Source organism: Isoptericola sp. S6320L, from assembly GCF_023015685.1.
GTDB lineage: Bacteria > Actinomycetota > Actinomycetes > Actinomycetales > Cellulomonadaceae > Isoptericola > Isoptericola halotolerans_A.
The window spans coordinates 55,359-167,749 of sequence record NZ_JALKAT010000001.1; the positions used below are offsets into that span (position 1 = coordinate 55,359).

The following is a 112,391-nucleotide window of genomic DNA, read 5'->3' on the forward strand; positions in this document are numbered from 1 at the left end:
GTCACCGACGCCTGCTTCGCCGTCGGGTTCTCCTCGCTCGGGACGTTCAGCACCCGGTTCACCGAGCTGGTGGGCATGCCGCCCAGCGAGTACCGCCGTCGCGCCCGGGACGCCGACGAGCTGCCGTCGTGCGTGACGAAGCAGGTCGCCAGACCGATCAGGAATCGAGAAGCGCCGGGGGTACGGGCACACCTAGCGTGAGGGGCATGGACATCACCATTCACACCACGTTCCTCCCGCACACCGACCCGGACGCCTCCCTGGCGTTCTACCGCGACCTGCTCGGCTTCGAGCTCCAGGGCGACGTCGGCCAGGGCGCCATGCGCTGGCTCACCCTCGTCTCCCCGGCGCAGCCCGACGTCCGCCTCGTCCTCACGCCGCCCGCCGCCGACCCCGGCGTCACCGAGGACGAGCGCCGCACCATCGCCGAGCTCATGGCCAAGGGCGCCTACCAGTCCATCATCCTGGCCACCCGCGACCTCGACGGCACCTTCGAGCGCCTCGCGGCCGCCGACGCCGAGGTCGCGTCCGAACCGGCCGAGCAGCCGTGGGGAGTGCGCGACTGCGCCTTCCGCGACCCCGCCGGCAACATGGTCCGCATCGACGAGGTGAAGTGACGTGGCCACCGCCACGACCACCACGAGACGCCCCGGGAGGTTCTCCCGCTGGCTCCAGCACACCGCCAACGCGCGCACCGTCGACAAGATCCGCACCCACGGCGGCACCCGGATGGGCATGGAGCTCCTCGTGCTGCACACCGTCGGGCGGCGCAGCGGCTCGCGACGGCAGAACCCGCTGGCGTACGTCGACGACGGCACCGGCGGCTGGGTCGTCGTCGCCTCCGGAGGGGGTGAGCGCCACCCGGACTGGTACGAGAACCTGCTGGCGCACCCCGAGGCGGCCGCCGTCGAGGTGCACGGGAGCGAACCGACCGGCATCACGCCGCACGTGCTCGCCGGCGCAGAGCGTGACGCCGCCTGGGCGCGGCTGACGCAGGCCGTCCGCAGCCTGGCCAGGTACCAGACCAAGACCTCGCGCACCTACCCGGTGGTGCGGCTCGCCCGCCGCTAGCCTGAGCACGCCGCAGGGCGCCGTCGCCGGCGCACCACGCCCCACGAAGGAGACCCCCAGCATGGCTCCCAGCACCCCCGAGCAGGTCCCCGCCCACCCGGCCGACGCCCACGACGTCATCCGGGTCCAGGGCGCTCGCGAGAACAACCTGCGCGGCATCGACGTCGACCTGCCCAAACGGCGTCTGACCGTGTTCACGGGGGTGTCGGGATCCGGCAAGAGCTCCCTGGTGTTCGCCACCATCGCCGCCGAGTCGCGCCGGCTCATCGACGAGACCTACTCCACGTTCGTGCAGGGCTTCATGCCGTCCCTGCCCCGGCCGGACGTCGACCTCCTCGAGGGGATCACCACCGCCATCCTCGTCGACCAGGAGCGCATGGGCGCCAACGTGCGCTCGACCGTCGGGACGGTGACCGACGCCAACGCCATGCTGCGCAACCTGTTCAGCCGGGTGGGCGAGCCGTACGTCGGCCCGCCCACCGCGTTCTCCTTCAACATCCCCACGTCCAGGGCGAGCGGGGTCTTCGCCACCGACAAGGCCGACGGCAAGACCGAGAAGAAGGTGGTGCGCGACCAGGTCTACCTCGGCGGGATGTGCCCCGAGTGCGAGGGGCGGGGGACCGTCTCCGACCTCGACCTGTCCGTGATCCTCGACGAGTCGCGGTCCTTGCGCGACGGGGCCATCCTCGTGCCCGGCTACAAGGCCGACGGCTGGATGGTCAAGGGCTTCTCGGAGTCCGGGTTCGTCGACGGTGACAAGCCGGTGCGCGACTACACCGAGGCCGAGCGCCACGACCTGCTGTACCGCGAGAAGGGCAAGGTCAAGGCTCTGGGCATGAACATGACCTATCAAGGCCTGATCCCCAAGCTGCGCGAGTCGTTGTTCTCCAAGGACCCGGAGTCGCTGCAGCCTCACCTGCGGCGGTTCGTCGAGCGGGCGGCCGTGTTCGGTCCGTGCCCGGCGTGCGAGGGCACCCGGCTCAACGCCTCGGCACGATCGGCCAAGGTCGAGGGCCGCACCATCGCCGAGGTGTGCGCGATGCAGATCACCGACGCCGCGCAGTGGGTGCGCAGCATCGGCGACCCCGGCGTCGCCCCCCTGGTCCGCAGCCTGCTGCACCTGTTCGACGCGTTCGTCGAGATCGGCCTCGGCTACCTCTCGCTGGACCGGCCCGCCGGGACGCTGTCCGGGGGAGAGGCGCAGCGCACCAAGATGATCCGCCACCTCGGCTCCGCCCTGACCGACGTCACGTACGTCTTCGACGAGCCGACCATCGGGCTGCACCCGCACGACATCGCACGCATGAACAACCTGCTGGTCGACCTGCGCGACAAGGGCAACACCGTGCTCGTGGTCGAGCACAAGCCCGAGGCCATCGCCGTCGCCGACCACGTCGTCGACCTCGGACCGAGGGCGGGGACCGATGGCGGGACGATCTGCTTCGAGGGCACCGTCGAGGGGCTGCGGACCAGCGACACCCTCACCGGCCGGCACCTCGACTACCGCGTCAGCGTCAAGGACACCGTCCGCGAGCCCGACGGCGCGCTCGAGATCCGCGGGGCGTCGCAGAACAACCTGCGCGGCGTGGACGTCGACGTACCCACCGGCGTCCTCACCGTCGTGACCGGTGTCGCCGGATCCGGCAAGAGCTCGCTGATCCACGGCAACCTCGCCGACCGGGACGGCGTCGTCGTCGTCGACCAGGGCGCCATCAAGGGGTCCCGGCGCTCGAACCCGGCCACCTACACCGGCCTGCTGGAGCCCGTCCGCAAGGCCTTCGCCAAGGCCAACGGCGTCAAGCCCGCCCTGTTCAGCGCGAACTCCGAGGGCGCCTGCCCCACCTGCAAGGGCAACGGGCGCATCTACACCGAGCTCGGCTTCATGGAGACCGTCGAGAGCCCCTGCGAGGACTGCGGCGGCAAGCGGTTCATGGCCGAGGTGCTCGAGTACACCCTCGGCGGCAAGAACATCGCCGAGGTGCTCGACCTGTCCGTGGCGCAGGCGCACGACTTCTTCGCGGCCGGTGAGGCCAGGATCCCCGCCGTGGCGACGACGCTCGCCCACCTGCAGGACGTGGGCCTCGGCTACATCCACCTGGGGCAGCCGTTGAACACGCTGTCGGGCGGCGAGCGTCAACGCCTCAAGCTCGCCATGCGCATGGGGGAGCGCGGCGGGGTGTACATCCTCGACGAACCCACCACCGGTCTGCACCTGGCCGACGTCGAGAACCTCCTGCGGCTGCTCGACCGGCTCGTGGAGTCCGGCAAGTCGGTGATCGTCATCGAGCACCACCAGGCGGTCATGGCGCACGCCGACCGGATCATCGACATCGGGCCCGGCGCGGGGCACGACGGCGGCACGGTCGTCTTCGAGGGCACGCCCGCCGAGCTCGTGGCGGACCGGTCCACGCTGACGGGGGAGCACCTGGCCCGGTACGTCGGCGCCTGAGCGCCCTGCTCGCGCACGAGGGGGTGCGCAGGGGCAGGGACAGCGCACCTTGACAGGCAAGTCGGCACTTGCCTATCGTCGGGGCATGGCCGACGATCTCTTCAAGGCGCTGGCCGACCCGACCCGCCGCACGATCCTCGACGAGCTCGCCGAGAGATCAGGGCAGACGCTGTTCGAGATCTGCGGACGGCTCGCCGTGAAGCATCGGCTCACGATCTCGCGGCAGGCCGTCTCGCAGCACCTCGCGGTGCTCGAGGCCGCCGGGCTCGTCAGGAGCCGACGGGAGGGCCGCTACAAGTTCCACGACCTGGACACCGCGCCGCTGCGGCACATCGCTGCGCGGTGGCCTCTTCCCGACGAACCGGAGACCACCCCATGAAGATCCAGCTGACCAGCGTGTTCGTCGACGACCAGGCCACGGCGCACGCCTTCTACACCGACATCCTCGGCTTCCGGACCAAGCACGACGTCCCGCTGGGGGAGAGCGACCGGTGGCTGACCGTCGTGGCGCCCGACGACCCTGACGGCACCGAGCTGCTCCTGGAGCCCGCCGGACACCCGGCGGTCGCGCCCTACCGCGAGGCTCTCGTCGCGGACGGCATCCCGCTGGCCCAGTTCGCCGTCGACGACGTGCGCGCGGAGTGCGAGCGGCTGCGGGGCCTGGGCGTGCGGTTCACCCAGGAGCCGCTGACGATGGGACCGGTCACCACGGCCGTCTTCGACGACACCTGCGGCAACCTGGTCCAGATCGCCGGCCCGGCCTAGGGATCCGGCGAACGGACCAGCCGGTCAGAAGCTCTGCCGGGCGACGACGGCACGCTGGTGGCGCCGACGCAGGACGCGTGCGGTCGTGATCAGGGCGAGGCCGGCGACGAGCAGCGTCCAGGCCGCGACGACGTGGAAGGCGGCGGCGACACCGGTGGCGGCGAGGACGGGCGCGGTCTGGGCAACGGTGGAGTGGTACATGGCGAGCTCCTTCTGGGGGTTGTCTTCTTCGGTGTCCGGGCGCGGTCTACCGCGCCCGGTGGTCCTGCGGGCAGAAAAGACGGGGGAGTGGCGCCGCTCAGGCGACGGCGGTGACGTGGTTCCAGGTGGTCTGGCGGCGGCCGAGGAACAGCGCCGCGGCGTGGACGAACGCCCGCTGCAGCGCGAGGTCGTAGACGAGCTCGGGCAGCACGAGCGCCGCGAGGAGCCGTGCCCGGCGCCCGGCGCTCCAGACGGTCACCAGTCGCTCGACGGCGAACACCAGGCCGACGCCCGCCCAGAGCGGGGACAGCACGAAGGTTCCCGTGACGACCGTGACGACGGTGAGCAGGAGGAACGCCGTCATCATCAGCGTGCCGACGACGAGCATGACCTGCTGGCCGATGTAGCGGGCGGTCGTCCGGGTCACACCGTAGGCGGCCAGGTTGTCGAGCATGCCCTTGTACCAACGCACGCGCTGGCGGTGCAGGTCGCCGGCGGTCGGCATGAGCTCGGTGGTGCAGCTCATGGTGACGGGGGAGCGCAGCTCGTGGCCGAGGGTCCGCAGCGCGAGCGTCAGCTCCGAGTCCTCGGTGATCGCGTCGCGGTCGTACACGTCGCCGCGCCGGCCCGGCAGCGTGGTGCCGCGCGCGGCCGCGACCTCGTCGAGCGCGCTGCGGCGCACCAGCGCCGCGGTCCCGGTCAGCACCGCGGTACGGCCCGTAACGTCGACCTGGACGCCGTAGCGCGTGTACTCGTTGGCCTGGCAGCGCTGCAGGTAGCCGACCGGCGGGCGTCCGCGGAACACGCCGCCGACGGCGGCCACCCGCGGCTCCGCGGCGAGGACGGCGAGGCCCTCCTCGATGAACGTGGGCGCGATGGTCGTGTCGGCGTCGAGCACCATGACGACGTCCTCGCCGACCGTGCTGATCGCCTGGTTGAGCGCGCCGGCCTTGCGGGCGGTGTTGGCCACCGACTCCATGACCTCGGCGCCCGCCGCCCGCGCCACGGCGACGGTGGCGTCCGTGCTGTTGTCGGAGACGACGAGCACGCGGTCGGGCCGGCGGGTCTGGAGCCGCAGCGAGGCGATCGTGTCCGGCAGCGCGTCCTGCTCGTCGTGGGCGGGGATGATCACGACGACGCGCGGGCCGGTCTCGCCGACGGCGTGGTCCGGCTGAGCGAGGTGGCGCTGCGGGCGGTTCGACGAGGTGTTCACCGTGGGCTCCGAGGTCGACGTTGTGCGGTCGATACGAAGCCTCGGCGAGCGATCTCAGGCTGCCGTCGGGAAGTGCGCAGGTCAGCGCGTGTTCTCGCGCTGGATCGTCGCGGCTCGCTCAGTTGCTCAAGGCGCCGACGGCGTCGACGCCGGGGGACCTCAAGATGCGATCAGGGCGGCGTCGACCGACGTGCGGCTCGGGTGGCCCGTCAGCGCCCGACCGCCGCTCGGCGTTTCGGCTCTGACTGGATGAGGTGCGAGCTCGTGAGGTGCGAGCTCGCTGGCAGGCGACACCTCGCGAAGCCTGCCAGGCGGTGGGCGACGCCAACGCGGGGGCGAGCCGTTCTGGTGGTGCTCGGGACCTGTGGATGTCGGCAGAGGCCGCCGCGTCGGAGGTTCAGTGGACCGCCGATAATGCACATTATGTCATTTTGGGTGGAAGAAGCGGCCGACAGCGGCCGCCGGTCGCTCCCCCCGCAGCGTGTCAGTGCGTCGTCAGCTTCAGGCCCGCCACGCACGCGACGATGCCCAGGATGAGCACGATCCGGACGACGGTCACCGGCTCGGCGCCGGTCGCCATCGCGTAGCCGGCCGTCAACGACGCGCCGATGCCGACCCAGACGGCGTACGCCGTGCCGACCGGCAGCTCGCGCAGCGCGTACGCCAGGCCGGCCATGCTGGCCGTCAGGCTGACCGCGAACACGATGCTGGGCACGAGCCGCGAGAATCCCTCGGAGCGGCCGAGCGCCGTGGCCCACACGGCCTCCAGCATCCCCGAGACGACCAGGACGATCCATGACATGACACTCACTCCCCGATGCCGTCTTGTCGCGTTCCGGGTACGGCAACCCTCGTCCGGGAGCCGTGTCAGGCTCTGGACCCGATCATCGCACGGCTCGGCGGCCCGTCGACGGCGCGCCCGGCGAGCTGACTCACCATCCGGTCACCATCTGGCCACCGTGCGCGTCCCGGGCTACACTGAAACGGACATTCGGCTCAAACCATTGTGTATGCCACAACACAGTGGTTCCGTCCCGGTCAAGTCCTCCTCCCTGCCGTCACTGTCGGTGCCGGCGTCTACCCTGACGACGATGACGGTGCAGGTCACAAGCCTGCGCTCCCCCGGTCATCCCAGGCCGCCAGAGGTCGGACAGGAGGAACACGATGGTCGCGCCGCCCCGGCTCGAACGGCTCACCGTCGCCCAGGCGGCGGACCGCTACCTCGCGTCGGTGCGGGTCGAGACGGTCCGTGGCGTCCTCTCCCCCGCCACCGAACGCTCCTACGCGCGCGACGTGGCCGAGCTCGCCCGCCTCCTCGGCCCCGACCGCGTGCTCGACGACGTCACCGGCGACGACGTCGACGACGCTCTCGTGCGCTACCAGTCAGGCCCGGACGGGCGGTACACCGACCCCCGCCGCAAGGGCGCCCCCGGCCGCTCCACCGCCACCGTCAACCGCTTCCGCCAGTCCGTGACCCGGTTCTTCTCGTCGGCCGCCCGGCACTGCTGGGTGCAGGCCGACCCGATGCAGTGGGCCGCACCGCCCGCCAAGGTGCGCGAGCGGCTGCGTGTCGAACGGACCGCGCTCTCGGCCTCCGCCGCGCAGGCCCTCGTGACCACCGTCCAGGAGGCCGCCGACCACCCGGGCCCGGCTCGCACCGCCCGCGCCGACCAGGCGCTCGCGGCCCGGGACCGCCTCGTGGTCGCGCTGCTGATCGTCCTCGGGCCCCGCGTCTCCGAGCTCGCCCGCGCCGACGTCGCCGATCTCACCCGGGAACCGGACGAGACCCGCTGGCGCATCGTCGGCAAGGGCGGCTCGACCAGGACGGTGGCGCTGAGCCCTCCGCTGGCGACCGCCCTCGAGAGCTACCTGACGGGCCTGCGACCGCAGCTGGCCGCCCGCCGACCCGAGGACGCCGACGCCCAACGCGCGCTCCTGCTGTCGTGGCGGGGTCGTCGGCTCGACACCCAGGCGATCCGTGCCCTGCTGGCACGCGCCGTCGCGCGCATGCCCGAGGCCTACCGGCGCCCCGCCACCCCGCACGCGCTGCGCCACACCACCGCGACGCTCCTCGTCGCCGACGGGTGGGACGTCAAGGTGGTCGCCGAGCTCCTCGGCCACGCCTCGATCGCCACGACCGGCGCCTACCTCGACCGCATCGACGGCGAGCTCGCCGCAGCCATCCGCACCCACCCCCTCGCGGACTCCCTGCGGGACGCCTCACACGCCGTCGCGGCCGAATCACCAGGCGCGACGGCCTCGACGCCGCTAGCGTGAGGACGTGCCCAGCCCGCAGCAGCAGTCCCTCGCTCTCCCGGTCCACATCCAGGTCGACTGGCGACGCATCGGCAAGGCCGCCCGGCGTGCCGCGATCCTGGCCGCCGCCGTCCCGCTGACGGCCGGTGCCGCGGTCATGGTCACCGACAAGATCCGCGGCCAGCGGTACCCCCTCGACAGCAAGTTCCCGACCGCCGCACCGATGTCGACGGAGATCGACGGCACCACCGCGACGCTGTACACCTACGGTGACGACCTCTACGAGGCGATGCTCGAGGCGATCGACGGCGCCCGGCACACCGTCTTCCTCGAGACCTACATCTGGAAGGGCGACGACACCGGCGAGCGTTTCAAGCGGGCGATCTCCGAGGCCGCCGCGCGCGGCGTCGAGGTCTACGTCGTCTACGACGGCTTCGCCAACCTCGTCGTGCCCCAATCGTTCTTCCACTTCCCGCCGCAGGTCCACGTCCTGCGGTTCCCCGCCCTGCGCCCGGGCCTGCTCACGCTCGACGTGCGACGCTCCGGGCGGGACCACCGCAAGATCCTCGTCGTCGACGACGAGGTGGCGTTCGTGGGTGGTTACAACATCGGCGAGGAGTACGCCACCAAGTGGCGCGACACCCACATCCGGCTGGAGGGCCGGGCGGCGTGGGAGCTGCAGAACGCCTTCGTCGACTTCTGGAACCGCTGGCGCACCCACAAGCACCCGGTGCTGCAGGACAAGGGCGCCGAGCACTGGCAGCCCAGCCTCAGAGCGGCCCGCAACGCCCCCAGCGACCTCGTCTTTCCTATCCGGGGTCTCTACCTCGACGCGATCGACAGGGCGACGAGCCACATCTACATCACCCAGGCCTACTTCATCCCCGACCGCGACATCCTCAAGGCGCTGCTCGCCGCCGCCGCCCGCGGGGTGGACGTGCGCGTGCTCGTCCCCGAACGTTCCAACCACTCCCTGGCCGACTGGCTCGCCCGCGGCCGGTACACCAAGCTCCTGCGCGGCGGGGTGCGGATCATGCTGTACGAGGGGGCGATGGTCCACGCCAAGACGGCCACCATCGACGGCCGCTGGTCCACCGTGGGCACCGCGAACATCGACCGGCTCAGCCTCACCGGCAACTACGAGATCAACCTCGAGATCGTCGACGCCGGCGTGGCGAGCACGCTCGAGGAGGTGTTCCGCATGGACGAGAGCAACTCCCACGAGCTCACCTACGACGAGTGGCGGGAACGCTCGTTGCTGACGAAGGTCGCCGAGCGGGTGCTGGAGCCGCTCGAGCCGCTGCTCTGAGCCCGCCACGCCGGCTCGCGGGACGAGCGAGCCGGCGTCACACCTCGAAGGACTCCCCCGCGGCGAGGCGGCGGTACACGTGCTCGCCGCCGATGCGCCCGGTGTCCAGCCATCGCCGCGTCAGCTGGTGGCCCGTCTCGCTCAGCAGCGCGTCGTGCACCGGGACGACGGTGCGGGCGCTCGCGGCCAGGGTGACGTCGATGACCTCGGACAGCCGCAGCCACGGCCCGGACACGGGCAGGCACAGCACGTCCAGGGCGCCGGCGGGTACGTCGAACGAGTCCCCGGGGTGGTGGACCGTGGCACCGTCGAGCGCGACGGTGTACGTCCGGTTGGCGATCAGCGGCAGCCGCGGGTGGATCGGGGCGTGGTCGCCGCCGCCGACGAGCACCCAGGCGGCACCGAGCGCCAGCTCCTCGCCCGGTTCGGCCGCCTGCGCACGTTCGCCGGGCATCCCGGCGTCGCGCAGCGCCTCGACGACTCCGTCGGTGCCGCGCACCGTGAGCGTGGCGTCGCCCCGCAGTGCTTCCACGACGGCCTCGACGTCCAGGTGGTCCGGGTGCTCGTGGGTGATCAGCACCCCGCTGGCGCCCGCCAGCGCCCCGCGAGCATCAGCCAGCGTGCCGGGGTCGATCACGACGCGGGTCCCGGCGCCCGAGATGCTGACGCAGGCGTGCCCGTGGAACGTCAGGCGCACCGGTCAGCCGACGTGACGTGCCCGCCGGCGTGCGGCGAGCTCGTCCTCCCCGTGCGGTCCGTCGTCGCCCTCGTCCTCGAGCGACTCGGTCGGCATCTGGGACAGCGTGCCCTCGATCTCGCGCCAGACCCGGCCCACGGCGATGCCGAAGACGCCCTGGCCGCCCTGCACGAGGTCCACGACCTCGTCCGGCGAGGTGCACTCGTAGACGGACGCACCGTCGCTCATGAGCGTGATCTGGGCCAGGTCGTCGACGCCGCGCTCGCGCAGGTGGGTGACGGCGCTGCGGATCTGCTGCAGCGACACCCCCGTGTCGAGCAGCCGCTTGACGACCTTGAGCACCAGGACGTCGCGGAAGCTGTACAGCCGGTGCGTGCCGGAGCCGCTCGCCGGTCGGATCGACGGCTCGACCAGACCGGTGCGCGCCCAGTAGTCGAGCTGCCGATAGGTGATGCCCGCGACCCGGCAGGCCGTGGTCCCGCGGTACCCGGTGCCGCCGTCCTGCTCCGTGAGGTCCTCACCGAAGAGAAGTCCCTGGGCGCCGGTCGGCGCTGCGCTGACCTCGACGCTCGCCTCACCGCTGCTGTTCACTGTGCCTCCAAGATGTCGATTCCACGCTAGGACCGCCCCCGGGGGGCGTCAACGACGTTGCGCTCGAGACGTTCGGCGTGTCGCGGACCGGTGCTGAACCGTGACCTGTCGTGGCGACCGTGAACCGCTGGTAGAGGGTTCCTGGACACCATAACCCGCGACCTTCAGGCTGAACCTGAGGGTCAAGGTGGCGTGTCGTCGCCGAGATCGCTCGGCCCCTCGGGTGTGGTGAAGTCCTCGGCGGTGACGTGGTCGAGGAAGTTGCGGAACTTCTCGACCTCCTTCTGCTGGTCCAGGTCGACGACCTCGACGCCGGCGGCTGCCACCACCTCGGCCGAGCAGAGCACGGGGCTCTCGGTGCGGACCGCCAGGGCGATCGCGTCGGAAGCCCGCGAGTCGAGCCGGACGCCGGTGGACAGGACGAGCTCGGCGAAGAAGATCCCACCGTCGAGGGCGACGATCTCGACGCGGTCCAGGTCGACGCCCACGGCACCGAGCAGGTCTCGCAGGAGGTCGTGGGTCATGGGACGGGGCGTCGCCACGCCTGCTTGCGCCATGGCGATGGCGGAGGCTTCGCGGGCGCCGATCACGATGGGCACGGCAAGCTCGGCCGCGGTGTCGAACAGCAGGACCACGATCTCCTGGTCACGCTGCTGCTGCCGGACCCCGAGCACCTCGACCGGCACCATCGGTGCCTCCGCGTCGTCGCTCTCCACGCGTTCCACGGTATTACGGCACGGGTCCGCGCGCCCCCAGAGACGACGTGTCCGGCCGGTCGGGTTCAGCCGAGGGACGAGGTGCCCTCGCGGACCCAGGCGGCGTGCAGCCGGGCGACGAGGTCGCCGAGCTCTTCGGCCAGGCCGGCGGCGTGCGCGCGACCGTCCGCGGCCTGCTGGCTGCGGTAGGGCGCGACGACCTGGTCGACGAGGCCGACGTGGCGGTCGGCCGACGAGCGCAGCGGTCGTAGGTGCCGGGGCTCGATGCCGTGCTCGGCCAGCCGGGTGGCCAGGCGCACCACCTCGGGCGCTCCGGCGTCGAGGTATCCCGAGGAGGTGCGCAGCAGCCCCGCCGTGATGAGCGCCCGGACGAACTCGGGCGGTGTGCTCGTCGCGTCGCAGACCGACTCGACGGTCCAGCGGCGACGCGCGGCGTCGGTCGTCGCCCCGGCGTCCGCGGCGAGGCGCGGCGCCGGTCCGGGCGCGGGCTCGCCCGCGTCCATCGCGGCCAGCCGTTCCTTGATGACCTTCAGCGGCAGGTAGGAGTCGCGCTGCTCGGCGAGCACGAAGCGCAACCGTTCCACGTCCGCAGGGCTGTACTGGCGGTAGCCGGCCGGCGTGCGGACGGGTGTGATCAGCCCCTGCTCCTCGAGGAAGCGCAGCTTGGAGTGGGACACGGACGGGAAGTCGCCGCGCAGCTGGGCGAGGACGTCCGAGATCCGCATCGAGGCCTGCCGTGATATCCCGCGCGGCCAGGGCTCCTGGGCGTCGTCGGGCTCGGGGGCCGGCTCGACCCCGGCCCCGACGCTCACGGGACCGGCGCCTGGTGGTCCCGCGGCGCCTGCGGGCTCGCGTGGAAGGACATGCGGAACTTGCCGATCTGGACCTCGTCGCCCGTGGTGAGCGTCGCGGCGTCGATGCGGTCGCGGTTGACGTAGGTGCCGTTCAGCGACCCGATGTCACGGACCACGAACCGGTCGCCCTCCCGCACGAACTCGGCATGCTTGCGCGACACCGTCACGTCGTCGAGGAAGATGTCCGCCCGCTCGCTACGGCCGGCGACGGTCCGGTCGGAGTCGAGGAGGAACCGTTCGCCGACCGCGCCGGAGCCGTACTGCACCACCAGCAGGGCGGAGTGCCGGGGCAGCGCGGCCACGGCCGCAGCCTCCTCGGCGGTCAGGGGGATCCGGGGGGCCTGCTCCTCCGCGGGCGCGCCGAGCCGGCCGAGGTGGGCCGTGGTGTCAGCACCCGTCTCGTGCGGGAGTGCGCGGGGGTCCGTCATCAGTCCTCCTGGCTGGGTCGGGCGGTCCGACGTGCGCCGTCGTCCGTCAAACCTACCCTCTCACCGGTCGTGGCGGGAAGCCGCACGCGACGGCGTGCGCAGGTCATCCCTCTGGTCCCTGCGGTGTCGCGTACTGCGGCTCGGGAGGTTCGCGCACCGCCGTCACCTCGACCTCGTCGTGCTGTGTGATCGTGGCCTCGGCACCGGCCGTCCGCAGCGTCGCCAGGGCGCCGCCGGGGATCTCCAGGGCGGGGCTGAGCGTCGAGGGGTCGCCGATGACGGTCCACCGGTACGGCGAATCGAGCACCTGGTCGTCGACGACGATCCCCTCGTCGGTGTCGCGGAACCACGTCGAGGTCACCAGACGCACGCCGTCGAGCTCGACCACCTCGGCTCCCGCGTTGCGCAGCTCCTCGAGCACGTTGAACATCTTGGCGGCGTCCACGAGCCCGTCCGGGTCGCGGACGACGATCTCGACCCCGGGACCGACGGCGGGCAGCCGCCCGGACAGGATGCCCTCGGTGCCCGCGCGCTCCTGCGCGAGGTCGACCGCCGCCTGGGCCTGACCGGTGCCCGACTGCAGCTCGTCGCGTGTGCGCGACAGCTCGGCGACCTGGTCGGCGAGCTGCTCGGAGCGTTGCGTCACCTCGTCCAGGAGCCGGACGAGGTCGTCCTGCCGGGCGGACGACAGCGGGTCCTGGGCGGACTGCTGCACCTGGACGACGAGGGCGAAGCCGAGCGCAGCGCACAGCACGGCGGCGAGCAGCTGGGACCTGTTGGCCCGCGGGCGCATCGCACCGGCCAGCGCACGCCAGCCGCCGGCCGGTGGCGGCCCGTCCGGCGGGGCCACGTCCTCGCGGTCCGCCTGCGGCTCCGGCGGCACCACCGCGGACACCGCCGGGACCGATCCCGTCCCGGGGCCCGGCCAGGTCCCCGGCACGCTGCCGGCGGACGTCTCGCGCGGTGGGTCCCCACCGTCCGGGCCGACGATCGAGGCCACGGGCACCGACAGGTCGAGGGGGTCCAACGGCTCGTCCGACGGCCCGGCAGGCCCGTGGGCGTCGGCGTCGTCCGCGCGGTCCGGCTCGGCAGGCTCCGTCGCCTCGGAGCCCTCCTGCGCGCCCTCCGGTGTCGTGGCGTCGTCCGGGGTCGCAGGAGTGTCCTGCGACCCGTCGCGCTCGCGGTGCTCGTCGCTCATGCTCACGCCCTGAACAGGTGCCGTCGGATCGACGCGGCGTTCGAGAAGATCCGGATGCCGAGCACGACCACCACCGCCGTCGACAGCTGCGAACCGACACCCAGCTGGTCGCCGAGGAAGACGATGAACGCCGCCACGAGGACGTTCGACAGGAAGGACACGACGAACACCTTGTCGTCGAACAGCCCGTCGAGCTTGGCGCGCAGCCCCCCGAAGAGCGCGTCGAGCGCCGCCACGACGGCGATCGGCAGGTACGGCTGCAGCGCGACCGGCACCGTCGGGTGCAGGACGAGCCCTGCCACCACACCGATCACCAGACCGACCACGGCGATCATGGACTCTCCTCCTGGCTGTCTTCCACGCTGTCTTCCACGTCCGGCTCCCACGGTTCTGCGTACCGCAGACCCTGCCCACCCACGCTCGGCAGGTCGATCTCGTCCACGGGGTTCATGCTCGACCCGATACCCCACTCCGAAGAGAGGTACTGGGTGTACGCCGGAGCGCCGGTCCGAGCGTACGCGGCCTGCATGCCTTCCGGGTCACCGATGGCACGCACCACGTACGACGGGCCCGGCAGGGGTACCAGATCGACCAGGATCGCCTCGCCCGCGTGCCGGATCGCCGACAGCGACGTCAGCCGCTGGTCGCCCACGCTGATCGCCTCCGCACCCGACGCCCACAGCGCGTTGACCACCGTCTGCAGGTCCACCGCCTGCACCCGGGTGTCCGAGGGCGCGACGTCGCCGCCGAGGTCCGCGTCGCTGTCGCTCAGCGTCAGCTCCAGGCCCGGCCCGGACACCGCGGTCGTGCCCGTCACGACGCCGTCCAGCCGCAGCTGGTCCAGCAGACCTTGGTCCGCGGCCGACAGCGCCTCCGCCTGCAGCCGCTCGATCTCCTCGGTGAGCGCCACCGTCTGCGCACGCAGCGCTTCGGCCGACGCCTGACGCTCGGAGATCTCCTGCTCCAGCACCTCACGGGCCGACGGACCCTCCGACGGCGCACGCAGCTGCTGGGCGGCGGCGACCGTCATGAGCCCCAGCAGCACGGCGACGAGCAGGAGCAGCAACGGACCCGCCCCCCGCGACGGGACCTCGCCCTCCGCCCGGCGGCGCGCAGCCTCCGCGTACCCCGCGTCCAGGGGCTTCTCCATGACCTCGACCAGGAGCGTCATCGACGCGTCCGGCCGCCGGGCCGGCGGCACCCCGGTCATCCCCGACCCTCCGCACGGCCGCGCTCGCGCAGCACCAGCCGGCGCGTCTGCACCAGATAGTGCCAGCCGGCCAACCAGTACAGACCGATCCCCCACCAGGCGAACGCCCACCCCACCGCGTGGGAGACGGTGCCCACCACCCCCGGCGACTCCGCCAGCAGCAGCAGGGGGAACGCGTACAGCAGCGCGAAGGTCCCGGCCTTGCCCACCATGCTCACCGCCAGCGGGCCGTAGCCGTGACGAGCCAGGACCGGAGCGAGACAGGCCAGCAGCACGTCACGCAGCACCACCACGGCCAGCACCCACCAGGGCACCACGCCACGCCACAGCAGACCGACGAGCGTCACCAGGATGAACAACCGGTCCGCCGCAGGGTCCAGCACCTGGCCGAGCTTCGTCACCTGGTCGAGCCGGCGCGCGAGGTAACCGTCCAGCCAGTCGCTCGCGCCCGACACCGCCAGCACGACCAACGCCCAGACGTCCTCGCCGGACACGATCAGCACCGCGAACACCGGGACGAGCGCCAGGCGCACCATGCTCACGACGTTCGGCACCGTCCACACGGCCGCGTCGCCCTGCCCTGCCTGCACGATCACCGCCTGTGTCCACCGAGTCCCCTGCCGCGCACATCCTACGCAGGGCCGGGCAGATCCTGCCGCAGTGGGCAAACTCACCGGCCTCCGGCCCACCGCTCGGCGCTCGCGGCCCGTACGATGGGATCAATCCATTCGGAGTTCGTCGTCTTCCCGCGTGTTCGTAGGCCCTGGCAGATCAAGCAGACAGCCAGCCAGGTGCAGGTGTGTGTCCGGGACCGAGCGACCGCCGCGCCCCACGGCGTGGCAGGACTCCCCCCGCACCCGACGAAACGGTCACCCTTCGCCATGAGCACCCCTGACTCCACGCTGCCCACCGAGCCCCAGGTCACCTTCGCCGACCTCCACCTTCCCGCACCGCTGCAGAAGGCCGTGGACGACCTCGGCTTCACCACCCCCTCCCCCATCCAGGCCGAGGCGATCCCCGCCCTCCTGTCCGGCCGCGACATCACCGGTGTCGCCCAGACCGGCACCGGCAAGACCGCGGCCTTCGGCATCCCGCTGCTCGCCGCCCTCGACCCGGCCGCCGACGTCTCCCGCGGGCACGTCCAGGCCCTCGTCCTGGCCCCGACCCGCGAGCTCGCCATGCAGGTCGCCGACGCCGTCGAGAGCTTCGCCGCCCACCTGCCCGGCGTCCGGGTCCTGCCCGTCTACGGCGGTGCGCCCTACGTGCCCCAGCAGCGCGCCCTGCGCGACGGCGTCCAGGTCGTGGTCGGCACGCCCGGTCGCGTCATGGACCACCTCGAGCGCGGCTCGCTCCACCTCGACACCGTCAAGTTCCTCGTCCTCGACGAGGCCGACGAGATGCTCCGCATGGGCTTCGCCGAGGACGTCGAGAAGATCTTCGGCCAGGCCGCCACCGAGCGACAGGTCGCCCTGTTCTCCGCGACGATGCCGCCCGCCATCCGCGCCGTCGCCGACACCCACCTCAACAACCCGGTCCAGGTCGCCGTCTCGCGGCAGTCCAGCACCGTCACCGCCGTCGAGCAGACGTACGCCGTCGTGCCGTTCCGCCACAAGGTCGGTTCGCTCGTGCGCGTGCTCGCCACCTCCGAGGCCGACGCCACCATCGTCTTCACCCGCACCCGCGCCGCCGCGGAAGAGGTCGGGGTCGCGCTCGTCGAACGCGGCGTCTCCGCCGCCACCATCTCCGGCGACGTCGCCCAGAAGGAGCGCGAGAAGATCGTCGAGCGGCTGCGCAACGGCTCCCTCGACGTCCTCGTCGCCACCGACGTCGCGGCCCGCGGGCTCGACGTCGACCGCATCGGCCTCGTCGTCAACTTCGACATCCCCCGCGAGCCCGAGGCCTACGTCCACCGCGTCGGCCGCACCGGCCGCGCCGGACGCACCGGACGCGCCCTGTCGTTCGTCACCCCCCACGAGCGGGGCAAGCTCAAGCACATCGAGCGCACCATCCGGGCCAAGCTCACCGAGGTGGAGGTCCCCTCCCCCCGCGACGTGTCCGCACACCGCGCCCGCACCATCCTCGGGACCGTGCCCGCGCGGCTCGAGGCCGGCCGCCTCGAGCTGTACACCGAGCTCCTGAGCGAGCACCTCGCCCCCCGCGAGGACGGGACCGCGCCCGACGCCGCCCAGGTCGCGGCAGCGCTCCTGGCGCTCGCGGTCGGCGACGACGGCCCTGCCCACCGTGCTGCCCAGGAGGAGCACGAGAAGGAGCGCGCCGAGGTCAAGGGTGGCCGCACCCGCGAGACGCAGCGGGCCGAGCGCGGCGACCGCGACGGCGACCGGACGCACCGCCACCCGCGAGCGGACCGCGAAGGCCGCGGCATCCGCCGTCCGGCGGAGGGCACCCGCTACCGCATCGCCGTCGGGCACACCCACGGCGCCCAGCCGCGCGGCATCGTCGGTGCGCTGACCAACGAGGGCGGTCTGCGCGGTGGCGACATCGGCAAGATCGACATCTTCGGCAACTTCTCGCTGGTCGACATCACCAAGCCGCTGGACGACGCGACGATGAACCGCATCGGCCGCGCCAACGTCGCCGGCCGCCAGCTGCGGATCTCGGTCGACAAGGGCGCCCCGGAGCGTCGTGCGCCCCGCACGGAGCGCCGGCCCGCCCACGCCGCGCACTGAGCCGGGCGGCTCAGGGCCTGTCGGGGGCCTCGCCGAGCTGACGGGCCAACGCCTGCAGCCGGCGGGCCTCCGCCATCCCCCGCTCGCCGTCGGCCCGCTGGATCCCCATGACGGCCAGCGTGCCGCCGTCGGCGAGGTCCAGGGTCACCCAGGGGTCGTTCACCGTGAGCCGCACCGCGACGATCTCGGGCCACGCGACGCGGCGCCTGCTGATCACGTTGCGCACGGTGAGCCCGTCGGCGTCGGGTCGCGCGTGCACGCCGCCCAGGCGCCAGAGCAGCCACACCGCGAAGAGCGCGAAGGCCACGAACGTGACGCGCGTCCCCGGACCGAGCAGAACCCCCTGCGGGGCGAACAGGCCGACGACCACGCTCCCGCCGGCGGCGAAGATGCCGGTGACGACGACGGCGACGCGCGTCCACCACGGACGGAAGGTCCGGAACGGGTCCCGCGTGCCGTCGTCGTCCATGGCTTACAGGCGGCTGGCGTGGATACGGGTGACGAGGATGCCGCGGGCGCCGACGTCGTAGAGCGCGTCCATGACCTGGTTGGTCTCCGAGCGCCGCACCATCGACCGCACCGCGGCGGACTGACCGTTGTGCAGCGGTGACACGGTCGGCGACTCGAAACCCGGCGTGACGGCCACGGCGGCGTCGAGCAGCTCGGTCGGCACGTCGTAGTCCAGCAGCACGTACTCGCGGGCCGTGATGACGCCCTGCAGGCGTCGGGTGAGGATCTCGATCCCCGCCGGGACGTCGTCGCCCGACCGGCGGATCAGCACGGCCTCCGAGCGCAGGATCGGCTCCCCGAAGACCTCGAGCCCCGCGGCCCGCAGGGTGGTGCCGGTCTCCACGACGTCGGCGATCACGTCGGCGACCCCGAGCCGCACCGAGCTCTCCACGGCTCCGTCGAGGTGGACGATCGCCGCCGGCTCGACACCCTGGCGTGCCAGGTGGGTCCGCACGAGGGTGGTGTACGACGACGCGACGCGCTTGCCGGCGATCTGGGCGACGTCGTCGATCGTCCCGGCCGGGGCGGCGAACCGGAACGTCGACCCGGCGAAGCCGAGCGGCAGGTGCTCGACGGCGTCGGCGTCGGAGTCGAGCAACAGGTCACGGCCCGTGATGCCCACGTCCACGGTGCCGGCACCGACGTAGACGGCGACGTCCCGGGGGCGGAGGAAGAAGAACTCGACGCCGTTGTCGGCGTCGGTGAGCACGAGCTCGCGGGTGTCGCGGCGCTGCCGGTAGCCGGCCTCGCGCAGCATGTCGGTGGCGGGCGTGGAGAGCGAGCCCTTGTTCGGGACGGCGATGCGGAGCAACGGGTTACCTCGTTCGGTTCGAGCGGGACGGCGGTGGTACGGACCGGAGCGCGCGCTGCGGTCCGGCGTCGAGCGGGCGACACCGGACCGGGCGCTCACAGATGCGCGTACACGTCCTCCAGGGTGAGTCCCTTGGCGACCATCAGCACCTGCAGGTGGTACAGCAGCTGCGAGATCTCCTCGGCGGCGGCCTCGTCGGTCTCGTGCTCGGCGGCCATCCACACCTCGGCGGCCTCCTCCACGATCTTCTTGCCGATCGCATGGACGCCTGCGTCCAGCTGAGCCACGGTCCCCGACCCGGCGGGACGGGTCCGGGACTTCTCGGACAGCTCGGCGAACAGGGAGTCGAAGGTCTTCACCCCACCAGCCTAGACGGCGACCCCCGGTCGTCCGGGCTCTGTTCCGGTGCTCGGGACGGACGTCACAGCGTGTTGTACGCGCTTGGCACACTATTTTTATCGATGGCACAGATCGGTGACGCAGAAGGGATCGTCCGCCGGCCGGTTCCCGACGGCGCTCAGTGCGTGTGCCGGTTCGCCATCTCCCGCAGCACCTCGATCTCACCCGCGACGTCGTCCGCCCCGAACACCGCCGAGCCGGCGACGAAGACGTTCGCCCCGGCGTCGGCGGCCCGCTCGATCGTGTCCCGCGACACTCCCCCGTCGACCTGGATCTGCACGTCCAGGCCGGCCTCGCTGACCGCCTGCCGGGCGCGCCGGATCTTCGGCAGGGTCCCCTCGATGAAGGACTGTCCCCCGAAGCCGGGCTCCACCGTCATCACGAGGATCAGGTCCACCTCCGCCAGCAGGTCCAGGAAGGGCTCCACAGGGGTCGCAGGCCGCAGCGCGACCCCCGCCCGGGCACCTAGCCTGCGGAGCTCGCGTGCGAGCCGCACAGGAGCCTGGGCCGCCTCGGCGTGGAACGTCACCGACGCCGCACCCGCCTCGGCGTAGGCGGGTGCCCAGCGGTCGGGGTCGTCGATCATGAGGTGCCCGTCGAGCGGCACCGGCGAGACCTGCGCCAGCCGCTCGAAGACCGGCAGGCCGAGCGTCAGGTTCGGCACGAAGTGGTTGTCCATCACGTCGACGTGCGCGGAGTCCGCCGTCGAGATCGCCTGGAGGTCGCGCTCGAGGTTCGCGAAGTCGGCGGACAGGATGCTCGGGTTGATCAGGGCTGCCATGGCTCCCAGCCTAGAGGCGGCGAGGGATCGGCACGTCCGGCCTGCTCGGCGGGCTCAGCCTGGCCAGCGCTCTTGCCTACGTCCGGAGTTGAGCCGTGCGGCCTGGCGGACCAGGTGGTCGCGCTCGGGCTGGTTGGTCGCCTCCCGCGCCGCCTCGGTGTAGAGCCGCGCCGCCGTCACCAGGTCTCCGTCCCGCTCGTGCAGGTACGCGGCCGCCGCGGCGTGGCGCGGCAGACCGGGATCGAGCTGCGCCAGCGCGGCCAGACCCGCTCGCGGTCCGTCGGCCTCGCCGACGGCGACGGCACGGTTGAGCCGGGCGACGGGGTTGTCGGTGAGCCGCAGCAGCTCGTCGTACCACTCCACGATCTGCACCCAGTCGGTCTCCCCCACCGTCCGGGCGTCGGCATGGAGCGCCGCGACGGCAGCCTGCGCCTGGAACTCCCCGAGCCGGTCCCGCGCGAGCGCCGCCTGGAGGATCTCGACGCCCTCCGCGATCAGGTCCGTGTCCCACCGGCCACGGTCCTGCTCGGCGAGCGGCACCAGACCACCGTCGGCACGGGTCCGGGCGGGCCGGCGCGCGTGGTGGAGCAGCATGAGCGCGAGCAGGCCCGCGACCTCCGGGTGGGGAGACATGTCCCGCAGCTCGCGCGTGAGTCGGATCGCCTCGGCGGCCAGGTCGACGTCGCCGGTGTAGCCCTCGTTGAAGACGAGGTAGAGAACCTTCAGCACCGTGGCCACGTCGCCGGACCGGTCGAGCCGGACACCCGCGACCGTGCGTTTGGCCCGGCTGATGCGCTGGGCCATGGTCGCCTCCGGCACGAGGTACGCCTCGGCGATCTGCCGCGTCGTGAGGCCCCCGACGGCGCGCAGCGTGAGGGCGACGGCCGACGACGGCGTCAGGGACGGGTGCGCGCACAGGAAGTACAGCCGGAGCGTGTCGTCGACGGAGGCGGCCGGCTCGGGCGACGGTTCCGCCTCCACCCGAGCTTCCCGCTGCCGGCGGGCCGCGTCCGCGCGGGCGACGTCGAGGAACTTGCGCCAGGCGACCGTGACCAGCCACCCGCGCGGGTCCTCCGGGGGGTCGTCCGGCCACCGGCGCACGGCCTCGACCAGTGCCTCCTGCACGGCGTCCTCCGCCGTCGCGAAGTCCGCTCCGCGACGGCAGAGGACGCCGATCACCGTGGGCGTGAGAGCCCGCAGCAGCGCATCGTCCACCGGGTCACTCCGTGACGGTGGGCGCTGCCGTCAGGAACGGCCGGAGCTCGAGCCACTCGTGGATCGGGCGTCCGCCCGCACCGGGCGCCGCGGACAGCTCCCCGGCCAGCTCGACCGCCCGCTCCTGGTTCTCGACGTCGATCACCATCCAGCCGGCGATCAGGTCCTTGGTCTCCGGGAAGGGCCCGTCGGTGACCGGTGGGCGACCCTCGCCGTCGTACCGCACGAACATGCCCTCGGGCGAGAGCGCCTGGCCGTCCACGTACTCGCCCGTGCCCTCGAGCCGGGCCGCGAAGTCGTTCATGTACTGGATGTGCGCGGAGACCTCCTCCGGCGTCCACCGGTCCATCGGGACGTCGTTGACGGCGGCCGGCGCGCCCCGGTAGTGCTTCAGCAGCAGGTACTTGGTCATCGTGCTCTCCTTCGTCGCGGAGACGGCCCCTCGTGGCCGCTCTCATCCCTGGGACGGAGCCCGGCTCGTGTTCTCGACATCCCGCCTCGACCCATCCTGGCCGGGCACCGGTACTCTCGCGCCGTGGACACACCAGCCCCTCGGCCGCTCGTCCGTGCCGCCACCGCTCGCGACCTGCCCACCGTCGCCGCGATCCTCGAGCCGTACGTGCTGCGCACCGCGGTGACGTTCGACGAGGAGCCCCCCGGCGTCGAGGCCTGGGCGGTGCGCCTGGACGACCTCCGAGACCGGGGTCTGCCGTTCCTGGTCGCCGAGGTCGACGACGTCGTCGTCGGCTACGCCTACGCCTCTCCGTGGCGCCCGAAGGCCGCCTACCGGCACACCGTCGAGACGACGATCTACCTCTCCCCCGCGGCCCAGGGCCGCGGGGTGGGGACGCGGTTGCTCTCGGCGCTGCTCGACGCGTGCTCGCTGGCCAGGGTCCGCGAGGTGGTCGCCGTCGTCGCCGACGATCCTGCCGCGGCCGGTTCCCTGCCGCTGCACCGCCGCCTCGGTTTCGAGGTGGTCGGCGTCCTGCGCGACGTGGGCGTCAAGCACGGTCGGAGCGTCAGCACGATGCTGCTCCAGCGCTCCCTGCGCTGAGGCGTCAGTCGACCGACCGGCGCAGCACCTCGGCGCGCTCGACCACGGTGCGCCACGCCTCGGCAGGGACACCAGGGTGGGCGTCCCGGTCGATCTCGCCCAGCGCCGCCCTGAGGTCGTCGAGGGTGCGCGCCACGACCCGCACGGCGCGGCGCCGTGGCAGTCCCCACGAGACACCCTCGGCGACGAGGTGCTCCCCCGTGATCGCGTCCATGTCCCGCTCGCCCGCCACGTCCATCGCGAAGATCCGCGAGGCGTGGGAGTGGTGCAGGTGCATCGAGACGTCGTAGGCCGGGGCCAGCGCCACGGTGCCGTCCTCGCGGCGCAGCAAGGAGATGTTCTTCGCGTGGGCGTCGGTGTTCCCGACGGCGAGGTTGAGCGCGGTCAGCGCCAGCAGCGGGTCCGGGCGCGCGCCGTCGTCCCGCAGCACCTGGGCGACCCGGACGAGGGAGGGCAGCGCCCGTCCGTGCTGGAACTTGCGCTCCGGGTCGCGGGTGTTGATGCCCAGCGCCTGGGCGGCGTCCTCCTGGTGGATGCGTCGGAGCCCGCCGGGTGCGCCGTCGTCGGGGACGCGGTCGTAGCGGGAGACGACGATGCACCGCATGTCGGCGAACGTCTCGACGTGCGCGTCGATCGTGGTCAGGCCGATGCGCCGGGCGAGGTCGAGCGCCGCCGCCTCGGTGTCGACGAGGTCGGCGGTGGGCGAGTCCGCCGCACGGGCGACCTTGAGGATGTGCGTGGTCGGCTGCTCCGGCGACGCCCGCCACCAGTGCTCGCCGGCGCGCACCAGACCGATCTTGGGCTCCATACCCGGCAGCGAGCTGGTCAGTCGCTGGCTGCGTCCCTGCCCGCCCGCGCGGGCGACGCTCGCGTGCAGGAGCGTGGCGATGTCGTCCGCCTCCAGGGGACGCCCGCCGACGGCGGCAGCTCGCGGTGCGGCCTCGACCGGCACGAACTGCAGCGCGCCCACGGTGTCACCGCCGTAGGCACCGAAGAAGCCCACCGTGTCCTCGGGGTCGACCCCGGCGTCCATGGCCATGTGGTCTCGGACGCGCCCTTCCGGCATCAGCCCGTCGAGCCAGGCGGTCACGCGGGCAGGAGGCGGAGCGTGGTCCGGGTCCATCGGGAGCAGGTGGGACAGGACCCGCGAGCCGTAGCCCCAGCGGGTCAGAGCGTCGCGGTCCCACGTGAGATCGACACGGGGCGCAGCGCGACCCGCGTCGCGCGCGGTGAACCGCGCGACGCGGCTGCCGTACAGCCACGCGTCCAGCTCAGACGTCGTCATCGTCGCCTCGTTCCTCCAGGCGCACGTCGATGCCGAGCTCGTCGAAGATCTCGAACAGTCGGGTGATGTAGAGGTTCCCGACGCCGGACTCGACCTCGGAGACGTACTGCCGGGTCAGGCCGAGCTCGTCCGCGAGCGCCGCCTGGCTGAGATGGCGGCGTGTGCGTGCCTGTCGGACGAAGCGGCCGAGGTCGCGCGGTCCCCGGGCTCGGGTCCAGCGGGGCATCTCGCCTCCTTGAGTCAGGATATCCATGCACTCGCTTGTGTCAGGTTATCCCGACGGTACCCGGGTGGGCAAGGATTTCCTGGCACTGCACGTCGCCGGATCGCCCGGCAGAAGGCCTGGTCAGGCCAGGCGTCGCAGGAGCGTCAGGTGCATCGCGTCGGTGCCGTGCACGTGCGGCCAGAGCTGGACGTCCAGCCCGTCTGCTCCGCCGTCGTCGGCCCCCAGGTCGATCTCGGCGCCCGGGACGAGGACGTCGCGCACCACAGCGCGGGCGTCGAGGCGTTCGACGTCGTCGCGGCGGCGCAGCACGTCCTCGACCACCAGGCGTGTCTCGGCCAGGTGCGGCGAGCACGTCACGTACGCCACCACTCCCCCGGGCCGCACGGCCTCCAGCGCGGAGGTGAGCAGCTCGGTCTGCAGGCCGGTCAGCGTGCCCAGGTCGGCGGGCGTGCGGCGCCACCGGGACTCGGGCCGACGCCGCAACGCGCCCAGGCCGGTGCACGGCGCGTCGACGAGCACCCGGTCGTAGGCGCCCGGCTCGTCGGTGCCGACCTCGCGCCCGTCCCCGGTCCGCACGGCCTCCACCGCCTCCTGCGGCACGGCACGCAGCCCCTGGCGCACGAGGCGGGTCCGGTGCGGCTGGACCTCGTTGGCCACGAGCCGTGCGCCCTGCCGGGCCGCGAGCGCCCCGAGCAGGGCGGCCTTGCCGCCCGGGCCGGCGCACAGGTCGAGCCAGCGTTCGTCGCGTCCCTCGAGGGGTGTGGCGGCCAGGGCCAGGGTGACGAGCTGGGAGCCCTCGTCCTGGACGCCGGCGCGTCCGTCGCTGACGGGGCCGAGGGCGGCGGGGTCCGTCCCGGCGGCGAGCACCCGTGCCGTGGGCGCCCAGCGTCCCGGCGTGAGGCGCACGTCGCCGTCTGGCTCCTGGTCGGCGGTCAGGTCGTCGGGCTCGACCAGCCCGGGACGCACGACCAGCGTGACGCGCGGGGCGGTGTTGTCGGCCTCGAGCAGGTCGGCGAGCTCGCCGGTGGGACGCCCGGAGCCGTGCAGGGCCTCGCGCAGGGCGCGGGTGATCCACACGGGGTGCGAGCCGGTCAGCGCGAGCGCGGTGGTCTCGTCCGGCGCCTCGGCGCGGATGCGGTCCAGCCAGTCGTCGAGGCTGGTGCGTCCCACGGCCCGCAGCACGGCGTTGACCATCTGGGCGGGCCCGGCCCCCACGCGGTCGCGGCACAGGCCGACGGTCTCGGAGACGGCGGCGTGGGCGGGCACCCGCATGCCGAGGACCTGGTGGGCGCCCAGGCGCAGCACGTCGAGGACCTCGGGGTCGAGCTGGTCCAGGGGGCGGCTGACGCAGCGGGCGAGGATCGCGTCGTAGCGGCCCTGCAGGCGCAGGGTGCCGTAGGCGAGCTCCGTGGCGAACGCGGCGTCGCGGCCGGTGATGCCCCGTTCGCGCAGCAGCGGCGGCAGCACGAGGTTGGCGTAGGCGTCCGAGGCGTCGACCTCGCGCAGCACGTCGTACGCCGCGGTGCGGGCCGGGTCGGTGGCCCGCCGGCGCTGCGAGGGCGCCTGGGAGGTGCGGTGCCCCTGACCGCGGGACCGGGCGGCGCCACGCTGGCGCCCCCGTGCGTCCCGCCGGTCGTCGCGCTGGTCGGCGTTCATCGGGTCCCTCCCAGGGGTGCGTCGGCGTCGAGCACGGCGCGACCGGCACCGCGCGCCCAGTCGGCGGCCGGCATCGGCTTCTTGCCGACGGGCTGCACGTCGCCGAGCGCGACGGCGTGGGTGGCGGTGCCCACCAGCACCTCGGCCTTGGTGGCCCGCAGACGGCCCGGGTCCAGGTCGGTGACCTCGGGCCGCATCCGCACGGGCCCGACGCCGAGTCGCGGCGGGGGCGTCGCGTCGTCGGCGGCCGGCAGGGTGGTCCACGCCCCGGGTGCGGGCGTGACGGCACGGATGCGCCGGTCGACCGCGAGCGCCGGGTCGTCCCAGCGCACCAGGGCGTCCTCGCGGGTGATCTTGGGGGCGAGCGAGGCGCCCTCGGCGGGTTGCGGCTGCGGTGCGAGGCGGCCCGCGCCCAGCGCGTCCAGGCTCGCCACGAGCAGCTGGGCGCCGGAGACCGCGAGGCGGCCGAGCAGGTCGCCGGACGTGTCCCGGGGGCGGATCGTCTCGGTGGCCGTACCGAGGACCGGCCCGGTGTCCATGCCCTCGTCGAGCAGGAAGGTGGTGGCGCCGGTCACCTCGTCCCCGGCGAGGATCGCGTGCTGCACCGGAGCGGCGCCGCGCCACGCGGGCAGCACCGAGAAGTGCAGGTTGACCCACCCCAGGCGCGGCACGGCCAGGACGTCGGCGCGCAGCAGGTGCCCGTAGGCCACCACGGGTGCGGCGTCGATCTCGAGGTCACGCAGGCGCTCGACGAACTCCTCGCCGCGGGGGGCGTCGGTGATCACCGGGATGCCGGCGTCCTCGGCGGCGACGCGCACGGGGCTGGGCGCCAGGCGCCGACCGCGTCCGGCCCGGGCGTCGGCTCGCGTCAGGACGGCGACCACCTCGTGCTCGGAGTCGATCAGCGCACGCAGCGCGGGGACGGCGGGTTCCGGGGTTCCGGCGAAGAGCAGACGCACCGTGCAAGTCTAGGGCCGGCATCGTACCGGTACGCCGAGGTCCGCGAGCGCCGCCCGTAGCGCGCCCGTCCCGGTGAAGTGCACGGCCCGGAACCCCACCGCGCGGGCGGCCTCGACGTTGCGCGGGGTGTCGTCGACGAACACCGCGCGGGCGGGTTCGACGGCGAAGCGCGCGGCGGCGAGGCGGAAGATCGCCGGGTCGGGCTTGGCGAGGTGGACCCGGCCGGAGACGACGACGTCGCGCAGGCGGCCGATGGCGGGTGCGGCGGGCACGGCGTGGTGGAAGGTGTCGGCGGCCCAGTTCGTCAGCCCGTACAGGCGCACTCCTGCCGACGCGAGCTCGTCGACGAGCGCGGCCGAACCGGGCACCGGTCCGGTGAGGGTGCCCGGGTAGGCGGTGCGGTAGCGCTCGGCATAGGCGGCGAGGTGGGGGCGGGTGGCCTCCAGGTGGGCGACGGCCTCGGTCCACGTGCGCCCGGCGTCCTGGGCGAGGTTGAACGCGGCGAAGTCGACCTCTGCCATCCAGGCGTCGACGTCAGCCCGGTCCAGTCCGTCGAAGGCTCCGTAGGGGTCCCAGCCGACCAGGACGTTGCCGAGGTCGTAGATCACGGCGTCGATCGGTGCGTGGCCGTCGGCGGGCAGGGGGTCGGGCGTCATCAGAGCATCTCCGCGGGGTCGAGCTGGACACGGACCGTGCCGCCCTCACGGCGGGCGGCACGCACGGCCATCGAGGCGCGCAGCTGGCGGGCGAGCTCGGTGCCCTCGGCGAGCGGGACGCGCACGACGACCCGGACGGCCGCGTCGAGGCGGCTGCCGTCACCCGGCAGGTCGACCGGGCCGAGCACGGCGTCGGGCGTGGCGAGATCGACGCGGCCGACGACGGCGCGCACGGCGTCGACCTGTCCGGTGACGGCGGCGACGCGCACGGCCGGCGGCAGGTCGAGCTCGCGCCGTTCGTCCAGCTCGCGTTCCGCCAGGACTGGCGCGTCGAAGCGCACCAGCGCGCTGGTGGGCGCGGGCGCGGCGTCCCCCACCAGCAGGACCTGACCCTGCGGGGCGGGCCGCACCAGGCTCGCGGCCGCGAGCCAGCGGTGGGCCGCCTCGGTCGCCGTGGCCAGGCCGGTGCCCGCCGTGGCCACCGCGGCGTCGAGCAGCAGCGCGGCCGCGTAGCCGGCGTCGGCCACGGGCTCGGCACCCGGTGTCGCCACCACGAGCGCGGGCGTCGCGTCGACGTGGTCGAGCACGCCGCCGGGCGCCGAGGAGGCCGAGACCCGCACGGGTACGCCGGGGAAGGCACGGCCCAGCTCCTCGGCGGTGCGTTCGGAGCCGACCCGCACGGCCCGCACCCGGTCGTGCCCGCACTCGCCGCAGCGCCACCCGCCGGCGAGGCGGGCGCACCACGTGCACTGCGGCGTCGCGCTCGCACCGCGCAGCCCCAGCGGGCCGTGGCAGTGGGCGCAGCGCGCCGCGGTGCGGCACCGGGCGCACGCCACCACCGGCAGGTAGCCGGTGCGCGGCACCTGGACGAGCACCGGCCCGTGGGCGAGGGCGTCGCGGGCGGCGCGCCAGGCCGCGCTCGGCAGCCGCGCGGCCGCACCGGCGCCCTCGCGGGCGAGCTCTACCGAGGTCAGCGCACGCACCCGCGGCGCCCGGGCCCGCACGACGTCGCGGGGTGCGCCGATCTCCTGCGCCCAGCCGCGCGCGAGCAGGGCCTGCGCCTGGACCGTCCGGCCGGGCGAGCCGAGCAGGAACGCCGCCTGCTGCAGCTCGCTGCGCAGCGCCAGGACCTCCCGGGCGTGCGGGTACGGCGCATGGGGCTCGGCGAGCGTCTCCTCGCCGTCGCCCCACAGCACCACGAGCCCGAGGTCCGGCACGGGCGCGAACATCGCCGCGCGCGTGCCGACCACCACGTCCGCCAGGCCGTGCCGGGCGCGCAGGAACGCCCGGTAGCGGGGTGCGGGACCGTCGTCCGCCTGCAGACGCACCGCACCCGTCACCCCGGCGGCACCCAGCGCGGCGCACACCCGGTCGACGTCCCGGGCGTCGGGTGCCACGACGAGGGCCCGGCGGCCGCCCGCCAGCGCCGCACGCACGGCCTGGGCGACGGCCGCCGCCCAGTGCGGCGTGCGCGCCGGCTCGGCGAGGGTCGGATCGGCGTGCGCCGTCCCGGGGGCAGTCCCGGGGCCGGTCCCGGGGCTGGTCTCCAAGCCTGGCAGCGGCGTCCACACGGCCCGTGGAGCCTGCCCGGCGAGCACCCGGCGGCAGAAGGCGTCCCCGCCCCGGTACGGCGCCCACGCGCCGTCCCAGCCCTGGCCCTCGGGCGGCGCAGGGGGCGCGGGCCGTGGCACGTCGTCCACGCCGTCCCCCTGCTCGGCGAGGGCGGCCAGCACCTCGGCCTCGACGCGGGCGTGCCGCGGCGGCACGGCGAGGCGCAGCACGTCGGACAGCGTGCCCGCGTACCGCTCGGCCACCCGGCGTGCCAGCGCGAGCACCTCCGGGCCCAGCACGGGGTCCGGCGAGACGACCCGCTTGAGAGCCACCAGCCGGCCGTCGTGGTCGGACGCCGCGGCGCGCGCCACGACGTAGCCGCTCACCTCCTGCGGGCCGAACCGCGCCCGCACCCGGACCCCCGCGACGGCCTCGTCGGCCAGCGGGGCGGGCACCAGGTAGTCGAACTCACGATCCAGGTGCGCCGGGGCGAGGTCGAGCACCACCCGCGCCACCGGGTCCACGGCGGCCGGTCCCACCGGTGCCTTCGTCCGGCCGCGCCGGCGCGGCGCCGGGGCCGCTGGGACGTCGTCGAGCCCGAGCAGCGCGGGCTGCTCGGGCTCGTCAGAGATCGTCACGACACCATGCAACCATGCGGTACCGACGCGCCCGCCGGCACGTGCGCGAGCGGCGAGCAGCCTCGGGTGCGGCTCACACCGCCGCGCGCAGCGCGTCGACCCGGTCGGTACGCTCCCAGGTGAAACCGTCGAGCTCGCGACCGAAGTGCCCGTAGGCGGCCGTGGTGGCGTAGACGGGGCGCAGCAGGTCCAGGTCCCGCACGATCGCCGCCGGGCGCAGGTCGAACACCTCGCGGATGGCCGCGCTGATGCGCTCGGGCGCCACCGTCTCGGTGCCGAACGTCTCGATGTACAGCCCGACCGGGTGCGCCTTGCCGATCGCGTAGGCCACCTGCACCTCGCAGCGCCGCGCCAGGCCGGCGGCCACGACGTTCTTGGCCACCCAGCGCATCGCGTACGCGGCCGAGCGGTCGACCTTCGAGGGGTCCTTGCCGGAGAACGCCCCGCCGCCGTGCCGGGACATCCCGCCGTAGGTGTCGACGATGATCTTGCGACCGGTCAGGCCGGCGTCGCCCTGCGGCCCGCCGACGACGAACTTGCCCGTCGGGTTCACGATGAGCCGCACGTCGGCGGTCTCCAGGCCGACCGACGCGGCCACCTCGTCGACCACCGGGTCGATCACGTGGTCGGCGACCTCCCGGTAGAGCTTGTCCTGCTCGACGTCCGCGTCGTGCTGCGTCGACAGCACCACCGTGTCCAGACGCACCGGGCGGTCGCCGTCGTAGCCGACCGTCACCTGCGTCTTGCCGTCCGGTCGCAGGCCCGCCACCGCACCCGACTTGCGGACCTCGGCGAGGCGCTCGGCCAGGCGGTGCGCCAGCCAGATGGGCAGCGGCATCAGCGACGGCGTCTCGTCGGTGGCGTACCCGAACATGAGCCCCTGGTCGCCCGCGCCCTGCGCGTCCAGCAGGTCCTCCTCGGCGGCGCCGCCGGTGCGGCGCTCGAGCGCGGTGTCGACACCCTGGGCGATGTCCGGCGACTGCTGGCCGATCGACACGGACACGCCGCACGAGTCGCCGTCGAAGCCGATGGCGGACGAGGTGTAGCCGATGCCGCGCACCACCTCGCGCACGATCTGCGGGATCTCGACGTACGCCTCGGTGGTCACCTCGCCGGCGACGTGGACCAGCCCCGTGGTGACCATGGTCTCCACCGCGACCCGCGAGCGAGGGTCCTGCGCGATGAGCGCGTCCAGGATGGCGTCGGAGATCTGGTCGCACACCTTGTCCGGGTGGCCCTCGGTCACGGACTCTGACGTGAACAGGCGCAGCGCATCGCTCATGCGGTCAGCCTACGTCCCCCGCCGCCGCTCGCCCAGCGCCGACCGGCAAAAACGTCTCACTTGATGAGAACGTCTCACATGCTGGGAAGAATCTTGGCCACGGCGTCCCACAAGCCGTCCGCGACCTCACGCTTGGACCCGGCGACCGAGGTCACCGTCTCGCCGCGCGCGTCCAGCACCGTCACCTCGTTGACGTCCGTGCCAAACCCCAGATTCTCCCCGACGGCGTTCACGGCCAGCAGGTCGGCACCCTTGCGGCGCGCCTTGGCCCGACCGTGGTCGAGCACCGAGGCGCCGTCGTCGCCGGTCTCCGCCGCGAAGCCCACCACCACCTGGCCCGGCCGCAGCCGGTCCGCGGCCAGCTCGGCCAGCACGTCCGGGTTCTCCACCAGCTCGATCGGTGCGGGCGCCGCACCCGCGACCTTCTTGATCTTCGCCGTCGGCGGGGCCGCCGGACGGAAGTCCGCGACGGCCGCTGCCATGACGACGACGTCGGCGCGCTCGGCGGCGGACCGGACGGCCTGCCGCAGCTCGGCCGTCGAGGCCACCGCGACCACCGCAGCGCCTGCCGCCGCCAGCGGCTCGGTCAGGTCCGCGGCGAGGTTCGCGGCCACCAGCGTCACCTGGGCGCCCCGGGCCGCGGCGGCCGCGGCGAGCGCGACCCCCTGGCGGCCGCTGGACCGGTTGCCGATGAAGCGCACCGGGTCGATCGGCTCGCGGGTACCACCCGCCGAGACGACGACGTGCCGGTCGGCCAGGTCGCGCGGCACGGGCCCGGCCGCACCGGCCGCCGCCTCGAGCGCGACGCGGGCGATGTCCTCGGGCTCGGGCAGCCTGCCCGCGCCGGTGTCCGCACCGGTCAGCCGTCCGCTGGCGGGCTCCACGACGTGCACGCCGCGGGCACGCAGCGTCTCGACGTTGGCCCGCGTGGCCGGGTGCTCCCACATCTCGGTGTGCATCGCCGGGGCCATCACGACCGGGCAGCGTGCGACCAGCAGCGTGGAGGTGAGCAGATCGTCCGCGCGGCCGCCCGCGGCCCGGGCCAGCAGGTCCGCGGTGGCCGGCGCCACGACCACCAGGTCGGCCTCCTGACCGAGCGCCACGTGCTGGACGCCGGGCACGTCGTCGAACACCTCGGTGCTCACGGGCTCGCCCGACAGCGCCTCGAAGGTGGGCGCGCCGACGAACCGCAGCGCGGCCGCCGTCGGCACCACCCGCACCGCGTGCCCCTGCTCGCGCAGCAGCCGCAGCAGCAGCACGGCCTTGTACGCGGCGATGCCGCCGCTGACTCCGAGCAGGATCCTCATCGCGGCGAACCCGGGTTCCGGGTCAGACGATCTCGTCGCCGGCGGCCTGGTCGGAGTCCACGACCTCGACGCCCTCGGGGACCAGCGGCGTGGCCGGCTGCTCGGGAGCCGGCTCGGCGGGCTCCGCCGTGAGCAGGCCCTGGTTGATCTCGCGCATCGCGATCGACAGGGGCTTCTCCTGCACGCGGGTGTCGACCAGGGGGCCGACGTTCTCCAGCAGGCCCTCGTTGAGCTGCGCGTAGTACGCGTTGATCTGACGGGCGCGCTTCGAGGCGTACAGCACGAGGCCGTACTTGGACTCGCTGTGCGCGAGCAGGTCGTCGATCGGCGGGTCGGTGATGCCGATGGGCTGGGGCACGGTTCCGGCCATGAGTGTCGCTCCAAGCAGACGTACGGACCGGTGGCGAGGGCCACCGGCAGTTCAGAGGGGAAGGTCTGCGACCAGTCTACCGGTCGCGATCAAGCAGACCGGGAGGCCGCAGGGGCGCCACCCTGCGCACGCACGCCCAGCAGCCGCGCGAGGTCGTCCGTGGCCCGGGTGACGTCGTCGTTGACGATCGTCACGTCGAACTCCGGCTCGGCCGCCATCTCCACCGCGGCCGTGGCCAGGCGGCGCTCCCGCTCGGCCTCGCTCTCCGTGCCGCGCCCCACCAGCCGCCGCACCAGCTCCTCGTGGCTCGGCGGGGCCAGGAACACGAACTGCGCGTCGAGGCCCGCGGCGCGCACTGCGTCGCGCACCTGCCGGGCGCCCTGCAGGTCGATCTCGAGCAAGGTCGGGCGCCCGGCGGCCAGGTGCTCGGCCACCGGGCCGCGCGGCGTCCCGTACCGGTGACGCCCGTGCACCACGGCCCACTCCAGCATCTCCCCGGCAGCGACCATCCGGTCGAACTCCTCGGGGGTGACGAAGAGGTAGTGCACGCCGTGGACCTCGCCCGGCCGTGGTGGCCGGGTCGTGGCCGACACCGACAGCCACACCTGCGGGTAGCGTGCGCGGATGTCGGCCGAGACGGTGCCCTTGCCGACGGCCGTGGGTCCGGCCAGCACGGTCAGCCGTGCGGGTCCCCGCGGGACGTCGTCGTCGGGCACGGCGTCTGGTGGAGCCGGCACGCCGGCAGGTGATGCGGAAATCTCAGCCAAACCTCTCGATGAGCGCCTGGGCCTGGTGCGGCCCGAGGCCACGGACACGGCGGGTCTCGGCGATCCCGATCTCTTCCATGATCGCCCGGGCCTTCACCTTACCGACTCCCGGCAGCGACTCGAGCAGCGAGACGACCTTGAGCTTGCCCACGACGTCGTCCGCCTGGCCCTGCTCGATCACCTCCCGGAGCGAGCCCTGGGAGTACTTCAGACGGTTCTTGATCTCCGCCCGGATGCGTCGCGCCTCGGCCGCCTTCTCGAGGGCCGCCGCACGCTGTTCCGGCGTGAGTGGAGGAAGGGCCACGCAAGTCACCTACTCAATCGAACCGACAGGACGTACTGCTCCCTCGAAAGTAGCCACGACCTGCGGCGGCGGCAATCGCTGGGGCGTGCTCACCCGGCCCCGGTCGCACATTCCACCCCGCAAAGCCCCGCAAACGCGACCAAGCGGGCGCGTCGTGTGACTCTTCCGACATCACCGCCGGTCAGCGCGGCGGACGCAGCGCCGCCCGGGCCTGGGCGGTCGACCGCTGCGCCGCGCCGCGCAGCGCCGCCGCGTCGGGCCCGGCCGCGAGCACCCCGCGCGACGAGGACGCCAGCACGTTGCGGCGCACCGCACCGAACACGTCGGCCAGCTCACGCTCCCCGGCTCCCTGCGCCCCCACGCCCGGGGCGAGGAGCGGACCGCCCACGGCCTCGAGGTCCGTGCCGGTCTCGCGTGCCGCGGCGCCGATGGTGGCACCCACGACCAGGCCGACCGACCCCATCGGCAGACCGTCCGACACCGCACCGGCGTTGAGCGCCGCCGCCTGGGCCGCGACGCTCGCGGCGACGGTGAGGCCGTCCGGCCCCACCGCGTGCTGCACCTGCTGCCCCTCGGGGTTGGAGGTCAGGCACAGCACGAAGATCCCGCGTCCCGTCGCCGCCGCGAGCTCCGCCGCGGGAGCCAGGGAGCCGAACCCGAGGTACGGCGAGAGCGTCACGGCGTCACCCGCCAGCGGCGAGCCGTCGGCGAGGAACGCCTCGGCGTACCCGGCCATCGTCGAGCCGATGTCGCCCCGCTTGGCGTCGACGATCGTCAGCGTGCCCGCGGCGCGCGCGGCGGCGACGACGTCCTCCAGGGCGGCGACCCCCGACGAGCCGTGCCGTTCGAAGAACGCCGCCTGCGGCTTGAGCGCCGCCACCCGGCCGCCCAGCGCCTCGACGACGCGCAGGCCGAACTCGCGCACGCCCGCGGCGTCGTCGGCCAGACCCCAGTCGGCCAGCAGCGCGGGGTGCGGGTCGATCCCCACGCACAGCGGACCGAGCTCGTCCATCGCGGTCGCGAGCCGGGCGCCGAACGGCGGACGCGCGGCCGCGGTCGTGGCGGCCGCCTCCGCGGCGCTCACGCCCCGACCTCCGCGACCGGCCGGTCGATCCCGCGGCGCACGCGCGCGGCGGCGTCGTGCTCCTGCAGGCTCGCCACGGCGAACGGACCGCCGCGCACCGCCTCGACGGCCTGGACCGCCGCGGCCAGCTGGTCCACGGTGGTGACCATCGGCTTGTCCGCCGCGGTCGTCGCCGCGCGGATCTCGTAGCCGTCCGCACGGGCGCCCTGACCCGACGGGGAGTTGACCACCAGGTCGACCCGGCCCTCGGTGATGAGGTCCACCACCGTCGGCTCGCCGTCCGGGCCCACGCCGTCGGAGTACTTGCGCACCGCCGTCGCCGCGATCCCGTTGCGCGCCAGCACCTGGGCCGTCCCGGCCGTCGCGAGGATCTCGAAGCCGATGTCCGCCAGGCGCTTGACCGGGAAGACGATCGAGCGCTTGTCGCGGTCGGCCACCGAGACGAACACCGTGCCCGACGTCGGCAGCCCGCCGAACGCCGCGGCCTGCGACTTGGCGAACGCGTGCGGGAAGTCCTTGTCGAAGCCCATGACCTCGCCCGTGGAGCGCATCTCCGGGCCGAGCACCGTGTCGACCACGTGGCCCTCGGCGGTCCGGAACCGCTTGAAGGGGAGCACCGCCTCCTTCACCGCGAGCGGTGCGCCGAGGTCGAGCGTGCCGCCGTCGCCCACCGCGGGCAGGATGCCCTCGGCGCGCAGGTCGGCGATCGACTCGCCCACCATGACGCGGGCGGCGGCCTTGGCCAGCGAGGCACCGGTCGCCTTCGAGACGAACGGCACCGTGCGCGAGGCGCGCGGGTTGGCCTCGAGCACGTAGAGGACGTCGGAGACCAGCGCGTACTGCACGTTGAGCAGCCCGCGCACCCCGACGCCGCGCGCGATGGCCTCGGTGGAACGACGGATCCGCTCCACCTCGGCCTCGCTCAGCGACACCGGCGGCAGCACGCAGGCGGAGTCGCCCGAGTGGATGCCCGCCTCCTCGATGTGCTCCATGACGCCGCCGAGGAACAGCTCGGTGCCGTCGAACAGGGCGTCGACGTCGATCTCCATCGCGTCGTCGAGGAACCGGTCGATGAGCAGCGGCGCAGGCAGCGTGCCGGGGGCCTTCGCCGCGGCCACCGTGGCGGCGTCCGCGAGCGCCCGCTCCACGTAGCCGGTGAGCTGCTCGGCGGAGTACACGATCTCCATGCCGCGCCCGCCGAGCACGTAGGACGGGCGCACCAGGACCGGGTAGCCGATCCGCTCGGCGACGTCCTGCGCCTGACCGAGCGACCGGGCCGTGCCGAAGGCGGGGGCCGGCAGGCCGGCGTCGGCCAGGACCTGGCCGAAGAGCCCACGGTCCTCGGCGGCGTCGATGGCCTCGGGCGTGGTGCCGAGGATGGGCAGGCCGGCGTCCGCCAGCCGCTGCGCCAGGCCCAGCGGCGTCTGGCCGCCGAGCTGGACGATGACGCCCTTGACCGGGCCTGCCGCGAGCTCGGCGGCGTAGACCTCCAGGACGTCCTCGAGCGTCAGGGGCTCGAAGTACAGCCGGTCCGAGGTGTCGTAGTCCGTGGAGACCGTCTCGGGGTTGCAGTTGACCATGACGGTCTCGTAGGTGTCCTTGAGGGTCAGCGCCGCGTGCACGCACGAGTAGTCGAACTCGATGCCCTGCCCGATCCGGTTGGGGCCCGAGCCCAGGATGATGACCGCCTCGCGCTCGCGCGGTGCGACCTCCGTCTCGGCGTCGTAGGACGAGTAGTGGTACGGCGTGGTCGCGGCGAACTCGGCCGCGCACGTGTCCACGGTCTTGTAGACGGGGCGCACGCCCAGCGCGTGCCGCGCCTCGCGCACCGCGGCCTCGCCGCCCGGGCCCATCCGGCGCAGCTGCGCCACCTGGACGTCGGAGAGGCCGTGGCGCTTGGCCCGGCGCAGCACGTCGGCCGTCAGCGTCTCGGACGCCGCGGTGTCGAGGGCCACCTCGTTCATCAGCAGGATCTGGTCGAGGAACCAGGGATCGATCTTCGTGGCGTCGAAGACCTGCTCGAGCGTGGCGTGCCCCGCGGCGACCGAGCGCAGCGCCTGCTGCACGCCGACCAGGCGCTGCTCGGTGGGCCGCCCGATCTCGGCGAGGAGCTCGGCCAGCGCGTCGCCGGACGGCGCCTCGCCGTGCCAGTGGAAGTCGACGCCGCCCTTGTCGATGCTGCGCAGCGCCTTGCCGAGGGCCTCGGTGAAGTTGCGGCCCAGGGCCATCGCCTCGCCCACGGACTTCATGGTCGTGGTCAGCGTGTCGTCCGCCGCCGGGAACTTCTCGAACGCGAACCGCGGCACCTTGACGACCACGTAGTCCAGGGTGGGCTCGAAGCTCGCCGGCGTGACCCGGGTGATGTCGTTGGGGATCTCGTCGAGCGTGTAGCCGACGGCCAGCTTGGCCGCGATCTTCGCGATGGGGAAGCCCGTCGCCTTGGACGCCAGCGCCGACGAGCGCGACACGCGGGGGTTCATCTCGATGACGATGATGCGCCCGGTCTCGGGGTCCACCGCGAACTGGATGTTGCAGCCGCCCGTGTCGACGCCGACCTCACGGATGACGGCGATGCCGATGTCGCGCAGCTGCTGGTACTCGCGGTCGGTCAGCGTCATCGCCGGGGCCACGGTGACCGAGTCGCCGGTGTGCACGCCGACGGGGTCCACGTTCTCGATCGAGCACACCACGACGACGTTGTCGTCCTTGTCGCGCATGAGCTCGAGCTCGTACTCCTTCCAGCCGAGGATCGACTCCTCCAGGAGCACCTCGGTGGTCGGCGAGTAGTGCAGTCCCTGGCCGACGATCCGGCGCAGGTCGGACTCGTCGTAGGCCAGCCCGGACCCGAGACCACCCATCGTGAAGGACGGGCGCACGACCATCGGGTAGCCGAGGTCGTCCGCCGCCGCGAGGGCCTCGTCGACGGTGTGGATGATCTTCGAGCGGGCGGACTCGCCGCCGCACAGCTCGACGACGCCCTTGAACTCCTCACGGTCCTCACCCTTGCGGATGGCCGCGATGTTGGCGCCGATCAGCTCGACGCCGTACTCGTCCAGGACGCCGGCCTCGTGCAGCTCGATCGCCGCGTTGAGGGCCGTCTGCCCGCCGAGGGTGGGCAGCAGCGCGTCGGGGCGCTCCTTGGCGATGATCGTCGTCAGGACCTCACGCGTGATCGGCTCGACGTAGGTGGCGTCGGCGAACTCGGGGTCGGTCATGATCGTGGCGGGGTTGGAGTTGACCAGGATGACGCGCAGGCCCTCCTCCCGCAGCACGCGGCACGCCTGCGTGCCGGAGTAGTCGAACTCGCAGGCCTGGCCGATGACGATCGGGCCGGACCCGATGACCAGGACGGAGGACAGGTCGGAACGGCGGGGCATCAGTTCTCCTTCTCGCCGGAGCCGTCGGCCAGCAGCGCGAGGGCGCTGGCCGGCACGGTCACGGGCTCGCGGGTGGTCATGAGGTCGACGAAGCGGTCGAACAGGTAGGCGCTGTCGTGGGGGCCGGCGGCGGCCTCGGGGTGGTACTGCACGGAGAAGGCGGGCAGGTCGAGCGCCGTCAGCCCCTCGACCACCTGGTCGTTGAGCCCGACGTGCGAGACGATGACGCGCCCGTAGCGCACGTCGTCGGCGCGCTCGTCGTCGTAGGGGGCGGTGCTCACCGAGTCCAGCGGTGCGTCCACGGCGAACCCGTGGTTCTGCGCGGTGACCTCGACCTTGCCGGTGGTGCGGTCCATGACCGGCTGGTTGATGCCGCGGTGGCCGTAGGCGAGCTTGTAGGTGCCGTAGCCCAGGGCGCGGCCGAGGAGCTGGTTGCCGAAGCAGATGCCGAAGAACGGGATGCGACGGTCCAGCACGCCACGGAGCAGGTCGATCTCGGCGGTCGCCGCCGAGGGGTCGCCGGGCCCGTTGGAGAAGAACACCCCGGCCGGGGCGTCGGTCGGCAGGAGGGCCGCGACCTCGTCGACGGTCGTCGACTGCGGCACGACGTGCACGCGCACGCCGCGCTCGGCGAGCCGCACCGGCGTCATGGTCTTGATCCCCAGGTCCACGGCCACGACGGTCGCGACGGGGTCCGACCCCTCGGCCAGGCCGCGCGGCTCGACGGTGTAGGCCTCGGCGGTGGTGACCTCGCGGGCCAGGTCCGCGCCGGCCATCGGCGGGGCGGCCCGGACCTCGGCGACGAGCTCCGCCACGTCGCGTTCGACGCCGTCGCGCACCAGGTCGTCGCCGGAGAAGATGCCGGCGCGCATCACGCCCAGCTCGCGCAGGTGGCGCGTCAGGAACCGGGTGTCGACCTCGGCAATGCCGACCACGCCCTGCTCGGCGAGCTCGTCGGCCAGGTCGCCCCGCGAGCGCCAGCTCGAGGTGCGCCGCGCCGGGTCGCGCAGGACGTAGCCGGCGACCCAGATCCGGTGGGACTCGGGGTCGTCGTCGTTCACGCCGGTGTTGCCCACGTGGGGAGCGGTCATCACGACGATCTGGCGGTGGTAGGACGGGTCGGTGAGCGTCTCCTGGTAGCCGGTCATGCCGGTGGAGAAGACGATCTCACCCACGGTGGTGCCGCGGGCGCCGTAGGCGGTGCCGCGGGCGACGGTACCGTCCTCGAGGACGAGGACCGCCGGGTCGGTGCTGGTGCTGGAGGTCACTTGGTGTCCTTCGTGCTCGGGGTGGACGGGGTGATGAGGGAGCCGGCGGCCTCGACGAGCCGAGCGCGGTCGGCCGTGTAGCGCGGACGCAGACCGGTGTCGAGCAGCGTGGCGTCGGTCTCGCCGTCGGAGGGGACGGACCAGGTCAGGACGACCAGCCCGGACCCGCCGACGTACTTGCCGGCCATGCCGGGAGCGGTCCCGACGCCGTGCAGGGCGCGGGCCGGGACCAGGAGCGGCGGGCTGCCGTCGCGGTCCACGACGATGCCCCCGTCGAGGACCGTGACCTCGGCGGCGCTGCGGTCGCCGAGGCCGTAGGCGCCCACGCGGGCGAGCCAGTCGCCCGCCAGGGTGCTCGAGACGTAGGTGGCCTCGACGGGGCCGAGCCGGACCGCGCCGAGCGCATCCTCGGCCGCGGGCACCCCGGGGGGACGCGGCACCAGGTGCCCGGTGCGCGCGGCGATGCGCCGCCGGCCGGTCAGCACGAGCACGAGCAGCGCCACGCCGATGACGACCCAGATCCCCACGGCGACGGGCATCGGCAGGTTCATCGTGCCCCCACCACGCCGGCCTCGACCGGTGCGCCGTCGAGCACGGTCGCCCGCCCCCGCAGGAAGGTCGCCACGACCCGGCCGGGCAGCTCGTGCCCGCGGAACGGGGTGTTGGCGCTCGCGGTCGCCTGGTCGGCGCCGTCGATCGTCCGCGTCGCCGCCGGGTCGACCAGGGTCAGGTTGGCGGGCTCGCCGACGGCGATCGGCCGACCCTGCGTCGCCTCGACGCGGCCGATGCGTGCCGGGTTCGCGGAGAGTACGCGCGCGACGTCGGCCCAGCTCAGCAGGCCGGTGTCCACCAAGGTCTGCTGCACCACGCTCAGCGCGGTCTCCAGGCCGGTCATCCCGAACGCCGCGGCACCCCACTCGCAGTCCTTGTCCTCGCGGGTGTGCGGGGCGTGGTCGGTGGCGACGATGTCGATGGTGCCGTCGGCCAGGCCCTGCCGCACGGCCTCGACGTCGGCCGCCGTGCGCAGCGGGGGGTTGACCTTGTAGGTCGGGTCGTAGGTGCGGGCCAGCTCGTCGGTGAGGACCAGGTGGTGCGGCGTGACCTCGGCCGTGACGTCGATACCGCGCGACTTCGCCCACCGGACGATCTCGACCGAGCCGGCCGTGGACAGGTGGCACACGTGCAGGCGGGAGCCGACGTGCTCGGCCAGCAGCACGTCGCGGGCGATGATCGCCTCCTCGGCGACGGCGGGCCAGCCCGCCAGGCCGACCTGGGAGGAGACGACGCCCTCGTTCATCTGGGCGCCCTCGGTCAGGCGGGGCTCCTGGGCGTGCTGGGCCACCACGCCGTCGAACGCCTTGACGTACTCCAGCGCCCGGCGCATGAGGACGGGGTCGTGGACGCACCTGCCGTCGTCGGAGAACACCCGCACCCGCGCCGCGGAGTCCGCCATCGCGCCCAGCTCGGCCAGCCGCACGCCGTCGAGGCCGACGGTGACGGCACCGACGGGGTGGACGTCGGCCCAGCCCGCCTGCTCGCCGAGACGGTGCACCTGCTCGACCACGCCGGCGGTGTCGGCGACGGGCGAGGTGTTGGCCATCGCGTGCACCGCGGTGAAGCCACCGACGGCGGCGGCCCGGGTCCCGGAGGCGACGGTCTCGGCGTCCTCGCGGCCCGGCTCGCGCAGGTGGGTGTGCAGGTCGACCAGGCCGGGCAGGAGCACGTGGTCGGCCGCCTCGACGACCGTCGCGCCGTCGACCCGGGCGGTGCCGGCTGCCGTGATCTCGGCGACGACGCCGCCGGCGAGCACGACGTCGACCGCGTCCCCGCCGAGGGGGCGCGCGCCGCGCAGGACGTAGGTGGTGGTACCCGTGGTGGGGTCGGTGCTCACAGGTCGTTCCCTTCTGCCGAGCTGTCGCCGGCCATCAGCAGGTAGAGGGCCGCCATGCGCACGGCGATGCCGTTGGCGACCTGCTCGACGATCACGGCCTTGTCGGAGTCGGCGGCCTCGGCCGAGATCTCCAGGCCGCGGTTCATCGGGCCGGGGTGCATGACGATCGCGTGGTCGGCGAGCCGGGCCAGCCGGCGCGCGTCCAGGCCGTAGTAGCGGCTGTACTCCAGCGGGCTGGGGAAGAACGCCCCGGCGCCGCCGGACATCCGTTCGCGCTGGACGCGCAGCATCATCACCGCGTCGGGACGCCAGTCGTCCAGCGTGGCGTCGAGGTCGTAGGAGGTGCGGCACGGCCACGTCTCCACCCCGACGGGCACGAGGGTGGGCGGGGCGACGAGCGTCACCTCGGCCCCCAGCGTGCGCAGCAGCGCCACGTTGGCGCGGGCGACGCGCGAGTGGAGCACGTCCCCCACGATGGCGACGCGCAGGCCCGCGAGGTCCGCGCCGACCCCGTCGGCGGCGCCGCCCGGCAGACCCGAGCCCCGCACCGCGAGGTGGCGGCGGATCGTGTAGGCGTCCAGCAGCGCCTGGGTGGGGTGCATGTGCGTGCCGTCGCCCGCGTTGAGCACGGCGGCGTCCAACCAGCCGGCGTGCGCCAGCTGGTAGGGCGCACCGGAGGCCCAGTGCCGGACGACGACGGCGTCGGCGCCCATCGCGTGCAGCGTCAGGGCGGTGTCCTTGAGCGACTCGCCCTTGGACACGCTGGAGCCCTTGGCGGAGAAGTTGATGACGTCCGCGCTCAGCCGCTTGGCGGCCGTCTCGAAGGAGATCCGCGTCCGGGTGGAGTCCTCGAAGAACAGGTTGACGACGGTGCGCCCGCGCAACGTGGGCAGCTTCTTGATCTCCCGCGACTGGGTCGCGGCCATCTGGGCCGCGGTGTCGAGCAGGCCGACGGCCTCCTGCTTGGACAGGTCCGCGGTGGACAGCAGGTGCTTCATCGCGCGCCCCTCTCCCCCGCCGCGTCGTCCCGCCCGGCGATCACCACGGCGTCGGCGACGTCGTCGACCTCGGCCAGGCGCACCCGGACGCGCTCGCTCTGGGCGGTGGGCAGGTTCTTGCCGACGAAGTCGGGCCGGATCGGGACCTCGCGGTGGCCGCGGTCGACGAGGCAGGCCAGACGCACGGCGCGGGGACGACCGAGGTCGCCGAGGGCGTCCAGGGCGGCGCGGATGGTGCGTCCGGAGAAGAGGACGTCGTCGACCAGCACGACCGTCTTGTTCTCGATGCCGGCCGCGGGCAGCCGGGTGACGCCGACGGCGCGCGTGGGCTGGCGCCGCAGGTCGTCGCGGTACATCGTGACGTCCAGCTCACCGACACAGGCGTCGACGTCGAAGGCCGGGTCGATCTGTGCCAGGCGTTCCGCCAGCCGCCGGGCGAGGGTGACGCCGCGGGTGGGGATGCCGAGGAGGACCAGGTCGTCCGTCCCCCGGGCGCGCTCCACGATCTCGTGGGCGATGCGGGTCAGCGCGCGGGCGACGTCGCTCGCGCCGAGGACGGTCGTGCCGTCCGGTTCAGAGTCTGCGGGCAGGGCAGGACCAGGGCTCAACGGGACTCCTTCTCCGCCTCACGGGACGGTTTTAAAGGGGGTCTGTCGCGATCACTCTAACGCGCCGGTCCGGAGACGAGGCAGCCGACGACCAGCATGTGGTCGTCGGCTGCGTCACACCCGCCCGCGCTCGCGCCGGGCTGCTGCCCGTCAGGCGAGCAGCGTCGGCTTGATCTCGAGGAGCCGGCCCAGGAGGCCGTTGACGAACGCCGGGGAGTCGTCGGTCGACAGCTCGTGGGCCAGGTCCACGGCCTCGTCCACCGCGACGGCGTCCGGGATGTCGTCGTTGAAGATCAGCTCGAACGTGCCCACCCGCAGCAGCGCGCGGTCCACGGCCGGCATCCGGGCGATCGTCCACCCGCGCGAGTACGTCTCGAGCAGCTCGTCGATGCGCTCACGGTGCGCGACGACGCCCTCGACGAGGTCGACGGTGTACTGCGGCACGGACGCCTCGGCGTGCGGCTCGATGACGCGGTCCTGCAGCAGCACGAGCGGGTCGACGCCGCGCGCCTCCGACTCGAAGAGGATGTCGGCGGCCCGCTTGCGGGCCTTCGTCCGGGAGGCCATGTCAGTCGTTCACACGGCCGAGGTACGAGCCGTCACGGGTGTCGACCTTGACCTTGGTGCCCTGCTCGAGGAACAGCGGCACCTGGATCTCGGCGCCCGTCTCGAGGGTCGCCGGCTTCGTGCCACCCGTGGAGCGGTCGCCCTGCAGGCCGGGCTCGGTGTAGGTGATCTCGAGGACCACGGACGACGGCAGCTCGACGTACAGCGGCTGGCCGTCGTTCGACGCGATCATGATGCTCATGCCCTCGAGCATGTAGTCCTTGGCGTCGCCGACGGTGGCGGCCGGCACCATGATCTGGTCGTAGGTGTCGGTGTCCATGAACACGAAGTCGGAGCCGTCCATGTACAGGTACTGGAAGTCGCGACGGTCCACGTTGGCCGTCTCGACCTTCGTGCCCGCGTTGAACGTCTTGTCGACGACCTTGCCCGAGAGCACGTTCTTCATCTTGGTCCGGACGAACGCGCCGCCCTTGCCCGGCTTGACGTGCTGGAACTCGAGGATCGACCACAGCTGCCCGTCGATGCGCAGCACGGTGCCGTTCTTGATGTCGTTGGAGGTAGCCACGTTCTTGTCTGTCCTCGGCGGGTCTCGGGGTCAGGCGGTGAGCCTGTCGGAAAGGCGTGCGGCGCCCACAATGGGCCCGGAACATCCTACAGCGCGCCGAGAGCTGCGTGCCCGGCCAGCCCGAGTGCGGCCGACCACACCAGGGACGCGAGCGTGCCCACGACGAACCTCTCTCCCGCCACGGGGTGCTCGCGCAGCTCGGGCAGCCGGCCGAGCGCCTTGACGGCCACGACGACCGCCACACCCTCCGGGTAGCCGGCCAGGATCGTGCCCGTGATCGCGAAGCGCTCGAGCAGACCGATCCAGGTGCCGTTGCCCAGCACCGCCAGGGCCTCGGCCCGAGCCGTCGGCCCGGACTCGGCGTGCCGGAGCACCAGCGGGACGAGCCACGCCCCCAGCGCCACGCTCACGGCCAGGACGGCCACCGAGACGCCCGCGATCGCCAGGCCAGTCGCCACCGGTCACTCCTCGTCGTCGTGCGGTCCGTCGGGACGGTCGTCCACGGCGGTCGCGGCGGCGTCCGCCGCCCGCAGCAGGCGCCCGGCCAGCGGTCGTGCCGCCTGCTCCTCCGCCCACAGCGCGGTCCGCAGCCGCTGGCTGACGGCCTGCTCGCTCACTCCGAGCCGCGCCGCGGTCGCCCGCTGCGGGGCGTCCACCCCGCTGTGCTCGGCGAGCGTATCGACGGCCTCCCACCCGGCGTCGGACCGACGCGCCGCCACCGCACCCAGGAGCCGCAGCAGCGCCTGGGTGTCCCCCGCGATCGTGGCCGCCGGCTCGTCCGGCGGACCGACGACGGCGATCGGCACCGAGCTGCCCCGGCCCTTCGCCTCCTCGACGGCCGCGCGCGCCCGCACGAACGCCGGCCCGGACGCGGCACGGGAGCTCTCGGGCAGCGGCCCGTCCACCGCGCCGACGCCCACGCCCACCGACCATCCGCCGTCGCGCAGGAGGTCGGCGATGAGCTCGACCGCCAGCCGGGCGCCGTCGTCGTCGGCACCGAGAAGGCCCTGGACCTCGTCCCCGACGGTCCGTTCGAAGGACAGCACGAGGCCGGGCACCGCGTGACCGTCGGCGGTGGTCCTGCCCCGCAGGCGCTCGAGCAGCGGGGGCACGAGGTCCCCCCGGGTGGTGCTCGCCTTCTGGTCCACGGTGAGGACGATCATGCATCAAGCCTAGGGTCTTGATTGCATCAGGTCAAGGCTAAGACCTTGATAGAAGCCTGTCTAGGCTGCGAGCTTGTTCTTTACCGCGTCCAGGGCGAGCCGGTACGAGTCGAAACCGAAGCCCGCGATCGTCCCCGTCGCGATGCCCGCGACCACGGACAGGTGGCGGAACGACTCCCGCGACGCCGGGTTCGACAGGTGCACCTCGACCAGCAGCAGGCCCGATGTCGTCACCTGAGCGGCGGCGTCGCGCAGCGCGTAGCTGTAGTGGGTGAAGGCTGCAGGGTTGAGCACCACGTGCGAACGCGTGTCGACCGCCTCGTGCAGCCACCCCACGAGGGTCGACTCGTCGTCCGTCTGCCGCACCTGCACCGCGAGGTCCCGGTCGCTCCCCCAGCCCGCGGCCGCCCGCTCGAGGTCGGCCATGGACGCGTGGCCGTAGATCTCCGGCTCACGCACGCCCAGGCGTCCGAGGTTGGGGCCGTTGAGGATCATCACGCGTGCCGCGCCGTCGTCGACTGTCATGGGCGTGAGCGTACTCACCGCACGGCCGTGACGACGCGCGCCGACACACCGGCTCGCGCCCCTTGACCTCAAGCCCGCTGGAGGTCCGACCCTGGTCAGCGCCGGTACGGGAAGGCCGATGAGAACCCGCTCCCCGCACGGTCCTCCTGACCAGCACCGCCCGCTCGGTCCCACCACCTTGGAGACACCATGACCAGCACCCCGACCCCGGCCGCGCTGCGCGCTGCGCTCGACGGCACCGCCACCGTCCTGACCCCGGAGGCCGACGCGTTCGAGGCGGCGCACCAGATACGGCTCGGCGGGGTGGACGCCGTGCCGGTCGCCGTCGTGCGCCCCACCGACACCACCGGCGTCGCCCGCACCGTCCGCTTCGCCGCCGAGCACGGGCTCGAGCTCGCGGTCCGCTCCGGCGGGCACTCCGCCCTCGGCCGCGGTCGGCAGCACGGCGCGCTGGTCCTCGACGTCCGCGGCCTCGACTCGATCCGGATCGACCACGGCGCCGGCACGGCGACCGCCGGGGGCGGGATCACGGCCGGCGCCTACACGGCGGCGACGGCCGAGCACAGGCTCGTCACCCCGTTCGGAGACACCGGCACGGTGGGCGTCGCCGGCATCACGCTGGGCGGCGGCGTCGGCTTCCTGTCCCGCCGGCTCGGCATGACGATCGACTCGTTGCGGGCCGCGCAGGTCGTCACGGCCGACGGCGAGGTCCGGCTCGCCTCCCCCGACTCGTACCCGGACCTGTTCTGGGGAATCCGGGGCGGTGGCGGGAACCTCGGCGTCGTCACCGAGCTGACGTTCGACGTCCACGAGCTCGGCACCGTCGTCGGCGGTCCGCTGATCCTGCCGGGGACGCCAGCCTCCGTGGCGGGAACGGTCTCGCTGCTACGGGCGGCCCCGCGCGAGCTCGCGGCCATCGTCATGGTCATGGTCGCCCCGCCGATGCCGTTCCTGCCCGCAGAGGTCCACGGCCGGCTCATCACCATGGTGAACCTGTGCTGGTCAGGGGACGTCGACGAGGCGGAGGCAGCCGTCGCGCCCCTGCGCGCGCTCGGCGACCAGGAGGGTGGCGTGCTCGCCGACCTGGTAGCCCCCGGCCCGTACCCAGGGCTGCTGGTCGGTCCGGAGGGCCCGCCCCTGGCGATGCGCTACCGCTCGTTCTTCGCCGACGACCTCGACGAGGCGAGCGCCGCCGAGCTCCTGGCCGCCCTGGAGTCGAGCACCGCCATGATGCGGGCGGTGCAACTGCGGGTGCTCGGGGGAGCCATTGCTGATGTCCCGGCCGACGCCACCGCGTTCGCCCACCGCGACGCCGCGATCACCGGCGTCGTGGCCGCGGCGGAACGGACGTCCGCCGCGGTCGCCGAGCACACCGGGTGGGCGACGGCCCTCGCCGACCGGCTGCGCGCGGGGCGGCCGGGCGCCTACGTCAACTTCGTGCCCGACGGTGACCCGGCTCTGCTCGCGGACGCCTACCCAGGAGCCACCGGCCGCCGGCTGGCGGCGCTCAAGGGGACGTACGACCCGCACAACCTGTTCCGCGGGAACCTCAACGTCGAACCCGTTCAGGCTCCCTGAGCCGTCCAGCCCGTCGCCGCGGGCGCCAGTGCACCGACGGCCTCCTCGGCGGTGACGAGGTCGGCCATCGTCACGCAGCGGCCAGGCGCGACGTCGACGACGCGCTCGGCGGCCAACGCGGTGAGCAGGCCGGTGGCCCGCGACTGCCCGGACCCGACCGCGGTGAGCTGCCGACCGTTCCTCCGGACGGTCGCCTGGAGACTCCAGGCGTCCGACCCGAGCAGCGGCGCTCCGCCGATGAGCCTCCCGCCGCGCCCGAGGCGGCCGACGACAGCCACGGCTGCGGTCGCCGTGGCACTGGAGAACGTCAACCACGAGCGGACGACGAGATCGTCCGTCAGCACATGGTCGGCGAGGTCCGTGCGCAGGTGGGTGCGGCGACGCCCGTCGGGACCGACGATACGTCTCCGCTCGTGCAGGTTGCGCACCCGCCCGCCCTCGGGCGGCGCGTGCAGGTCGCTACCGACGAGGGCCTCCGTCCACGCCACCGCGGCTGCCCCGTGCTTCTCCCCGGACCCCAGCATCACGGCCAGGTCGACCTCGTCGCCGCGGCGCGCTTCGGTCGCGGATATCAGGACCGTGGACAGTCCTGGCACGAGCCCGGCACCGAGCACCACGGACGTGCCAGCAGGAACACTCGCACGGAGGGCGACGAGGTACCTGCTGGTCGCGCTGATGTCCACCAGGGCCGCGCCGTCCAGCACCTCGGCGAGCCGTGGGTCCTCGATGCCCGAGGCGTTGATCACCACGTCGTGCCCGGCAGCGGCACGGCCGAGCTGCTCCAGGCCGGCGCTCCCGGTCAGATCCACCCGGGCGCCGCCGTCGGGTCCCGAGCGGCCTGCTGGGGTGACGTCATGCCCGCCCGACCGCAGTGCGTCCACGACATGTCGCCCGACCGCGCCACGGGCGCCCACGACCAGTGCTCTCACGATCATCTCCAAACGTTCAGTTGGACCTTGACCATATACCAACTGATCGGTTGGACCCTAGGATGTGCCCATGCCCTGGGACACCGCGCGCACCCGCGAGCGCCTGCTGGACGCGGGCAGCCGACAGTTCGCGGCCACGGGGTTCGCCGGCACGTCCGTGGCGGACATCGGCCGCGATTCCGGGGTGAACAAGGAACGCCTGTACGCCTACTTCGGCAGCAAGCGGGAGTTCTTCGATCACGTGCTGGCCTATCGCCTCGACGGGCTGCTCGACGACCTCGACGTCCCGGGTACCGGACCCGAGGCCGTCGGCGCATGGGCGGGGCTCCTGTGGGACCGCTATGTCGCCGACCCGGACATCGCCCGCCTGCTCGCCTGGGAGGGCCTCGAGCTCGACGGGCCGGCGGCCGCCGCGCACCGGACATCGGCGTGCGCCGAGGTCACGAGACGGCTGCAGGACGTCCTGCCCACCGCCGACGAGCAGTCCGCTCGCCACCTTCTGCTGTCGGTGATCACCCTGGTGACCGGCGCATGGACACTCTCCGGTCTTGCTGCACTCGTCACGCCCGCCGACGACAGGAACGACAGGCGCGCTGCCACGGTCCGCCACGTCGTCGTCCTGGCGCGGGCCGTTCAGACTCCCTGAGCCGTCCAGCCCGTCCATCGGTCGACGTGCACCCTGACCACCGGGCCGGTGGGGCGGCGCTCGCGGTACGGCGGGTAGCGACCGGCGAGAGCGTCCAGCGCGATCTCGCGGCCCGCGCCGTCGTGCTGGATCGAGGCCTCCCCGTCCGCACGGACCCACCACAGGTGGGCCCAGTCCTCGTCGTAGGCGTCCACCAGCAGCGCGGCCCGCGGGTTCGCGGCGAGGTTGCGCAGCCGCCGCGGGTCGGTCGTCGACTTGGGCTTGTGGTCGACGGCGGACACGACCTGCGTACCGTCCGGGCCACCGAGCAGGGCGAAGGTGACCGGGACCACGTGCGGGACGCCGTCCGCGTCGGCGGTGGCGAGCACCGCGCGCCGTGCCTCGGCGAACCGACGCCGGCACTCGGCGACGTCGAGGGCGGGCACGGCGCTACGCCCGCATCGCGTCGATCTCGTCCCGTCGCAGCCGCACCAGCCGGTCGACCACCTCGTCGGGCAGCGGACGGTCCGGCTGGAAGCCGATCGAGCCCTTCGTGACCCGGAACCCCTCCAGGTCGGCGACCACCGCCTCGATCACGGGCGGGCTGAACGGGTACACGCCGACGTGCTTCTTCGTCCGCACCACGCTGATCAGGGGACTGTCCCGGTACCGCAGGGCGGGCATGCCGTAGCCGGCACCCTCCTCGGCCTCCGGCACGATCTCGCGGGCCCGGGCGAGCACGCGCCCGACGGCCGACGCCTCCGGCTCCTCGAGGGAGTCGACGTACTCGCTCACCTGGCCCATGCGTCCATCCTGCGCCACCGGTCCCCTCCTCGCCGGTCCGGGGTGCCCACCGCTCAGGCCTCGACCGGGTCCGTGACGACCAGCATGAGAACGAGTCCCGCGAGGATGACGGCCACGATGGCCAGCACGCCCCAGATCGTGGCACCGGTCAGGGCGATGACGACGCCCCACAGCGCCGGTGTCAGGAACGACACCGCGCGACCCGTCGTCGCGTACAGGCCGAAGATCTCCGACTCCTGGCCGGCGGGGGTCAGGCGGGCGAGGAACGACCGTGAGGCCGTCTGTGCCGGTCCGACGAAGCAGGTCAGGGCCAGCCCGGCGACCCAGAAGACGATCCCGCCCAGCGGGTGCAGCGCCACGACGACGATGCCGCAGGTCACCAGCGCGGCGAGCGACCAGACGATCACCCGGCGGGCGCCGAGGCGGTCGTCGAGGCGCCCGGCGACGATCGTGCTGGCCCCCGCCAGCAGGTTCGCCGCGATGCCGAACGCGATCACCTGGTCGGGTGCGAAGCCGAACGACACCGCCGCCACGATCGCCCCGAAGGTGAAGACACCGGCCAGCCCGTCGCGGTAGACCGCGCTGGCGAGCAGGAACCAGAACGTGGTGCGCGACGTGCGGTACAGCGCGACGACGTCGTGCCACAGCTCGACGTACCCGGCGAAGAAGCCCACCTTGGCGCGGTCGCCCGCGGGCGGCGCCTCCGGGACGTTCCGGAACAGGGGCCAGGCGAAGGCGACGGCCCACACCCCGCAGCCGACGGCGATCGCCCGGTAGCCGAGCCCGTCGTCGGTCGGCATGCCGAAGAAGTCGAACGCCTGGGCGACGACGACCACCAGCAGCGCGACGATGCCACCCACGTAGCCGAGACCCCAGCCGAGACCGGAGACCCTGCCGACGGTCCGCGGTGTGGAGACCTGGGTGAGCATGGCGTTGTAGTTCACGCCGGCGATCTCGCTGGCCACGCTGCCCAAGGAGATCAGCGCGGCGCCGAGCACGAAGTAGGCGGGGTCGGCACGGACGAACCCGAGCCCGAACATGCACACCACCAGCAGGATGGTGCCCGCACCCAGCCAGGCCTTGCGCCGTCCCGTGACGTCGGCCCGGCGGCCGAGCACCGGGGCGAGCAGCGCGACGAGCACCCCGCCCACGGCGATCCAGGCACCCAGCGCGCTCGTCAGGCCCGCGAGCGCCCGCGTGTAGGCCGGGTCGTCCTCGCCCAGCGCCACGACGGCGGGGTCGAGGAACGAGTCACCCGTGAGGTACAGCGCGGTGAAGACGAAGGTGAGCACCACCGTGTTGAAGGGTTGCGTGGCCCAGTCCCACAGTGCCCACGACCGCACCCGGCGGCGGCGCTCGGCCGGCGGCAGCGCGTCGACGGGGTGGGAGGAGTCGTGGTCCGACGGCTTCGTCGGCGGGGCGTCGCTCATGGGCGCCGAGTCTGCCGCATCCGGGTGAACGCCGGGTAGCGCCGCGCGGTCGGTCCCGTCGCAGGGCGCCGGGCCGCGATGTCGTCGTACGGTACCCACGTGCCAGCGCTGCCGAACGACACCTCGCCCGACGAAGTCGTCTGGGAACCCGACCCGCTGCTCGACGGCTTCGTGTCCGCTCCGGTCGGCCCCGCGACGCTCGTGCGGCGTGCCGAGGGCCCGACCACGCCGCGCGGTGTCGTGCTGCACGTGCACGGCTACAACGACTACTTCTTCCAGGACCACCTGGCGGACGCCGTGCACGAGGCGGGGTACGTCTTCTACGCGGTGGACCTGCGGCGCGCGGGGCGCTCGCTGCTGCGCCCGGCCGACGACGCCGGTGCCGAGGCGGGGATACCGCCGCACTTCACCACGTCGCTGCAGGAGCTCGGGGGCGACCTCGACGCGGCGCTGTCCCGGGTGCGCGCCGCCGAGCCGGGACTGCCCGTGGCGGTGCACGCGCACTCCACCGGTGCGCTCACCACGTCGATGTGGTCGCACGCACGCGGTGCGGACGGCCCCGACGCCGTCGTGCTGAACTCGCCGTTCCTGGACCTGGCCGGCTCGTGGCTCTCCCGGCAGGTGAACACCGGCGTGCTGGGCGTGCTCGGCCGGCTGCGCCCCCTGGCGGTCGTGAGCACCCACCCGTCGGTCTACGCCACGTACCAGCACGTGGACAACGGGGGACGGTGGCGGTTCGACACCGACCTGAAGAAGCCCGAGGGACAGCCCGTCCGTGCCGCGTGGCTGCGGGCCGTGCGGCGCGCCCAGCTGCGCCTGGCGCGAGGCCTGGAGATTCCCGGCCCGGTCCTGGTGGCGCGGTGCGCGTCCTCCGGCCCGGACAGCCCCGACAACCCGGGCCTCGACCGGCAGGACACGGTGCTCGACACCCGGCAGATCGCCCGGCTCGCGCCGCGGCTGGGCCCCGACGTCACCCAGGTCGTCGTCGCCGACGGGGTGCACGATCTGACCCTCTCGGCGGACGGTCCGCGCCAGGAGTACCTCGGGGCCCTCGTGCGCTTCCTCGCCGACCGGCTGCCGGCGGTGGCCGCATGACCGGCGCGTCGCCCTCGCGGCACCCGTACTTCGGGCGGCCCGGCCCCACCGGCCGTCCCCCCGTCGCGGCGCTGGCGCACCGCGGCTTCTCGCACGGGCACGCGAACCTGGAGAACTCGATGGCGGCCTTCGCGGCGGCCGTCGACCTCGGCTACCGGTACGTGGAGACGGACGCGCACGGCACGCGCGACGGCGTGGCGGTGGCCCTGCACGACGAGTCGCTCGACCGCACCACCGACGGCATCGGACTGGTGGCCGACCTGTGCTGGGACGAGGTCCGCCGGGCCCGGATCGGGGGCACGGAGCCGGTGCCGCTGCTGACCGACGTGCTGGGCACGTGGCCGGACCTGCGCGTCAACATCGACGTCAAGGGCGACTCGGGCGTCGAGCCGGTCGCGGCGGCGATCGAGGCGACGGCGAGCCACGACCGGGTGTGCGTCACGTCGTTCTCCCCGCGGCGGCGTCGGGCGACCCTGGCGCAGCTGTCCCGGCCGGTGGCCACCAGTGCGGGTCGCGGCGAGGTCATCGGGTTCCTCGTGGGCGCGCGCCTCCGACTGCCCGCACTGGTCGGCCGTTCCCTGCGCCGGGTGGACGCGCTGCAGGTGCCGGTGGCCGAGGACGGCCTGACCGTGGTCGACGCGCGCACGGTCGCCGCGGCGCACCGGGCCGGGCGGTACGTGCACGTCTGGACCGTCGACGAGCCGGCCGAGATGCACCGGCTCCTCGACCTGGGGGTGGACGGGCTGGTCACCGACCGCGCCGACCTGCTGCGCGACGTGCTCCGCGACCGCGGGCAGTGGACGTGAGGCCCACCGCGGGCGGGTCGTCGGATCAGGCGCCGAGCTGCACCGGGACGCCCGGGTTGCCCGACGGCGGCTCCTTGGAGATCTCCGCGTAGGCGGCGGCGAGCACGGTCGGGTCCGGCCCCTCGAGGCGGACCGGCCGGCCGACGTCGTCCAGCACGACGAAGCGCAGCAGGTCGCCGCGGGCCTTCTTGTCCCGGCGCATCGCCGCGAGGAGCTGGTCCCAGCGGTCCCCGCGGTAGGTGGTGGGCAGCCCGACGGCCGTGAGGATCTCGCGGTGCCGCTCGACGACGGCGTCGTCCAGCTTGCCGCCGAGCCGGCCGAGCTCGGCCGCGAACACCATGCCGACGGCCACGGCGGCGCCGTGACGCAGCTGGTAGCGCTCGACCAGCTCGATCGCGTGGCCGAGGGTGTGGCCGTAGTTGAGGATCTCGCGCAGTCCCTGCTCGGTGAGGTCCTCGCCCACCACACGCGCCTTGACGCGCACCGAGCGCTCGATGAGCTCGGTCAGCACCGCCCAGGTCTCCTCGGTGGCGTCGGCACCGGCCCACTCGCGCAGGGCGTCGGCGTGCTCGGCGGTCAGCTCGAGGATGCGCTCGTCGGCGATGAAGCCGGTCTTGATCACCTCGGCCAGGCCGGCGACCAGGTCCCAGCGGTCGAGCGACTCCAGCGCGGCCAGGTCGCACAGCACACCGGCCGGCGGATGGAAGGCTCCCACGAGGTTCTTGCCCTCGGCGGTGTTGATACCCGTCTTGCCGCCCACCGCGGCGTCGACCATGGCGAGCAGCGTGGTCGGCACGTGCACCACCCTGATGCCGCGCAGCCAGGTCGCCGCCACGAACCCGGCGAGGTCCGTCGTCGCGCCGCCGCCCACCGACACGATCGCGTCGGAGCGCGTGAAGTCGGCCTGCCCCATGACCTGCCAGCAGAACGCGGCCACCTGGGCCGTCTTCTGCTCCTCGGCGTCGGGCAGCTCGGCGGCGAACGCCTCGTAGCCCTGGGCGACCAGGTCCTCACGGACCGCCTCGCCGGTGGCCTCCAGCGAGGCGGGGTGCATCACCAGCACGCGGCGCACGTCCGGGCCCAGCAGCGCGGGCAGCTCGCCCAGCAGGTGCCGGCCGACCACGACGTCGTAGGGCTTGTCACCGTTCACCGTGACCCGGACCGTCATGCCTGTACCTCCTGGTGGATCTGGTCGGCCATCTCGTGCGCCGTGCGTCCGTCCGAGTGCACGCGCAGGGTGGCGAGTCGTTCGTAGGTGGGGCGGCGGGCCTCCATGAGCTCGGCCCAGCGCGCCCGGGGGTTGCCGACGAGCAGCGGGCGGGCCTGGTTGAACCCGACGCGGGGCGCGGCGTGGGCGAGCGACACGTCGAGGAACACGACGACGCCGCCCCCCGCCGCGTAGCCGACCAGAGCGCTCTGGGTGTGGGCGTCCATCACCGCGCCCCCGCCGAGGGCCAGCACACCCGCGTGGGTGGCGAGCGCGGTCGTGACGGCCTCGCGCTCCAGCTCGCGGAAGTGCGGCTCGCCGTCCTCGACGAAGACGTCCGCGACGCTCTTGCCCGCCAGCTCCTCGACGTCCGCGTCGGTGTCGCGGAACCCGGTGGCCAGCCGCCGGGCGAGGATCGTGCCCACCGTCGTCTTGCCGCTGCCGGGCGGACCGATCAGCACCAGCCGCGGCTGGGCGTCCGTCATCGCTGCAGCTCCGGGATGGAGGCGAGGTAGGCCTCGGCGTTGCGGCGGACCTCCGCCACCGAGTCGCCACCGAACTTCTCCAGCGCGGCCTGGGCCAGCTCGAGCGCCACCATCGCCTCGGCGACGACGGCGGCCGGCGGGACGGCGCACACGTCCGAGCGCTGGTGGTGGGCCGTCACGGCCTCGCCGGTGGCGACGTCGACGGTGGCCAGGGCGCGCGGCACCGTGGAGATCGGCTTCATGGCCGCCGAGACGCGCACCACCTCGCCGTTGGACATGCCGCCCTCGATGCCGCCCGCCCGGTTCGAGCGACGCCGGATCCGGCCGTCGGCGTCGCGCTCGATCTCGTCGTGCGCGGCCGAGCCGCGGCGCCGCGCGGTACGGAACCCGTCACCGACCGCGACGCCCTTGATCGCCTGGATCCCCATGAGCGTGGCGGCCAGGCGCGCGTCGAGGCGGCGGTCCGAGTGGGTGTAGGTACCGAGCCCGGTGGGCACGCCGTAGGCGAGCACCTCCACGACTCCGCCGAGGGTGTCGCCGTCCTTGCGGCACGCGTCGATCTCGGCCACCATCGCCTCGCTCGTGGCCGCGTGGAAGCAACGCACCGGGTCGGCGTCGAGGGCCGCGACGTCGTCGGGCGTCGGCAGGTCGGCGTCCTCGGGCACCTCGACGGGCCCGATGGACGTCACGTGGCTCACGAGGCGGACGCCGAGCGCCTGCTCGAGGAACTTCGCCGCGGCCACCCCGAGCGCCACGCGCGTGGCCGTCTCGCGGGCGCTGGCGCGCTCGAGCACCGGGCGGGCGTCGTCGAACCCGTACTTGCGCATGCCCACCAGGTCCGCGTGCCCGGGGCGCGGTCGGGTCAGCGGGCGGTTGCGCGCGATCTCGCGCTCGTCGCCGGTGCCGGCGTCGACCTTGAGCGCCTCGGGCGGCACGGGGTCGGCCGACATCACGTCGACCCACTTGGGCCACTCGGTGTTGCCCACCTCGATCGCGAGCGGGCCCCCCTGCGTCACCCCGTGGCGCAGCCCGCCCAGGACCCGCACGGCGTCCTGCTCGAACTTCATCCGCGCGCCACGGCCGTAGCCGAGGCGGCGGCGGGCCAGGGCGTCCTGGATGTCGGAGGTGACGAGCTCCACCCCCGCGGGCAGCCCTTCCATCACCCCGACCAGGGCCTGACCGTGCGACTCTCCCGAGGTCAACCAGCGCAGCATGGTCGCGATTCTTTCACGCTCGTCCCGCCCTCCGGGCCGCGTGGCCGGATGCCGGACGTCGCGCGGGCCGTCCCGTCAGGCGGCCTCGGCGGTCAGGACGCCCTGCAGGGCCGCGTCCATCGCCGCCACCGGGCCGGGACGGCCGGTCATGAGGCGAACCTGCTCGACCGCCTGGTGCAGCAGCATGCGCTCGCCGCCGACGACGGTCCCGCCGGCGGCGGCCCAGGCCCGCGAGAGCGCCGTGGGCCGCGGGTCGTAGACGACGTCCAGCAGCACGCCGGCCGGCCGGTCGCCACGCAGACGCAGCGTGTCCGCGACCGGGTCCGCCGCGTGCGCGGGCATCGTCGCGACGACCACGTCGGCACGGGCCAGCGCCGCCGGCGCGGCGACAGGCTCGAGCACCTCGAAGCGCGGGGTGACACCCATGCGACCCGCCGCCTCCTGCAGGCCCGCCGCGCGGGCCAGGCTGCGCACCAGCACCAGCGGGCTGGTGCAGCCGAGCTCGCCGAGCGCGGCCAGCGTCGACGCGGCGGTCGCTCCCCCGCCGAGCACGACGGCGTCGCGCACCGGCGTCCGGCGGGTGCCGTGCCGCGCGGCCAGGCCCTCACGGATCGCCTCGACGAGGCCGTAGACGTCCGTGTTGCTCCCCGTCAGGGTGATGCCGCCCTGCGACGGGCCGACCAGCACGGTGTTCACGGCGCCGACCGCCCGGGCCAGCGGGTCGACGTGGTCGACCAGGTCCATCACGGCGTGCTTGAGCGGCATGGTGACGCTCAGCCCGGCCCAGCCGAGGTCGAGGCCGCGCACCACGTCGCCGAGCTGCTCGACCGTGGTGTCGACGGCCGTGTACTCCCAGCCCTCGAGGCCGAGCGCGTCGTAGGCGGCGGTGTGCAGCACCGGGGACAAGGAGTGGCCGACGGGATGCCCGATGACGGCCGCGCGGCGGGTGGCAGACATCGTCAGCTGTTCTCCGCCATCCACTCTTCGAGCTCCTGGCGATAGATGTTGTGCTGCTCGTTGGTCTCGGAGAACTTGGTCTCGCCCGTCTCCAGATTGACCGCCACCCAGAAGATCCAGTCGCCGTCGGCCGGGTTCATCACCGCTTCGATGGACGATGCACCGGGACTCGCGATGGGGGTCGGCGGGAGGCCGACGTGCGCGTAGAGGTTGTACGGGTTGTCCGGGTCGTCGAGGTCGGCACGTGTGAGTTCAGTCCCCGACTTCCCCAGCCCGTAGGCCACGGCAGCATCGATCTGCAGGATCATGCCTCGGTCGAGCCGGTTCTGGATCGCTCGCGCCATCTTCGGACGGTCCGGCTCGAACTTCGCCTCGCGTTCGATGAGCGACGCCTTGGTGAGCACCTCCTGCCGGTCGCCGTCGTCCACGCCGAGCGAGTCGAGCTCCGCCTTGGTCTGGTCGACCATCGTCGACAGCAGGTCGACCGCCTCGTCGTCCGGCTGCACGTTGTAGGTCTTGGGGAACAGCCACCCCTCCGGGTTGCCGTCCGCCGACTTGGGGAGCCCGATGGCCTTCGGATCGGCCAGCGCCTCCTCGAGCTCCTCGCGCGAGAACTCCGTGACCGACGCGACGCGGTCCACGACCTGCTCGACGGTGTAGCCCTCAGGGATCGTGACCTCGGTCTCGATCTTCTCGTTCGCGAGCAGAGCATCGACGGCGTTGGCGGCGCTCATCTGCGTGTAGAGCTCGTAGGTGCCCGGCTGGATCCCCGCGGCGCCCGGCGCGGACTCGAACGCCTCGTTGAACGCGCCCACGCTGGCGACGACGTCCGCCTCGGCGAGCACCTGTCCCATCTGCGAGCCGGTCGCCCCCTCGGGGATGACCACCTGCACGGGATCGGTGCCCGAACCCTCGTAGTCCTCGGGCGCGCTGTTGAAGAGTGCCAGGTCGAAGCCGCTCAGCGAGCCGCTGAGCCGGTCCCAGAAGAAGACGCCGCCGGCACCCAGCAGGCCGAGCAGGACGACCATGATCACGGCGGTGCGCTGCTGGCGGCGGCGCCTGCGCTTGCGCGCCGCGCGCTTGCTCGCCGCCGAGCGGACGCGCGAGGGTGGTGCGGTCGGGCGCTGGGCCGTCGAGTGCTCGAAGAGGTCCGTCACGCCGGGATCATCCTTCGGGTCGTCGGTGCGGTGGTCGTCTGCCGGTCACGCATCGACGTGCTCGCCGGCCCGGTCTGCCGTGGTCCGCTCCACATCGAGTGCATGTTGCAGAATGATAACGGCTGCCGCCTGATCGATCACTGGTCTGTGCTTGGCAGTTTTCTTGCCCGCCGCACGCAGGTGGGCGTGAGCCGTCACCGTGGTCATTCTCTCATCCACCAGGTGCACCGGGACAGGGGCGACCTCCCGGGCGAGCCGAGCGGCGAAGCCCCGCGCGTCCGCCGTCGCCGCCCCCTCGTGGCCGGACAGGTGCCGCGGCAGGCCGACGTAGACCACGGCCGCGAACCGCTCGGCCGCCTCGTGCGCGATCCGCGCGACGTCGGCGGTGACGGCCTGACCGCCCTCCGCCGTCGTCGGCACCTTGAGGACTCGCGAGACCGTCTCCACGGGAGAGGCGATCAGCCCGTCCGGGTCGGAGGCCGCCAGGCCGATGCGAGCCTTGCCGACGTCGACCCCGAGCCGGGCGCCACGAGGGAGCTCAGGCACCGACGGCCTCGCGCACCGCCGACGTCACGCCCTCGAGGGCCGCGGGCACCGCGGAGGTGTCCGTGCCGCCGCCCTGGGCCAGGTCCGGCTTGCCGCCACCGCCGCCGCCCAGCGTCTTCGCGGCGGCCTTGACGAAGTCACCGGCGCGAAGACCGGCATCGCGGGCACCGGCGTTCGTCGCGACCACCACGAGCGGGCGGTCGTTCGCGACACCGGCCACCGCCACGACCGTCGGGGCGGCGTCACCCAGGCGCCCCCGCACGTCGAGCGCGAGCGCCCGCAGGTCGTCGGCCGATCCGACCGTGCCGGCGTCGTGCGCCACCACGCGGACGTCGCCGACCCGCGGCGCGTCGGACGCCAGCGAGCCGGCCGCGGCCAGGAGCTGCCCCTGCCGCACGGCGGCGAGCTCCTTCTCCGTCTCCTTCAGGCGCGCCACCAGCGAGCCGACCCGCTCGGTCAGCTCGTCGGGGCGGGCGTTGAGCATGCCGGTCAGCTGGCCGACGAGGGCGTGCTCCTTCGCGTGGAAGCCGTAAGCCCCCTCGCCCACCAGCGCATCCACCCGGCGCACGCCCGAGCCGATCGACGACTCGCCCAGCAGCGCGATGCGACCGAGCTCGCCGGTGGCGCGCACGTGCGTGCCACCGCAGAGCTCGCGCGACCAGTCGCCGCCGATCGAGACCACGCGGACGTTGTCGCCGTACTTCTCGCCGAACAACGCCATCGCGCCCAGCTCGCGCGCGGCGGCCAGCGACATCGTCGCGTCCGTCACCTCGAGGTTCTCCGTCAGCCGGTTGTTGACCCGCTCCTCGATCTCGGAGAGCGCGGACGCCGGCACCGCCGACGGCGACCGGAAGTCGAACCGGATGTGGCTCGGGGCGTTCTCGGAACCCGCCTGCGTCCGGTCCGGTCCGACCATCTCGTGCAGCGCCTTGTGGATCATGTGCGTCGCCGAGTGCGCGCGGCTGATCGCCACGCGGCGGTCCGTGTCGATCGTCGCCGTGCCCGGGTCGCCCAGGGTCACCGTCCCCTCGACCAGGCGCCCGCGGTGCACCGAGAGCCCGGCGACCGGGCGCTGCACGTCGTCGATCTCGACGATGGCGCCGGAGTCCAGCGCGATCGTGCCCTGGTCGGCGAGCTGGCCGCCGGCCTCCGCGTAGAAGGGGGTGCGGTCCAGGACGATCTCGACGTCAGCCGGGGCGGTGGCCGTCGGTGCCGGGACGCCCCCCACCAGGAGTCCCTCGACCTGCACCGCGGCCTGGACGTCGGTGTACCCCAGGAACTCGACCGGCGCGGACAGCTCCTTCTGGAGGCTCTCGTAGGCGCGCAGGTCGGCGTGGCCGGTCTTCTTGGCCAGGGCGTCGGCCCGGGCGCGCTGCTTCTGCTCGGCCATCAACGAGCGGAACGCCTTCTCGTCGACCTGGACGCCCTGCTCGGCCGCCATCTCGAGGGTGAGGTCGATCGGGAAGCCGTAGGTGTCGTGCAGGCGGAACGCCTCGCCACCACCCAGGACCGCAGGGCCACCGCCGGACTCCTGCTTGGCGCGCGACACCGCGGTGTCGAGGATCGTCGTGCCCGAGGTGAGGGTGCGCCGGAAGGCGTCCTCCTCGCCGTAGGCCACGTCGCTGATCCGCGAGAAGTCGGTCTCGAGCTCGGGGTAGGACGCCTTCATCGCGTCCTTCGACACCGGCAGCAGGGCGGGCAGCGCCTCGTCCTCGACACCGAGCAGGCGCACGGAGCGCACCGCGCGACGGATCAGCCGCCGCAGCACGTAGCCACGCCCCTCGTTGGACGGGCTCACGCCGTCCCCGATCACCATGAGCGCCGAGCGCACGTGGTCGGCGACCACGCGCATCCGGACGTCGTCCTCCGCCGAGTCGACGCCGCCCGCGCCGTAGCGCTTGCCGGACATCTCCTCCACCGTCGCGATGACGGGGTAGACCTCGTCGATCTCGTAGAGGTTCTCCTTGCCCTGGAGCAGGTAGGCGATCCGCTCGAGCCCCGCGCCCGTGTCGATGCTCTTGTGCTCGAGCTCGCCGAGCAGCGGGTAGTCCTTGCCCTGGCCCTCACCGCGCACGAACTGGTCGAACACGAGGTTCCAGATCTCCAGGTAGCGGTCGCCGCCCGGGTCCACGTTGCCGCCGACGGCCTCGGGACCGTAGGCGGGCCCGCGGTCGTAGTGCCACTCGGCGCACGGGCCCGCGGGTCCCGGCTGGCCCGTGTCCCAGAAGTTCTCCTCGCGCGGCAGCCGCACGATGTGCCGCGGGTCGAGGCCGACGCCACGGGTGAGGGCGTCGTACGCCTCGTCGTCCTGCTCCCAGATCGTGACCCACAGCCGGTCGCCGTCCAGGCCGTAGCCGCCGGCCGACTGCTCCGTGGTCAGCAGGTCCCACGCGAAGTCCACGGCCTCGCGCTTGAAGTAGTCACCGAACGAGAAGTTGCCGTTCATCTGGAAGAACGTGCCGTGCCGCGTGGTCCGGCCCACGTTCTCGATGTCGTTGGTGCGGATGCACTTCTGCACGCTCGCGGCACGCGGCCACGGGGCGGTCTCGGTCCCGAGGATGTACGGGATGAACGGCACCATGCCGGCGATCGTGAAGAGGATCGTGGGGTCCGGCGAGACCAGGGGGACGCTCGGCACGATCTCGTGCCCCTTGGACTCGAAGTAGTCGAGCCAACGCTTGCGGATCTCGGCGGTGCGCATGGTGTCCTTCGTGAAGTGGTCGTTGGTGCCCGACGACGATCGGGCAGGCCCTGCCCAGGATTATCTCCCGTGGCAGGTGGAGCTCAGAACGAATAGCCGAGCTCGTCCTCGTCGGCGTCGATCTCGGCCTGCGGGTCGGTCGCAGCAGCCGATCCCCGCGAGGCGTCACGGGCCGCGTGGCGACCGTGCGTCGTCTGACGCGCGGCGCGCACCTCGTCCGGGTGCACCTGCCCCTCGGCCAGGAGGGCCGCCACGAGCTCCGCCTCACGGGCGTCGCGCGCCGCGCCGAACTCGCTCCGGAACGACGACAGGAACGTACCGGTCCGGCGTGACGCCGTCCGGCCCAGCTCCGTGGCGCGGTCCGCGACCGCCTCCGGGGTGTAGCGGGCGACGACGCGGCGGCCCTGACGGATGACGACGACCGTGATCGTGACGCCGACGCCCACCCAGAACAGGCGACGGATCACCGCACGTCACCGCCGTCGTCGGCGGACTGCCTCCGCCAGGCCGTGCCGAACGCCTGGCGCACGCCGTAGGAGAACGCCGCCACCTTGATGAGCGGGCGGCCGAGGGTCGAGGCGTACAGGCCCGTGAGGGCCGAGACGTTCTCGCTGACCTCTGCCGCGGACGTCGTGATCGTGTCCACCTTGACGAGCTGCTCGTTGGTCGACGCGACCGTCGTGGCCGCCTCGTCCAGGATCGGCACGGAGTGCTCGGTCAGCTCGCGGATGGATCGCGAGGTCTCGTCGAAGGCCCTGCCCAGCTTCACGAGCGGCACGGCCAGGAAGCCGACGAGCAGCACGAACGCGAAAGCGGCGACCAGCCCTGCCACGTCCCCAGCGGACATCTTTCATCTCCTCGATCGGGTGCTGAGCCACCCTATCCGAGAACGACGGACGCCCCGCTCCCCTGGCGGGGGGCGGGGCGTCCGACGGCGTGCTCGTGGGTCAGCGGGCGTAGTACTCGACGACCAGCTGGACCTCGCAGGTCACGGGGACCTCGGCGCGCTTCGGGGCACGCGTCAGCGTGGCCGAGAGCTTCTCCAGGCTGACGTCCAGGTAGCCCGGCAGCTGCGGCAGCACGTCGCGGTGGGCGCCGGCAGCGGCGACCTGGAACGGCGTGGTGGTCTGCGACTTGGGCTTGACCTGGAGGGTCTGGCCCGGCTTCACGCGGAACGACGGGCGGTCCACGATCTTGCCGTCGACGAGGATGTGACGGTGCGTGACGGCCTGGCGGGCCTGCAGGATCGTGCGGGCGAAGCCGCTGCGCAGGACGAGGGCGTCCAGGCGGGTCTCGAGGTCCTCGACCATGACCTCACCGGTCAGGCCGGGGTGCTTGCGGGCGACCTCGTAGACCTTGAGGAGCTGCTTCTCGCGGAGCGCGTACTGCGCACGCAGACGCTGCTTCTCGCGAAGACGCACCGCGTAGTCCGACTCGGTGCGGCGGCGGGCACGGCCGTGCTCGCCCGGGGGGTAGGGGCGCTTCTCGAAGTGCTTGACGGCCTTCGGGGTCAGCGGGATGCCGAGCTTGCGGCTGAGGCGCACCTGGCGGCGCGACTTGGTGACAGCAGTCACGGTTGCTTCCTGTCCTGTCGTGGGATGGTGAGGTCACACCCGAGGCGCACCCGGCCACGAGGCCGAGGGTGTCGGGTGCGGGACCAGCCGTCGGAGCGAGATGCTCGCAGGGCCGAGGTCCCAGGCGGTCGCCCGCGAGGGCAACCCCACCATCCTACCTCACGCCCTGCTCGCCCGAGAGCAGCGCACGGACCCGCCCGAGACGTTCGGCGATCTGTCGTTCGTACCCACGATCGGTCGGCTCGTAGTAGCGCTGCCCGACGAGCTCGTCGGGCAGGTACTGCTGCGCTGCGACGCCGTGCGGCTGGTCGTGCGAGTAGACGTAGCCCTTCCCGTGCCCGATCGTCTCCGCGCCGGCGTAGTGGGCGTCCCGCAGGTGCGCGGGGACGACGCCGACCCGACCGGCGCGCACGTCCTCCAGCGCCGCACCGATCCCGGCGTACGCCCGGTTCGACTTCGGCGCGGACGCCAGGTGCACCACGGCCTCGGCAAGGACGATCCGCCCCTCCGGCATCCCGATGAGCTGCACGGCCTGCGCCGCCGCGACGGCCGTCTGCAGCGCGGACGGGTCCGCCATGCCGACGTCCTCCGCGGCCGAGATCACGAGACGCCGCGCGATGAACCGCGGGTCCTCCCCCGCCGCGATCATCCGCGCCAGGTAGTGCAGGGCGGCGTCGACGTCGGAGCCACGGATCGACTTGATGAACGCGGAGACGACGTCGTAGTGCTGGTCGCCGTCGCGGTCGTAGCGCACCGCCGCGACGTCGACGGCCCGCTCGACCGCGGCGAGGTCCACCGTGACCGCTGCACCGGGGTCCGGCGCGCCGTCGTCCGGTACGTCGCTCAGCACGGCACCGGCCGCCGCCTCCAGGACCGTCAGCGCCTTGCGGGCGTCGCCGCCGGCCATCCGCACCAGCTGGTCCTCGGCGTCGTCGGCGAGGACGACGGCGCCACCCAGGCCGCGCTCGTCGGTGACGGCGCGCCGCACGAGCGCCCGCACGTCCTCGGCCCCGAGCGGCTTGAGGGTCAGCAGCAGGGACCGGCTGAGCAGCGGGGAGTTGACGGAGAACGACGGGTTCTCGGTCGTGGCCGCCACGAGGGTCACCCACCGGTTCTCCACGCTGGGCAGCAGGGCGTCCTGCTGCGTCTTGGAGAACCGGTGCACCTCGTCGATGAACAGGACCGTCTCCTCGCCGCCCGTGGCCAGCCGGCGGCGGGCGTCCTCGATGACCTGACGGACGTCCTTGACGCCCGCGGTCACGGCGGAGAGCTCCACGAAACGGCGGCCGGAGCTGGTGGCCACCAGGTAGGCGAGCGTCGTCTTGCCCACCCCGGGCGGGCCCCACAGGATCACGGAGCCCGGCGCGGCCCGACGAGCCGACTCGTCGGCGGGCTCGACCAGGCGGCGCAGCGGCGAGCCGGGCACGAGCAGGTGGGACTGGCCCGTCACCTCGTCGAGTGCGGAGGGGCGCATGCGGACCGCGAGCGGTGCGCCCGGACCCGGCCGCGTCGTCACCGGGGTGCCGTGCTGACCGGTGATCGCGGTGTCGAACAGGTCCATGCTCCCCAGCCTACGGACGGCCACCCACACCGCGGGCCCGTCCCACCGGTCCCGCGCTGTGACGAACCGCTCCCCTCCGGTCGCGGCAGGGCCGGCCCGAGCCGCCGGGCGGACCGGCTGCGCACGCTGCCGGCCCGCCCTGACGAGCGTCAGGCGTCCTGCTCGCCCTTCTTCTCCGGCTCCGCGTCGACGCCGGCCTCCTTGCGCTGCTCCGGCGAGATCGGCGCGGGCGCCTTGGTCAGCGGGTCGTAGCCGCCGCCCGACTTCGGGAAGGCGATGACGTCGCGGATCGAGGGCGACTTCGTGAGCAGCGCCACGATGCGGTCCCAGCCGAAGGCGATCCCGCCGTGCGGCGGCGCGCCGAACTTGAACGCGTCGAGGAGGAACCCGAACTTCTCCTGGGCCTCCTCCGGACCGATGCCCATGACGTCGAAGACCCGCTCCTGCACGTCGCGCTGGTGGATACGGATCGACCCACCACCGATCTCGTTGCCGTTGCAGACGATGTCGTAGGCGTAGGCCAGCGCCTCGCCCGGGTCCGACTCGAAGCGGTCGAGCCACTCCGGCTTCGGCGACGTGAACGCGTGGTGCACCGCCGTCCAGGCGGAGTCGCCCAGCGTCACGTCCCCCTCGGCGGCGGCCTCCCCGGTGGGCTTGAACAGCGGGGCGTCGACGACCCACACGAAGGACCAGGCGTCGTCGTCGACCTGGCCGGTCCGCTCGGCGATCTCGACGCGGGCGGCGCCGAGCAGAGCGCGGGAGTCCGTCGTCTTGCCGGCCGCGAAGAACACGGCGTCACCGGGCTGCGCGCCGGTCGCCTCGGCCAGGCCGGCCCGCTCGGCGTCGGAGAGGTTCTTCGCGACGGGGCCGCCGAGCGTGCCGTCCTCGGCGAACGTCACGTACGCGAGGCCGCGAGCGCCGCGCTGCTTGGCCCAGTCCTGCCACGCGTCGAACTGGCGCCGTGGCTGCGAGGCGCCACCGGGCATCACGACGGCGCCGACGTACTCGTTCTGGAACACGCGGAAGGGCGTCTCGGCGAAGTAGTCGGTGAGCTCGACGAGCGGGTTGGCGAACCGCAGGTCCGGCTTGTCGGTGCCGTAGAGGCGCATCGCGTCGGCGTAGGTGATGCGCTCGATCGGTGTGGGCACCTGGACGTCGACGAGCTGCCACAGCGCGACGAGAAGCTCCTCGGTCAGCGCGATGACGTCGTCCTGGTCGACGAAGCTCATCTCGACGTCGAGCTGGGTGAACTCCGGCTGGCGGTCGGCGCGGAAGTCCTCGTCGCGGTAGCAGCGGGCGATCTGGTAGTAGCGCTCGACGCCACCGACCATGAGGAGCTGCTTGAACAGCTGCGGCGACTGCGGCAGCGCGTACCAGGAGCCGGGCGCGAGGCGGGCCGGCACGAGGAAGTCGCGAGCGCCCTCGGGCGTGGACCGGGTGAGCGTCGGCGTCTCGACCTCGACGAACTCGTGGCCGTCCAGGACCCGGCGGGCGGCCTGGTTGACGCGCGAGCGCAGCCGCAGCGCGGCGGCGGGCCCGGGACGGCGCATGTCGAGGTAGCGGTGCGCGAGGCGGGCCTCCTCGCCGATCTGCTCGGTCTCGGCCAGCGCCGTCGAGACCTGAAAGGGCAGCGGCGCGGACTCGTTGAGGACCACGACCTCGGCGGCGATGACCTCGACCTCGCCCGTGGCGAGGTTGTCGTTCGCGTTGCCCTCGGGGCGGCGGGAGACCTCGCCGGTGACCTGCAGGACGAACTCGGCGCGCAGGGGGTGCGCCACGGCCTCGTCGCGGATGACGACCTGGGCGATGCCGGAGGCGTCGCGCAGGTCGATGAAGGCCACTCCTCCGTGGTCCCGGCGGCGATCGACCCAACCCGTGAGGGTGACGGTCTGGCCGATGTGCTCGGCCCGCAGTGAGCCGGCCGTGTGGGTGCGGAGCACGAAGTGGTCCTTTCGAACGGGATGTTTGCGGCTGCCGGTGCCTGAGGGCGTCCCGGCGTTGGCGCGCGCGGCGCCCGTGCCATCCTACTGGGGCACCGCACCGTCACCGCGAGGAGATCACCATGGCCCGCCAGATCGCGACCAACACCACCGTGACCCGCGACGAGCTCGTCGAGTTCCTGCGCTCGCGCCGCAACGGGGTGCTCGTGACCACCCGGGGCGACGGCCGCCCCCAGCTCAGCCCGGTGACCTACGGCATCGACGCCGCCGGCCGGATCGTGGTCTCCACGTACCCGGAGCGCGCGAAGGTGACGAACCTGCGCCGGCGTCCGCAGGCCTCCTTCATGTCCCAGGGCGAGGACTTCGGTGACGCCTGGGTGCAGGTGGACGGCACCGCGGAGGTCCTCGACCTGCCGGAGTCCGTCGAGCCGCTGGTGGAGTACTACCGGGCGGCCGCCGGGCAGGAGCACCCCGACTGGGACGAGTACCGCGCCGCGATGGTCGAGCAGGGCAAGTCGGTGGTGCGCCTCACCATCGAGCGCTGGGGACCGATCGCGACCGGCGGCTTCCCGGCGCGCCTGGTCGACCGGGCCTGAGGCTCAGCCCGGGTACGGCGGGCGGGTCATGGCCCATGCCGGCGGGCCGTCGCCCAGCCGGTAGCGGGCCACGACGTCGAACCCTCGCCGGGCGTACCACTCGACGTTGTCGGGACTGACGGTGTCCAGGTGCGTCGGGATGCGCGCGGCGTCGGCGTGATCCGTGACGCGGCGCACCGCCGCAGCGCCGTAGCCCTGCCCACGACGCTCGGGGGCGGCGCCCAGGGCGTTGAGGTAGGCGTGGGTGCCCTCGGGCCGGTGCCCCCTGGTCTCGGCCAGGCCGGCCCCGACCGCTGCCGCGTGGTCCGGGCCGACGACGGCGCTCAGGTACCCGCCGACGGTGGGCAGCGTCACCGCGGCCGGGGGCGGTTCGACCGACTCGACCACCCGCCAGAGAGCCACTGCGGCCGGGGCACCGTCGTCGGCGGCGACCACGTCGACCTGTCCGGTCGCCTCGTACGCCTCGACGAGGAGGCCCATGAAGACGGCGAGCGCCTCTGTCCTGCCCGACGCCTCCGGGAAGACCCACGAGAACATCGGGTCCTCCGCGAAGGCGCGTGCGAGCAGGGTGCGCACGGCCGGGACCTCCGTCATGGCGTCACCCTAGCCGTCCATCAGCACTCTCAGAAGAGGACCTGCTCGACGCCCGCGCCGGCCACCTCGAGCCCGGTGCCGTCACGAGGCATCCCCGCCACGGCGCCTCCTGTCGTGGTCTCGACCATCGATCCGGCGGGATAGTCGCCCTCGTCGTGCGGACGGAGCTCACCGTGCCGGCCGGTCGCGCCGGATCCCGAGCGGTGCCCGGCCGGGCCGAACCCGCGTTCGTCGAGGAGCGGTCTCACCCGCTCCCACAGCCACTCGCGGTAGGCCTTCAGGGCGTAGGTGCCACGTGTGAAGACGCGTTCGTACCCGGCCACGAGGTGCGCGTGGTCCTGCTGGAGCCACTGGAGGTACCACTCGCGCGTGCCGGGCTTGAGGTGGAGCGGGACCACCGTGACACCGGTCGCCCCGGCGTCGGCGACGGCGTCGAGCAGGCGTCGCAGATGGTCGGTGGAGTCCGTGAGCCAGGGCAGGACGGGTGCCACCATGACCCCGCACGGCAGGCCCGCGTCGCGCACCGCCCGGACGAGGTCGAGCCGGGCACGGGGCGTCGGCGTGCCCGGCTCGACCGCCTGCTGCAGCTCTTCGTCGACGAACGCCAGGGAGACGCCGAGGCCCACCTCGACGCGCTCGGCAGCGCTGGCGATCAGCGGCAGGTCGCGCCGCAGGAGCGTGCCCTTGGTGAGGATCGAGAACGGCGTGCCCGAGTCCGCGAGCGCCGTGATGATGCCCGGCATCAACCGGTAGCGTCCCTCGGCGCGTTGGTACGGGTCGGTGTTGGTCCCGAGAGCGACGGCCTCGCGCCGCCAGGACGGACGGGCCAGCTCTGCCCGCAGCACGTCGTCGACGTTCGTCTTGACCACGACCTCGGAGTCGAAGTCCTTGCCGGCGTCCAGGTCGAGGTACTCGTGCGTCGGGCGGGCGAAGCAGTTGTGGCTGATCACGCCGTCGGCGACGAAGTCACCGGTGCCGGTCGTGATGTCGACCATCTCCTGCTCGTACCCGAGGTTCTCGACGCCGACCACCCGGAGGTCGGCCGAGGACCTGACGACGTCCCCGATGATCGCGAGCTGCCGCGCGGCAGCGACGTCGCGGGAGAACCTCGGCATGCCCCGACCGAAGCCCATCAGGTGGTCGTCCGCCGCCAGGAACGGCCGTTGCGCCTCCCCGGGCTCTTGCCGCGCGACGTGCTTCCACCCGTGATCGCGCGCGAGAAACCTGTGGTCTGCGCTGGCGACCAGCTCGGTCCCGTCGGCAAGAGCTACGCGGTACGCCGTCCTGACCGTCGGCCACCTCGCGAGCACCTGGGTCGTGACGTAGCGCCGGTCCGTGCCGTCGAGCTCGGTGCCCACGACCAGGTCTCCGACCACGACCTCACGGATCGGTTTCTGCCGGCCATCGGCCAGGAGCACCGGCGTCTCCGGACCGAGGCAGTAGCGGCAGGCATGACTGCACCCCCGGTACGGGTTGACCGTCCAGCCGAACGGCATGCGGGACGCCGCCGGCACCTTGGACAACGCGCTCTTGGCCAGCACCTCGTGGAACGTGATCCCGGCGAAGTCGGGTGTGCGGACGCTGCGGACCAGGCCCGCGCGCGCCAGGCCGGTCCGGTCGAGCCCGGGCAGTGCGCCGTCGTCGGCGGTGATCGATTGCGCGTCCCATCTCACGCCGCTATTCGAACACGTGTTCCATCCAGCGTCAACGGCCGGTACTGCTTGAGGTCGCCGCGGAAGACCATGTCGCCGGGCACGCGGAGCAGCATCTGCGGACTCACCTTCCACCGCGGCACTCCCAGGTCGCAGACGCCTGCGGAACGCAGGACGTGGTAGACGAACTCCGAGCAGACGAACCTCGTGCTGCTCTCGGAGCCTCGCCCGACCAGCCCGGCATGGTTGTACGAGTACGCGCCGCTGTCGAGAGCGAACCGCGCGACCTGCGCGTCGACCACCTCGCGCTGCTGCGCGGTCACCGGGACCTCGATCACCGCGCCGGGCAGCACCGGCATGCGCCGGTACAGCTCGTCGTCGATCCGCTCGCGCTTGAAGCACCCGACGAAGGGATTGCCGGCGCGACGGCGACCGAAGCTGAACATGTCCTCCAGCTCCGGGTCCAGGGCGAGCGCCGCATGCGTGAACTCGGCACCGGTGGCCCACCGGATCGCCCGGGACAGGACGGTGGTGCTGCAGGACAGGACGACGTAGACGTTCACGCGAGGGACCCTATGCCGCACACCGTCGCATCATGCCTGGTCAGCACCAGAATCAGGGAGATCTCAGGGGCGGCCTCAGGGTCTCGGCGGCAGCGCTCCGGGGATCCACCGATCAGTTCTGGCCCGTAGGGCGGTCCATCCTCACGAGCCGGCCCGCGGCCGGCGGCCCGGAACCCGCCTCACCCAGGAGACCACCATGCCCACCGTCCACCACGCGTTCAGCGGCTTCTCCGTCGACGACCTCGACACGGCCGAGGCCTTCTACCGCGACGCCCTCGGCCTGACCGTCCGGCGCACGCCGATGGGGCTGGAGCTCGACGTCACGGGAGGTTCCGCCGTCTTCGTCTACCCCAAGGGCGACGCCCACGAGCCCGCCTCGTTCACGATCCTCAACCTCGTCGTACCCGACGTCGGCGCGGCGGTCGCCGAGCTCGCGGGGCGTGGTGTGGAGCCCCTGCGCTATCCGGACTTCCCGCACGACGAGGACGGCGTCGTCCGCAGCACCGACCCCGCGGACGGGCCCACGATCGCGTGGTTCACCGACCCGGCCCGCAACGTGCTGTCGCTCATCGAGGAGTGAGCCGTTCGGTCACCCGGCGGCGGGCACGACCCGCGGCCACAGGTCGTCCGCCGGGGGCTGCCACGTCGCCGGGTCGGCCTCGACCTGGTCGCCGGAGCGGATGTCCTTGACCTGGTGCTGCGCACCGGGGAACCACACGAACGGGATGCCGCGGCGGTCGGCGTACTTGATCTGCTTGCCGAACTTGGCCGCCGACGGCGCCACGTCCGTCGGGATGCCGCGCTCGCGCAGCGCGGCGGCCACCGCGTCGGAGGACGCGCGCGACTCCTCGTCCGAGACCGCGACCAGGACCGCCGTCGGCACGCCGCGCGTGGCCGTCAGCAGCCCGGCGGACAGCAACCTCGAGACGAGTCGTGAGACCCCGATCGACAGACCCACGCCGGGGTACGTGTTCTTGCCGTCGGAGGCCAGGGTGTCGTACCGGCCGCCCGAGCAGATCGAGCCGAGCTCCTCGTGGCCGACCAGGAGCGTCTCGTAGACCGAACCGGTGTAGTAGTCGAGGCCACGGGCGATCTTCAGGTCCGCGACGACGACGCCCGGCGCGCGCGTCGACGCCGCCTCGATCAGCGCCGACAGCTCGCCCAGACCGGTCTCCAGGAGCTCGGTGCGCGCACCGTGCTGGTCGGCGAGGGCGTGCACGCGGTCGATCACCCCGACGTCCGTGCCGCTGATGGCCGCGAGGTCCAGGCACGCCCCGGCCTGCTGCGGGCTGGCACCCTGCTCCGCGACGAGGAGCTCGGCCACCCGCTCGGGCCCGATCTTGTCCAGCTTGTCGATCTGACGCAGGACGCCCTCGACGTCCTCGATGCCGAGACCGCGGTAGAAGCCCTCGGCCACCTTGCGGTTGTTGACCAGCACTCGGACCGCGGGCACCCCGACGTCGCGCAGGGCGCCGAGCGCCTCGGCCATGACCAGCGGCAGCTCGACCTCGTAGTGGTACGGCAGCTCGCCCGCTCCCACCACGTCGATGTCCGCCTGGGCGAACTCGCGGAACCGGCCGTCCTGCGGGCGCTCGCCACGCCAGACCTTCTGGATCTGGAACCGCTTGAACGGGAAGGCGAGGCGACCGGCGTTCTCCAGCACGTACCGGGCGAACGGGACCGTGAGGTCGAAGTGCAGCCCGAGCTGCTTCTCGGCCGACCGCGAGCCGGTGTCCTCGGCCTGCAGCCGGTCGAGCACGTAGACCTCCTTGGAGGTCTCTCCCTTGCGCAGGAGCTGGTCCAACGGCTCCACCGCGCGCGTCTCGATACCGGCGAACCCGTGCAGCTCGAACGTGCGGCGCAGCACGTCGAGCACGTGCTGCTCCACGACGCGACCGTCGGGGAGCCATTCGGGGAAGCCGGAGAGGGGCGTGATGCGAGCCATGCGCCGATCTTCCCAGATCCGGGCGCCGGCCGCGGACACCGCCCGCCCGTCGTCTCAGCCGCCGAGGAACGGGTTGGTCGCGAGCTCGTGACGCACCGTCGTCGTCGGCCCGTGGCCCGGCACGACGCCCAGCTCCGGCTCGAGGGCCCCGACCACGTCGCGCAGCGTGGCGAGCATCGCGTCGACGTCCGCCCCGGGAAGGTCGGTGCGCCCGACGCCTCCGGCGAAGAGCACGTCGCCGCTGAGCACCACGCCCGGACCCGTCGCTCCCGGGACGAGGTAGAGGGTCGACCCCTCGGTGTGCCCGGGCGCGTGCACCGCGCGCAGCCGCACGTCGCCGGCCACCAGGTCGGCGACGGGCCCTTCGAAATCCTCGACCGCGAAGGGCGCACGGTAGTCACGGGGCGTGCGGCCGAAGTCCGTCAGGGCCTGGACCAGCGCGTCGCTGACGGCCGTCGCCGGGGCGTCGAGGTGCCCGCCGAGGCCGATCGTCCCGAACGGGTCGCTCACCCGGTAGACGTCGGCCGCGTGGAGCCTGAGCGGGACGCCGTACGTGCCGCAGACGTCGGCCGCGTCCCAGGTGTGGTCCACGTGGCCGTGCGTGGCGAGCACCGCCCGCGGGACGAGGCCGTGCGTGTCCACGACCTGGGCCACCCCGGCGGCGGTACCGGCGCCCGCGTCGACCACGACGCAGTCACGCCGGCCGTCGGGGCGCTCCACGTCGGCGACCACCACACAGCAGTTGGTCCCGAAGACAGGGGCGACGACCACGTGCACGTCCATGGCGGTACCGTAGCCGCCCTGCGTACGGCCGCGCGCAGGAGCCCGGGGCTCCCCGTCGGCCCCGCGTCGGCCCCGCGTCGGCCCCGCGCAACGGTGCTCGGGCGGTTGACCAGCGCCGCGAGCCCTAGACTGTCGCACGCGCACAGTTCCGCGTGCGCGCACGGATCGAGAGGGGACGAGCCACGGTGGCGCCCAGCAAGCGCGAGCGCGAGTACGCCCGGAAGCGTCAGGCGAAGTGGGAGGAACGGCAGCGCGAGAAGCGAGAGCGCCGTCGTCGGATCGGCGTGGTCGTCGCGATCCTCGCCGTCTTCGCCCTGGTCGCCGGCGGGGCGGTCGTCGCGGGGATGTCCGGTTCGCAGGCCGGCGACACCGCAGCCGACGCCCCGACGGGCACCGCGTGCCCGGCCGTCTCGACCGACGCGCGCGACGGCGGCACGCTGCCCGACCCGGATGCCGCCGAGGGCCGCGCCTGGGAGGCCTCGCTCGACCTGTGCGTCGACGGGACCACGGAGACCGTCGCGCTCGAGCTCGACGGTGAGCGCGCCCCCCAGGCGGTCGCGAGCTTCGTGTCGCTGGCCGAGCAGGGATACTTCGACGCCACCGCGTGCCACCGCCTGGTCACCCAGGGGATCCACGTGCTGCAGTGCGGCGACCCGACGGCCAGCGGCACCGGCGGGCCGGGCTACTCCTACGGTCCGGTCGAGAACGCCCCCGCCGACGACGTCTACCCGGCGGGCACGCTGGCGATGGCACGCCGCGGCGGCGACGCGGAGTCCATGGGCTCACAGTTCTTCCTCGTCTACGAGGATTCCACCATCCCGTCCGACGCCGCCGGCGGGTACACGGTGTTCGGCACCGTGACGTCCGGCCTGGACGTTGTCCAGGCAGTCGCTGACGCGGGCACGACCGACGGAGCCGCGGACGGCTCCCCGACGAGCCCCGTCATCATCGAAGGAGTTGAGACCCAGTGAGCGAGAGCATCCCCGGCTCGAACGGACCCGACCACGTCGAGGATCCTGCCGAGCAGGCGCAGGCCGAGACTCCTCCCAGCGAAGCCCCGGCGGGCGACGACGAGGCCAGCGCGGCCCCCGCTCCGCAGCCCGCACCGCCCAAGCCCGGTGCGCCCAAGCCCGGCGCGCCCAAGCCGTCTGCGCTGCGCCGCCCCAAGCCGTCCGCCGTCCCGGCCGCGGCACCCACCACACCGGTCGCCCCCGTGGCGCCCGTCGTCCACGACGCCGCCGAGGAGGCGGCCGCCGGGAACTTCGGCCGGGTCGACGACGACGGCACCGTGTACGTGCGCGAGGCGACGGGCGAGCGCAGCGTCGGCCAGTACCCCGGGGTCGCCGCCGACGAGGCGTTGAGCCTCTACGTGCGCCGGTACCTCGACCTCGTGGCCAAGGTCGCGCTGTTCGACACCCGCCTCGACAGCGCCGACCTGTCCGTGCGCGAGATCGACCAGACCTTGTCGAAGCTCGCCGAGGAGACGGCCGAACCAGCCGCCGTCGGCGACCTGGACGCGCTGCGGGACCGCGTGGCAGGGCTGCGGGACCGTGCCGCCGAACGCCGCAAGCAGCTCGATGCCGAACGCGCGGCGGCCAAGGACCGCGCGGTCGAGGCCAGGACCGCCATCGTCGAGGCCGCCGAGAAGATCGCGGGCACCGACCCGGCGAAGATGCAGTGGCGTCCCGCGGGCGAGGAGCTGCGCGGGCTGCTGGACCAGTGGAAGGACGCGCAGCGGCACGGTCCGCGCATCGACCGGCCCACGGAGGAGACGCTGTGGAAGCGGTTCAGCCACGCGCGCACCGCCTTCGACCGCGAGCGCCGGCACTTCTTCGCCGAGCTCGAGCAGCGCAACACCGCCGCGAAGGCCACGAAGGAGCGCCTGGCGGCCGAGGCGGAGGCGCTGCAGCACTCGACCGACTGGGGGGCGACGGCAGGCGCCTACCGCGACCTCATGACGCAGTGGAAGGCGGCCGGACGCGCCAACCGCAAGGACGACGACGCCCTCTGGGCGAGGTTCCGCGCGGCGCAGGACACCTTCTTCGGCGCCCGGGACGAGGCGAACGCCGCCATCGACGCCGAGTACGGCGAGAACCTGAAGGTCAAGGAGCAGCTGCTGGTCGAGGCGGAGGCGCTCCTGCCGGTCACCGACCTGGCGTCCGCCAAGGCCGCCCTGCGCGACATCCAGGACCGTTGGGAGGATGCCGGGAAGGTGCCGCGCGGCGACATCCAGCGGGTGGAGGGCCGGCTGCGTGCCGTCGAGAGCGCCGTGCGGGAGGCCGACGACGCGCGCTGGAAGCGGACCAACCCCGAGACGCAGGCGCGCGCCGAGGGTGCGGCGGCCCAGCTCGAGGACGCGATCGCCGGTCTCGAGGCCGAGCTCGCCGCAGCCCGGGAGTCGGGCGACCGACGTGCCGCCGAGGAGCTCGAGACGGCGATCGCGGCACGTCGCTCCTGGCTCGAGCAGGTCGTCCAGGCGGCCGAGGACTCGCGGGGCTGACGGCTCCACACCGTGGTGGACGCCGTCGTCCACAGCGGTGCGCTCCGGCACGGCAGACGGGGGACGCGGTGCGCTACGTTCGCACCCGCGTCCCCCGCCGTCGTCGTTCCTGGGAGGCCCCGTGCCCACGCTCACCACCCACGCAGGCCGCCCGCTGCGCGCGCTGCTCACACCCGTCCGTGCGACGCGCGACGTCCTGCGGCCGGACGACCTCGGGGGCACCGTCGCGTGGCAGACCCTCGTGCGTGACGGGTTGCTGCGTGTCGTGCGCGGTGACGCGGCCTGTCCGGCCGACGTCTCGGTCGACCCGGCGACACGGGCAGGGTTGCTGGCGGACGAGGTCCCGACCGGTGCCGTCGTGACCGGGCGGACCGCCGCCTGGGTCCACGCCGGGTACGACGACGCCCAGAGCCTCGACCTCGTCTACCCGGCCGGACGTCACCAGCCGGACCGTCCCCTCGGCGCCCGGCTGTGGCAGGGCCCGTTGCTGCACGGCGACACGATCCACCTGGCGAGGGTGCCCGTGACGGCACCGGACCGCACGGTGGTGGAGCTGGTGCTGCACGACCCCGACCCGGTCCCGGCCGTGCTGGCGCTCGTGCGTCATGCGGGAGCCGAGCCGTCCGCGGCCCGCCGCTCGCTGGAGCGCCGCACCCGCGCCGTCGGCCGACCCCGCGCACGCGAGCACCTGGACGCGGTCGAGGCCGCCCTCGCTCGGGCAGATGCTGAGGTCGGGGCTGAGGCAGCGCTCCCCGACGGCCCGGCGTAGCGTGACCTCATGGCCTCCTCGAACGCCGTCGAGCTCGACGCCGGCGGACGCTCCGTCCGCATCTCCAGCCCGGACCGTGTCGTCTTCGCCGAGGCAGGACTGACCAAGCTGGACGTCGCCGAGTACTTCATCAGCGTCGGTGACGGGATCCTGGGTGCGCTGCTGCACCGGCCCACCACGCTCGAGCGGTGGCCGAAGGGATACTTCGAGGGCGCCGTCATGGCGACCCGGTCGGACAGCCACGGCGACGCCTTCTACCAGAAGCGCGTCCCGAAGGGCGCACCGCCCTGGCTGGAGACCGCTCGCATCGCGTTCCCCAGCGGACGCACCGCCGACGAGGTGGCCCCGCACGAGCTGGCCGTCGTGGTGTGGGCCGCACAGATGGGAACACTCACCTTCCACCCGTGGCCCGTGCGGCGGGACGACGTCGAGGCCGTCGACCAGCTGCGCATCGACCTCGACCCGCAGACCGGAACCACCTTCGACGACGCCGCCGCCGTGGCGCCGCACCTGCGTGAGCTCCTCGACGAGCTCGGCCTCGTCGGCTACCCGAAGACGTCCGGGGGCCGTGGCATCCACGTGTTCGTGCCCCTCGCCCCCGAGTGGTCGTTCGTCCAGGCCCGTCGCGCGACCATCGCGATCGGGCGAGAGCTGGAACGGCGCCTGCCCGACCAGGTCACCACCCGGTGGTGGAAGGAAGAACGCGGCCAGAAGATCTTCGTCGACTACAACCAGATGGCCCGCGACCGGACGATCGCCTCCGCCTACTCGATCCGCCCCAACCCGCGGGCCACCGTCTCGACCCCGCTCGAGTGGGACGAGGTCGGCGACGTCCACCCCGACGACTTCACCGTCGCGACGGTCCCCGCGCGGCTCGCCGAGCGTGGCGACCTGTTCGCCCCGCTGCGCGCCGACCGGGACCCGACGCTCGACTGCTCGCTCGACGCCGCCCTGGCGCTCGCGCGGCGGGACGAGGAGGAGCACGGGCTCGGCGACCTGCCCTACCCGCCCGAGTACCCGAAGATGCCGGGCGAGCCGAAGCGGGTCCAGCCGAGCCGCGCCAAGGACCGGCAGCGCACCGCCGAGTGACCGCGCCGTCCGCGGCCGCAGGGACCTGCGTGCTCAGGCACCGGGGCGCCCGTACGACAGGTACACCGCTCCGTCGATGAAGGTTCGGCTCTCCCTCAGCTCCAGCGTGGCGCGCATACCCTGCGGCAACGCCCGCCGGCCCTCGCCGACCACCCGGGGCAGGACGAAGAGGTCGATCTCGTCGACGCGGCCGGCCCGGAGCGCATCGGCAGCGGTCGTCGGACCGGAGATCTCCACCACGCCGTCGGTCCGCGCCACGATCTCGTCCAGTCGGTCCAGGGTGAGCCGCCGCTCGACCGTGGTGCGCGGTGCGTCCACCGGAGCGAGCCCGTCCGAACAGACGATCTTGTCCGCCCGAGCCCACAGCGCGGCGAACTCGTCCTCGACCGGCCGGCCGGGCGGCCAGTCCTCCCACACCCGCAGCGTCTCGTACATGCGCCGGCCCATCACGAAGACGCTGACGTCACGCACGCGACCGTTGATGAACTGGTGCCTGTCATCGCTGGGCGCCGTCCACCCGATCTCTCCGTCCCCGTCGTTGACGAAGCCGTCGAGCGAGCAGGAGATCATCCCGAATCTCAGTGTTCCCATGCTCTAGCGACCGCCTCGGCCCCCGAGACTCATCGCGCCGTGGTGCCCGGAGCACCCGGCAGCAGACCGGCCAGGTCGTAGCCCACCGGTTCGGCGAGCTGGTCGTACGTGCAGCTGGCGGGGTCGCGGTCGGGCCGCCAGCGCTTGAACTGTGCGGTGTGGCGGAACCGGGTGCCCTCCATGTGGTCGTAGCCGACCTCCAGGACACGCTCGACCCGCAGCGGGGTGAAGGACAGGTCCTTGCCCGCGCTCCACCGCGACTGCGCGCCCGGCCGCCGCAGGCCCGCACCGCCTTCCGAGACGGCAGGGTCCTGCCAGTCCGCCCACGGGTGCTCCGCAGCCTCCGGCGTCCCCGGCTCGACGCGCAGCGGCGCGAGCTCGTCGTACAGCGCGGCACGGCGAGCGGCCGAGAAGGACGCTGCCACCCCCACGAACTGCAGCGTGGGGCCGTGCCCGCCACCCTCGGGGTGGTCCCCGTACAGCCCGAGGAGCAGCGATCCCACGAGCGGCCGCCCCGGCGTCGACGTCTTGTGCTCACGCAGCCCGGCCAGCACGACGTCCGCGGTCCGGGCGTGCTTGATCTTGAGCCAGCCACGCTTGTTCGGCTCGTACGCGCCGTCGTCCCGCTTGGCGACGACACCGTCCAGCCCGGCGCCCTCGAACGTCTCCAGCCATCCTCGAGCGGTCTCGGCGTCCGTCGTCCGAGGCGTGGCATGCACCTGCGGGCCGCCCAGCCCCAGCGCGTCCAGCCGCGCGAGGCGCTCTGACAGCGGCGACGTCGACAGGTCCTCGTCGCCCACGGCGAGCAGGTCGAACACCACCATGCTCGCGGGCACCGACTCGGCGAGCAGACGCACCCGCGACTCCGCCGGATGGATGCGCTGGCTGAGCGTGTCGAAGTCCAGCCGAGCGACGCCGTCATGACCGCCGGGAGGGCGAGCCACGACGATCTCTCCGTCGACGACGCAGCGCGGCGGCAGCTCGGCGCGCACGGCCTCGACGACCTCGGGGAAGTAGCGGTCCATGGGCTTCGCCCCGCGCGAGTCGATGCGGACCTCGTCGCCGTCGCGGTAGACGATGGCGCGGAAGCCGTCCCACTTGGGTTCGTACACCCAGCAGGCGCCGTCGTCGGGCTGATCGGGAACCGTCGCGACCGAGCGAGCGAGCATGGGCCGGATCGGTGCGTCCAGGGGAAGGTCCATGAGGGCGAACCTACGCCGTGGGCGCGTCGGGTGCGCGGGATTCAGGCGTTGGCCGGAGCCTCCGGGGCGTCCGACCCGACGTCGGCGGCCTTGGTGCCGGTGATGCGGTAGACGTCGAAGACGCCGTCGATCTTGCGCGCCGCGGCCAGGACCTGCTGCAGGTGCGCGGGCTCCGCCATCTCGAAGACGAAGCGCGAGATGGCGATCCGGTCCGTCGACGTCGACACGGTGGCCGACAGGATGTTGACGTGGTGGTCGGAGAGCACCCGTGTCACGTCGGACAGGAGCCGGGACCGGTCGAGCGCCTCGACCTGGATCTGGACGAGGAACATCGTGTTCGCACCGGTGGTCCACGCGACGTCGACGAGCCGCTCGGGCTGGGAGCGCAGCTGGAGGACGTTGGCGCAGTCCGCACGGTGGACGCTGACGCCGGCTCCCCGCGTCACGAAGCCGACGATCTCGTCGCCGGGCACCGGCGTGCAGCACTTGGCGAGCTTGACCCAGATGTCGTCGACGCCCTTCACGGCGACCCCGGGGTCACCGGTCGAGCGGGACCGCCGGGTCGGCTGGCCGGGCCGGGCGACCTCGGCGGTGTCCTCCGCCGTGCCGTCCTCGCCGCCGAGCGACTTCACCAGCGACTCGACGACGTGCTGCGCGGAGACGTTGTTCTCCCCGACCGCCGCGTAGAGCGCCGTGACGTCCGCGTACCGCAGCTCGTTCGCCAGACCCACCAGGGTTTCGTGGGTCAGCAGCCGCTGGATCGGCAGGTTCTGCTTGCGCATCGCCTTGGTGATCGCGTCCTTGCCGCGCTCGACCGCTTCCTCGCGACGCTCCTTGGTGAACCACTGGCGGATCTTGTTCCGGGCACGGCCCGACTTCACGAAGGCGAGCCAGTCCTGCGACGGACCGGCCGTGTCGGCCTTCGAGGTGAGGACCTCGACCACGTCGCCGTTCTGCAGCGGCGAGTCGAGCGGGACGAGCCGCCCGTTGACCCGGGCACCCATCGTGCGGTGCCCCACCTCGGTGTGCACGGAGTACGCGAAGTCGACCGGGGTCGCACCCGCGGGAAGGGCCATGACCTCGCCCTTCGGGGTGAAGACGTACACCTCGGCGGCACCGATCTCGTACCGCAGCGAGTCGAGGAACTCGCCCGGGTCCGCCGTCTCCCGCTGCCAGTCGACGAGCTGGCGCAGCCAAGCCATGTCGTTCGCCCGCGGGTCCTTGGTCCCGCCCTTGGCGGCACGGGCGGACTCCTTGTACTTCCAGTGGGCCGCGACGCCGTACTCCGCGCGTCGGTGCATGTCGTGCGTGCGGATCTGGATCTCGACCGGCTTGCCGCCCGGCCCCACCACCGTGGTGTGCAGCGACTGGTACATGTTGAACTTCGGCATCGCGATGTAGTCCTTGAACCGGCCGGGGACCGGGTTCCATCGCGCGTGCAGGGCTCCCAGAGCCGCGTAGCAGTCGCGGACCGAGTCCACCAGGACGCGGGTGCCGACCAGGTCGTAGATCTCCGCGAAGTCGTGCCCTCGCACGATCATCTTCTGGTAGATCGAGTAGTAGTGCTTGGGACGGCCCGTCACCGTCGCCCGGATCTTGGCACCGCGCAGGTCCGCGGAGATCTGCTCGCGCACCACCCCGAGGTACTCCTCGCGGGCCGGGGCACGCTCGGCCACCAGGTGCACGATCTCGTCGTACACCTTCGGGTAGAGCGTCTGGAAGGAAAGGTCCTCCAGCTCCCACTTGATGGTGTTCATCCCGAGGCGGTGCGCCAGGGGCGCATAGATCTCGAGGGTCTCGCGAGCCTTGCGCGACGCCGACGACCCGGACACGTACTTCCAGGTGCGGGCGTTGTGCAGGCGGTCCGCGAGCTTGATCACCAGCACCCGGATGTCCTTGGCCATCGCGACGACCATCTTGCGCACGGTCTCGGCCTGCGCGGCGTCGCCGTAGGTCACCTTGTCGAGCTTGGTGACGCCGTCGACCAGCATCGCGATCTCGCTGCCGAAGTCCCGCGTGAGGTCCTCGAGCGAGTACTCGGTGTCCTCGACCGTGTCGTGCAGCAGCGCGGCCGCGAGCGTCGCACCGTCGAAGCCGAGCTCCGCGAGGATCGTCGACACCGCGACGGGGTGCGTGATGTACGGGTCGCCGGACTTGCGCTGCTGGCCCCGGTGAGCGCGTTCGGCGGTCGCGTAGGCGCGTTCGAGGACGCCGAGGTCGCTCTTGGGGTGGTTGGTGCGGACAGCCTGCAGCAGCGGTTCCAGTGCCGGCGTGTTCGCGGGGGCGCCTCGCACACCGAGGCGGACCAACCGGTTGCGTACGCGGCTCCCGCCGGACGGCCGGGGCGCGTCCGTGCTGCGTCGGACCTGCGTCTCGTCGCTCACGGGCACCTCCTTCGACCAGCGTCGTGCGGGCGACGTCCGGGACGGCAAGTCTACGACCCTGCCCGGAGCAGGGTGTCGACCGTCCTTCCGGCGAGCCTGTCGCGTCCGCCCAGTCCGGCGAGCTCGAGCAGGAACGCCAGACCGGCGACCACTCCCCCGCAGCGTTCCACCAGCGCCGCCGCAGCGCGCGCCGTGCCTCCCGTCGCGAGGACGTCGTCCACCAGGAGAACACGCGCGCCGGGCCGGAGTGTTCCCGACCGGAGCTCGATGGACGCGGAGCCGTACTCGAGCTCGTAGTCGACCCGCTCGACCGGCGGTGGCAGCTTGCCGGCCTTGCGCAGCGGGAGGAACCCCACGCCCAGCCGGGTCGCGAGCGGCGCCCCGAGCAGGAAGCCGCGCGCCTCCATGCCTGCCACGACGTCGACGCCGTCGTGCGAGGCGACGACGGCGGCGAAGGCCTCGATCACGTCGGCCAGCGCCGGCCCGTCCGCGAGCAGCGGGGTGATGTCCCGGAAGACCACGGGCGGGTGCGGGTAGTCCGGCACGTCATGGATCAGCGCACGGACCTCGGCAGCCCTGGCCGGGCCCAGCCCGGCCAGGGCGACCAGCGAGATGTCGTCGGTCAACGTGGTCCCGTCACCGCTTGCGCCGCGGCTGTGCCGCGTTGCCCTGGTGGTGGCCGGGGATGAGCTGCGACCGACCGGCGGCCGCGGCCGCGAGCTCGGCCTCCTGGCCGCCGCCGGCGGCCAGCGCCCGGCGCTCCGCGAGCACGCGTTCGGTGTGCTCGCGGTACTTGGGCTCACGCTCGCGCAGCGCCACGTCGAGCGGCGTCGCCAGGAAGATCGACGACGCGGCGCCCACGGCGATGCCGACGAACAGCGAGAGCGAGAGGTCGCGCAGCGTCCCGGCGCCCAGCCAGAGAGCACCCAGGAAGAGGATGCCGGCGACGGGGAGCAGAGCGACCACCGAGGTGTTGATCGACCGGACGAGCGTCTGGTTCACCGCCAGGTTGGCACGCTCGGCGTAGGTGTTGCGCGACTGGTCGAGGACGCCGGTGGTGTTCTCGCGCACCTTGTCGAACACGACCATCTTGTCGTACAGCGAGAAGCCGAGGATGGTCAGGAAGCCGATGATCGTGGACGGCGTGACCTCCCAGCCGACCAGGGCGTAGACCCCGGCGGAGATCAGGAGGTCGGACAGCATCGCGAGGATGCCGGCGACGGACATCCGCCAGGCCCGGAAGTAGACCGCCATGAAGGCGGCCGCGAGCAGGACGAAGACGACGACGCCCCACAGCGCACGCTCGGAGACCGCCTCGCCCCACGTCGGGCCGACGAACGACTGGTCGACGTCGGCCGTGTCGACCTCGTAGGCCTGCGCGAGGGCCTCGGTGATGGCGGCCGCCTCGGCGTCCTCCACGATCTCGGTCTGGACACGTACCGCGCTGCCGCCCACGACGGCGACGCGCGGCTCGTCCTCGGGCAGGACCTCGTGCACCGCGTCGATGGCCAGGGACTGCTCGGTCGAGCTCACCTCGTTCACCGTGAACTCGGTGCCGCCGCGGAAGTCGATCCCGAGCACGAGCGGCTTGACGACGAGGATCACGATCGACGCGAGCCCGAGGACCGCGACGATCGAGAACCAGATCTTGCGCTGGGCGATGATCGGGTAGGAACGACGACCCGTGTACAGGTCGTTGCCCCACTGGGCGAAGGTCATGCTGCCGGCCATCAGCGGTTCTCCTCGTTCTCGCCGGAGCCGGCGTCGTCGGTGCGTGGCGAGCCTGGGGCGTCGTCCGGTGGCCCGTCATCGGGTCCGGCGGCGGCCCGGCGCTCGGCGGCGCGGCGCTCCGCGATCGTCAGACGACGCCCGGAGGCGTCGGTCGTGGGCGCGACGCCGGCGCGGGCGCCGGCCAGGGCCGGTTCGGGTGCCGGCTCGTCGGCTGCCGGAACACCGGCGGGCGCGGGCGTCGACACCTTCCCGGCACCGACGTATCGCGGACCGGTGGCCCGGAGCCGCTCCGGGGAGAGACCCGACCAGGCGTGGCCGTCCCGGAAGAACGGCACCTTGGTCAGCAGCTGCAGCATCGGGTGGGTGAACCAGAAGACCACGGCGATGTCGATGATCGTCGTCAGGCCCAGCGTGAAGGCGAAGCCCTGGACGCCGCCGACCGCCAGGAAGTAGAGCACGATCGCCGAGATCAGGGTGACCGACTTGGCCGCGAGGACGGTGCGCTTCGCGCGGCGCCAGCCGCGTTCGACGGCCATCGGCATCGATCGTCCGTCCCGCACCTCGTCACGGATGCGCTCGAAGTACACGATGAACGAGTCCGCCGTGAAGCCGATCGCGACGATGAGACCGGCGACACCCGCCAGCGACAGCCGGTAGCCCATCCCCCAGGACAGCAGCGCGATCGACAGGTACGTGATGACACCGGCCACGAGCAGCGAGCCCACGGTCACCAGGCCGAGCGTGCGGTACTGGAAGAGCGAGTACACGACGACCAGCGCCATGCCGACGAGACCGGCGAGCAGGCCGTTGCGCAGCTGCTCCGACCCCAGCGTGGCCGAGATGGTCTCCTGGCTCTGCACCTCGTAGTTGATGGGCAAGGAGCCGAAGCTCAGCTGGTTGGCCAGCGTGGCCGCCGAGTCCCGCGTGAAGTTGCCGGAGATCTGCGGACGACCGTCGGAGATGATGACCCCGGGGTCCAGCGACGGCGCGGAGATGACCAGGCCGTCCAGGACGATGCCGAACTGGTTGCGCGGCGGCTCGAGGCCCTGGAGGCGCTCCGTCGTCTCGCGGAACTGCTCGGTCCCCTCGGCGTCCATCTCGATGAAGACGCCCCACTCGTTGGTGACGGAGCCGTTCGGGCCGGGCACCAGTCCGGAGCTGGCCGTGGTGACGTGCGTCCCGTCGACCTCCATCGGCCCCAGGATGTACTTCAGCATGCTGCCGTCGTTGGCGCACGTGACCAGCACGAGGTCGGGGTCGTCACCGCCCCCGCCCACGAGGTTGTTCGGGTCGGTGCAGTCCAGGGCGTCGAACTTCTCCTGCACCGCAGGGGTGATCTGCGCGAGGTCCGAGGGGTCCGTCGGCTCGACCTCGGCCGCCTCCTCGGCGATCCGGGCGTCGACGTCGCCGGAGTCCCCGGTGGCCTCCTCCTCGGTGCCTTCCTCAGAGCCCTCCTCCGCGGACTCGTCCGCGGGGGCCTCTTCAGCCGGCAGACCCATCTCGTAGGTCAGCACCGGACGGAACCGCATCTGCGCGGGTTGCGACACCAGGTCGATCGTGGCCTGGTCCACCTCGCCGGGGATCCCGACGACGATGTTCTCGCCACCCTGGTTCGCGATCTCGGCCTCGGCGACGCCCGAGGAGTCGATCCGCTGGCGGATGACGTTGATCGACTCGTTGATCGACTCGTCCGTGATCTCCGAGCCGTCGGTCGAGACCGGCGTCAGGATGATCTGGGTGCCGCCCTGCAGGTCGAGGGCAAGGCCCGGGGCCAGGCTGGCGCCCCCGGGGTTCTCGTCGGTCTTGGGCTCGAGGTAGACCCCGGCGAGCAACGCCGCGAACGGCACCACCATGGACAGGATCGCGAAGACCACGAGCGTGCGTACGGGACGCGATCGCTGCGTGCTGGAGTTGGCCACTTGGTTCTCTTCCCGTGTGCGCGCGGCCGCCGTGGCCGACGCGTGATGGCGCCGACCGGGCGAGCCCGGCCGGCGCAGAGGTCACTTGTCCTCGGTCTCGCCGTTCTCCCGGCGCTTGTTCTCCAGGTGCTCCCGCTGCGCGGTGTCCAACCCGGAGAGGTCGTCGGGAACCTCGACGTGACCGTCTGCGGAGGCGATGCTACCCGCATCGTCCGAGGTGCCCGTGGTGTCGGTCTCCTCGGCGTCCTCCGCCTCGACGGCGGTGTCCGTGCGCTTGGCGACGGCGGCACGGAGCCACCGCGTCCGGGTGCCCGGCGTGGTCTCGATCGTGACGGTGTCGGACTCGTCGTCGATCTCGACGACGGTGCCCACCATCCCGGAACCCGTCATGACCTCCTGACCGGGTGCGAGCGCAGCACGGAACTCTGCCTGCTGCTTCTGCTGCTTGCGCGTGCGGGAGCTCATGAAGAACATGAGCGCCGCCAGCACGACGAAGAGGATGATGATCGAGAAGTCCACGTGGAGTCAGTCCTTCGGCGGTGGTCGGGTGTTCTGCTCAGTCTAGGGCCGCGGGTCGCGGCCCTCGGCCTCGTCGAACAACGTGCGCGCCGCCTGGGAGGTTCCCGGCTCCACCGCCGCAGCCCCTGCCGCCCACGTCCCGGGTGGCGCCTCGAGGCCCAGGTGGTCCCACGCCTCGGCCGTCGCGACCCGTCCGCGAGGCGTGCGGGCGACCAGCCCCTCGCGCACCAGGTACGGCTCGGCGACGGTCTCCACCGTCTCCGGCTCCTCACCGACCATCATGGCCAGCGTCGTCAGGCCGACGGGTCCACCGCCGAACCGCCGGCACAGCGCGTCGAGGACGGCGCGGTCCAGCCGGTCCAGACCGATGGGGTCGACCTCGTAGACCTGGAGCGCGGAGCGGGCCGCGTGCAGGTCGAGCACGCCGTCGCCGCGCACCTGCGCCCAGTCGCGCACACGCCGGAGCAGCCGGTTGGCGATGCGGGGCGTGCCCCGGGACCGCCCGGCGATCTCGTGCGCCGCCTCGTGGCGGACCTCGACCCCGAGCAGTCCCGCCGACCGCAGGATCACGCGCTCCAGGTCGGCCGCGGCGTAGAAGTCGAGATGACCCGTGAAGCCGAACCTGTCGCGCAGGGGCGCGGGCAGCAGCCCGGACCGCGTGGTGGCACCGACCACGGTGAACGGGGGCAGGGCCAGCGGGATGGCGCTCGCGCCCGCTCCCTTGCCGACGACGACGTCGACGCGGAAGTCCTCCATCGCGACGTACAGCAGCTCCTCGGCGGGCCGGGCGAGGCGGTGGATCTCGTCGATGAAGAGCACCTCGCCCTCCTCCAGGGAGGACAGCACCGCCGCGAGGTCACCGGCGTGCTGGATCGCCGGTCCGCTGGTGACCCGCAGCGAGGTGCCGAGCTCGGCGGCGATGATCATCGCCAGCGTCGTCTTCCCGAGCCCGGGCGGGCCGGAGAGCAGCACGTGGTCTGGCGCCGCGTCCCGGGCGATCGAGGCGTGCAGCACGAGGGAGAGCTGGTCGCGGACCACCTGCTGACCGACGAACTCCTCGAGCTTCTTGGGCCGCAGAGCCGCCTCGGCCGCACGCTCGACCTCGTCGGCGCCGGAGCCCACCAGGCGCCCGCCGAGCTCCGCCGGGTCGATGGCGCCCTCAGCCACGTGGCCCCAGACGTCGCAGCGCCGCGCGCAGGGTGGCCGGCACCTCGGTCTCGGTGACCGTCTCGGTCCCCGCCTCCGCCAGCACCTTGGCCACCGCGTCCTCCGCGACCTTGACCGACCACCCGAGGCCGGCCAGGGCGTCGACGACCTGACCGCGGCCGTCCGCGACCGCTGCCGCCGACGGACCCGCGACGCCGTCGGCCCCCGGCGCACCGAGCTTGCCGGTGAGCTCCAGGACGATGCGCTGGGCGCTCTTGGCGCCGATCCCCGGCACCCGGCGCAGTGCCGCGGTGTCCTCGCCGGCGATGGCGCGGCGCAGGGCGTCGGGCGTCAGCACGGCCAGCATGGCGAGGGCGATGCGCGGGCCGACCCCCGAGACGGACTGGGCGGTCTCGAAGACCTCGCGCTCGTCGGCCTCGGCGAACCCGTAGACGGTCATCGAGTCCTCGCGGACCACGAGCGTGGTGTGCAGCTGTGCGGGCTCCCCGAGCCGGAGCCCGGCGAGGGTCGCCGGGGTGGCGTGGACGAGGTAGCCCACTCCGTTCACGTCGAGCACCGCACGGTCGAGCGTCACCTGCGTCACCGTGCCGGCCAGGGATGCGATCACCGGGCCCCCTCCTTTCCTCGAACACCCGTACGGTACCGCGCCGGCTTCTGCGCGCTGCGTTCCGCGGCCGCCCAGGCGCGTTGCGCCGGCGTGACCTCGTGGCGGTCGCCGCCCTGGAGGGCACCGGCCGGACGCCAGAGATGGGTGATCGCCAGCGCGAGCGCGTCCGCCGCGTCGGCCGGCTGGGGCAGGCTCTGCAGCCGCAGGATATTCGCGACCATGCGCTGGACCTGCTCCTTGCCCGCCCGGCCCGACCCGGTGACCGCGGCCTTGACCTCGCTCGGGGTGTGCAGCGCGACGGGGACGCCACGCCGCGCGGCCGCCACCATCGCCAGGCCGGCGACCTGCGCGGTACCCATCACCGTGCCGCGGTTGTTCTGCGCGAAGACGCGCTCCACCGCCACCACGTCGGGCACGTGGTCGTCCAGCCAGGTGTCCAGGCCGCGCGCGATCTCGAGAAGCCGCAGGTCCGTGCTCGTCTCCGGGGCGGTGCGGAGCACGCCCACGCCGACGAGGTCGGCCCGGCGGCCGGGGCGGGAGTCCACCACCCCGACGCCGCAACGGGTCAGACCCGGATCCACTCCCAGCACTCGCACGGCGTCACTGTCTCACGCAGCACCGACAACCCCCGGGAGCGAAACGTCCCGACGGCCTCAGTCGTCCGCGTCGAGGGCCGCCATGACCTCGTCGGAGGCGTCGAAGTTCGCGTAGACGTTCTGGACGTCGTCGCTGTCCTCGAGGGCGTCGATCAGGCGCATGATCTTGCGGGCGCCCTCCACGTCGACCTCGACCTGCATCGAGGGGTGCCAGACGGTGTCGGCGGAGTCGTACTCCATGCCCGCCTCGACGATCGCCGTCCGCACGTCGACGAGGTCGGTGGCCTCGCTCAGCACCTCGATGTGCTCCCCGAGGTCGGTCACCTCCTCGGCACCCGCGTCCAGCGCGGCGAGCATCACGTCGTCCTCGGTGACGCCGTCGGCCTTGGGGACGACGACGAGGCCCTTGCGGGAGAACAGGTACGACACCGACCCGGGGTCGGCGAGGTTGCCGCCGTTGCGGGAGAACGCGGTCCGGACCTCGGCCGCCGCCCGGTTCTTGTTGTCGGTGAGGCACTCGACGAGCACGGCGATGCCGTTGTTGCCGTAGCCCTCGTACATGATCGTCTGGTAGTCGACGGCGTCGGCGCCCTCGCCCGAGCCGCGCTTGAGCGCGCGGTCGATGTTGTCGTTCGGGACCGAAGACTTCTTCGCCTTCTGGACGGCGTCGAACAGCGTCGGGTTGCCCGCCATGTCGCCGCCGCCGGTGCGGGCCGCGACCTCGATGTTCTTGATCAGCTTCGCGAAGAGCTTGCCCCGCTTGGCGTCGATCGCCGCCTTCTTGTGCTTGGTCGTGGCCCACTTCGAGTGACCTGACATGCCTCTACCTGACTCCCTGCGTCTCCGATGGCTCTTTCACTAGCGTCGAACGGTGGCGGGGAACCTGCTCCGCTCGCCCGCGACCATGCTGACGAACAGCCCGTGCACGCGCGTGTCCCCCGTGATCTCCGGGTGGAACGCGGTGGCGAGCAGCGGCCCCTGCCGTGCCGCAACGATCCTACCGGCGGCCGCGACGGCACGGCCCTGAGTATCCACGGCCGGGATACGCGACAGCACCTCGACGTCGCGCCCGGCCTCCTCGATCCAGGGAGCGCGGATGAACGCGGTGCGCACCGCCCCGTCGGAGACGCCCACGACGTCGAGGTCGGTCTCGAACGAGTCGACCTGCCGGCCGAACGCGTTGCGCCGCACGACGACGTCCATCCCGCCGATGGTCTGCTGGTCGGCCGTGCCGTCGAGGATCCGGTCCGCGAGCAGGATCATCCCGGCGCACGAGCCGTACACCGGAAGCCCTTCCTTGATCCGTGCCTGCAGCGGGTCCCGCAGCTCGAAGATGCGCAGCAGCTTGTCGATGGTCGTCGACTCCCCGCCGGGGAGCACGAGCCCGTCGACGAGGGCCAGCTCGTCCGGTCGCCGCACGGTCACGGCGCGGGCGCCGACGGAGGCCAGGGCTGTCAGGTGCGCACCGACGTCGCCCTGGAGGGCCAGGACGCCGATGGTCGGAGTATTCACAGCCATCCATCCTACGACCGGCCGCGGGATCGGACGCCGCGCGGTCGGCCACCATGGGTTCACGCCGGTGGCTGACCTCGCGCGGGTGCTGTGCGCCATCTCACCGCCCCCGGGCTTGAGTCCGCCGCGACGACAGGGTTTGGACTGCTCAGGCAAGCACCCAGCACCCGATCGCGGCAGAAGAGGACGAAGACAGCGTGCGTACCAACCATGAAGACCAGAAGGTCGTGGGCCACGGGCCTCACCAGGCGTCAGTTCCACCCGGGGTCGAGTACCACCGGGTGCTGGCAGGAGAGCGCCGTCGCATCGGCCGCGGCATCCTTGCCATCGCACTTCTCGTCGGCGGCATGTTCGCCTTCATCTCCGCCCTCTACTACCTCGGCAGCTGGGTCGACGGGCTCCTCTCGTCGGGCGGGCCGGCCGACGACGGTCGGGTCCTCACCCCGGTGGCGCACACCGCCAGCCTGATCGCTACCGCACTGCTCGTGCCGTGGAGCATGGTCCTCCAACGCTGGCTCTACGGAGTGCGTGGCGCATCGCTGAACTCGGTGGCTTCTCGCTTCCGCTTCGGCCTCTTCGGGAAAGCGCTGCTGGCCATCGGCCCCGCACTGCTGATCGCCTTGGCGATCGCGGAGCACATGACGCCCTACCGGACCACCGAGTGGCTGCAGAGCGACGCGATCTGGCTGCTCGTCGTGAGCCTCGTGCTGGTGCCGCTGCAGGCCGCCGGCGAGGAGTACGGCCTGCGCGGCCTGGTCTTCCGCGTCGCGGCGAGCTGGGGGCGCGGTCGGACGACGTCGCTGATCCTGGGAATCGGCGTGTCGTCCCTGATCTTCTCCGTGATCCACACCACGGGGAATCCGATGTGGAACGCGTTCTACGTCATCTTCTCCGTGACCACGGCGTTCATCACCTGGCGCACCGGTGGGCTCGAGATCGCGATCGTGCTGCACGCCGTCGTGAACACGCTGACGTTCGTCTTCTGGATCGCACTGAACGCCGACCTCGCGGAGCGGCTCGACCGTTCCGCGCCTGTGAGCCCCGGCCTGGTGATCCTGAACAGCCTCGTGTTCGTCGGCGCGGCGGTGGTGGTATGGCTGCGTACCCGGCGCTCGGGGCCGATCACGACGCCGTCGGGCCCGCTCGGATCGTCCGGCCACGGACGGTGGGGGTAGCGGCACGGACAGGCCGTACGGACAGCGTCGTCCTGGGCCGCCGAGAAGGCCTCGAGCGCCAGCGTCAACCGCAGAGGGAGACGACCGCGACCGTGTAGCTGCGCGTGTTCGAGGGCACTGAGCTCCACGTCACCTGGCCGAAGTTGCGCTGTGTGACGACCCACGCGGTACCCCCGGAAAGTGCCGAGGTGAACCGGCGGGTGGTCACCGTCAGCGTCTCGGACTGCGATCCGTTGGTGCCGTAGCGCAGCACGTACGAGGTCGCGCCCGGCACGGACGTCCAGTTGAAGCGCACCGAGAGCACACCCAGAGCGCCGCAGCTCAGCGAGGTGGCCGGGACCGTCCCCGCTCCCACCGCGCCGCTGACCACGGTGCCCTCGTCCGTCCACGAGGTCCCCGGCAAGGACGCCGCCAGGGTGGTCGTCACACCGCCGGACTGCCCCTGCGTGCCCGTCGGCGCGGTCGCCGACAGCCCGACGGCCAGGCAGAGCGTCGCGGTCCCGCCGGCGGCGATCGTCGTCGTCGACCCGTTGCCACCCGTGCAGCCCGCGCCGCTGTCGGTGCCGCCGAACGTCGCGGTGGTGGTGAACACCGCACCCAGCGTGCCGGTGCGCGACATCGCGGCGGTCACCGTCGTCGTGCGGCTGCCGGCGTTGCGGACGGTGACGACCTCGGAGTCGCCGCCGCCGGGGAACGCGCCGGTCAGGCTGAGCGCGGGCAGCGTGACCGTCCCGCCCGGGCCGGGGAGTCCGCCGCCGAGCCCGACGACCTGGACGTCCACGGAGGCGGCGGACAGCGCGGGGGGCGACTCCGCCGCGGCCGTCGCCTGCCACCAGGCCCAGGCCGCTCCGCCGCCCGTCAGCGCGAGGGCGACGGCGACCAGTCCCGCCAGCAGGACCGCGTGGGCCGGCTGCGTCCGCTCAGCCATCGTCGGCCCCCCGGTGACGCCCGGCGGCGCGCGCCGCAAACCCTGCGGCCACGGCGGCCAGCGCGAGCACGAGCACGGGGCCGGCGTCCGCGCCGGTGCGGGGCAGCAGATCCAGCGGTGTCCCGGGCCGGCTCTCGTGCGCCACGGCGTCCCCCGCGAGGACGACGTCGACGTCGAGCCGGACGCTCGCCCCCTGCGTGTCGTTGCCTGCGCCGGGCTCGAGGGCGATCTCCAGCTCGACCGGCAGCTCGTCGTCCTGGCCGACGACGACCGGTGCGGACCCGTCGGCGTTCCACGTGTTCAGGCCGGCGCGCACCCGGACGTCGAACGACTCGGCGAGCGCGGGATGCCCTCGGACGGACGTGGTCACGGTGCCGCGGGCCGGACCGGCGCCGTCGTGGCGCACCAGCAACGAGGCGCGCCGGACGTCACCCGGCACCCAGAGGCGGTCGGGATCGAGCAGCGGCGTCCTCAGCTCCTGCGCCCAGGACTCTCCGTCGACGCTGAGCCACACCCCCGCGGTGTCGTCGGGCGCGCCGACGGACGGCCCGGCCGCGGCGCCGGCGCCCAGCAGGGCAGCAGCGAGGCCCGCCCCGGCCACCAGCGTCGTCGTGCGACCTCGCGTCATGCCGGTGCCTCCGTCCTGCGTGCCCGCACCTCGCGGACGACGAGCACAGCGGCATAGGCCAGGAGGCCGACCGCCACGACCGTCCCCACCGCCTGCCGCTGCTGGCCGGAGGCCAGGCTCGACACGTGGCCGATCCACGGGACGGTGTACCAGACCGTGCCGCGGACCTGGACCTCGCGCACGGGGCGCGGGTCGGCCACGGCGTTCGCGTCCCCGCGCGTGACGAAGGTCCGGTCGCCGCCGGCCGTGGTGCCCAGCCCGACGACCCGGTGCGTCACCACCGCGGGCTCTCCCGAGCGCAGCTGGTACGTCATGACGTCGCCGGTGGACACCGTCGCGGGGTCGACCGGCCGCACGACCACGAGCGTGCCGACACCGAGGGCGGGTTCCATCGACGAGGTCATCACCGTGTACGGCGTGGCGCCGGCGAGACGGGGCACGAGGACACCGAGGACCAGCGCGGCGCCCGCCACCACCACGACGGCGGCGGCGAGGCCGCGTCCGGCGAGACGGAGAGCGGCGCGCACTGCCGGTCAGGGAACGTCGTGCGCCTGGGTGACCTGGACGGTGATGTCCTCGAGGGCGGCCACCAGGCCCTGGGTGTCGTTGCCGGCGGTGGTGTCGAACACCGCGTCCACCGAGACGACCAGCTCGTCCGTCGCGGCGACCGGCACCGGTTCGACCAGCGGCAGCGTGAGCGCGGTGCCGCCCAGCGTCGCCTCGGCGAGCGACACGTCGAGCGCGGCGGTCAGGGCGTTCGCCTCGGCCCACGCCGGGTCGCTCACCGTGATCTCGCCGAGGGCCAGGTGGTCGCCCGTGCCCCCGACCGCCAGGGTGCACGTGGTGCTGAGCGTGTCGCCCGGCACGATGCCCTCGGTGACGGGCGTGCCGTCGTCGAGCAGCCACTCGCCGCACGTGCCGTCCGACATCGTGAGCGTCCCGGCGGTCATGTCCGTCCCGGTCGCGGTGCCGTCAGCCGTCCAGTACGCGAGCGTCTGCGCCCCGCCGAGCAGGAGCAGGGCCCCGCCGCCCGTGGCCAACGCTGCCTTCGTCAAACGCTTCATCCTCGGTGCCCCCCGGTCCGTGGGTGTACCGACGACGTCGTCGGTACGTTCAGCCTCTGTCGGTTGCCACGGTAGACGATGTCCGCGGACCACGCAGGGTCAGCCGACCTCGTCGTCGTGCTCGGTGCCCAGGTGCCGGACGACGCCGTCCCACCCGGCCCCGAGCGCCTCCACCACGTCGGGCAGGGCGGTGGGAAAGACCTCGACGCGTTGCTCGCGCAGCTCGGCGACGCTCATCCAGCGCATCTCGTCGAGCACGTCACGCTCCTGCGCGGTCCAGCCGGCGTCGCTCGGCTCGTGGTCCGAGACGCGGGCCACGAAGAACACCTCGTCCTGGTGGCAGGTCTCGGCGAAGAAGTGGAAGATGCCCGCCCGCGTCATCACGGGGCCCTCCAAGTCGTCCTCGGTGAGCTCGAGGCCGGCCTCCTCGCGCGCCTCGCGCACCGCGGCGGCCGCCTCCGACTCGCCCGGCTCGATCCCCCCGCCGACGGTGAACCACCAGCTGCGGTCGGGCTGGTCGGCGTCGTGCCCCCGCACGAGCAGCGCGCGGCCCGCCTCGTCCAGGACGATGACGCGGGCCGCGCGACGGTGCCGCCGGCCGTCGTCCCCGAGGACCCAGTCGGGACCCAGCGAGGACGACGTCGACGGTTCCGCGGAGGTCACCAGCCGCGCTCGGCGAGCCTGACCGGCTCAGGCTCCTCCTCGACGTTGATGCCCACCATGGCCTCGCCGAGACCTCGGGAGACCTTGGCGATCACGTCGGGGTCGTCGTGGAACGTGGTGGCCTGCACGATCGCCTTGGCGCGTGCGGCCGGGTCGCCCGACTTGAAGATCCCGGAGCCGACGAAGACGCCCTCGGCACCGAGCTGCATCATCATCGCGGCGTCGGCCGGCGTGGCGATGCCGCCCGCGGTGAAGAGCACGACGGGGAGCTTGCCCGTGCGGGCCACCTCGGCCACGAGCTCGTACGGCGCCTGCAGCTCCTTGGCGGCGACGAACAGCTCGTCCTCCGGCAGCGATGCGAGGCGACGGACCTGCTGGCGGATCTGGCGCATGTGCGTGGTGGCGTTGGAGACGTCACCGGTCCCGGCCTCGCCCTTGGAACGGATCATCGCCGCACCCTCGGTGATGCGGCGCAGCGCCTCGCCCAGGTTGGTCGCCCCGCAGACGAAGGGCACGGTGAAGGCCCACTTGTCGATGTGGTGGGTGTAGTCGGCCGGGGTGAGCACCTCGGACTCGTCGACGTAGTCGACGCCGAGGGACTGCAGCACCTGCGCCTCGACGAAGTGGCCGATGCGGGCCTTCGCCATGACGGGGATCGACACCGCGTCCACGATGCCGGAGATCATGTCCGGGTCGCTCATCCGGGCGACGCCGCCCTGGGCGCGGATGTCGGCGGGCACCCGCTCGAGCGCCATGACCGCGACCGCTCCGGCGTCCTCGGCGACCTTGGCCTGCTCCGGGGTCACGACGTCCATGATGACGCCGCCCTGGAGCATCTCGGCCATGCCTCGCTTGACGCGGGCGGTGCCCACCTCGCCGACGCCCGTCGTGCCGGCCGGGGTTCCGGTGGTCTCGGTCAACGCAACCTCACAGAGTTCTTGCGAGCACGTCCCGGCGCCGTGCCGGGGCGTGCCGGCGTGGTCCACGCCGTACCGCCCATCCTACGGGCGCCTCAGGAGAGGTCGATGCCGTCCGGCATCTGGTCGTCGAGCTCCACGGTCTGGGGCCACGGCGCCCGCCCGGCCAGCCGCAGCCAGCGCACCCGGCGCGGCCTGCGCGCCCGCTGCGCCTGGGCGACGGCCTCGTTGTGGAAGCGTCGGGCGAGCTGCGCGCGGTACCACGCGGCTCCCAGGTCGCCGACCAGCTCCGCGCCGGGCGCGGAGGCCCGCAGGCCCACGACGGTCTCGGGGTCGTCGAGCACCGAGCGCAGCGTCACGGACAGCTCGGACTCGGCGCCCTCCCGGTCGGCCGGAAGCCCTGTCAGAGCGAACGCCTCGGACGACGACGGCTCGTCCGGGCGGGCAGGGGCCGTCCGCTCGGCCGTCTCGGTCACCGCGAAGGACGCGTCCGCGACCAGCACCGAGCTCGCGGGATCCAGCAGCCCGGACGCCGCGAGGTCCAGGGACGTGCGCACACGGCGGTCGAGCTGCGCCTGCAGCGCGAGCCGCGAGGCCACGACCTTGTGGTGCAGCCGGTCCAGGCGCGAGGCGGAGACCCAGACGAACCACAGCGCCAGGCCGAGGACGACGACGGCGAGCAGCGCCGCCTCGGACCAGCTCATCGTTCACCTGCCAGGCCCGCACGAGGCCGCCGGCCCAGCAACCAGGTCGAGCGCCCGGCCAGGAGGTCCTGGCGCACCGTCCCCTCGCCGAGAGCCTCGGTGGCGGCGACCGACATCTCGTAGACCGCCAGCACCTGGTCCGTCACCGTGGCCCAGTCGAACCGCCGGACGAACGCCGTGGCGCGATCCCGGCGCGCGCGCGTGTCCGCCGGGTCGGCGAGGGCGGCCACCACGGCCTCCGCGAGGGCCGCGGGGTCCCCGGTCCGGAACAGCCGGCCGGCGGTGCCGTCGTCGAGCACCCGCCGGAACGCCCCGAGGTCGCTGGCCACGACGCCGGTCCCGGCGCTCATCGCCTCGACGAGCACGATCCCGAAGCTCTCGCCGCCGGTCTGCGGGGCGACGTAGAGGTCCGCGGACCGCAGCAGCGCGGCCTTGTCCGCGTCGCTGACGCCACCGAGCCACTCGAAGGCCGCGCCGTGCTCACCGAGCACCGCCTCCGCCGCGGCGCGTCCGGCGTCGCCCTTGCCCGCGACGAGGAACCGTGTACCGGGCTGGGCGGCGAGGATCGCCGGTGCGGCCTCCGCGAGCACCTGGAGACCCTTGCGCGGCTCGTCGAGGCGGCCGAGGAACGCCACGGTGGGCGCCTCCGGCGTCCCGCGCCACCGTTCCGCGCCGGGCGCGCCCGCGAAGCGGTCGACGTACACGCCGTTGGGGATGACGACCGCGTCCCCGCCCAGGTGCTCCACCAGCGTGCGCCGCGCGTCCTCCGACACCGCGATGCGGGCGGAGATCTTCTCCAGCGACTGCCGCAGCAGCGGGTGGGCCACCTGCAGCGCCCGCGAGCGCACCTGCGACGTGTGGAAGGTCGCGACCACGGGACCTTCGGCGACCCACAGGGCCAGCATCGACAGCGACGGGGTCATCGGTTCGTGCAGGTGCAGCACGTCGAACCGGCCGGCGTCGATCCAGCGACGCACGCGCGCGGCGGCACGCGGGCCGAACGCGAGGCGGGCGACCGACCCGTTGTAGCGGACCGGGACGGCCCGCCCTGCCGGCGTGACGACGTCGGGCACCTCGGTGTCGTCGTCCGCCGGCGCCAGGACGGAGACCTCGTGCCCCGCGTCACGCAACGCCTCGGCGAGGTCGCGCACGTGGAACTGCACCCCGCCCGGGGCGTCGAAGGAGTAGGGGCACACGATGCCCACCCGCAGCGGTCGCATCATGCCTCCCCCGCGGCGGCCCGCGTGCGGGCGTACCGCTGCGGGTCGAGGTCGTCGACGAACACCTTCTGCAGCATGTGCCAGTCCGCCGTGTGCTCCGTGATGAACGCGCCGAGCACGTCGACCCAGCCCTGCGTGAGCTGCTGGACCTGCTCGCGCCGGTTCCCGCCGTCGGGCGGCTCGACGGGCGCGTGGAAGCGGATGACGATCCCCCACGGGGTCCCGGCACGACGACGGCGCTCGCCGTGCAGCCGTTCGTGGCGGATCCCGACGGGGACCAGCGGGACGCGGGCGGACACGGCGAGCGCGGCGGGGCCGGCGGCCACGCGGGCCCGGTGCCCGCACAGGTCGACCTCGAGCCCGTTGGCGGTCAGGTCGCGGTCGGCGAGCAGGGGCACGAGGCGGGGACCGTCCTGGGCGCCGCGCACGAGGTCGCGGAAGACGCCGTCGTCGCCGAGCGCCAGCACGTCGATGCCGATGGACCGGCGGAAGGCCACGAACTCCTCGAAGAGCGCCTCGGGGCGCAGCCGTTCGGCCACGGTGAGCACGGGTGCGACGTTCGCCGACGCCCACGCGCCGGCGAGGTCCCAGTTGCCCAGGTGCGCCAACGCCAGGGCGACCGCCCCGCCCTGGCCGGTCACCGGCTCCAGGTGCTCGTACCCCTCCACCCGGACCCGGGCGTCGAGCTGGGCGCGGGTGGCGCCCTGGAGGGTGAAGGCCTCGCGGAAGTAACGCAGGTACCGGCGCATGCCCTCGCGCGACAGCCGCCGCACGGCCCGGCGGTCCAGGTCGGGCCGGACGCGGGCGTAGTTCGCCTCCATCCGGCGCACCCCCTCGCCGTGGCGCAGCCACGTGACGTCGGCGGCCAGACCGAACACGGCCCGCAGCAGCGGCTCCGGCACCCGCGGGGCGTGGCGCCAGGCGAACGTGTAGGCGGCGGCGAGGTCGACCATCACGCCCCCTCGGTGGTGTGCAGCAGCTGGCTCCGAACCGTCAGGACCCGTTGGGCGACCGTCACGAGGCTGGCGAGCGCGAGGAGCCCGAGGACGACCACCAGGACGGCCACCGGCAGGCCCACCTGCACGAACGCGGTGGGCACCAGCGCCACGACGAGCCGGTCGGAGCGCTCGGCGATGCCCACGGCCGCCGTCGCGCCGACCGACTCGGCCCGGGCACGGGCGTAGGGCACGACGGATCCCAGGACCAGGCAGGCGAGGGCTGCCACCGTCCCCGCACCGGCCCAGGGCTCCTCGGGGTGCAGCGCGAACCACAGCGTGATGCCTGCGAACACCGCGCCGTCGGAGACGCGGTCGAGGGTCGAGTCGAGGAAGGCCCCCCAGGGGCCGCTGCGTCCGCTGGCGCGGGCCATGACGCCGTCGAGCGAGTCGGTCAGGACGAAGAGCCCGATCAGGAGCGCACCGAGGGTCAGGTGCCCCGTGGGCAGCAGCGTCAGCGCCAGGACCGTGACGATCACGGTGCCCGCGATCGTCACCGCGTCCGGTGAGACCCCGCGGCGGATCAGCAGGTTCGCCAGAGGGGTGAACAAGCGCTGCATCGTGGCCCGCAGGCGGCCGAACATGGAAGCTCCTCGTCTCGTCGTGCGTGCCGGCAGACCGGCGACGCCAGGCTAGCGCCCGGCGCTGTCAGCGGGCGGGCCACGCCGCGGCGAGCCGCGCACGGGTGTCCGCGAGCAGCTCGGGCAACGCCTTCGTCCGCCCGACGACGGGCAGGAAGTTCGCGTCGCCGAGCCAACGCGGGACCACGTGCTGGTGCAGGTGTGCGGCGATGCCGGCGCCCGCGACCTCGCCCTGGTTCATGCCCAGGTTGAACCCGGCCGGGGCGTACACCGCGCGCAGGACGCGCATCGCGGTCTGCGTCATCGCCGCGAGCTCGTGCGTCTCGGCCGCCGTCAGGTCGGTGTAGTCCGAGACGTGCCGGTAGGGCAGCACCATCAGGTGGCCACCGTTGTACGGGTACAGGTTGAGCAGCGCGAAGCAGTCCGCACCGCGGGCGACGACGAGACCCTGCTCGTCGTCGCCCGCGGGGATGCGGCAGAACGGACACGCGTCCGGGGTGCTGTCGGCGGGCTTGTCCTGCCCGCCGATGTAGACCATCCGGTGCGGCGTCCAGAGGCGCGCGATGTCGTCCTCCGGCGGGCCGAACCGGTCCGCCGGCTCGAGCCGAGGTCCGCCGCCGTCGCTCACGCTCACACCTGCTCGCGGTCGCGGACCGCCGCCACGATCCGCTCGACGGCGTCGGCCACGGGCACGCCGTTCTCCTGCGTGCCGTCGCGGAACCGGAACGAGACGGCGCCCGCCTCGGCGTCCTCGCCACCCGCGATGAGCACGAACGGCACCTTCTCCTTGGCCGCGTTGCGGATCTTCTTGCCGAACCGGTCGTCGGAGGTGTCCAGCTCGGCGCGCACGCCCTGCGCGCGGAGCTGCGCGACGACGTCTCCCAGGTAGTCGTCGAAGGCGTCGGCGACGGGCACGCCGAGCACCTGGACCGGAGCGAGCCATGCCGGGAACGCGCCCGCGTAGTGCTCGAGCAGCACCGCGAAGAACCGCTCGATGGACCCGAACAACGCCCGGTGGATCATGACCGGACGCTGGCGGGTGCCGTCCGCGGCCGTGTACTGCAGGTCGAACTTCTCCGGCAGGTTGAAGTCGAGCTGGATGGTCGACATCTGCCAGGTCCGACCGATCGCGTCCCGCGCCTGGACGGAGATCTTGGGGCCGTAGAACGCGGCACCGCCCGGGTCCGGCACGAGCTCGAGCCCCGAGGCCGTGGCGACCTCCTCGAGCGTCCGGGTGGCCTCGTCCCAGCTGTCGTCGTCGCCGACCGACTTCTCGGGGTCACGGGTCGACAGCTCGAGGTAGAAGTCGTCCAGGCCGTAGTCGCGCAGCAGGTCGAGCACGAACGTCAGCAGGGAGGTGAGCTCGTCACGCATCTGCTCGCGGGTGCAGTAGATGTGCGCGTCGTCCTGGGTGAAGCCGCGGGCCCGGGTGAGGCCGTGCACGACGCCGGACTTCTCGTACCGGTACACCGTCCCGAACTCGAACAGCCGCAGCGGCAGCTCGCGGTACGAGCGGCCCCGCGCGTCGAAGATCAGGTTGTGCATCGGGCAGTTCATGGGCTTGAGGTAGTAGTCCTGGCCCGGCTTGCGCACGGTGCCGTCGTCGTCGAGCTCCGCGTCGAGGTGCATCGGCGGGTACATGCCGTCGGCGTACCAGTCGAGGTGCCCGGAGGTCTCGAACAGCTTCGACTTGGTGATGTGCGGGCTGTTGACGAACGAGTACCCGGACTCGATGTGCCGCTTGCGCGAGTACTCTTCCATCTCCATGCGGACCATCGCGCCCTTGGGGTGGAACACCGCCAGCCCGGACCCGATCTCGTCGGGGAAGCTGAACAGGTCCAGCTCGCTGCCGAGGCGCCGGTGGTCGCGACGCTCGGCCTCGGCGAGCCGCTCGAGGTGCGCCTTGAGCTCGTCCTTGCTGGGCCACGCGGTGCCGTAGACGCGCTGCAGCTGCGGGTTCTTCTCGCTGCCGCGCCAGTAGGCCGCCGCGGAGCGCATGAGCTGCACGCCGTTGCCGATGAGCTTCGTGGACGGCAGGTGCGGGCCCCGGCACAGGTCCGACCAGACGACCGTCTCGCTCTCACGCCCGGCGCCACGGACGTTGTCGTAGATCGTCAGCTCGCCGGCGCCGACCTCCACCGAGACGCCTGCGTCGTCGCCGCCGGCGCTCGCCGCGCTGCCCTTGAGCCCGATGAGCTCGAGCTTGTACGGCTCGGCGGCGAGCTCCGCACGGGCCTCGTCCTCGGTGACGACCCGCCGCCGGAACGTCTGGCCCTCCTTGATGATGCGCGCCATCGCCTTGTCGAGCTTCTTCAGGTCGTCGGGCGTGAACGGCTCGACGACGTCGAAGTCGTAGTAGAAGCCGTCGGTGATCGGGGGGCCGATGCCCAGCTTCGCGTCGGGGTTCACCTGCTGCACGGCCTGGGCCAGCACGTGCGCGGCGCTGTGGCGCAGCACGGCGAGGCCGTCGGGCGAGTCGATCGTCACGGGTTCGGCCACGGCTCCCGGCGCCAGCTCGCGCGACAGGTCGAGCAGCTCACCGTCGACGCGCATCACGACGACGTCGCGGCGGTCGGCGAAGAGCTCGGTGCCCGTCGTCGGCTCCGTCACCGTCACCGCGGTGGTCCCCTCGGCGGGTGCGGGCGATGACAGCGGCGCGGCGGCGTCGGACACGACAGTGCTCCTCAGGTTCGTTCGTGGTTCAGCGGACGCTCAGCGCCGCCGAGGGCGCCGCCATGACGGCGACGCCCCCCGATCGTACCGACCCGGACGCTCGGCCCGTCCCTCGGCAGCAGCGGCGCGCGCTCGCGGCGGGGAGCCCCGCCACCGCAGGATGGGTGGATGAGCTGTGCGCCCGACGACGACGGATACCCGGCCACCGCGCACGCGGCCGACACCCTCGAGGCGCTCGACCGTCGCGTGGTGGACTGCCGTGCGTGCCCCCGGCTGGTCGCCTGGCGCGAGCAGGTCGCGGCCGAGCGGCGCGCCGCGTTCCGGGACCAGACCTACTGGGCGCGCCCGGTGCCGGGGTTCGGCGACGGCACTGCTGCGGTCGCCGTCGTCGGGCTGGCGCCCGCAGCCCATGGCGCCAACCGCACGGGTCGCATGTTCACCGGGGACCCCAGCGGCGACTTCCTGTTCGCCGCGCTGCACCGGACCGGGTTCGCGAACCAGCCCCGGGCGACCGGGCGCGACGACGGCATGCGGCTCGACGGGCTCCGCCTCGTGGCCCCCGTACGGTGCGCACCCCCGCAGAACCGGCCGACGCCGGACGAACGCCGCCGGTGCGCCCCGTTCCTGGCCCGCGAGCTCGAGCTGCTCTCGCCGACGCTGCGGGTCGCCGTGGCTCTCGGCGCGCTCGGCTGGGACGCCCTGCTCGCGTCCCTCGGCGAGCAGGGCTGGGCGGTGCCGAGGCCCCGTCCTCGGTTCGGCCACGGCAAGGAGCTCACGCTGCGCCGATCCGAGGGGTCCGGGCCGGCGCCGACACCGACACCGCCGGCCACGGCGCTCACAGCGCTCACGGTGCTGGGCTGCTACCACGTCTCGCCCCACAACACCTACACCGGGCGACTCACCCCCGCCATGCTCGACGAGGTGCTCGAACGGGCGGCCGTCGTCGCGGGTCGGAGGGCTAGGGTGCTGCCGTGACCACCGGACCCCGTCGTGTCGAACCGCCGCTGCGCGGCGACGAGATCACCACGCTGCGCACGTTCCTGGACTACCACCGCGACACGCTGCGCTGGAAGACGGCCGGGCTCACGGCCGCGCAGCTCCGCACGCCGCTGCCGCCGTCCACGATGACCCTGGGCGGGCTGCTCAAGCACCTGGCGTACGTCGAGTCGAACTGGTTCCAGGTCGTCCTGGCCGGGCGCGACGCGCTGCCGCCGTTCGATACCGTCGACTGGAGCGACGACCCGGACTGGGACTGGCACTCCGCGCACGCCGACTCCCCCGACGCGCTGCGGGCCCTCCTCGACGCGGCGGTCTCCGCCTCGGACGAGGTGCTCGAGACCGCCCTCGCCGCGGGCGGGCTCGACGAGCTCTCCGTCCGCGAGAGCCGGCACGGCGACGGCCGGTTCTCCGTGCGCTGGATCCTCACCCACATGATCGAGGAGTACGCCCGCCACAACGGCCACGCGGACCTCCTCCGCGAGGCCCTGGACGGCGAGACCGGCGAGTGAGGGTCCCGGCCGCACGGACCGGCCAGGTCACGCGCCCCGGCGCTCCTTGACGATCACCTGCTCGAAGACGAACGCCACGACCACCGCGATGAGCACGACGGGCGCCATGGCCGCGGCGTTCGGCCCGAGCAGCAGGATCACCAGCACCGCCGAGGAGACGGGGAACGGCAGGATCGACGCCGTGGCCGCCGCCATCCCGGCCGCCACCGCCGGCACGACGCCGTAGCCGGGCAGGCCGGACACCAGCACACCGGCGGCCGCACCGAGCAGCAGCGCCGGGAAGATCAGGCCTCCTCGCAGGGCGCCGAGCGAGACCCCGTAGGCGATCGACTTGAAGAGCAGCAGCGCGACCAGGGCGGCCAGCGACCACGCGTGCGCGTCGGCCACCAGCGGTTCGAGCAGCCCCTGCCCGGAGAGCGCGACCTCCTCGGGCGACCGCCCGGTCAGCAGCGAGTAGGCGACCGTGCAGAGCCCGACGACGACCGCCGCCGCGAGAGCCGTTCCCGCCGGGCGTCGCTCGGCGACGCGGGCGACCCACCGCCCGACGTGGTGCACCTGACGTACGCCGACGGCGATGACCACGGCCAACGGGACCGTCCAGAGCACGTCGCCGAGGTCCGGTCGCTGCGGCCCGTCGATCTCGGGCAAGGACAACGAGGAGATGCTCAGTCCTGTCCACGACCCCATGCCGGTGAACACCAGCGCCCCCACGCCGGAGGCGAGGAGGCACGGGAGGATCACCCGGGCCAGCTTCGGACCCGCCAGCCCCACCGCCTCCAGGACGAAGATGGCGGCGACCAACGGGCTGCCGAAGATCGCGGCCAGCGCTGCCGAGGCACCGGCGACCGTCAGGAGCGCCTGGGCCGTCGGGTCGGCGGCTCGCGCGATCGGGCGGACCAGGAGCAGCGCCACGGCGGACCCGAGGGCGAGCAACGGGGCCTCCGGACCGAGGACCACCCCGAGCGGCAGCCCGCCGAGGGCGGCCAGCAGGATTCCCGGGACGTGCGATGCCGGCACCGCGCCGAGCCCCAGCCCGTCGACGGGCACATGACCGCCGCGGCCCGGCAGCCAGCGGATCGCCACCCCGACGAGCACCCCCGCCAGGAGCAGCCAGGGCAACGCCCACCACCACGGTGGGGTGTCGAGACCGACGGCTTCGGGCAACGACTCCCAGACCGCGTGCTCGAGCGCGTGCAGCAGCGCCAGGAAGCCGAACGCGACCAGGGAGACCGGGATGCCGATCGCCGCGGCGAGCAGCAGCAGGCCGACGTAGCCGCGCGTGCGGACGGCGTCCTCGGGCCCCTCGGTGCGGTCCGGCTGCGTCTCCTCGCCGGCGTGCGCGGACACGGCCGGCTCAGCCGAGGATCTTGGCCTTGGCCGCCGCGAACTCCGCGTCGGTCAGCAGCCCTGCGGACCGCATCTCCCCCAGCTGCTGGAGCTGCGAGAGCGTGTCGCCGCCCGGCGCCGGGGCGGCAGGGATCTGCTGCGCCTGCTGGGCCGCGAGCGCCTGCTGCTGCGCCAGCATCTGTTCCATCTGCTGCTGCTGGGCGTACTGGGCCTGCTGGGCGTCGTAGGCCTGTGCGCTGGCTCGCTGGTCGGCCCGGGCGTTGGCGCGGTTGTTCATCGCCCGGCTGGTGGCAGAAGCCGTCCCCGTGATGACGGCGGTGCGAGCCATCGTCCCGATCAGTCCGGGGCGTCCGATCCTTCTGGGCATCTGTCAGTCCTCCTCGGCGATGACGGCGGCCAGCTGTTCGATGGCGGCGGGCGGGACCGTCGTCATGTCGATCAGGGATCCGCCGGCCTCCCGCAGCGCCGACGTGAGCCCCGTGGCCCAGGTGTGCTCGAAGACGAGCATGCCGACCGCCGCGCCGGGCGTCAGGTCGTCCGCGATCGCCTCGACGTCGTCCTCGGCGAGCAGCCCGCTCGGCTCCCCGACGAGCTCCGCGAGCTCGCCCGCGGCGTCCGCGGCCTCGAGCCACTCGACGGAACCGTCCTCGTTCTTGCGGATCGCGAGCATGTCCAGGACGTTGATCGTGCCGGCCTCGGAGAGCCGGACGAGCTCGGCGACGATCTCACCCTTGAACTCGCTGTGCGGGAACTCCACCAGGAGGAGCTCCACCGGTGCGGTGACTTTCATGTCCTGCCTCTCGCTCGGCGGGTCGGGTGGCGGCGAACGTGCTGGTCACCCGCGACGATCATCGATCCCCGACGTCGGGACCGCAACAGGAGACGACCCCGGCGGCACGCCCTCGCGGGGGTCGTGTGAGGTGACTGTGAAGGCGGCCGCGTCGAGCGGCGCACCGGCGTCGGCCGCTCGCAGAATGGGCGCGTGCGTACGAGCGAAACCCCGATCTTCGATTCCCTGGCCCGCGAGTTCGAGACGCAGCGGCCCCTGATCCATGTCGCCTCCGCGCTGGGCGCCGACCCGTGGGGCGACCCGCTCTCACGCACCCATGCCACCGAGGTCTCGTGGTCCGAACGGCGGGGATCGCTCCCCCGCCGGGCACGTGCGGAGGGCTCGCCCGCCTGAGGCGTCGGGCGACACGGACGACGCCCGCCAAAGTTTCTTCGCGGAGCTGCATCCACGAGCGCCCCCTGGTGCGAATCCCTGGTGACCGACACATGCAGTCCTCGTCCCTCACGGACGAGGCGCGACACCAGGAGGACTCATGCGCACCACCCGACTCACGGCGACGTTCGGCGTCACCGCGCTCGTCGCTGCCGGAACCGCCTTCGCCCTGCCCGCGGCCGCCGCGGAGGGCGACGCGATGCTCTCCGTCCTGCACGGCGTGCCGGACACCACCGTGGACGTCTACGTCAACGGAGAGCTCACGCTCGACGACTTCGAGCCGGGTGACCTTGCCGGGCCGCTGGAGCTCGCGCCGGACACCTACACGGTGGCCATCACGGCCGCCGACGCCGAGGACGACTCCGACCCGGTCATCGGTCCCATCGACCTCCCGCTCGAGGGCGGCATGAACTACACGGCCGCCGCGCACCTCGACGCGGAGGGCTCGCCGACGGCGACGCTGTTCACCAACGACACCTCGGAGATCGCCGCGGGCGAGGGTCGGCTCACCGTCCGTCACGTGGCCGCCGCGCCCGCCGTCGACGTCCTCGCCGGCGACGAGCCGGTGATCGAGGGCCTGGAGAACCCGGACGAGTCGGTCCTCGACCTGCCGGCCGGGACGGTGTCCGCCGCGGTCGCCGCCGCCGGGACCACCGACCCGGTGATCGGGCCGGCCGACGTCGACGTCGCCGAGGGCACCAACACGATCGTCTACGCGTGGGGCTCGCTCGACGACGACTCGCTGGACCTGGCCGTCCAGACGGTCGACGGGATGCACTCCAGCCCCGCCGGCGTGGACGCGGGTGTCACGGGTGCTGCCGCCACCGAGCCCCACGGCTGGTTCAGCCCCCTGGTGGCGGGCACGCTGATGGCGCTGATCGCCGGCCTCGCCATCGCCGTCGGCGCGAAGAACGCGGTCCGAGTGGGCCGCGAGCGCCGGTGACGACCGGACGTCGCGGTGCGGCGGGCCGGGCCTCGCGCCCGGTCCGCCGCACGGCGGCGGCCGCGCTGGTCGCCGCCGCGGCCGTCGCCGCCGGTGCCGCCCTGACGGCTGCCGGCGACGACGGAAGCACCGTCGGAGCGCAGATCCCCCGGACGACGCCGGTGGCCCAGCCCTCCGCAGAACCTGCCCGTGACCGCGACACGTCGGCGACCCCGGGACCCACGGCCTCGGCACAGGCACTCCCGGACGTGCCCGTCGTCGACGCAGGGCCAGACGCGGGCGCCCCGGCCCCCGTGCCGGACCGGCTCCAGGTCCGGGGCCTGCTGGACGTCCCGGTCCGACCGGTCGGCGTGGACCCCGACGGTTCCATGGAGCTGCCCCGTTCGGGGGACGTGGCGGGGTGGTACCGGTTCGGTCCCGCGCCGGCGGACGACGCCGGGACCGTGGTGCTCGCCTCGCACGTCGACACGATCGACGGCGTCGGCGCCTTCGCCGGACTGACGTCCGTGGAGGTCGGTGACGTCGTCGTGGTGACCGACGAGGCCGGCGAGCGCCACGAGTACACCGTGAGCACGATCGAACGCTTCTCGAAGGAGGTGGTGCCGCTGGAGTCGATCTTCGACCGTGCCGGTGAGCGCCGGCTCGCCCTCGTCACCTGTGGCGGGCGGTGGGACGCCGAGGCCGGGCACTACGAGGACAATCTGGTGGTCACCGCTGCGGCGTGATGACGCCGGGCGCCCCACAGGCTAGGTTGTCCGCATCGGGCATCGCCGACCGGTGGCCCACGCACGACCACGGAGGATCTGTGACGACTGGGGCCGAGGGTCCTGCACCCCCGACCACTGACGAGGACGTGGCCGCCGCTTTCGCGGCAGGCACAGAGGCCGGTCTCGCCGCCGCCTACCGGCGATGGTCGCCGCTCGTCCACACCGTCGCCCTGCGATCGCTCGGTGAGCCGTCGGACGCGGAGGACGTCACGCAGCAGGTGTTCGTGGCGGCCTGGCGCTCTCGCGACAGCTACGACGAGACGCGGGCCAAGCTGTCCACGTGGCTGCTCGGCATCACGCGGCACAAGGTCGCCGACGTCCATGCGTCCCGCGAGCGGATCCGCAAGCAGCAGCAAGCCGCCGAGGCGTTCGCTCCGAACCATGAGGGAGAGGAGGATCCGGTGGGTCCCGCGGTCGTGGACCGTGCGGTCGTCGCCGACGAGCTCGCCAGGCTCGGCGACCCGGCCGCGACGATCCTGCGGCTGGCCTTCTACCGGGACCTGACGCACACGCAGATCGCCGAGGAGCTCTCGCTACCCCTCGGTACGGTCAAGAGTCACATCCGGCGCAGCCTGACCAGGCTGCGGACACGATGGGAGGTGGAAGGTGCAACACGTTGACCCGGAGGTTCTCGCTCTGCTCGCGCTCGGCGAGCACGGCGCCGCGTCCGACGACGAGCACAGCCACCTCGCCGCGTGCGCTGTCTGCCGTGCCGAGGAGGCCTCGCTCGCACAGGTCGTCGAGGTGGCCCGGGCGGACGACAGGGGCCTGGTGGCACCCCCGCCCGAGGTCTGGGAGAGGGTGCGCGCGGAGGTCGGCCGGGCAGAGCCCGAGCCGGCACCCGTCGTCGACCTCGCCTCCCGCCGTCGTCGTCCGTCGGTGCTCTGGGGTGCCGTCGCAGCCAGCGTCGCGCTCGTGGCCGGGGCCGGGGTCGGCGTGCTCTGGGAGAGGTCGCAGGTGCCTGAGCCGCCCACGGAGATCGCGCCCGTCGCGGTCGCCGAGGCGGAGCTGGAGCCGCTGCCGGACTGGCCGACGTCCGCAGGTCGTGCGGTCGTCACCGAGAGCACCGGTGGCGAGCTCGAGATCGTCGTGGACGTGGGCGGCGCCGAGGCCGGCGACGGCTACCGCGAGGTCTGGCTGATCGCCGACGACCTGAGCGGGATGGTCAGCCTCGGCGTGCTCGAGGGCACGTCCGGGACCTTCCCGGTGCCGGCCGGTCTGGACCTCGCCACCTACTCCCTCGTCGACGTCTCCGAGGAGCCGTTCGACGGCGATCCCACCCACTCCGGCGACTCCATCGTCCGAGGTGGGCTCACGGAAGCCTGAGCAGGACCCGCGGAATCTCAGGCCGTCCCACGACGTTGAGAAGAAAAGCACAAAGTCCGTGCCCGGCGCGGACCCTCGCGGTTCCCGGGCACCCATCCGAGGGGGCCTCATGCCACGCATCAGGATGCCCAAGCGCATCGAGTTCGAGAACGACGCCGGTCAGATCGTCCGCTACGTGCGGCGCGGTGACGGCGGGTACGTCTCGCCGCAGGCGTCCGTCGCACCGGACGTCGTCGTCGGCCGGGGGACGTACGTCGAGAGCGGCGCACGGGTCGACGCCGGTGTCCGCCTCGGCGAGGTGACGTGGGTCGACCACGACGCGGTCGTCGGGCAGGGTGCGCGGATCGGCAGCAGCGTGCACCTCGGTCCCGGCTCGTTCGTCGGGGCCGGTGCGCGGGTCGCCGACCACGTCCACCTCGGCCGCGGCGCGCGCGTCGAGCCGTCGGCGACCGTCGAGGCCGAGGCCTCGGTGCCGGACGGGGAGATCGTCCGGCACCGCTACGCCCAGGCCGCCTGACCGCGCCGGGACCACCCCCGCTCACTCCGAGCGGCGGCGCCACCGGACCAGTGCGTAGCCCGCTCCCAGCAGCAGCAGGGCCAGCAGCGACGCGCCGGCGACGTCGGCGCCGGTCCGGGGCAGGAAGCCCGGCCCCGGCGTCGGCGGCACCGGGGCCGCGTCGTACGTGTTGACGACGTCCACGCCCACGCTCGACGTGCCGGCCACGGGGACCTCGAACGCCTCAGACGTCGGCACCCCACCCGCCGGGTCCGTGGTCGTCGACCCGTCGGGCGCCTCGATCGTCACCGACCGCGCGTCGCCCGCCTCGGTCTCCGCGAGGGTGCAGGTGGCCCCCTGCGGCAGGTCCGCGTAGACGGCCGTCCAGTCCCCGGCGGCGCTCAGCTCACGGTTCGCTCCCCCCGGGACGTCGATCGCGACCTGCTCGCCGTCCACGTCGCGGGTGCAGGCCAGCGTCACCGTGAGCACGTCCTCGACGTGCTCGTCGGCTCCGTCGCCGGCCAGCGTCTTGTCGACCACCACCTGCCCGACGTCGAAGGTGTTGCGGACCTCGAAGGCGGCGGACCCGTCAGCGTCGACCACGACGGGGCCGTCGGCGCCGTCCGCGGCCGTCACCGTCGAGGACGTGGCACCGCCCGTCACCGACTCGGTCACGTCGCACTCCGCACCGAGGGGCAGGCCCGCGAACACGGCCGGCTCCTCCGGCGTGAGAGCGCGTGTCGGCCCGTCCGGGATCTCGATCTCGTCACCGAGGAACGTGCAGGTCGCGGTCGCCTCGAACGGACCGTCGCCCCACAGCCCGGCGCCCGCGCCGTCGGTGACCTTGGTCACCACGAGCTCACCGGCGTCGTAGGTATTCGTGACCGTGGCGACGGTCGGTTCCACCAGCAACGACGTCTCGTCGACCGTCACCGTCTCGGGATCGATCGCCACCGACGTCGCGCCCGCCGTCATGCTCTCCGTGAAGGTGCACTCGGTGCCGTCGGGCAGGCCGAAGTACACCGCCGGGAACCCCGGGCCGAACATCCGTGAGGGGCCGCCCGGGATCGGCACCGGTGCCCCCTCGAAGGAGCACTCGGCCGTGACCTGGTAGGGCATCTCGTCGAACGGGATCGCCGCGAAGTCGAAGTCCGCGAGCTCCTCGAGCGTGGTGGGCAGCTCCGGCAGGTCCGGCATCGGCGGGGCGAACTGCGCCGCGTCGCCGTCGACGACCTTCTCGACCAGCACCGGGCTCACCAAGAAGGTGTTCGTCACCGTGATGCCGACCGGCTCATCGCCGCCGGTCACCACGAGCTCGCCGGGCTCGCCATCGTCCACCGTCGTGGAGATCTCCACCTCGGTGGCGCCGAAGTCCTCGGTCTCCGTGACGACGCACTCGGCGCCGACGGGCAGCCCGTCGTAGACGACCGGCGCGCCCGGCTGCAGCTCGCGTGCCGCCCCGCCCGGGATGTCGATCGACGCCCCGTTGAACGTGCAGGCCAGCGAGACCTCGAAGGGTCCGGGCCCGTAGAGCGCGCCGATCCCGGCGAGCTCCTTGTCGACCTGGACCGACCCCAGGTCGAACGTGTTGGTCACCGTGACGCCGACCGGGTCGTCGGCGAGGCCGCCGACCGTCACGGACTCCGGCGCGATCGACGTCTCGGTGGCACCGCCGTCGTCGGTCTCCGTGACCGAGCACTCGGCACCCACCGGCAGGTCGGCGAACGTGACCGACGATCCGGGCGTGAGCGACCGCGTGGCGCCGCCCGGGATCTCGATCTCGGCACCGTTGAACGTGCACGCCAGCTCGACCTCGAACGGTCCGGCACCCCAGGCCTCGGCACCGTCGCCGTCGGTCACCTTGTCGACCACGACCTCACCGAGGTCGAAGGTGTTCGTGACCGTGATCCCGACCGTGGTGTCGCCGGCCGCCGGGACGATCGCCTGTCCCGCCTCGCCGCCCTCGACGGCGGAGGAGATCGTCACGTCGGTGGCGCTGCCGTCGTCGGTCTCGGTGACCGTGCAGACCGCACCGACGGGCAGACCCTCGTAGACGACCGGCGTGCCCGGGGTGATCGTCCGGTCGGCGCCGCCCGGCACCTCGATCTCCTCCCCGAGGAACGTGCAGGTCGTCGCGACCTCGAACGGCCCGGTGCCGTAGAGCTCGGCACCGTCGCCGTCGACCACCTTGTCGACGGCGATCTGACCGACGTCGTAGGTGTTCGTCACGGTGGCGGGGATCGGCGTCAGCGGATCCTGGGTGTCGGTGATCACGACCGTCTCCGGGTCGAACGCCACCGAGGTGGCGCCGCCGGTGTCGGTCTCGGTGATCGTGCACTCGGCGCCGGTGGGCAGGCCGAAGTACAGCGCCGGGAACCCGGGACCGAAGCGCCGCGCGTCCCCACCGGGGATCGGCACGTCCTGCCCCTCGAACGTGCACGCGAGGGAGGCCTCGTACGGGAACTCGTCGAACGGCACCGTCGCGAGGTAGGCCTCCAGCTCGACGAGATACTCCGCGAGCTCCTCCGGTGTCGGGTCAGCGGGAGGGGTGGGAGCGTCCGGGATATCCGGCATCGGCGGTGCGAACTCCGCGCCCTCGCCGTCGACGACCTTCGTGACCGCGAGCGGCGCGGTGTCGAAGGTGTTCGTGACGACGACCTCCACGGCGGTGGGCTCGCCGCCCTCGGCGGGCGGGACGACGACGTCGACGGCGCTGCCGTCCACCGGCGTCCCGCCGTCGACGGTCATGGTCGTCGACGAGGCGCCGAAGTCGTCCGTCTCCGTCACGGTGCACTCCGAGCCGACCGGCAGGCCTTCGTACAGCACCGGGTCACCGGGGACGAGCACCCGCGTCGCGCCGCCCGGCACCTCGACCGGGTCGCCCTCGAACGTGCAGGCGATCTCGACCTCGAACGGTCCGGGCCCGTAGAGCGCCCCGAGACCGGCGAGGGCCTTGTCGACCTGCACCGTGCCGAGGTCGAACGTGTTGGTCGCGGTCACCTCGGTGGTCTCCCCCGCCACCACGGTGACCGGGTTCGGCGTGAGGTCGGACGACGTCGCGCCACCGTCGTCGGTCTCGGTGATCTCGCAGACGGCGCCGGCCGGCAGGTTCTCGATCGTGGCCTCGAGCGGGTCGTCCCCGCCCAGGGTGATCGAGTCGTCGTAGACGGTGCGCGGGTCGGCTCCCCCGTCCCCGTCGTCGTCGTAGGTGCACAGCACGGTGAACTCGAACGGTCCGCCCCCGAAGCCCTCCGCGCCGCTGCCGTCGACGACCTTGAGCAGGTCGATCGCGCCGACGTCGTAGGTGTTGGTCAGCGTGACCTCGTTGGTGCCCTCGCCCAGGACGTCGGGCAGGAGCGTCAGGTCGGCCGTGGGGCCGTCGGTGACGACGGGGTCGATCGTCGGGTGGCCGACGGTGACGGTCACCGACGACGCGTTGCCCGTCCCGGTCTCGGTGACGGTGCACTCGGAGTTCACCGGGAGGCCCGTGAACGTCACGGTTTCGCCGTCCTCGATGGTGACCACCATGGGGTCGTCGGGGCCGTAGCCGTCGGCGTACACCGCCTCACCGAGGAAGGTGCACTCGACCGTCGCCTCGAACGGACCGAACGGCACGGGTGTACCGTCCTGGTCGACCGCGTCGGTGACGACCTCCTTGGAGATCTCGATGCTCGACAGGCTGTAGAGGTTGACCGCAGTCAGGGACGTGACGTCCGGCTCCTCGCCGATCGTCACCGTGCCCACGATGAGCTCCGTCTCACCATTCGACCCGTCCTCGCTGATGGTGCACTCGGCCCCGTACGGCAGGTTCGGCACCGTGACGGGAACTCCCGGCGTCACTGTGAGAGCGATCGGGTCGAGCTCGGTCTCCAGCCACGATCCCACCGCCGACGTGCACTGCACCGTGAGCTCGAAGGAGTCGGGGGCGTACTCCGCGCCCTCACCGGTGACGATCTTGTTCACCTGGAGCGGGCCCGACGCCGTCGCGACGCCGACCTTGACACCCTCGGTACGCAGCGAGTTGATCTCGTCGCCGCCCTGGGTGACGACGACGCCGGACGCCGCCGCCGAGTTGAAGGCGATCGACCGGTCGCCCGCCTCCGGCACCTCGGCCGGCGTGGTGGTCGTGCCCTCGAGGGCGATGAAGCTGCCCGGCTGGAACAGGTTGCCGTCCCCCATCTCGATCACGGCCTTGATCGCGGTGATCTGCTGGTACGTCTCGTCCGTCGTGTCGGGAGTGAGCTCGGCCCACCCCGTCTCCGGGTCGTCCGGGCAGGTCGGCTCGTTGACCGGGTCGACCAGATCGTCCGGGCAGTAGTCCTGGACCGTCGTGTAGTAGAACGTCGTGGTGCTGCCCGCCGGGGCGTTGACCAGATCCGGTGGATTGTTCGGGTCCGCGATCGGCCTCCACTGCGACCCTCGAGGCGAGTCGCTGGTCGGGTC

General features: G+C 73.1%; 119 protein-coding genes and 1 riboswitch (2 of these 120 cut by a window edge). Of the genes, 29 read left to right on the plus strand and 90 right to left on the minus strand.

The window, feature by feature from the left end; translation table 11 throughout:
- The 6 genes from MWU57_RS00270 to MWU57_RS00295 form a co-directional block, all read left to right on the plus strand.
- On the plus strand, positions 1–201 hold the end of the coding sequence (locus MWU57_RS00270) for a helix-turn-helix transcriptional regulator (RefSeq protein WP_106269248.1). Its footprint begins 246 nt before the window's first position; only the last 201 of its 447 coding nucleotides appear in the window; its start codon lies off the left edge, out of view; its stop codon occupies positions 199–201.
- A gap of 5 nt (positions 202–206) precedes the next feature.
- Positions 207–617, plus strand: coding sequence for a VOC family protein (locus MWU57_RS00275; protein WP_106269247.1), 411 nt, complete (start codon positions 207–209; stop codon positions 615–617).
- Between the two features lies 1 nt (position 618).
- Positions 619–1,071, plus strand: a complete 453-nt coding sequence (locus MWU57_RS00280; RefSeq protein ID WP_246906617.1) for a nitroreductase family deazaflavin-dependent oxidoreductase — start codon at positions 619–621, stop codon at positions 1,069–1,071.
- Between the two features lie 61 nt (positions 1,072–1,132).
- Complete coding sequence (locus MWU57_RS00285; RefSeq protein ID WP_246906619.1) at positions 1,133–3,520, plus strand: excinuclease ABC subunit UvrA; 2,388 nt, start codon at positions 1,133–1,135, stop codon at positions 3,518–3,520.
- Between the two features lie 85 nt (positions 3,521–3,605).
- Positions 3,606–3,899 carry a helix-turn-helix transcriptional regulator gene (locus MWU57_RS00290; RefSeq protein WP_106269244.1) on the plus strand — a complete coding sequence of 98 codons (294 nt, stop codon included), beginning with the start codon at positions 3,606–3,608 and terminating at the stop codon, positions 3,897–3,899.
- Positions 3,896–4,285, plus strand: coding sequence for a VOC family protein (locus MWU57_RS00295; protein ID WP_106269243.1), 390 nt, complete (start codon positions 3,896–3,898; stop codon positions 4,283–4,285). Before MWU57_RS00290 ends, MWU57_RS00295 begins: the two co-directional genes overlap by 4 nt.
- Positions 4,286–4,309: 24 nt before the next feature.
- Here MWU57_RS00295 and MWU57_RS00300 read toward each other — a convergent pair whose 3' ends face one another.
- From MWU57_RS00300 to MWU57_RS00310, 3 genes are all read right to left on the minus strand, one after another.
- Positions 4,310–4,486 carry a hypothetical protein gene (locus MWU57_RS00300; RefSeq protein ID WP_165800032.1) on the minus strand — a complete coding sequence of 59 codons (177 nt, stop codon included), beginning with the start codon at positions 4,484–4,486 and terminating at the stop codon, positions 4,310–4,312.
- A 97-nt stretch (positions 4,487–4,583) separates the two neighbouring features.
- Positions 4,584–5,699 (minus strand): glycosyltransferase, encoded by a 1,116-nt coding sequence (locus MWU57_RS00305; protein WP_246906620.1) that lies wholly within the window; start codon positions 5,697–5,699, stop codon positions 4,584–4,586.
- A gap of 484 nt (positions 5,700–6,183) precedes the next feature.
- A complete protein-coding gene (locus MWU57_RS00310) occupies positions 6,184–6,501 on the minus strand; it encodes a multidrug efflux SMR transporter (RefSeq protein WP_106269238.1) in 318 nt (105 codons plus the stop codon).
- A gap of 12 nt (positions 6,502–6,513) precedes the next feature.
- Positions 6,514–6,577, minus strand: a riboswitch (guanidine-III (ykkC-III) riboswitch).
- Between the two features lie 286 nt (positions 6,578–6,863).
- On the opposite strand from MWU57_RS00310, the gene MWU57_RS00315 reads away from it, so the two are divergent.
- A complete protein-coding gene (locus MWU57_RS00315) occupies positions 6,864–7,976 on the plus strand; it encodes a tyrosine-type recombinase/integrase (protein WP_246906622.1) in 1,113 nt (370 codons plus the stop codon).
- Positions 7,977–7,980: 4 nt separating this feature from the next.
- Complete coding sequence (locus MWU57_RS00320; RefSeq protein WP_243401072.1) at positions 7,981–9,264, plus strand: phosphatidylserine/phosphatidylglycerophosphate/cardiolipin synthase family protein; 1,284 nt, start codon at positions 7,981–7,983, stop codon at positions 9,262–9,264.
- Between the two features lie 37 nt (positions 9,265–9,301).
- On the opposite strand, the gene MWU57_RS00325 is transcribed toward MWU57_RS00320, so the two are convergent.
- From MWU57_RS00325 to MWU57_RS00365, 9 genes are all read right to left on the minus strand, one after another.
- On the minus strand, positions 9,302–9,961 hold the full coding sequence (locus MWU57_RS00325) for an MBL fold metallo-hydrolase (protein WP_246906624.1): 660 nt from the start codon (positions 9,959–9,961) through the stop codon (positions 9,302–9,304).
- A 3-nt stretch (positions 9,962–9,964) separates the two neighbouring features.
- Positions 9,965–10,552: a MerR family transcriptional regulator gene (locus MWU57_RS00330; protein ID WP_246906626.1), complete on the minus strand. Its 588-nt coding sequence runs from the start codon at positions 10,550–10,552 to the stop codon at positions 9,965–9,967.
- A 182-nt stretch (positions 10,553–10,734) separates the two neighbouring features.
- Positions 10,735–11,241 carry a bifunctional nuclease family protein gene (locus tag MWU57_RS00335; protein ID WP_246906840.1) on the minus strand — a complete coding sequence of 169 codons (507 nt, stop codon included), beginning with the start codon at positions 11,239–11,241 and terminating at the stop codon, positions 10,735–10,737.
- Between the two features lie 92 nt (positions 11,242–11,333).
- Entirely contained in the window at positions 11,334–12,080 is a 747-nt protein-coding gene (locus MWU57_RS00340; RefSeq protein ID WP_246906628.1) for a MerR family transcriptional regulator, read from the minus strand.
- Entirely contained in the window at positions 12,077–12,550 is a 474-nt protein-coding gene (locus MWU57_RS00345) for an FHA domain-containing protein (RefSeq protein WP_106269234.1), read from the minus strand. Before MWU57_RS00345 ends, MWU57_RS00340 begins: the two co-directional genes overlap by 4 nt.
- Positions 12,551–12,653: 103 nt before the next feature.
- Complete coding sequence (locus MWU57_RS00350; RefSeq protein ID WP_246906631.1) at positions 12,654–13,748, minus strand: DUF881 domain-containing protein; 1,095 nt, start codon at positions 13,746–13,748, stop codon at positions 12,654–12,656.
- A gap of 2 nt (positions 13,749–13,750) precedes the next feature.
- The gene (locus MWU57_RS00355; protein WP_106269232.1) at positions 13,751–14,083 is read right to left on the minus strand and encodes a small basic family protein; all 333 of its coding nucleotides are present in this window, start codon (positions 14,081–14,083) and stop codon (positions 13,751–13,753) included.
- Positions 14,080–14,958 (minus strand): DUF881 domain-containing protein, encoded by an 879-nt coding sequence (locus MWU57_RS00360; protein ID WP_246906634.1) that lies wholly within the window; start codon positions 14,956–14,958, stop codon positions 14,080–14,082. Before MWU57_RS00360 ends, MWU57_RS00355 begins: the two co-directional genes overlap by 4 nt.
- A complete protein-coding gene (locus MWU57_RS00365) occupies positions 14,955–15,548 on the minus strand; it encodes a CDP-alcohol phosphatidyltransferase family protein (protein ID WP_106269298.1) in 594 nt (197 codons plus the stop codon). The genes MWU57_RS00360 and MWU57_RS00365 overlap by 4 nt, the downstream gene beginning before the upstream one ends.
- 291 nt (positions 15,549–15,839) lie before the next feature.
- Here MWU57_RS00365 and MWU57_RS00370 point away from each other — a divergent pair, with 291 nt between their 5' ends.
- Positions 15,840–17,645 carry a DEAD/DEAH box helicase gene (locus MWU57_RS00370; protein WP_106269230.1) on the plus strand — a complete coding sequence of 602 codons (1,806 nt, stop codon included), beginning with the start codon at positions 15,840–15,842 and terminating at the stop codon, positions 17,643–17,645.
- 10 nt (positions 17,646–17,655) lie between these two features.
- On the opposite strand, the gene MWU57_RS00375 is transcribed toward MWU57_RS00370, so the two are convergent.
- From MWU57_RS00375 to MWU57_RS00400, 6 genes are all read right to left on the minus strand, one after another.
- Positions 17,656–18,114: a PH domain-containing protein gene (locus tag MWU57_RS00375; protein ID WP_246906637.1), complete on the minus strand. Its 459-nt coding sequence runs from the start codon at positions 18,112–18,114 to the stop codon at positions 17,656–17,658.
- 3 nt (positions 18,115–18,117) lie between these two features.
- Entirely contained in the window at positions 18,118–18,966 is an 849-nt protein-coding gene (hisG, locus tag MWU57_RS00380) for an ATP phosphoribosyltransferase (RefSeq protein WP_106269228.1), read from the minus strand.
- 95 nt (positions 18,967–19,061) lie between these two features.
- A complete protein-coding gene (locus MWU57_RS00385; RefSeq protein ID WP_106269227.1) occupies positions 19,062–19,325 on the minus strand; it encodes a phosphoribosyl-ATP diphosphatase in 264 nt (87 codons plus the stop codon).
- Positions 19,326–19,483: 158 nt separating this feature from the next.
- The gene (gene rpe / locus MWU57_RS00390) at positions 19,484–20,146 is read right to left on the minus strand and encodes a ribulose-phosphate 3-epimerase (protein ID WP_106269226.1); all 663 of its coding nucleotides are present in this window, start codon (positions 20,144–20,146) and stop codon (positions 19,484–19,486) included.
- 54 nt (positions 20,147–20,200) lie between these two features.
- Positions 20,201–21,361 (minus strand): RNA polymerase sigma factor, encoded by a 1,161-nt coding sequence (locus tag MWU57_RS00395; protein WP_246906639.1) that lies wholly within the window; start codon positions 21,359–21,361, stop codon positions 20,201–20,203.
- A gap of 4 nt (positions 21,362–21,365) precedes the next feature.
- On the minus strand, positions 21,366–21,773 hold the full coding sequence (locus MWU57_RS00400) for a YciI family protein (RefSeq protein WP_106269224.1): 408 nt from the start codon (positions 21,771–21,773) through the stop codon (positions 21,366–21,368).
- Between the two features lie 123 nt (positions 21,774–21,896).
- Between MWU57_RS00400 and MWU57_RS00405 the strand changes: the two genes are divergently transcribed.
- On the plus strand, positions 21,897–22,415 hold the full coding sequence (locus MWU57_RS00405; protein WP_246906641.1) for a GNAT family N-acetyltransferase: 519 nt from the start codon (positions 21,897–21,899) through the stop codon (positions 22,413–22,415).
- Between the two features lie 4 nt (positions 22,416–22,419).
- Here the strand turns inward: MWU57_RS00405 and MWU57_RS00410 are convergent, their stop codons facing one another.
- From MWU57_RS00410 to MWU57_RS00520, 23 genes are all read right to left on the minus strand, one after another.
- A complete protein-coding gene (locus MWU57_RS00410) occupies positions 22,420–23,700 on the minus strand; it encodes a type II toxin-antitoxin system HipA family toxin (protein ID WP_246906643.1) in 1,281 nt (426 codons plus the stop codon).
- Positions 23,687–23,926 carry a helix-turn-helix transcriptional regulator gene (locus tag MWU57_RS00415; protein WP_246906644.1) on the minus strand — a complete coding sequence of 80 codons (240 nt, stop codon included), beginning with the start codon at positions 23,924–23,926 and terminating at the stop codon, positions 23,687–23,689. The genes MWU57_RS00410 and MWU57_RS00415 overlap by 14 nt, the downstream gene beginning before the upstream one ends.
- Positions 23,927–24,046: 120 nt before the next feature.
- Complete coding sequence (locus tag MWU57_RS00420) at positions 24,047–25,582, minus strand: RsmB/NOP family class I SAM-dependent RNA methyltransferase (protein ID WP_246906646.1); 1,536 nt, start codon at positions 25,580–25,582, stop codon at positions 24,047–24,049.
- Positions 25,579–26,541: a methionyl-tRNA formyltransferase gene (gene fmt / locus MWU57_RS00425; protein ID WP_246906648.1), complete on the minus strand. Its 963-nt coding sequence runs from the start codon at positions 26,539–26,541 to the stop codon at positions 25,579–25,581. The genes MWU57_RS00420 and fmt overlap by 4 nt, the downstream gene beginning before the upstream one ends.
- Positions 26,542–26,550: 9 nt before the next feature.
- Positions 26,551–27,198 (minus strand): HAD family phosphatase, encoded by a 648-nt coding sequence (locus tag MWU57_RS00430; RefSeq protein ID WP_246906650.1) that lies wholly within the window; start codon positions 27,196–27,198, stop codon positions 26,551–26,553.
- Positions 27,198–29,381 (minus strand): primosomal protein N', encoded by a 2,184-nt coding sequence (locus MWU57_RS00435; RefSeq protein ID WP_246906841.1) that lies wholly within the window; start codon positions 29,379–29,381, stop codon positions 27,198–27,200. The genes MWU57_RS00430 and MWU57_RS00435 overlap by 1 nt, the downstream gene beginning before the upstream one ends.
- A gap of 79 nt (positions 29,382–29,460) precedes the next feature.
- Complete coding sequence (metK, locus tag MWU57_RS00440) at positions 29,461–30,669, minus strand: methionine adenosyltransferase (protein ID WP_106269217.1); 1,209 nt, start codon at positions 30,667–30,669, stop codon at positions 29,461–29,463.
- Between the two features lie 74 nt (positions 30,670–30,743).
- The gene (gene coaBC, locus MWU57_RS00445; RefSeq protein ID WP_246906652.1) at positions 30,744–31,976 is read right to left on the minus strand and encodes a bifunctional phosphopantothenoylcysteine decarboxylase/phosphopantothenate--cysteine ligase CoaBC; all 1,233 of its coding nucleotides are present in this window, start codon (positions 31,974–31,976) and stop codon (positions 30,744–30,746) included.
- A 22-nt stretch (positions 31,977–31,998) separates the two neighbouring features.
- Entirely contained in the window at positions 31,999–32,346 is a 348-nt protein-coding gene (rpoZ, locus tag MWU57_RS00450) for a DNA-directed RNA polymerase subunit omega (RefSeq protein ID WP_106269215.1), read from the minus strand.
- 89 nt (positions 32,347–32,435) lie between these two features.
- Positions 32,436–33,083 (minus strand): guanylate kinase, encoded by a 648-nt coding sequence (gene gmk, locus MWU57_RS00455; protein WP_246906654.1) that lies wholly within the window; start codon positions 33,081–33,083, stop codon positions 32,436–32,438.
- A 22-nt stretch (positions 33,084–33,105) separates the two neighbouring features.
- Positions 33,106–33,417 carry an integration host factor, actinobacterial type gene (gene mihF, locus MWU57_RS00460; protein WP_106269214.1) on the minus strand — a complete coding sequence of 104 codons (312 nt, stop codon included), beginning with the start codon at positions 33,415–33,417 and terminating at the stop codon, positions 33,106–33,108.
- A gap of 181 nt (positions 33,418–33,598) precedes the next feature.
- Positions 33,599–34,501 carry an orotidine-5'-phosphate decarboxylase gene (pyrF, locus tag MWU57_RS00465; protein ID WP_308221121.1) on the minus strand — a complete coding sequence of 301 codons (903 nt, stop codon included), beginning with the start codon at positions 34,499–34,501 and terminating at the stop codon, positions 33,599–33,601.
- Positions 34,498–37,878 carry a carbamoyl-phosphate synthase large subunit gene (gene carB / locus MWU57_RS00470; protein ID WP_106269213.1) on the minus strand — a complete coding sequence of 1,127 codons (3,381 nt, stop codon included), beginning with the start codon at positions 37,876–37,878 and terminating at the stop codon, positions 34,498–34,500. Before carB ends, pyrF begins: the two co-directional genes overlap by 4 nt.
- Positions 37,878–39,146, minus strand: a complete 1,269-nt coding sequence (gene carA, locus MWU57_RS00475) for a glutamine-hydrolyzing carbamoyl-phosphate synthase small subunit (protein ID WP_106269212.1) — start codon at positions 39,144–39,146, stop codon at positions 37,878–37,880. Before carA ends, carB begins: the two co-directional genes overlap by 1 nt.
- Entirely contained in the window at positions 39,143–39,697 is a 555-nt protein-coding gene (locus tag MWU57_RS00480; protein ID WP_106269211.1) for a hypothetical protein, read from the minus strand. The genes carA and MWU57_RS00480 overlap by 4 nt, the downstream gene beginning before the upstream one ends.
- A complete protein-coding gene (locus tag MWU57_RS00485) occupies positions 39,694–41,037 on the minus strand; it encodes a dihydroorotase (protein ID WP_246906656.1) in 1,344 nt (447 codons plus the stop codon). Before MWU57_RS00485 ends, MWU57_RS00480 begins: the two co-directional genes overlap by 4 nt.
- On the minus strand, positions 41,034–42,035 hold the full coding sequence (locus MWU57_RS00490; protein WP_106269209.1) for an aspartate carbamoyltransferase catalytic subunit: 1,002 nt from the start codon (positions 42,033–42,035) through the stop codon (positions 41,034–41,036). Before MWU57_RS00490 ends, MWU57_RS00485 begins: the two co-directional genes overlap by 4 nt.
- A complete protein-coding gene (gene pyrR, locus MWU57_RS00495) occupies positions 42,032–42,643 on the minus strand; it encodes a bifunctional pyr operon transcriptional regulator/uracil phosphoribosyltransferase PyrR (RefSeq protein ID WP_106269208.1) in 612 nt (203 codons plus the stop codon). Before pyrR ends, MWU57_RS00490 begins: the two co-directional genes overlap by 4 nt.
- 150 nt (positions 42,644–42,793) lie before the next feature.
- Positions 42,794–43,210 carry a transcription antitermination factor NusB gene (nusB, locus tag MWU57_RS00500; RefSeq protein WP_106269207.1) on the minus strand — a complete coding sequence of 139 codons (417 nt, stop codon included), beginning with the start codon at positions 43,208–43,210 and terminating at the stop codon, positions 42,794–42,796.
- Position 43,211: 1 nt separating this feature from the next.
- A complete protein-coding gene (efp, locus tag MWU57_RS00505) occupies positions 43,212–43,775 on the minus strand; it encodes an elongation factor P (protein ID WP_106269206.1) in 564 nt (187 codons plus the stop codon).
- An 86-nt stretch (positions 43,776–43,861) separates the two neighbouring features.
- Positions 43,862–44,233, minus strand: coding sequence for a hypothetical protein (locus MWU57_RS00510; RefSeq protein WP_106269205.1), 372 nt, complete (start codon positions 44,231–44,233; stop codon positions 43,862–43,864).
- Positions 44,234–44,236: 3 nt separating this feature from the next.
- Positions 44,237–44,938 (minus strand): hypothetical protein, encoded by a 702-nt coding sequence (locus MWU57_RS00515; RefSeq protein WP_246906658.1) that lies wholly within the window; start codon positions 44,936–44,938, stop codon positions 44,237–44,239.
- A gap of 60 nt (positions 44,939–44,998) precedes the next feature.
- Entirely contained in the window at positions 44,999–45,463 is a 465-nt protein-coding gene (locus MWU57_RS00520; protein WP_246906660.1) for a type II 3-dehydroquinate dehydratase, read from the minus strand.
- A 189-nt stretch (positions 45,464–45,652) separates the two neighbouring features.
- On the opposite strand from MWU57_RS00520, the gene MWU57_RS00525 reads away from it, so the two are divergent.
- Positions 45,653–47,041 carry an FAD-binding oxidoreductase gene (locus MWU57_RS00525; protein WP_246906662.1) on the plus strand — a complete coding sequence of 463 codons (1,389 nt, stop codon included), beginning with the start codon at positions 45,653–45,655 and terminating at the stop codon, positions 47,039–47,041.
- On the opposite strand, the gene MWU57_RS00530 is transcribed toward MWU57_RS00525, so the two are convergent.
- Entirely contained in the window at positions 47,029–47,976 is a 948-nt protein-coding gene (locus MWU57_RS00530) for an NAD-dependent epimerase/dehydratase family protein (RefSeq protein WP_207767734.1), read from the minus strand. The genes MWU57_RS00525 and MWU57_RS00530 overlap by 13 nt on opposite strands.
- A 64-nt stretch (positions 47,977–48,040) precedes the next feature.
- Between MWU57_RS00530 and MWU57_RS00535 the strand changes: the two genes are divergently transcribed.
- On the plus strand, positions 48,041–48,616 hold the full coding sequence (locus MWU57_RS00535; RefSeq protein WP_246906664.1) for a TetR/AcrR family transcriptional regulator: 576 nt from the start codon (positions 48,041–48,043) through the stop codon (positions 48,614–48,616).
- Here MWU57_RS00535 and MWU57_RS00540 read toward each other — a convergent pair.
- The 3 genes from MWU57_RS00540 to MWU57_RS00550 are packed head-to-tail and all read right to left on the minus strand — an operon-like array spanning position 48,604 to position 50,829.
- Positions 48,604–49,041 carry a TIGR03668 family PPOX class F420-dependent oxidoreductase gene (locus MWU57_RS00540; RefSeq protein WP_246906665.1) on the minus strand — a complete coding sequence of 146 codons (438 nt, stop codon included), beginning with the start codon at positions 49,039–49,041 and terminating at the stop codon, positions 48,604–48,606. The genes MWU57_RS00535 and MWU57_RS00540 overlap by 13 nt on opposite strands.
- A 4-nt stretch (positions 49,042–49,045) precedes the next feature.
- Entirely contained in the window at positions 49,046–49,399 is a 354-nt protein-coding gene (locus tag MWU57_RS00545) for an iron chaperone (RefSeq protein ID WP_246906666.1), read from the minus strand.
- A 53-nt stretch (positions 49,400–49,452) separates the two neighbouring features.
- Entirely contained in the window at positions 49,453–50,829 is a 1,377-nt protein-coding gene (locus MWU57_RS00550; RefSeq protein ID WP_246906669.1) for an MFS transporter, read from the minus strand.
- 99 nt (positions 50,830–50,928) lie between these two features.
- Here MWU57_RS00550 and MWU57_RS00555 point away from each other — a divergent pair, with 99 nt between their 5' ends.
- Positions 50,929–51,924 (plus strand): alpha/beta hydrolase, encoded by a 996-nt coding sequence (locus MWU57_RS00555; protein WP_246906671.1) that lies wholly within the window; start codon positions 50,929–50,931, stop codon positions 51,922–51,924.
- Positions 51,921–52,730, plus strand: a complete 810-nt coding sequence (locus tag MWU57_RS00560; protein WP_246906672.1) for a glycerophosphodiester phosphodiesterase — start codon at positions 51,921–51,923, stop codon at positions 52,728–52,730. The genes MWU57_RS00555 and MWU57_RS00560 overlap by 4 nt, the downstream gene beginning before the upstream one ends.
- A 25-nt stretch (positions 52,731–52,755) precedes the next feature.
- Here MWU57_RS00560 and aroB read toward each other — a convergent pair whose 3' ends face one another.
- From aroB to aspS, 12 genes are all read right to left on the minus strand, one after another.
- The gene (aroB, locus tag MWU57_RS00565; protein WP_246906673.1) at positions 52,756–53,898 is read right to left on the minus strand and encodes a 3-dehydroquinate synthase; all 1,143 of its coding nucleotides are present in this window, start codon (positions 53,896–53,898) and stop codon (positions 52,756–52,758) included.
- Complete coding sequence (locus tag MWU57_RS00570; RefSeq protein WP_246906674.1) at positions 53,895–54,422, minus strand: shikimate kinase; 528 nt, start codon at positions 54,420–54,422, stop codon at positions 53,895–53,897. The genes aroB and MWU57_RS00570 overlap by 4 nt, the downstream gene beginning before the upstream one ends.
- Entirely contained in the window at positions 54,419–55,636 is a 1,218-nt protein-coding gene (aroC, locus tag MWU57_RS00575; RefSeq protein ID WP_246906675.1) for a chorismate synthase, read from the minus strand. Before aroC ends, MWU57_RS00570 begins: the two co-directional genes overlap by 4 nt.
- Positions 55,637–55,711: 75 nt before the next feature.
- Positions 55,712–56,593: a shikimate dehydrogenase gene (locus tag MWU57_RS00580; RefSeq protein WP_246906676.1), complete on the minus strand. Its 882-nt coding sequence runs from the start codon at positions 56,591–56,593 to the stop codon at positions 55,712–55,714.
- A 2-nt stretch (positions 56,594–56,595) separates the two neighbouring features.
- Positions 56,596–57,750, minus strand: coding sequence for an endolytic transglycosylase MltG (mltG, locus tag MWU57_RS00585; protein ID WP_246906677.1), 1,155 nt, complete (start codon positions 57,748–57,750; stop codon positions 56,596–56,598).
- Positions 57,751–57,795: 45 nt separating this feature from the next.
- A complete protein-coding gene (gene ruvX / locus MWU57_RS00590; protein WP_106269190.1) occupies positions 57,796–58,296 on the minus strand; it encodes a Holliday junction resolvase RuvX in 501 nt (166 codons plus the stop codon).
- On the minus strand, positions 58,289–60,997 hold the full coding sequence (gene alaS / locus MWU57_RS00595; protein WP_246906679.1) for an alanine--tRNA ligase: 2,709 nt from the start codon (positions 60,995–60,997) through the stop codon (positions 58,289–58,291). The genes ruvX and alaS overlap by 8 nt, the downstream gene beginning before the upstream one ends.
- Positions 60,998–61,080: 83 nt before the next feature.
- Positions 61,081–61,464 carry a hypothetical protein gene (locus MWU57_RS00600; RefSeq protein WP_246906681.1) on the minus strand — a complete coding sequence of 128 codons (384 nt, stop codon included), beginning with the start codon at positions 61,462–61,464 and terminating at the stop codon, positions 61,081–61,083.
- The gene (locus MWU57_RS00605) at positions 61,461–61,844 is read right to left on the minus strand and encodes a DUF948 domain-containing protein (RefSeq protein WP_106269188.1); all 384 of its coding nucleotides are present in this window, start codon (positions 61,842–61,844) and stop codon (positions 61,461–61,463) included. Before MWU57_RS00605 ends, MWU57_RS00600 begins: the two co-directional genes overlap by 4 nt.
- Positions 61,845–61,944: 100 nt before the next feature.
- Positions 61,945–62,571: a 30S ribosomal protein S4 gene (rpsD, locus tag MWU57_RS00610; RefSeq protein WP_106269187.1), complete on the minus strand. Its 627-nt coding sequence runs from the start codon at positions 62,569–62,571 to the stop codon at positions 61,945–61,947.
- 154 nt (positions 62,572–62,725) lie between these two features.
- Positions 62,726–64,132 carry a replication-associated recombination protein A gene (locus tag MWU57_RS00615; protein WP_246906682.1) on the minus strand — a complete coding sequence of 469 codons (1,407 nt, stop codon included), beginning with the start codon at positions 64,130–64,132 and terminating at the stop codon, positions 62,726–62,728.
- A 149-nt stretch (positions 64,133–64,281) separates the two neighbouring features.
- Positions 64,282–66,072 carry an aspartate--tRNA ligase gene (gene aspS / locus MWU57_RS00620; protein WP_246906683.1) on the minus strand — a complete coding sequence of 597 codons (1,791 nt, stop codon included), beginning with the start codon at positions 66,070–66,072 and terminating at the stop codon, positions 64,282–64,284.
- 122 nt (positions 66,073–66,194) lie between these two features.
- On the opposite strand from aspS, the gene MWU57_RS00625 reads away from it, so the two are divergent.
- On the plus strand, positions 66,195–66,668 hold the full coding sequence (locus MWU57_RS00625; RefSeq protein WP_246906684.1) for a PPOX class F420-dependent oxidoreductase: 474 nt from the start codon (positions 66,195–66,197) through the stop codon (positions 66,666–66,668).
- A gap of 3 nt (positions 66,669–66,671) precedes the next feature.
- Here the strand turns inward: MWU57_RS00625 and MWU57_RS00630 are convergent, their stop codons facing one another.
- Genes MWU57_RS00630 through MWU57_RS00640 form a run of 3 tightly spaced genes read right to left on the minus strand, consistent with a single transcriptional unit; the run spans position 66,672 to position 69,477 of the window.
- Positions 66,672–67,262, minus strand: coding sequence for a GNAT family N-acetyltransferase (locus tag MWU57_RS00630; protein ID WP_246906685.1), 591 nt, complete (start codon positions 67,260–67,262; stop codon positions 66,672–66,674).
- A gap of 29 nt (positions 67,263–67,291) precedes the next feature.
- On the minus strand, positions 67,292–68,935 hold the full coding sequence (locus MWU57_RS00635) for an Rv2578c family radical SAM protein (protein WP_246906686.1): 1,644 nt from the start codon (positions 68,933–68,935) through the stop codon (positions 67,292–67,294).
- Positions 68,932–69,477, minus strand: coding sequence for a hypothetical protein (locus MWU57_RS00640; RefSeq protein ID WP_246906687.1), 546 nt, complete (start codon positions 69,475–69,477; stop codon positions 68,932–68,934). The genes MWU57_RS00635 and MWU57_RS00640 overlap by 4 nt, the downstream gene beginning before the upstream one ends.
- A gap of 196 nt (positions 69,478–69,673) precedes the next feature.
- On the opposite strand from MWU57_RS00640, the gene MWU57_RS00645 reads away from it, so the two are divergent.
- Positions 69,674–70,057 (plus strand): VOC family protein, encoded by a 384-nt coding sequence (locus MWU57_RS00645; RefSeq protein WP_106269180.1) that lies wholly within the window; start codon positions 69,674–69,676, stop codon positions 70,055–70,057.
- A gap of 9 nt (positions 70,058–70,066) precedes the next feature.
- On the opposite strand, the gene hisS is transcribed toward MWU57_RS00645, so the two are convergent.
- Positions 70,067–71,422: a histidine--tRNA ligase gene (gene hisS / locus MWU57_RS00650; RefSeq protein ID WP_106269292.1), complete on the minus strand. Its 1,356-nt coding sequence runs from the start codon at positions 71,420–71,422 to the stop codon at positions 70,067–70,069.
- Between the two features lie 54 nt (positions 71,423–71,476).
- A complete protein-coding gene (locus MWU57_RS00655) occupies positions 71,477–72,205 on the minus strand; it encodes an MBL fold metallo-hydrolase (protein ID WP_246906688.1) in 729 nt (242 codons plus the stop codon).
- A gap of 185 nt (positions 72,206–72,390) precedes the next feature.
- Between MWU57_RS00655 and MWU57_RS00660 the strand changes: the two genes are divergently transcribed.
- The 4 genes from MWU57_RS00660 (at position 72,391) to ligD (ending at position 76,563) form a co-directional block, all read left to right on the plus strand.
- On the plus strand, positions 72,391–73,176 hold the full coding sequence (locus tag MWU57_RS00660; protein ID WP_246906690.1) for a peptidylprolyl isomerase: 786 nt from the start codon (positions 72,391–72,393) through the stop codon (positions 73,174–73,176).
- Positions 73,173–74,705: a DUF349 domain-containing protein gene (locus MWU57_RS00665; protein WP_246906692.1), complete on the plus strand. Its 1,533-nt coding sequence runs from the start codon at positions 73,173–73,175 to the stop codon at positions 74,703–74,705. Before MWU57_RS00660 ends, MWU57_RS00665 begins: the two co-directional genes overlap by 4 nt.
- A 121-nt stretch (positions 74,706–74,826) precedes the next feature.
- Positions 74,827–75,474 (plus strand): hypothetical protein, encoded by a 648-nt coding sequence (locus MWU57_RS00670; protein ID WP_246906694.1) that lies wholly within the window; start codon positions 74,827–74,829, stop codon positions 75,472–75,474.
- A 9-nt stretch (positions 75,475–75,483) separates the two neighbouring features.
- Positions 75,484–76,563: a non-homologous end-joining DNA ligase gene (ligD, locus tag MWU57_RS00675; RefSeq protein WP_246906696.1), complete on the plus strand. Its 1,080-nt coding sequence runs from the start codon at positions 75,484–75,486 to the stop codon at positions 76,561–76,563.
- Positions 76,564–76,596: 33 nt separating this feature from the next.
- Here the strand turns inward: ligD and MWU57_RS00680 are convergent, their stop codons facing one another.
- From MWU57_RS00680 to pdxT, 12 genes are all read right to left on the minus strand, one after another.
- On the minus strand, positions 76,597–77,154 hold the full coding sequence (locus MWU57_RS00680) for a dihydrofolate reductase family protein (protein WP_246906698.1): 558 nt from the start codon (positions 77,152–77,154) through the stop codon (positions 76,597–76,599).
- Positions 77,155–77,183: 29 nt separating this feature from the next.
- Positions 77,184–78,356: an ATP-dependent DNA ligase gene (locus tag MWU57_RS00685; RefSeq protein ID WP_246906700.1), complete on the minus strand. Its 1,173-nt coding sequence runs from the start codon at positions 78,354–78,356 to the stop codon at positions 77,184–77,186.
- A gap of 41 nt (positions 78,357–78,397) precedes the next feature.
- Entirely contained in the window at positions 78,398–80,740 is a 2,343-nt protein-coding gene (locus MWU57_RS00690; RefSeq protein WP_246906702.1) for a bifunctional (p)ppGpp synthetase/guanosine-3',5'-bis(diphosphate) 3'-pyrophosphohydrolase, read from the minus strand.
- A 50-nt stretch (positions 80,741–80,790) separates the two neighbouring features.
- Positions 80,791–81,366 carry an adenine phosphoribosyltransferase gene (locus MWU57_RS00695; protein ID WP_106269166.1) on the minus strand — a complete coding sequence of 192 codons (576 nt, stop codon included), beginning with the start codon at positions 81,364–81,366 and terminating at the stop codon, positions 80,791–80,793.
- Positions 81,367–81,376: 10 nt separating this feature from the next.
- Entirely contained in the window at positions 81,377–82,471 is a 1,095-nt protein-coding gene (gene secF / locus MWU57_RS00700) for a protein translocase subunit SecF (RefSeq protein ID WP_106269164.1), read from the minus strand.
- Entirely contained in the window at positions 82,471–84,390 is a 1,920-nt protein-coding gene (secD, locus tag MWU57_RS00705; protein ID WP_246906704.1) for a protein translocase subunit SecD, read from the minus strand. Before secD ends, secF begins: the two co-directional genes overlap by 1 nt.
- A gap of 81 nt (positions 84,391–84,471) precedes the next feature.
- The gene (yajC, locus tag MWU57_RS00710) at positions 84,472–84,909 is read right to left on the minus strand and encodes a preprotein translocase subunit YajC (RefSeq protein WP_243401077.1); all 438 of its coding nucleotides are present in this window, start codon (positions 84,907–84,909) and stop codon (positions 84,472–84,474) included.
- Between the two features lie 42 nt (positions 84,910–84,951).
- Positions 84,952–86,076: a Holliday junction branch migration DNA helicase RuvB gene (gene ruvB / locus MWU57_RS00715; RefSeq protein WP_243401078.1), complete on the minus strand. Its 1,125-nt coding sequence runs from the start codon at positions 86,074–86,076 to the stop codon at positions 84,952–84,954.
- The gene (gene ruvA / locus MWU57_RS00720; protein ID WP_246906706.1) at positions 86,069–86,683 is read right to left on the minus strand and encodes a Holliday junction branch migration protein RuvA; all 615 of its coding nucleotides are present in this window, start codon (positions 86,681–86,683) and stop codon (positions 86,069–86,071) included. The genes ruvB and ruvA overlap by 8 nt, the downstream gene beginning before the upstream one ends.
- Positions 86,680–87,279 (minus strand): crossover junction endodeoxyribonuclease RuvC, encoded by a 600-nt coding sequence (ruvC, locus tag MWU57_RS00725; RefSeq protein WP_106269160.1) that lies wholly within the window; start codon positions 87,277–87,279, stop codon positions 86,680–86,682. Before ruvC ends, ruvA begins: the two co-directional genes overlap by 4 nt.
- 57 nt (positions 87,280–87,336) lie before the next feature.
- On the minus strand, positions 87,337–88,098 hold the full coding sequence (locus MWU57_RS00730) for a YebC/PmpR family DNA-binding transcriptional regulator (RefSeq protein ID WP_106269158.1): 762 nt from the start codon (positions 88,096–88,098) through the stop codon (positions 87,337–87,339).
- A 39-nt stretch (positions 88,099–88,137) separates the two neighbouring features.
- On the minus strand, positions 88,138–88,797 hold the full coding sequence (gene pdxT, locus MWU57_RS00735; RefSeq protein ID WP_106269156.1) for a pyridoxal 5'-phosphate synthase glutaminase subunit PdxT: 660 nt from the start codon (positions 88,795–88,797) through the stop codon (positions 88,138–88,140).
- Positions 88,798–89,072: 275 nt separating this feature from the next.
- Here pdxT and MWU57_RS00740 point away from each other — a divergent pair, with 275 nt between their 5' ends.
- Positions 89,073–89,966 carry a CPBP family intramembrane glutamic endopeptidase gene (locus MWU57_RS00740; RefSeq protein WP_246906708.1) on the plus strand — a complete coding sequence of 298 codons (894 nt, stop codon included), beginning with the start codon at positions 89,073–89,075 and terminating at the stop codon, positions 89,964–89,966.
- Between the two features lie 64 nt (positions 89,967–90,030).
- On the opposite strand, the gene MWU57_RS00745 is transcribed toward MWU57_RS00740, so the two are convergent.
- From MWU57_RS00745 to thrS, 12 genes are all read right to left on the minus strand, one after another.
- A complete protein-coding gene (locus MWU57_RS00745) occupies positions 90,031–90,894 on the minus strand; it encodes a hypothetical protein (protein ID WP_246906710.1) in 864 nt (287 codons plus the stop codon).
- Complete coding sequence (locus MWU57_RS00750) at positions 90,887–91,522, minus strand: hypothetical protein (RefSeq protein WP_246906712.1); 636 nt, start codon at positions 91,520–91,522, stop codon at positions 90,887–90,889. Before MWU57_RS00750 ends, MWU57_RS00745 begins: the two co-directional genes overlap by 8 nt.
- Positions 91,519–92,049 carry a signal peptidase I gene (locus MWU57_RS00755; RefSeq protein WP_246906714.1) on the minus strand — a complete coding sequence of 177 codons (531 nt, stop codon included), beginning with the start codon at positions 92,047–92,049 and terminating at the stop codon, positions 91,519–91,521. The genes MWU57_RS00750 and MWU57_RS00755 overlap by 4 nt, the downstream gene beginning before the upstream one ends.
- A gap of 6 nt (positions 92,050–92,055) precedes the next feature.
- On the minus strand, positions 92,056–92,586 hold the full coding sequence (locus tag MWU57_RS00760; protein WP_106269146.1) for an alternate-type signal peptide domain-containing protein: 531 nt from the start codon (positions 92,584–92,586) through the stop codon (positions 92,056–92,058).
- 99 nt (positions 92,587–92,685) lie between these two features.
- Positions 92,686–93,249, minus strand: coding sequence for an NUDIX hydrolase (locus MWU57_RS00765; protein ID WP_106269145.1), 564 nt, complete (start codon positions 93,247–93,249; stop codon positions 92,686–92,688).
- Positions 93,246–94,169 (minus strand): pyridoxal 5'-phosphate synthase lyase subunit PdxS, encoded by a 924-nt coding sequence (gene pdxS / locus MWU57_RS00770; RefSeq protein WP_281495084.1) that lies wholly within the window; start codon positions 94,167–94,169, stop codon positions 93,246–93,248. Before pdxS ends, MWU57_RS00765 begins: the two co-directional genes overlap by 4 nt.
- Positions 94,170–94,261: 92 nt before the next feature.
- Complete coding sequence (locus tag MWU57_RS00775) at positions 94,262–94,870, minus strand: hypothetical protein (protein ID WP_246906715.1); 609 nt, start codon at positions 94,868–94,870, stop codon at positions 94,262–94,264.
- The gene (locus MWU57_RS00780) at positions 94,867–96,081 is read right to left on the minus strand and encodes a glycosyltransferase family 4 protein (RefSeq protein ID WP_165800037.1); all 1,215 of its coding nucleotides are present in this window, start codon (positions 96,079–96,081) and stop codon (positions 94,867–94,869) included. Before MWU57_RS00780 ends, MWU57_RS00775 begins: the two co-directional genes overlap by 4 nt.
- Positions 96,082–96,089: 8 nt before the next feature.
- On the minus strand, positions 96,090–97,046 hold the full coding sequence (locus MWU57_RS00785; protein ID WP_374108507.1) for a phosphatidylinositol mannoside acyltransferase: 957 nt from the start codon (positions 97,044–97,046) through the stop codon (positions 96,090–96,092).
- On the minus strand, positions 97,043–97,669 hold the full coding sequence (gene pgsA, locus MWU57_RS00790) for a phosphatidylinositol phosphate synthase (protein ID WP_246906717.1): 627 nt from the start codon (positions 97,667–97,669) through the stop codon (positions 97,043–97,045). The genes MWU57_RS00785 and pgsA overlap by 4 nt, the downstream gene beginning before the upstream one ends.
- A gap of 64 nt (positions 97,670–97,733) precedes the next feature.
- Entirely contained in the window at positions 97,734–98,300 is a 567-nt protein-coding gene (locus MWU57_RS00795; protein WP_246906719.1) for an HIT domain-containing protein, read from the minus strand.
- Positions 98,297–100,318 (minus strand): threonine--tRNA ligase, encoded by a 2,022-nt coding sequence (gene thrS, locus MWU57_RS00800; protein ID WP_246906845.1) that lies wholly within the window; start codon positions 100,316–100,318, stop codon positions 98,297–98,299. The genes MWU57_RS00795 and thrS overlap by 4 nt, the downstream gene beginning before the upstream one ends.
- A 189-nt stretch (positions 100,319–100,507) precedes the next feature.
- Here thrS and MWU57_RS00805 point away from each other — a divergent pair, with 189 nt between their 5' ends.
- Complete coding sequence (locus MWU57_RS00805; protein WP_246906721.1) at positions 100,508–101,314, plus strand: uracil-DNA glycosylase; 807 nt, start codon at positions 100,508–100,510, stop codon at positions 101,312–101,314.
- Positions 101,311–101,847 (plus strand): DinB family protein, encoded by a 537-nt coding sequence (locus MWU57_RS00810; RefSeq protein ID WP_246906722.1) that lies wholly within the window; start codon positions 101,311–101,313, stop codon positions 101,845–101,847. The genes MWU57_RS00805 and MWU57_RS00810 overlap by 4 nt, the downstream gene beginning before the upstream one ends.
- 27 nt (positions 101,848–101,874) lie before the next feature.
- Here MWU57_RS00810 and MWU57_RS00815 read toward each other — a convergent pair whose 3' ends face one another.
- Genes MWU57_RS00815 through MWU57_RS00825 form a run of 3 tightly spaced genes read right to left on the minus strand, consistent with a single transcriptional unit; the run spans position 101,875 to position 103,984 of the window.
- The gene (locus MWU57_RS00815; protein WP_246906723.1) at positions 101,875–103,194 is read right to left on the minus strand and encodes a chloride channel protein; all 1,320 of its coding nucleotides are present in this window, start codon (positions 103,192–103,194) and stop codon (positions 101,875–101,877) included.
- Positions 103,195–103,201: 7 nt separating this feature from the next.
- Positions 103,202–103,561: an SHOCT domain-containing protein gene (locus MWU57_RS00820; RefSeq protein ID WP_106269127.1), complete on the minus strand. Its 360-nt coding sequence runs from the start codon at positions 103,559–103,561 to the stop codon at positions 103,202–103,204.
- A 3-nt stretch (positions 103,562–103,564) separates the two neighbouring features.
- Entirely contained in the window at positions 103,565–103,984 is a 420-nt protein-coding gene (locus MWU57_RS00825; RefSeq protein ID WP_246906724.1) for a DUF6325 family protein, read from the minus strand.
- Between the two features lie 192 nt (positions 103,985–104,176).
- On the opposite strand from MWU57_RS00825, the gene MWU57_RS00830 reads away from it, so the two are divergent.
- From MWU57_RS00830 to MWU57_RS00855, 6 genes are all read left to right on the plus strand, one after another.
- Entirely contained in the window at positions 104,177–104,377 is a 201-nt protein-coding gene (locus MWU57_RS00830) for a hypothetical protein (RefSeq protein ID WP_246906725.1), read from the plus strand.
- A gap of 139 nt (positions 104,378–104,516) precedes the next feature.
- Complete coding sequence (locus MWU57_RS00835) at positions 104,517–105,359, plus strand: DUF4397 domain-containing protein (protein WP_246906726.1); 843 nt, start codon at positions 104,517–104,519, stop codon at positions 105,357–105,359.
- Positions 105,356–106,084 carry a class F sortase gene (locus MWU57_RS18275; protein ID WP_246906727.1) on the plus strand — a complete coding sequence of 243 codons (729 nt, stop codon included), beginning with the start codon at positions 105,356–105,358 and terminating at the stop codon, positions 106,082–106,084. Before MWU57_RS00835 ends, MWU57_RS18275 begins: the two co-directional genes overlap by 4 nt.
- Before the next feature lie 80 nt (positions 106,085–106,164).
- Positions 106,165–106,746 (plus strand): RNA polymerase sigma factor, encoded by a 582-nt coding sequence (locus MWU57_RS00845; protein WP_243401080.1) that lies wholly within the window; start codon positions 106,165–106,167, stop codon positions 106,744–106,746.
- Complete coding sequence (locus tag MWU57_RS00850) at positions 106,733–107,452, plus strand: anti-sigma factor (RefSeq protein WP_246906728.1); 720 nt, start codon at positions 106,733–106,735, stop codon at positions 107,450–107,452. The genes MWU57_RS00845 and MWU57_RS00850 overlap by 14 nt, the downstream gene beginning before the upstream one ends.
- Before the next feature lie 109 nt (positions 107,453–107,561).
- Positions 107,562–107,969, plus strand: coding sequence for a transferase (locus MWU57_RS00855; RefSeq protein WP_246906730.1), 408 nt, complete (start codon positions 107,562–107,564; stop codon positions 107,967–107,969).
- 21 nt (positions 107,970–107,990) lie between these two features.
- On the opposite strand, the gene MWU57_RS00860 is transcribed toward MWU57_RS00855, so the two are convergent.
- Positions 107,991–112,391, minus strand: partial view of a DUF5979 domain-containing protein gene (locus MWU57_RS00860; RefSeq protein ID WP_246906731.1) — the end only. 4,845 nt of this gene lie beyond the right edge of the window; the window shows 4,401 of its 9,246 coding nt (coding positions 4,846–9,246); its start codon lies off the right edge, out of view; the stop codon is at positions 107,991–107,993.

What these genes read in the sequence shown, in the direction of transcription:
- MWU57_RS00275 (WP_106269247.1), top strand. Translation starts at nt 207, where the DNA reads ATGGACATCACCATTCACACCACGTTCCTCCCGCACACCGACCCGGAC.
- MWU57_RS00285 (WP_246906619.1), top strand. Translation starts at nt 1,133, where the DNA reads ATGGCTCCCAGCACCCCCGAGCAGGTCCCCGCCCACCCGGCCGACGCC.
- MWU57_RS00290 (WP_106269244.1), top strand. Translation starts at nt 3,606, where the DNA reads ATGGCCGACGATCTCTTCAAGGCGCTGGCCGACCCGACCCGCCGCACG.
- MWU57_RS00295 (WP_106269243.1), top strand. Translation starts at nt 3,896, where the DNA reads ATGAAGATCCAGCTGACCAGCGTGTTCGTCGACGACCAGGCCACGGCG.
- MWU57_RS00300 (WP_165800032.1), bottom strand. Translation starts at nt 4,486, where the DNA reads ATGTACCACTCCACCGTTGCCCAGACCGCGCCCGTCCTCGCCGCCACC.
- MWU57_RS00310 (WP_106269238.1), bottom strand. Translation starts at nt 6,501, where the DNA reads ATGTCATGGATCGTCCTGGTCGTCTCGGGGATGCTGGAGGCCGTGTGG.
- MWU57_RS00315 (WP_246906622.1), top strand. Translation starts at nt 6,864, where the DNA reads ATGGTCGCGCCGCCCCGGCTCGAACGGCTCACCGTCGCCCAGGCGGCG.
- MWU57_RS00335 (WP_246906840.1), bottom strand. Translation starts at nt 11,241, where the DNA reads ATGGTGCCGGTCGAGGTGCTCGGGGTCCGGCAGCAGCAGCGTGACCAG.
- MWU57_RS00345 (WP_106269234.1), bottom strand. Translation starts at nt 12,550, where the DNA reads ATGACGGACCCCCGCGCACTCCCGCACGAGACGGGTGCTGACACCACG.
- MWU57_RS00350 (WP_246906631.1), bottom strand. Translation starts at nt 13,748, where the DNA reads ATGAGCGACGAGCACCGCGAGCGCGACGGGTCGCAGGACACTCCTGCG.
- MWU57_RS00355 (WP_106269232.1), bottom strand. Translation starts at nt 14,083, where the DNA reads ATGATCGCCGTGGTCGGTCTGGTGATCGGTGTGGTGGCAGGGCTCGTC.
- MWU57_RS00360 (WP_246906634.1), bottom strand. Translation starts at nt 14,958, where the DNA reads ATGACCGGGGTGCCGCCGGCCCGGCGGCCGGACGCGTCGATGACGCTC.
- MWU57_RS00370 (WP_106269230.1), top strand. Translation starts at nt 15,840, where the DNA reads ATGAGCACCCCTGACTCCACGCTGCCCACCGAGCCCCAGGTCACCTTC.
- MWU57_RS00375 (WP_246906637.1), bottom strand. Translation starts at nt 18,114, where the DNA reads ATGGACGACGACGGCACGCGGGACCCGTTCCGGACCTTCCGTCCGTGG.
- rpe (WP_106269226.1), bottom strand. Translation starts at nt 20,146, where the DNA reads ATGGCAGCCCTGATCAACCCGAGCATCCTGTCCGCCGACTTCGCGAAC.
- MWU57_RS00400 (WP_106269224.1), bottom strand. Translation starts at nt 21,773, where the DNA reads ATGACCAAGTACCTGCTGCTGAAGCACTACCGGGGCGCGCCGGCCGCC.
- MWU57_RS00410 (WP_246906643.1), bottom strand. Translation starts at nt 23,700, where the DNA reads ATGACGACGTCTGAGCTGGACGCGTGGCTGTACGGCAGCCGCGTCGCG.
- MWU57_RS00415 (WP_246906644.1), bottom strand. Translation starts at nt 23,926, where the DNA reads ATGCCCCGCTGGACCCGAGCCCGGGGACCGCGCGACCTCGGCCGCTTC.
- MWU57_RS00420 (WP_246906646.1), bottom strand. Translation starts at nt 25,582, where the DNA reads ATGAACGCCGACCAGCGCGACGACCGGCGGGACGCACGGGGGCGCCAG.
- MWU57_RS00430 (WP_246906650.1), bottom strand. Translation starts at nt 27,198, where the DNA reads ATGACGCCCGACCCCCTGCCCGCCGACGGCCACGCACCGATCGACGCC.
- metK (WP_106269217.1), bottom strand. Translation starts at nt 30,669, where the DNA reads ATGAGCGATGCGCTGCGCCTGTTCACGTCAGAGTCCGTGACCGAGGGC.
- coaBC (WP_246906652.1), bottom strand. Translation starts at nt 31,976, where the DNA reads ATGAGGATCCTGCTCGGAGTCAGCGGCGGCATCGCCGCGTACAAGGCC.
- rpoZ (WP_106269215.1), bottom strand. Translation starts at nt 32,346, where the DNA reads ATGGCCGGAACCGTGCCCCAGCCCATCGGCATCACCGACCCGCCGATC.
- carB (WP_106269213.1), bottom strand. Translation starts at nt 37,878, where the DNA reads ATGCCCCGCCGTTCCGACCTGTCCTCCGTCCTGGTCATCGGGTCCGGC.
- MWU57_RS00480 (WP_106269211.1), bottom strand. Translation starts at nt 39,697, where the DNA reads ATGAACCTGCCGATGCCCGTCGCCGTGGGGATCTGGGTCGTCATCGGC.
- MWU57_RS00490 (WP_106269209.1), bottom strand. Translation starts at nt 42,035, where the DNA reads ATGAAGCACCTGCTGTCCACCGCGGACCTGTCCAAGCAGGAGGCCGTC.
- nusB (WP_106269207.1), bottom strand. Translation starts at nt 43,210, where the DNA reads ATGGCCTCCCGGACGAAGGCCCGCAAGCGGGCCGCCGACATCCTCTTC.
- MWU57_RS00515 (WP_246906658.1), bottom strand. Translation starts at nt 44,938, where the DNA reads ATGATCGTCCTCACCGTGGACCAGAAGGCGAGCACCACCCGGGGGGAC.
- MWU57_RS00520 (WP_246906660.1), bottom strand. Translation starts at nt 45,463, where the DNA reads ATGACAGTCGACGACGGCGCGGCACGCGTGATGATCCTCAACGGCCCC.
- MWU57_RS00525 (WP_246906662.1), top strand. Translation starts at nt 45,653, where the DNA reads ATGACCAGCACCCCGACCCCGGCCGCGCTGCGCGCTGCGCTCGACGGC.
- MWU57_RS00530 (WP_207767734.1), bottom strand. Translation starts at nt 47,976, where the DNA reads ATGATCGTGAGAGCACTGGTCGTGGGCGCCCGTGGCGCGGTCGGGCGA.
- MWU57_RS00535 (WP_246906664.1), top strand. Translation starts at nt 48,041, where the DNA reads ATGCCCTGGGACACCGCGCGCACCCGCGAGCGCCTGCTGGACGCGGGC.
- MWU57_RS00545 (WP_246906666.1), bottom strand. Translation starts at nt 49,399, where the DNA reads ATGGGCCAGGTGAGCGAGTACGTCGACTCCCTCGAGGAGCCGGAGGCG.
- MWU57_RS00550 (WP_246906669.1), bottom strand. Translation starts at nt 50,829, where the DNA reads ATGAGCGACGCCCCGCCGACGAAGCCGTCGGACCACGACTCCTCCCAC.
- MWU57_RS00560 (WP_246906672.1), top strand. Translation starts at nt 51,921, where the DNA reads ATGACCGGCGCGTCGCCCTCGCGGCACCCGTACTTCGGGCGGCCCGGC.
- aroB (WP_246906673.1), bottom strand. Translation starts at nt 53,898, where the DNA reads ATGACGGTCCGGGTCACGGTGAACGGTGACAAGCCCTACGACGTCGTG.
- MWU57_RS00570 (WP_246906674.1), bottom strand. Translation starts at nt 54,422, where the DNA reads ATGACGGACGCCCAGCCGCGGCTGGTGCTGATCGGTCCGCCCGGCAGC.
- aroC (WP_246906675.1), bottom strand. Translation starts at nt 55,636, where the DNA reads ATGCTGCGCTGGTTGACCTCGGGAGAGTCGCACGGTCAGGCCCTGGTC.
- MWU57_RS00580 (WP_246906676.1), bottom strand. Translation starts at nt 56,593, where the DNA reads ATGTCTGCCACCCGCCGCGCGGCCGTCATCGGGCATCCCGTCGGCCAC.
- alaS (WP_246906679.1), bottom strand. Translation starts at nt 60,997, where the DNA reads ATGCGCACCGCCGAGATCCGCAAGCGTTGGCTCGACTACTTCGAGTCC.
- MWU57_RS00605 (WP_106269188.1), bottom strand. Translation starts at nt 61,844, where the DNA reads ATGTCCGCTGGGGACGTGGCAGGGCTGGTCGCCGCTTTCGCGTTCGTG.
- MWU57_RS00615 (WP_246906682.1), bottom strand. Translation starts at nt 64,132, where the DNA reads ATGGACCTGTTCGACACCGCGATCACCGGTCAGCACGGCACCCCGGTG.
- MWU57_RS00625 (WP_246906684.1), top strand. Translation starts at nt 66,195, where the DNA reads ATGGCCCGCCAGATCGCGACCAACACCACCGTGACCCGCGACGAGCTC.
- MWU57_RS00630 (WP_246906685.1), bottom strand. Translation starts at nt 67,262, where the DNA reads ATGACGGAGGTCCCGGCCGTGCGCACCCTGCTCGCACGCGCCTTCGCG.
- MWU57_RS00645 (WP_106269180.1), top strand. Translation starts at nt 69,674, where the DNA reads ATGCCCACCGTCCACCACGCGTTCAGCGGCTTCTCCGTCGACGACCTC.
- hisS (WP_106269292.1), bottom strand. Translation starts at nt 71,422, where the DNA reads ATGGCTCGCATCACGCCCCTCTCCGGCTTCCCCGAATGGCTCCCCGAC.
- MWU57_RS00655 (WP_246906688.1), bottom strand. Translation starts at nt 72,205, where the DNA reads ATGGACGTGCACGTGGTCGTCGCCCCTGTCTTCGGGACCAACTGCTGT.
- ligD (WP_246906696.1), top strand. Translation starts at nt 75,484, where the DNA reads ATGGCCTCCTCGAACGCCGTCGAGCTCGACGCCGGCGGACGCTCCGTC.
- MWU57_RS00680 (WP_246906698.1), bottom strand. Translation starts at nt 77,154, where the DNA reads ATGGGAACACTGAGATTCGGGATGATCTCCTGCTCGCTCGACGGCTTC.
- MWU57_RS00685 (WP_246906700.1), bottom strand. Translation starts at nt 78,356, where the DNA reads ATGGACCTTCCCCTGGACGCACCGATCCGGCCCATGCTCGCTCGCTCG.
- secF (WP_106269164.1), bottom strand. Translation starts at nt 82,471, where the DNA reads ATGGCCGGCAGCATGACCTTCGCCCAGTGGGGCAACGACCTGTACACG.
- MWU57_RS00730 (WP_106269158.1), bottom strand. Translation starts at nt 88,098, where the DNA reads ATGTCAGGTCACTCGAAGTGGGCCACGACCAAGCACAAGAAGGCGGCG.
- pdxT (WP_106269156.1), bottom strand. Translation starts at nt 88,797, where the DNA reads ATGGCTGTGAATACTCCGACCATCGGCGTCCTGGCCCTCCAGGGCGAC.
- MWU57_RS00745 (WP_246906710.1), bottom strand. Translation starts at nt 90,894, where the DNA reads ATGGCTGAGCGGACGCAGCCGGCCCACGCGGTCCTGCTGGCGGGACTG.
- MWU57_RS00750 (WP_246906712.1), bottom strand. Translation starts at nt 91,522, where the DNA reads ATGACGCGAGGTCGCACGACGACGCTGGTGGCCGGGGCGGGCCTCGCT.
- MWU57_RS00760 (WP_106269146.1), bottom strand. Translation starts at nt 92,586, where the DNA reads ATGAAGCGTTTGACGAAGGCAGCGTTGGCCACGGGCGGCGGGGCCCTG.
- MWU57_RS00775 (WP_246906715.1), bottom strand. Translation starts at nt 94,870, where the DNA reads ATGAGCTGGTCCGAGGCGGCGCTGCTCGCCGTCGTCGTCCTCGGCCTG.
- pgsA (WP_246906717.1), bottom strand. Translation starts at nt 97,669, where the DNA reads ATGTTCGGCCGCCTGCGGGCCACGATGCAGCGCTTGTTCACCCCTCTG.
- MWU57_RS00805 (WP_246906721.1), top strand. Translation starts at nt 100,508, where the DNA reads ATGAGCTGTGCGCCCGACGACGACGGATACCCGGCCACCGCGCACGCG.
- MWU57_RS00820 (WP_106269127.1), bottom strand. Translation starts at nt 103,561, where the DNA reads ATGCCCAGAAGGATCGGACGCCCCGGACTGATCGGGACGATGGCTCGC.
- MWU57_RS00825 (WP_246906724.1), bottom strand. Translation starts at nt 103,984, where the DNA reads ATGAAAGTCACCGCACCGGTGGAGCTCCTCCTGGTGGAGTTCCCGCAC.
- MWU57_RS00835 (WP_246906726.1), top strand. Translation starts at nt 104,517, where the DNA reads ATGCGCACCACCCGACTCACGGCGACGTTCGGCGTCACCGCGCTCGTC.
- MWU57_RS00855 (WP_246906730.1), top strand. Translation starts at nt 107,562, where the DNA reads ATGCCACGCATCAGGATGCCCAAGCGCATCGAGTTCGAGAACGACGCC.